Below are 112720 nucleotides of genomic sequence, written 5' to 3' on the forward strand. Positions count from 1 at the left end.
GTGGCTGGGGGATTTTGGGTCGTGCCTCGGCTGCGGGTGGGTGGGGGCTGGTCGCGCAGTTCCCCGCGCCCCTAAAAAGCAGGGGCTGCCCCCCCCAAAAGCCGAAAGACAGGGGCGCGGGGAACCGCGCGACAAGCCCCCACCGGGCCTGCAGCCGAGGCACGACCCGAGGCACAACCCGAGCCCCCTAAGCCCCCCAACCCCACCCCCGCGAAGCGCCGCGTAAGGTTCCCGCGTGAGTAACGAAGACATCACGCTGACCGCGGCCGACGCGGAAGTGACCGTCCAGCCGGGCAACGGCGGACGAATCGGCGGACTGAGGGTCGACGGAGTCGAACTGCTCCGCCAGGGCAAGAAGTTCGGCTGCTTCCCGATGGTCCCCTGGTGCGGCCGCACCAGGGACGGCCGCTTCCTGAACGGCGCCACCTCCCACCAACTCCCCCTCAACTCCCCGCCGCACGCCATCCACGGCACCACCCGCGACGCCGCCTGGCGCACCGCCCGCAAGAGCGAGAGCGAGGCCGTCATCACGTACGACCTCGTCGACCCCTGGCCGTACGCCGGCCGCGTCACCCAGGTCGTCGCCCTGACCGCGGACACCCTGACGCTGACCATGGCGGTGGAGACGTACGACGACTCGTTCCCGGCGCAGATCGGCTGGCACCCCTGGTTCAACCGCAACCTGGGCGGCGGCGAGGGCACAAAAGACGGCGGCGAGGGCACAGAAGACGTACGCCTCGACTTCACCGCCGCCTGGCAGGAGGAGCGCGGTGACGACCACCTGCCCACCGGCCGCCGCGTCGACCCGAAGCCCGGCCCCTGGGACGACTGCTTCGGGATGCCCGACGGCGTCGACGTCACCCTGACCTGGCCCGGACAACTGCAGCTGAGCGTCACGAGCCGCGAGCACTGGGTCGTCGTGTACGACGAGCAGGAGGCCGCCGTCTGCGTGGAGCCGCAGACCGGACCGCCCAACGGGCTCAACACCCTGCCCCGCCTGGTCACCCCCATCGAGCCCCTCGAAGCCGCCACCACCTGGACCTGGCGGCGCCTCTGACCGGACGAAGGCGGGACGAGGGCGGGACGAGGGCGGGACGGGGGCGGGACGGGGGCGGGACGAGGGCAGGACGAGGGCGGGACGAGGGCGACCGACCCGGCGGCGCCTCTAAGCTGACCCGCATGAGTGACGTACGCGGCGAGCTGCTGCAGCAGATCAAGGACAAGGCCGTGGTGCACGGCAAGGTGACCCTCTCCTCGGGCCTGGAGGCCGACTACTACGTCGACCTGCGACGGGTCACCCTGGACGGCGAGGCCGCCCCGCTGGTCGGCCAGGTGCTCCTCGACCTGACGGCGGACCTCGACTTCGACGCGGTCGGCGGCCTCACCCTGGGTGCCGACCCGGTGGCCGGCGCCATGCTGCACACCGCCGCCGCGCGCGGCCGCCGCCTCGACGCCTTCGTCGTACGCAAGGCCGCCAAGGCGCATGGCATGCAGCGGCGTGTGGAGGGCCCGGACATCGCGGGCCGACGCGTGCTCGTCGTCGAGGACACCTCCACCACCGGTGACTCCCCGCTCACCGCCGTCGAGGCCGTGCGCGAGGCGGGCGCCGAGGTCGTCGCCGTCGCGACCATCGTCGACCGCGCCACCGGCGCCGCCGAGAAGATCCAGAAAAGCGCGGGCGTCCCGTACCTCTTCGCGTACTCGAAGGACGAACTGGGCCTGGACTGAACCCGATTGCGAGCCCGATTCCGACCCCAAGTCTTGGCCCGGGCCCGGAGTTGTCCACAGGCTGGGGGCGGGAGGCCGGAGTATCCGGGCAAGTCTGGAAAGATGGGGCCGACGATGACGTCACCCCCTAGGTCAGGGCCGTAAGCAGCAGAACGCCACCCGCACATACACAAGGAGCGGACAGATGCCGATCGCAACCCCCGAGGTCTACAACGAGATGCTCGACCGGGCGAAGGCAGGCAAGTTCGCCTACCCGGCCATCAACGTGACCTCCTCCCAGACCCTGCACGCTGCGCTGCGCGGCTTCGCGGAGGCCGAGAGCGACGGCATCATCCAGATCTCCACCGGTGGTGCGGAGTTCCTGGGCGGCCAGCACAACAAGGACATGGTGACCGGCTCGGTCGCCCTGGCCGAGTTCGCGCACATCGTCGCCAAGAAGTACGACATCACGGTCGCCCTGCACACGGACCACTGCCCGAAGGACAAGCTCGACGGGTACGTACGTCCGCTGATCGCGGTCTCCGAGGAGCGCGTCGCCCGCGGCGAGAACCCCCTCTTCCAGTCCCACATGTGGGACGGCTCCGCGGAGACGCTGGCCGACAACCTGGCCATCGGCCAGGAGCTGCTCGCCCGCGCCGTCGCCGCGAAGATCATCCTTGAGGTCGAGATCACCCCGACCGGCGGCGAGGAGGACGGCGTCTCGCACGAGATCAACGACTCCCTCTACACGACGGTCGACGACGCCATTCGTACGGCCGAGGCCCTGGGCCTGGGCGAGAAGGGCCGCTACCTGCTGGCCGCGTCCTTCGGCAACGTGCACGGCGTCTACAAGCCGGGCAACGTCGTGCTCCGTCCCGAGCTCCTCAAGGAGCTGAACGAGGGCGTGGGCGCCAAGTACGGCAAGCCCTCCCCGTTCGACTTCGTCTTCCACGGCGGCTCCGGCTCCACGGCCGAGGAGATCGCCACCGCGCTGGAGAACGGCGTCGTGAAGATGAACCTGGACACGGACACGCAGTACGCGTTCACGCGCCCGGTCGCGGACCACATGTTCCGCAACTACGACGGCGTCCTGAAGGTCGACGGCGAGGTCGGCAACAAGAAGACGTACGACCCCCGCACCTGGGGCAAGCTCGCCGAGGCGTCGATGGCCGCCCGCGTCACGGAGGCCTGTGCCAACCTGCGCTCCACGGGCACGAAGATCAAGTAACCCTGTTTCGTACGGCTCGGGCCCGGTTCTCCCTTCGGAGAGCCGGGCCCCGCCGTATGTCCGTATGCTCCGGGGTATGGCTGCCCCGCCGCAGGAGTCCCCGGCCGTCAGGATGTCCAGCCCCGCCGGGAAGTGGATCCTGCTGACCACCGTGCTCGGGTCGAGCATGGCGATGCTGGACTCGACGGTCGTGAACGTCGCGCTGCCGACGATCGGCCGCGACCTCGACGCGGACCTGGCGGGCCTCCAGTGGACCGTCAACGCGTACATGCTCACCCTCGCCGGTCTGATCCTGCTGGGCGGAGCCCTCGGCGACCGCTTCGGGCGGCGCAAGGTGTTCGTCATCGGCGTGGTGTGGTTCGCGGCGGCGTCGCTGCTCTGCGGGCTCGCGCCCAGCTCGGGCGTCCTCATCGCGGCCCGCGCGCTGCAGGGCATCGGCGGCGCGCTGCTCACGCCCGGTTCGCTCGCGCTGATCCAGGCGTCGTTCCACCCGGACGACCGGGCGCGGGCCGTCGGCCTGTGGTCGGGCTTCGGCGGCATCGGCGCGGCGGTCGGCCCGTTCCTGGGCGGCTGGCTGGTGGACGGCCCCGGCTGGCGCTGGGTGTTCCTCCTCAACGTCCCGCTCGCGCTGCTCTGCGCCCCGATCGCCCTGCGTCACGTACCGGAGTCGAAGGACGACCGGGTCCACGCGCGCGGCTTCGACGTGCTCGGCGCGGCCCTCGGCGCGCTGGCGCTGGCCCTGGTGACGTACGCCCTCATCGAGGCGTCCGCCGGATCGGCGTTCGTCGTCGCCGTGACGGCGGCCGTGGGGGTCGCGGCGGGCGTCGCCTTCGTGATGGTGGAGCGGCGGCGGGACGACCCGATGATGCCGCTCGACATCTTCGCGTCCCGCCAGTTCACGGCGGTCAACGTCGTCACCCTGTGCGTGTACGCGGCCTTCGCGGGCTTCTTCTTCCTCTCCGCGCTCCAGCTCCAGGTCGTGGCGGGGTACTCGGCCCTCGGCGCCGGTACGGCCCTGCTGCCGACGACGGTCCTGATGCTGTTTCTGTCGGCCCGCTCCGGCGAACTCGCCCAGCGCATCGGCCCGCGCATCCCGCTCACCGTGGGCCCGCTGCTGTGCGCGGCCGGGATGCTGCTGATGCTGCGGGTGGGCACCGACGCCTCGTACGTGGGCGACGTGCTGCCCGCCGTGCTGGTGCTCGGCCTCGGCATGGTGACGCTGGTCGCGCCCCTCACCGCGACCGTGCTGGCCTCCGTGGACACCGGCCGGGCGGGCCTGGCCAGCGGCATCAACAACGCGGCGGCCCGCGCGGCCGGCCTCGTCGCCGTGGCCGCGTTGCCGCTGCTCGCGGGGATGGGCGAGGAGGCGTACCGGTCGGCGGACGCCTTCAACGACGCGTTCCGGCGGGCGATGCCGATGTGCGCGGGCATCCTGGTCGTGGGCGCGGTGATCGCCTTCGCGACCGTACGCAAGCCGCCGCCGGGCTGTCTCCGCCCGGAATGTCTCACCCACGGCAGCGTGACGGCCCCACCACTGGAGCCGAACCAGTCACGCGGGCGGCTTGAGTAGACAGCCGGGCGGCTTGAGCAGACAGCCGGACGGCTTGAGCAGACAGCCGGACGGCTTGAGTAGACGGGCCGGTCGCGGGGGCGCATCGAGTGGGTGTATCGGAGTGGCCGGCGTGTTCGCGGGGCGAGTAAAGCGGGCCCGCGGTGCTCGCGCGGGCGTCGTGGGCAGGCAAACTGGAACCCATGGCCATTCACGAGAACCTCTTCGGGGGACCGCCCCCGACCCACCTGCCCGACGACCCGGAGCCGCGCGAGCTCCTGGCGAACGGCACACCGTCCGCCGATGTCGCCGCCAAGTACCCCACCTCCTCGCTCGCCTGGGCCCAGTTGGCCGACGAGGCGTACGAGCGCGGCAGCGTCGTCGAGTCGTACGCGTACGCCCGTACCGGTTACCACCGCGGTCTGGACTCCCTGCGGCGCAACGGCTGGAAGGGCCATGGCCCGGTGCCCTGGGAGCACGAGCCGAACCGCGGCTTCCTGCGCGCCCTGCACGGCCTCGCCCGCGCCGCGCAGGCGATCGGCGAGCAGGAGGAGTACGAGCGCTGCTCGCAGTTCCTGAAGGACTCCTCCCCGGCGGCGGCCCAGACCCTGGGCTGAGCCCGCAGGGCCGGTGAACGGCCCCGAGCGGTCTCGTTTGTGCAGGTCCGCCTGGTGTGACCAGGCGGACCTTGCGGTTTCGGGGCACGATTGTGGAGTATGCCCGTGGGGACCGGGGCCCCCGTGTCGGAATTCGGCAGGGGCGGACCGCTACCCGGAGTACACATCAGGAGACAGCGATGTCCCACCTGGCTCAGCCCCATGAGGCTTCGGAGCCCGAGACCCCGCATCTCGACTTCCAGGGCACGACCCCGTACGAGGACTACGTCCAGGCGGACGTCCTCACCCACCTCCAGCACACCCTCTCCGACGACCCCGGAGAGATGGTCTTCCTGGTGACCACCCAGGTCATGGAGCTGTGGTTCACCGTCATCGTCCACGAGTGGGAGACCGCGGCGAAGGCGCTGCGCGAGGACCGGGTGCCGGTCGCGGTGGCGGCCCTCAAGCGGTCCGTACGGGAGCTGGAGGCGCTGAACGCGTCCTGGAAGCCCCTCGGCCAGCTGACCCCGGCCCAGTTCAACTCGTACCGCAGTGCCCTCGGCGAGGGTTCCGGCTTCCAGTCGGCGATGTACCGCCGCATGGAGTTCCTGCTCGGCGAGAAGTCCTCGTCGATGCTCGTACCGCACCGGGGCGCGCCCCGCGTGCACGCCGAGCTGGAGAAGGCCCTGCACGAACCGAGCCTGTACGACGAGGTGTTGAGGCTGCTGGCGCGGCGCGGCCACGCGATTCCTACCTCGGTGGTCGACCGTGACGTGTCCCTCCGCTACGACCCGTCGCCCGAGGTCGAGACGGTCTGGACCGACCTGTACGCGGGCGACGAGAGCGCCGAACTCGCCCGGCTCGGCGAGGCGTTGACCGATGTCGCCGAGCTGGTGTGGCGATGGCGCAACGACCACCTGGTGGCCACCCGGCGCGCCATGGGGTCGAAGACCGGCACGGGCGGCTCCGCCGGGGTGGCCTGGCTGGAGAAGCGGGCGCGGAAGAACGTGTTCCCCGAGCTGTGGACGGCGCGGTCCCATGTCTGAGCCCGAGCTGCGGCCGAAGGCCGAGAAACTGGACGCGGCGGACGAACTGGCCGGGCTGCGCGCCCAGTTCGTACTCGACGACACGGTGTACCTGGACGGGAACTCGCTGGGCGCGCTGCCGCGCTCGGTCCCGGGACGCGTCGAGGACGTCGTACGCAGGCAGTGGGGTTCGCTGCGGATCCGTTCCTGGGACGAGAGCGGCTGGTGGACGGCGCCGGAGCGGATCGGCGACCGGATCGCTCCGCTCGTGGGCGCGGCGGCCGGCCAGATCGTCGTAGGAGACTCGACAAGTGTCAACGTCTTCAAGGCAGTTGTGGGCGCGGTGCGACTGGCGGGGGGAGGTACGGAAGGGCAACCGGGAGGTAGGCAGGGGCCGGGCGGCAAGCAGGGGCCGGGCGGCCGGGACGAGATCCTGGTGGACGCGACGACGTTCCCCACGGACGGCTACATCGCCGCGTCGGCCGCGCGCCTCACCGGCTGCACGCTGCGTCCGGTGGCGCCGGAGGAGGTGCCGGACGCCCTGAGCGAGCGTACGGCGGCGGTACTGCTCAACCACGTCGACTACCGCACGGGCCGCCTGCACGACCTGCCGTCCCTGACGGCGGCCATCCACGCGGTGGGAGCGGTTGCGATCTGGGACCTGTGCCACAGCGCGGGCGCACTGCCGGTGGGCCTCGACGAACACGGCGTGGACCTGGCGGTCGGCTGCACCTACAAGTACCTGAACGGCGGCCCGGGTTCACCGGCGTACCTCTACGTACGCGAGGACCTCCAACCGCGCTTCGACTCACCCCTCCCGGGCTGGAACTCCCACGCCGACCCCTTCGGCATGACCCCGGACTACACCCCGGCCCCCGGCGCCCTGCGCGGCCGCGTCGGCACCCCCGACATCCTCTCCATGCTCGCCCTGGAGGCGGCGTTGGAGGTCTGGGACGACGTACCGATCGAGGCGGTCCGCGCCAAGTCCCTCGCCCTGACGGACTTCTTCCTGGAATGCGTCGAGGCGTACGTCCCCGAAGGCGCCGTGGAGTCCCTGACGCCGTCCGCCCACGCGGAACGAGGCAGCCAGGCAGCGCTGCGCTGCGCCGGCGCGGGCGACGTCATGCGCCGCCTGATCGCCCGAGGAGTGGTCGGCGACTTCCGGGAACCGGACGTCCTCCGCTTCGGCTTCACCCCGCTGTACGTGGGGTTCGGCGACGTGGAGAGGGCGGCGCGGGTGTTGGGGGAGATGTTCTAGGGGACGTCGAGACCGACGGCCGTCGAGGTCGTCCCGTACGAGCACGACACGACCGGGGCCGTTCAGCGGGCGGCCCGGTTGTGCGGGATGCTGCCGGTTCGAATCCCGCCGGACAGGGGCAAGTGGGTTCTGCGTCCCAGCGACACGCCGTAAACCCGGCGTGTCGCTGGGACTCTCGCGACAATTACTTCGCCCGGCGGATTCGCCGACAGTATCCGTGCGGTCCTGGGGCGTTGCCTCACCCACCCCGGAACCCACCCAGCCTGCGCTAGCCCCCCGCCCTCTCAGCCCGTCCGGCGTTTGAGGACGAGCGCGTTCAGCGCGATACCGGGGGCCTGGGGGCGCAGCCCCCAGAAAGGGATGGGAACGGGTAGGGGCGGCGGGGGCGAAGAAAACACCGAGGTCACCCCCGGCGCAGACTCACGGCGCCACGACGAACACCCCGGCCCGCGCGGCGGCAACGGCGGCCTCCGCCGCCCGATCGGCCGCGGCCACACCGGGAGCCACCCCCGTCGTGAGCAACGCGTAGTAGAGGGGCGCCGAAACCGCCCGCACCACCTCCGCCGCATCCGTCCCGGACGGCAACTCACCCCGGGCAACCCCCTGTTCGACACACGGCGCCCACTCGGCAACCCGTACGTCGTAGAAGCGCCGCACCGCCTCCGCCGTACGCTCATCGCACGCCGCGGCGGCGATCACCGCCCGGAACAGCGCCCCCTGCCGCACATCGGCGAGCGTACGCCGGACGAGCCGGGCATTGGCCCGGAGATCACCGAGTACGGACCCCGTCTCCGTACGCGGCAACGACTCCTCGGCCATCTCGGCGAGCAGGTCCGCGACGAGCCCCGTCACGGTCCCCCACCGCCGGTACACGGTGGTCTTGCCCACCTCGGCCCGCCGCGCGACATCCGCCAGATCGAGATGGGCGAACCCCTGCTCGGCGAGCACGTCCCCGGCGGCCCGCAGCACGGCCGCACGGACGCGGGCGGTGCGCCCGCCGGGGCGGACGGTACCGGGTTCGGCGGACATGGCGGGCTCCTTCATGGACGTACGGTGGCCGCGGCGGAGGCGGTGCACCGAGGTGGTGCACCGAGGTGCGCGGAGGTGCGCGGAGCACGTGGAGGCGCGCGGCCTGCCACCAGCGTAACGAAACAACGGAACCGTTTGCCCCTCACTCAGGGTCACAGCCGCTTGTTGAGGCACGTCACCGGCCTGATAGCGTCCCGCCAACGGTCCGCCCGCCGGAGCGTGTTGGCAGGCGGACCTCGCAGGTGAACACACACCGCACCGCTGAGAGGTTGGAGCATGCCGGACGACGCCCGCGACGCCGCGGAGGAGGAGTCGGCCTTCTCACATCCGCCCGTCGACCCCGACATCACCGCCGCGTACGGCGACCACCCCGACCAGGTCGTCGACTTCTACGCGCCGCGCGGCGGCGAGGAACTCGCCCCGCTCGTCGTCGTCCTGCACGGCGGCGCCTGGCGGGCACCGTACGACCGCCGGCACATCACGCCGTTCGCGGACTTCCTGGCCAGACGGGGTTTCGCCGTGGCCAACGTCGAGTACCGGCGCGGCGGCACCATCCCGGCGCAGGGCGGCGCGGGCCCCGTCGCGGGCCGCTGGCCGGACACGTTCGACGACGTGGCGGCGGCGTTCGACGCGCTGCCCGGACTCGTACGTGGGGCCCTGCCGCAGGCCGATCCGCGCCGCATGGTGGTCACCGGGCACTCGGCGGGCGGCCAGCTGGCCCTCTGGGCCGCCGCCCGCCACCTGTTGCCGGCCGACGCGCCCTGGCGCACGGACCGCCCGGCCCCGCTGCGGGGCGTCGTCGCACTCGCCCCGATCGCCGACTTCGCGGTCGCGGAGAAGCTGGACGTCTGCTCCGGAGCCTCCCGCCAACTCCTGGGCGGGGAGGCGAAGTTCGGGGAACGCCAGCCGTACGCCGACCCGGCCCTGCTCCTCCCGACGGGCATCGCCACGACCTTGGTGCAGGGCCGCACGGACGTGGTCGTGCCGCAGGCGGTCGCCGAGGCGTACGCGGACGCGGCGGCCAAGGCGGGCGAGGTGGTCGGCCTGACGCTCCTGGAGGACGTGGGCCACTTCCCCCTGATCGACCCGGCGGCGGACGCGTGCGCGGTGGTGGCGGAGGAGATCGCACAGCTGGCTTGGTAGAGGGGCGGCCTGGACCTATCGGGGGCTGAGGGAGACCTGGCCCCACCAGGGGCAGGAGGGCCTTGACCTACCAATACGGGGGAGATCTGTACCTACCTGGGCAGGGGAGACCTGTACCTACCAGGGGCGCGGGGAACTGCGCGCTCAGCCCGCACGAGCCGCAGCCGCAGCCGCGTGTGCCGCGGTCCGCCCATCGACGGGTGCGGCCTGTGGCGGTTGCTCGCACCGCTGGCACGCGCGGTCCGTCGATGACGCCCCGGTGATACCCGTAATACCTGAGAGCTACATCGCAGGTGAGCTCCCTGGCGGGACGCCAACCACAGACCCGGATCCGTAACTTCCTTCTCAGTTGGGCCCGATGGGGGCGAACTGAGACGGGGGGCACGGGATGGGGCTGCGGGGGAGGCCGGACACGGGGGCGGCTCCGAAGTGGCCGGGGTGGCCGGGGTGGCCGGGGTGGCCGGGGTGGCCGGGGTGGCCGGGGTGGCCGGGGCGGCCGCGGCGCTCGGGACGACCGGATCAGCCGGACCTGAAGGTCCAGCCGGTCCAGCCGGTCCAGTTGGATCAGTTGGACAAGAAGGGCCAGCTGGGCCACCGGGATCAGCCGTGCCAGCTGGAGCAGAAGGGCCAGTCGGACCTGAAAGGCCAGCGAGGCCAGCCGGGCCAGTCGGGCCAGCCGGACGTGAAGGGTCAGCGAGGCCAGCCGGGCCAGCCGGAGCTGAAAGGCCAGCGAGGCCAGCCGGGCCAGTCGGGCCAGCCGGACGTGAAGGGTCAGCGAGGCCAGCCGGGCCAGCCAGATCAGCCAGGCAGGCCAGTCCAGCCACGCAGCCGACCCCGCTGCACCCGCCTCCGCCGCGCCCTACTCGCCGCACTGGTCATGACCTCCGTCATCGCCCCCCTCTCCGCCGCGGCCGCGCATCCGCAGATCCCGGCCCCCGCCCCGGCCCGCATCGGCCCGGTGACCCCCACCACGCTGGACAGCGCCTACGCGGCGAACCGGGCGAACGCCGCCGAGGCGTCCCGCATGGCCGCGGACCACGGCGACCGCAGCCGAGCGGCCGCCGTCCGTTCCATGGCGGCCCCCTCCCGTCACTTCCTCTCCTTCGACGCCCGCGGCTCCGGCCACGCCGTCGAGGTCTTCGGCGACCTGGCGAAGGCCGCCCACCTGGCGGTCCTCGTACCCGGCTCCGACACGAGCCTCGACACGTACGACCGCTTCCGCACGGGAGCCCTCGCCCTGCACGAGCGACTCGGACCGCGCGCCGCGGTGATCGCCTGGCTCGGCTACGAGACGCCCGGCACGATCAGCCCCGAGGTCCTCACCACGAGCCGGGCCAACGAAGCGGCACCTGAACTCCGCTCTTTCATAGGCGAGTTGAGGGCACTGAACGGGCGCGCCCGGATCACCCTGCTCTGCCACTCGTACGGGACAGCCGTGGGCGCCCGCGCGGCGAGCGGCCTCGACATATCGGACCTCGTGTTCATCGGCAGCCCCGGCACGGGCGTGGACTCCGCGGCCGCACTGCACACACGGGCACGCGTCTGGGCCGGCCGCGGCGGAGACGACTGGATCGCGGACGTCCCGCACACCAGGACCGACCTCTTCGGCACGACGGTCGGCTTCGGCACCGACCCCGTGTCCCCGGCCTTCGGCGCACGCGTCTTCGCGGCGGGCGACGGCGGCCACAGCGACTACCTCAAGCCGGGTTCGGTGTCCTTGGCCAACCTCGCCCGGATCGTGCTCGGGGAGACAAGGGAGGTGACCCGTGGGTGAGGTGATACAGCGACTGCGCCTCGGCGTCGAGCGGATCGACACGGCGACACCGGCCGACCGGGACCGCTGCGTCGACGCCCTGCGCGCCTTCGCGATACTCGGCGTGGTGCTCGGCCACTGGCTGGTCACGGCCCTGGTCGCGGACGGCGGCAGGCTGCGTACGTCGAGCCCGCTGGCGTACATGCCCTGGCTGGCTCCCATCTCCTGGGTCTTCCAGACGCTCGCCGTGTTCTTCCTGGTGGGCGGGCATGTGGCGACCAGAAGCTACGCGTCGGCGCGGGCCCGCGGCACGACGTACGGACGCTGGCTCGGTACGCGCCTGTCCCGCCTCTTCAAGCCGGTGGCGGCCGTTCTCGGGCTGTGGACCGTGGTCACGGTCGGCCTGCTCGTGACGGGCGCGGACCTGACGACGGTCCACGCGCTGCTGAAGCTGGTCCTGTCCCCTCTCTGGTTCCTGCTGGTCTTCGCCGCGCTGACGGCGGTGACTCCACTGGTGACCCGGATCAATCCCCTGTGGCCGCTGGCCGTCGTTCTCCACGTGGACCTCTTCCGCTTCGGGTTCGACGGCCCGTCCTGGCTGGGCTGGGTCAATGTGGTGGCGGGCTGGCTGGTGCCGTACACGCTGGGCGCGGCCTGGACCCGGGGCGAGCTGACCCGCCGCTCGGGCTGGGTGCTGCTCACGGGCGGCGCGGCGGTGACCGCGGGGCTCGTGGCGTGGGGCGGCTATCCGGCGTCGATGGTCGGCGTCCCCGGCGCCTCGATCTCCAACCTCGACCCGCCGACCCTGGCCGCGGTCACCTTCGGCCTGGCCCAGTGCGGTCTCGCTCTGCTCCTGCGTGAGCCGCTGCGCCGGGCGATGCGACGGCCGCTGGCCTGGGCGGCCGTGGCGGTCGTCAACCTCTCGGCGATGACGATATTCCTCTGGCACCAGACGGCGTTGATGGCGGTGACCGCGATGGGCCTGACGGCCGGTCATCTGCCGGGTCTGCACACGGTCCCCTCCAGCATGGTCTGGATACCGTTCCGCCTGGCCTGGCTTCCGGTCGTCGCCCTGGCGCTCATGCTCTGCTGGGCCGCGTTCCACGGGTACGAGAGCGGCGGTCACAGGAAAGGCGGTCACAAGGGCGGTCACAAGAAGGGCGGTCGCCGACGACGGACCGAGGAGGGCTCCCGAGTGGTGGTGGCTCGGCAGCGACGACCGGAAACGGCGAGGGACGAGGCGGTGCGCCATGTCTAGGGTGGTGCGGATGAGCGCGGTGGAGAAGAGGCTGACCCGCGGACTGCGGGTGCTGCGCGACGACCTGTGGAACGTCAGGGCGGACCCGCTGCCGCCCTCGGTGTGGCTGCGCTGGCTGCCGCACGGGCTGGTGTACCTGGTCGCGATAAGTACGACGCTCCTCACCTATGTCCTGATCACCGACAGTTACAACCAAGGCGAGGGTTACGGCCTGCTGTGCTCGTCGGCGCAGGGCGCGGCGGTGGCGCTGGCGCTGTGGCGGCCGGTTCCGGCGCTGTGGCTGTCGACGGCCGTCAGTGTGGTGATCGCCATGGGAGCACGGTTCCAACTGATCGCAGGACAAGTCGACTCCAACGTGCCTTGGCCGTTTGCGCCGGACCTGATCGTCGCGCACTCGATGGTGCTGTTCCTGCTGGCCCTGCGGGTACCCACACGCGTTGCCGTCGAAGCCCTGGCACTGACCGCGCTGGTCACGTACGTGATGCAGGGGCTCGTGGGCGCCGTGAACTACTGGTCGACGGGTGTCACCGCGGTGGCGCTCTTCGCCGGCGTCACCCTCCTCGGCACCGCCCTGCGCGGTCGCCGAGAGGCACGGACCGAGCTCGTCGAGCAGGCCTCACTGACCGCCGAGGAGCGTTCCCGCCGCACCCTGCTGGAGGAGCGCAACCGCATCGCCCGCGAACTGCACGACGTGGTCGCCCACCACATGTCGGTCATCTCCATCCAGGCCCAGGTCGCCCCGCACCTGGTGGAGAACCCGTCCGACGAACTCAGGGAGAACCTCGACGGCATCCGGCAGAACGCCCTGGAGGCACTCACCGAGCTGCGCAGGGTCCTCGGCGTACTGCGCTCGGAGAACCCCGACGACCCGTACGGTCTCGGCGCCCCCGGCACCGGTGCTGCCCCCGACGCCCCGCAGCCCACCCTCGACCGTCTGGACGCCCTCGTCGAGAACACCCGCGGCGCCGGGCTGACGGTGACGACGGAGATCACCGGCGAGCAGTTCCCGTTGGCGCCCGGTGTGGAGCTGTCCGCGTACCGGATCGTCCAGGAGGCGCTGAGCAACGCGCTGCGGCACGCGCCCGGTTCCGTGGTGCGGGTGGAGCTCACGCACTTCCCGCGTGGCCTGCAGATACGGGTCGTCAACTCCGCGCCGAGGCGCCCTGCCCCGCCGTCACCGGGCGCCGGACACGGTCTGCTCGGGATGCGGGAGCGGGCGATGATGCTCGGTGGGACCCTCATGGCCATGGAGACGTCCTGCGGCGGTTTCACGGTGGCCGCCTTCCTGCCCCGCTCGGGGACCACCACCTCCGGCACCACTCCCCGTCCCGACAACTCCACCGACCCCAAAGCCCACACCGAGTCCGCAGGCCGAACAGACCCCACAGGCCGCACGGGCCCCATTGATCCCACAGACTCCACCGCAGATCCCACAGACCCCACGGGAGAGACCCCATGACGAGCGGCAGCATCCGCGTACTCATCGCCGACGACCAGCAGATGGTCCGGCAGGGCTTCACGGTGCTGCTCAACACCCAGCCCGACATCGACGTGGTCGGCCAGGCGGTCGACGGGCTGGACGCCATCGCCAAGGTCGCCGAACTCGCCCCGGACGTCGTCCTGATGGACATCCGCATGCCCGAACTCGGCGGCATCGAGGCCACCCGCCGCATCACCGACGAGACTCCGCAGATCAGAGTCCTGGTGCTGACCACCTTCGACCTCGACGAGTACGTGTACGACGCGCTGCGCGCGGGCGCCTCCGGTTTTCTGCTGAAGGACGCGTCCGCCGACCAGCTCGCCGAGGCGGTCCGGGTGGTGGCCGCCGGTGACGCGCTGCTCGCGCCCGGCATCACCCGGCGCCTCATCGCGGAGTTCTCCCGGCTGGACTCCACGCCTCGTTCCCCGCTCAAGCAGCGCGTCGGCGAGCTGACCGAGCGCGAGACGGAGGTCCTCGCCCTCATCGCGCAGGGCCTGTCCAACGCGGAGATCGCCGAGCGGCTCTTCGTCGCCGAGCAGACCGTGAAGACCCACGTGGGCCGCATCCTGGTGAAGCTGGGGCTGCGGGACCGGACACAGGCGGCCGTGTTCGCGTACGAGTGCGGGCTGGTGCGCCCCAGTGGTTACTGATGGGCCCGGCGGACGCTGGCGGCGCGGCCCGGAGAACACCCGGTCGTACCCGTAGTACCTGAGAGGGAGGCCGAATGACCCTTCTCACTGGTGACGACCGCTACCCCGGTCTCCGCCTACGGTTCTGTATGTGACCGAGACGACCCAGACGCAGACGACACCGCCGGGCGGTGCCCGGCCTCGCAGCCCGGAGTTCCAGCTGGCGATGGACGCGTCGCGAGAGCTGCGACACGACCTGTTCCACGACGCCTTCGCCTTCCGCCCGCTTCCGAAGACGCGTGTGGACGGCCGCCTCATCCGGCGGCTGCCGCCGGGCATGCGCGAGCGGGCGGCCTGGACCCCGCATGTCGTGGTGGCGCTGGCAGGTGTGGTGGCACTGCTCGCCTCCCTCGCGGACAACGGCGGCGGTGATCTCGCGCAGCTCCTGACCGGCCTCCTCGCCATGGGCACGATCCTGCTGACCCTGCTCAGGCCGGTCGGCGCCTTCTGGGTCTCCATGGCGCTGACACCGTTCACGGCGGTGTTCGGCAGCTCCTGGAGCGACTGGCCCTGGCTGCCCGGCAGCTTCGTGACCCACATGGTCGTGCTCACCGTCGTGGCGCTGAGGACCAGGCCCCGCACGGCGGCGTGGATGTGGGCGCTCACCGCGGCTTACGGCCTCTTCGCCGAGGTCTTCTTCGGAGGCGGCCACTACTACACGAACACCATGCCCTTCCTGTTCGTGAGCGCGCTGGCGCTGCTCGTCGTCACGGTCTGGCATGTGCGGCACGACGCCGCGCAGAAGGTGACCGCCCAGCAGACGGTGACCGCGCACGAGCGTTCCAAGCGCACCCTGCTCGAAGAGCGCACGACGATCGCCCGCGAGCTGCACGACGTGGTCGCCCACCACATGTCGGTGGTCGCCATCCAGGCGGAGGCCGCGCCCTACCGCGTGGAGAACCCGCCGCCGGAGCTGGAGTACGCCTTCGCGGTGATCAGGGAGAACGCGGTCATAGCGCTCTCCGAGCTGCGCCGCGTCCTCGGCGTCGTACGGGCCGAGGACTACGAGGCCCCGGACGCCCCGCAGCCCACGCTCGCGGACCTGGACCGACTCCTGGAGAACGTGCGGGACGCGGGACTCGGTGTGGACAAGACGGTCACCGGCGCGGTGCGCGAGCTCCCGCAGGGCGTCGAGCTGTCCGCGTTCCGAATAGTCCAGGAGGCGCTGAGCAACAGCCTGCGGCACGCGCCGGGCGCCACGGCCAGGGTGGAGATCGGCTACGTGCTCGGCGGACTCGGACTACGGATCGTGAACGGTCCGGCGACCGGCCTGGTCAAGCCCTCACCGGGCGCCGGGCACGGCATCACCGGCATGCGGGAGAGGGTGTCGATGCTGGACGGCGAGATGACGGCGGCGGCGACGGACGACGGAGGCTATGAGGTCGCGGTCTTCCTCCCGGTCCCGACGACCGCACCGACGGAGGACTCCGCATGACCATTCGCGTACTGATCGCCGACGACCAGATGATGGTCCGCGAGGGCTTCTCGGTGCTGCTCGGCGCGATGCCGGACATCGAGGTCGTCGGCGAGGCGGTCAACGGACGCGAGGCTGTCGACCGGGTCCGGGAGCTCTCGCCGGACGTCGTCCTGATGGACATCCGGATGCCCGAGATGAACGGCATCGAGGCGACCCGCGAGATCGTGGCGACGAGCGGCGCGGCGAAGGTGCTCGTCCTGACGACGTTCGACCTCGACGAGTACGTGTACCAGGCGCTGCGCGCCGGAGCGTCCGGTTTCCTTCTGAAGGACGCCTCGGCCCGACAGCTCGCGGACGGGGTGCGGGTGGTGGCGGCCGGCGAGGCTCTGCTGGCGCCCTCGGTGACGAAGCGGCTGATCACGGAGTTCTCGAAGCTGGCCGAGGAGCCGCGCCTGTCGCCCACCGCCCAGGCGTCCTACGGAGACCTGACCGAACGCGAGACGGAGGTACTGGTCCTCATAGCCCAGGGCCTGTCCAACGCCGAGATAGCCACCCGCCTGGTCGTGGCCGAGTCCACCATCAAGACTCACGTAAGCCGCATCCTGGTGAAACTGGGCCTGCGAGACCGCACCCAGGCAGCGGTATTCGCCTACGAGGCCCGCTTGGTGACACCGGGGTAAGAGGACAGCTGCCGGGCCGGGGCGCGCCCGTCTTTTAGGGGCGCGGGGTTGTGTCGATATGCGGCTCCTCCCCCACTCTCGGCTTCGCTCGAGCGGGGGGACCCCCATCGTGGGCGCGATAAGCCACAGCGGACCCGCATGGTCCCCACCGGCCTCCGCGGAGCGCCCCACAGAGAGGGACGGCCCTGGTCAGACAGGGACACCCCCGGTTAGCGTCCGGACATGGCAGCTACAAAACCCCCGCAGACGTTCGACCCCTGGGACCAGACCTTCCTGGCAGACCCGTACCCCGCGTACGCGGACCTCCGTGCCCGCGGCCGGGTGCACTACTACGAACCGACCAACCAGTGGCTGGTGCCGCGTCACGCGGACGTGTCGGCGCTGCTCAGGGACCGTCGGTTGGGCCGGACGTATCAGCACCGGTTCACGCACGAGGACTTCGGGCGTACGGCACCGCCGGCCGAGCAGGAGCCGTTCCACGTGCTGAACGACCACGGGATGCTCGACCTGGAGCCGCCGGACCACACGCGGATCCGACGGCTGGTGTCGAAGGCGTTCACCCCGAGGACGGTCGAGCGGCTGCGGCCGTACGTGGACCGGCTGGCGTCCGAGCTGGTCGGCGAGCTGGTCGCGGCCGGCGGTGGTGATCTGCTGACGGTCGTCGCCGAACCCCTTCCGGTGGCGGTCATCGCGGAGATGCTGGGGATCCCGGAGTCCGAGCGGGCGCAGTTGCGGCCCTGGTCGGCGGACATCTGCGGGATGTACGAGCTGAGCCCGTCGGAGGAGACGGCAGGGAAGGCGGTGCGGGCGTCGGTGGAGTTCACCGAGTTCCTGCGGGAGCTGATCGCGGTCCGGCGCAAGGAGCCGGGGGACGACCTGGTCTCGGGTCTGATCGCGGCGTACGACGAGGGGGACCGGCTCAGTGAGCAGGAGATGATCTCGACCTGCGTGCTCCTGCTGAACGCGGGACACGAGGCGACGGTGAACGCCACGGTGAATGGCTGGTGGGCGCTGTTCCGGAACCCCGGTCAGCTGGCGGCGCTCCGGGCGGACCGGGGTCTGGTGGGCACAGCGGTGGAGGAGCTGATGCGGTACGACACGCCGTTGCAGCTCTTCGAGCGGTGGGTGCTGGACGAGATCGAGGTGGACGGGACGGTAATTCCCCGGGGTAGCGAGGTGGCGTTGCTCTTCGGCTCCGCCAACCACGACCCGGCGGTGTTCGCCGAGCCGGAGGCGCTCGACCTGTCCCGGCCGGAGAACCCGCACATCTCCTTCAGCGCGGGGATCCACTACTGCATCGGGGCGCCGCTCGCCCGGATCGAACTCGCCGCGTCCATGGGGGCGTTGCTGGACCAGGCTCCGTCGCTCAGGCTCGCGGCCGAGCCCGAACGAAAGCCGAACTTTGTGATTCGGGGGTTGGAGGGGCTGCTTGTCGAGGTGTGACGGGGGGCGGTCGGTTCGGTGGTGACGTACGGGTGGGTGGGGGCTGGTCGCGCCCTGCGGCGGAGCCGCATGATGTCACGGCCCCGCCGCTAAAAGATTGCGCAACTCATCCGGCACCAGCCGCTCAACGATTCCCAGCACGGCCGACAGCCTACCCAGCAGCCCAAATTCGAGGGATGCTGATAGCGGTGGCGCTAACGGCCGAACTGGAGGTATACGCCTTCCTCTGTGCCGTCGTAGTTCAGCTTCAGTTTGAACGTGATTGATCTGAAGGGTTCGGACTTGCTGATGTGAATGGTGCCGTTGGAATCGGTGGGCGGGCCTTCCTTGAACTTGCCCGTGACCGTGTTGTTCTGGGGGACCTTGAAGTCCGCGTCTCCGCTGATCCGGGTGATAGTCGTACCTGCCTCAAACGTCATGGTTGAGGCGAGTGATCCCAGGTGGAGGATGGCATCCTGTACCTTGGCGCCGAAGTCGATTTTGAACTCGGTGTCGTCTTTTCTGCTCCTGAGTTCTACGGAGTCCGAGGTGGGCAGTTGGGGGGTGTAGAGGGTCGTTCCGAATTCGGTGTGCTCTCCGTTGATGTCCACGGCGCCCAAAGTGCCGGTGAGTCCGGTGACCGTCACTGTTCGGCCGCCCAGCTTCCCGGTGGCTTTTCGGTCGTTGTCGCGGGACGTCCAGTCGACGAACTCTACTGTCCTGCCGAACTGGAGGTATACGCCTTCCTCTGTGCCGTCGTAGTTCAGCCTCAGTTTGAACGTGATCGAACTGAAGGGATCGGACTTGCTGATGTGAATGGTGCCGTTGGAATCGGTGGGCGGGCCTTCCTTGAACTTGCCCGTGACCGTGTTGTTCTGGGGGACCTTGAAGTCCGCGTCTCCGCTGATCCGGGTGATAGTCGTACCTGCCTCAAACGTCATGGTTGAGGCGAGTGATCCCAGGTGGAGGATGGCATCCTGTACCTTGGCGCCGAAGTCGATTTTGAACTCGGTGTCGTCTTTTCTGCTCCTGAGTTCTACCGAGTCCGAGGTGGGCAGTTGGGGGGTGTAGAGGGTCGTTCCGAATTCGGTGTGCTCTCCGTTGATGTCCACGGCGCCCAAAGTGCCGGTGAGTCCGGTGACCGTCACCGTTCGGCCGCCCAGCTTCCCGGTGGCTTTTTGGTCGCTGTCGCGGGACGTCCAGTCGACGAACACCTGCGCTTCTGTTGCCCTCACTTGCTGTTCTGTTGCCATCATCTCGGCCTCCTGGCGATCTGGACTCATTTCAACCAAAGGTCTGCCCCGGAGGTCCCCCCAAACGCATGGCCTACCCAAGACCAATACCGCCAGGGTACTTGTGTGCTCACCAACAGCCGCGCTTGCTCCGCTCAGCCTCTCAAGGGGAACAACCTTGCCCAAAGTTGAAAGACGTAGTGCTGTTGGGACTCTCTTCCAGGCTAGCCGGATACGAAATTCGCGCATCTCAGGGACCTGCCATTTCATTCGGAGAAAGCCGGAGAAACAGCGACGGGCAGGCGAGTCAAGCTCTTCCTGCCCAGGGCGAGACGCCGGGTCATCACGGTGATGACGGTCCAGGTGATCAAGGTGTCCTGACCAGCCGTTCGTAGTACCGCACGTACCGGCGAGCGCGCATCGCCCAGGCAGGGGTCGTTCGATGACCCAGTGACGAGGCACTCGATGGGCCCAGGAGGAGTCCTTGGGACGGCTGACATCGGCTCCTGAGGTATCCGCATAGTGCCACGGACCAGCGGGAGTTGGGCCCGGCTGTCGTGGGCGCGCATGTTTACCGCGTCGATCGCACAGCGCGTAACCAGTCCACGCGCGAGCCCACCTCATCCGGTACCAAGCGCTGCGACTCTCCCCACAGCCGCCGACGACAGAGGTGCCAGCGCCAAATGAGATGACTTCCAAAGAAGGAGGGCTGGGCCCGGAGTCACGTAGTGATGTCCCGGCGCCTCAGCGCACCCAGCCCCGTCCCCACCAGCACCACCGCGATCCCCGTAAGCACCAGCACCGGTGTCCATGCCATCTCCCCGCCCGGCAGCTTCGGGAGGTGGCCGAAGGGGGAGAGGTCCAAGGCCGCGTCCGGGAGTTCGAGGGCCGGGCCGATCCAGCCCAGGAGCAGAGCCGCGCCCGCCACACCCCACGCTGCCGGAGCCACCTGCGGCGACACCCCGTGGAGGAGGACGGCCAGGCCGCCGATGGTCCAGATCGCGGGGAGCTGGACCATACAGGCGCCCAGGATGGAGGGGAGGTCGTGGCCGTAGCCGAGGGCCAGGCCGAGGCCGCCCACCAGCATGAGCAGTACCGCCCCGCCGAAGGCGATCAGCAGATGACCGGAGGCCCAGCGCAGGCGGCCCACGGCGTTCGCGAGGACGGGTTCCGCACGCTGGGAGGTCTCCTCGGCGTGCAGCCGCAGCACGGACTGGACGACGTACAGCGCGGCGACCATCCCGAGCATGCCGACCATCGTGGCGAGGAACGCGTCCGTGATCCCGGACTGGCCGCCCATGCGCTCGATGATCTCGCGGGTCCGTTCGTTGTCGCCGACCAGGTCCGTGGCGCCCGTGGTGATCCCACCGAAGGCGGCCCCGGCGGCGAGGAAACCGAGGCTCCAGCCGAGGACGCTGCCGCGCTGCAGCCGCCAGGCCAGCGCCCCGGCCGTACCGAGACGGCCGACCGCCGGGCCGGGCCGGGTCGGCAGGAAACTCATGCCGACGTCACGGCGGCCGGCCAGTTCGTACGCGATCACGCCCTGGAGGGCCACGGCGGCGGCGAAGAGGAGCAGCACCCACCAGCGTTCGGCGGCGAAGGCCCGCAGGTTCTCCAGCCAGCCGACGGGGGAGAGCCAGGTCAGTACCGACGAGCCGTCGTTCACCGACGAGTCGCCCGCCGCCCGCAGGACGAACGCCGCGCCGAGCAGTCCGCCCGTCAGCCCCTTCGTGAGCCGCGCGCTCTCGGTGAGCTGGGCGACGATCGCCGCCATCGTCGCGAAGACCATGCCGACCCCGGCCGTGCCGAGCCCGAGCGCCAGCGCGCCCGACGAGCCCTGGCCCGCGAGGCCGCCCGTGATGATCAGTGCGAGGGCCGCGTTCGCGACGAGGGCGGCGAGGAGCGCGGCGGTCAGCGGGGCGCGGCGGCCCACCATGCCCGCCGAGATCATCTCCTGACGGCCGCTCTCCTCCTCGTCCCGGGTGTGCCGCACGACGACGAGCAGGCTCATGATCGCGGCGAACACACCCGCGTACGTGCCGATGCGCCACGCCACGAGGCCGCCGAGAGAGTCACCGAACACCGGCCCGTACATGGCGCGCAGTGAGCTGTTGGTCAGCATCTGGCTGGCCACGTCGGCGCGTTCGGCGGCGGTGGAGTACACGCTCTTCAGCGAGCCCGGCATGGAGACCACCATCAGGCCGATCACCGCGACCCACAGCGGGATCATCACCCGGTCGCGGCGCAGTGCGAGCCTCAACAGGGTCCAGGTACCGGCCAGTTGACGGGAACCGCCCGCTCGTACGCCGAACCTTGTGCCCGAAGTGCCCGAAGTGCCCGAAGCCACGGCGGTCATCGCGACACCGCCTCCGCCCGCGCGTCCTCCTGGTAGTGGCGCAGGAACAGCTCTTCCAGGGTCGGCGGCGTGGAGGTCAGGGACCGTACGCCGGATTCGGTGAGCGAGCGCAGTACGGCGTTCAACTTGTCGCTCTCCACCTGGAGTTTGACCCTGCTGCCCTGGATGTCGAGGTCATGGATGCCGGGCAGGGCCGCCAATCCGTTGGGCGGGCCCACGAGTTCGGCGGTGACGCTCGTACGGGTCAGATGGCGCAGCTGGGTGAGCGAGCCGCTCTCCACGGTCCGGCCCTTGCGGATGATGCTGACGCGGTCGCACAGCTCCTCCACCTCACTGAGGATGTGGGAGGAGAGGAGGATGGTGCGGCCCCGGTCGCGTTCCTCCTCGACGCAGGACTGGAAGACCTCCTCCATGAGCGGGTCGAGGCCCGAGGTCGGCTCGTCCAGGATCAGCAGGTCGACGTCCGAGGCGAAGGCGGCGACGAGGGCGACCTTCTGCCGGTTGCCCTTGGAGTAGGTGCGCCCCTTCTTGGTCGGGTCGAGTTCGAACCGCTTGATCAGGTCCGTCCGGCGCGCCGTGTCGAGGCCCCCGCGCAGCCGCCCGTACAGGTCGATGACCTCGCCGCCGGAGAGGTTCCGCCAGAGGGTGACGTCGCCGGGGACGTACGCGACCCGGCGGTGGAGGTCCACCGCGTCGGTCCACGGGTCGCCGCCCAGCAGCTGGGCGGCGCCGGAGTCGGCGCGCAGCAGGCCCAGCAGGACGCGGATGGTGGTGGACTTCCCGGCGCCGTTCGGGCCGAGGAAGCCGTGGACCTCGCCGGTCTCGACGTCGAGGTCGAGACCGTCCAGAGCGTGCGTGCTGCCGAACGACTTGTGCAGTCCGGAGACGGTGATTGCCTTCGTCATGGTTCAGAACGTACGCTTCTTTCAGAAATTTGTGAAGTTAAGGAAGCGTATAAATAACGGATAGACTCGACCATGGCGCGCTGAGCAGGTGATGGGCAGGAGAGGATCCAGGGATGTCGGAACCGAGTGAGGTGGGGCGGGACCGGGAGGCGGTCTCGAAGTTCGTCGAGAGCTTCGCCGCACAGCTGGTCGAGGCCGGGATGCAGCGGATGCCGGCCCGGGTGTTCGGCGCCCTGCTCGCCTCGGACTCAGGGGCGCTGTCCTCCGCCGAGATCGGTGCGCAGCTCCAGGTCAGTCCCGCCGCCGTCTCCGGGGCGGTGCGCTATCTCGCGCAGCAGCACATGGTCTCGCGCGAGCGGGAACCCGGCTCGCGGCGCGAGCGGTACCGGGTGCACAGCGACCAGTGGTACGAGGCGCTGACCAACCGTGACGCGGTGCTCAAGCGCTGGCAGTCCGCCCTCGACGAGGGGGTCGACAGCCTGGGCATCGAGACGCCCGCGGGGCGGCGGCTCGCCGAGACCCGCGCCTTCTTCCAGTTCATCGAGGGGGAGATCGCCGCGATGATGGAGCGTTGGCGGGTCCACAAGGAGCGAGAGTTTGGGGACGGGTGAGGTCGTGGGTGGCTGAGCGTGGTGGGGAACTGCGAGCCCGTCGTGGCTGGTCGCGCAGTTCCCCGCGCCCCTGAAGGGGCGCGCCTACCGCTCCTTCGTCTCCTCCAGGACCGTCCGTCCCAGCAGCGCGTACCCTTCCGGCCGCCGGCGCTTCAGGTACTGCGCGTACGCGACCCCGCCCACCGCGATCAGCGCGACGATCCACGGGGTGGCCTTCAGGACGATCGAGCCGGACTCGGGACCGGCCGCGACGCCCATGTTGGACACCAGGAGCACCACCACCGCGAGCATCGCGAGACCGCCGACGAGCGGGGCGGTGAAGGTCCTGAACCAGTGACGCGACTCGGGGTGGTTCTTGCGGAAGTACGCCAGCACCGCGAACGAACACACCGCCTGCACCACCAGGATGGCCATCGTGCCGAGGATGGCGAGCAGGACGTACGTACCGGTGTACGGGTCCTTGCCGGCCGCCCAGAACGCGCCGAGCAGCACCGCGCTGACGACCGTCTGGACGAGGCCCGCGACGTGCGGGGAGCCGTGGTCCGGGTGGGTGCGCCCGATCGTGCGCTGCAGTGACGGCAGGACACCTTCGCGGCCGAGGGCGTAGAGATAGCGGGCGGCACAGTTGTGGAAGGCCATGCCGCAGGCCAGCGAGCCGGTGATCATCAGCCACTGCATGACGATGACGGCCCAGTGGCCGACGTACTGCTCGGTGGGGTTGAAGAAGAGGGCGAGCGGGTTGGAGGACGAGGCAGCCTCGACGGCCGCCGCCTCGCCGTTGCCCGTGACGGCCATCCAGGAGACGAAGACGTAGAAGATGCCGACGCCGAGTACCGAGATCATCGTGGCCTTGGGGATGATCTTCTTCGGGTCGCGGGACTCCTCGCCGTACATGGCCGTCGACTCGAAGCCGACCCACGACCAGAAGGCGAAGAAGAGTCCGAGACCGGCCGAGGTCCCCTGGAAGGCGTTGACCGGGTTGACCGGACCGAACGTGAAGCCGTCCGGGCCGCCGCCGTGCAGCGCGACGGAGATCGCCATCGCCGCGAGGATCGTGACCTCGGTGGCCAGCAGAACCACGAGCAGCTTCTCGGCGACCGACACCCCGAACCATGTGCCCATGGCGTTGATCGCGAGCATCAGGATCGCGAACGCCCACCACGGGACGTCCACCCCCGTCTGGTCGTGGAGGGTCGTCGTGGCGAAGGTCGAGAAGATACCGATCAGGGCCGGCTCGAAGACCACGTACGCGAAGGTCGCGAGGAGTCCGGAGGCGAGGCCGACGGTCCGGCCGAGGCCGAACGAGATGAAGCCGTAGAAGGCGCCCGTGGACGTGATGTGCTTCGCCATCGAGGTGAAGCCGACCGCAAAGATCGCCAGGACGACCATTGCGACGAGGTAGCTCGCGGGGGCTCCGATGCCGTTTCCGGAGGAGACCATGAAGGGCACGTTGCCCGTCATCGCGGTGATCGGCGCGGCGGTGGCGACGGCCATGAAGACCACGCCCAGCAGGCCGATCGCGTTCGGCTTGAGCCGGTGGACGGTGGTGTCCTCGCCGGTCGCCGCCTCGGGGGCTGCGCCCTCCTGTACTGCCATCGGGTGGCCCCTCTCCAGGGTCGTCCGCGGTCGCCCGCTCGTCTTCGCGCTTGTCTTCGCGCGTGTCTTCGGTCGACCGGAATGCTGCACGGAAAATGAGTCGTGTCGCCGGTCCGGGCGTTAAATGTTTGTCAACCAGACCTTTAGAACGCCTATGGATCGCCCCGGCAGCGAACGTCTGCGTTAACTCTCCGCCCGGCCATGGACCCCGTACGCCCACGCTTCGTACCGTCCCCGGCATGAGCATGTACACCGCCACCCTCGGCGACCGCACCCACCGCTTCGACGGCCTCGCCCGGCTGCTCGCCGCCGCGAGCCCCGAACGCTCCGGCGACCGCCTCGCCGGGCTCGCCGCCGAGTCGGCGCAGGCGCGGGTCGCGGCCCGCTGGGCGCTGGCGGACGTGCCGCTGGCACGGTTCCTGGCCGAGCCGGTGATCCCGTACGAGGACGACGACGTCACCCGGCTCATCGTGGACACCCATGACGCGGTGGCCTTCGCACCGGTCGCCGGTCTCACGGTCGGGGAGTTCCGGGAGTGGCTGCTCTCGGACGCGGCGGACGCGACGGCCCTGGCCGCGCTGGCCCCAGGTCTGACCCCCGAGATGACGGCGGCCGTCTCCAAACTCATGGGCAACGCCGACCTGGTCGCCGTCGCCCGCAAGGTCCGTGTCGTCACGGCCTTCCGCTCGACGATCGGCCTGCCCGGCCGCCTCGCGACCCGCCTCCAGCCCAACCACCCCACCGACGACCCGGCGGGCGTCGCCGCGGCGCTCCTCGACGGGCTCCTCCTCGGCTCCGGCGACGCGGTCATCGGCATCAACCCGGCGACCGACAGCCCCAAGGCCGTACGGGACCTGCTGGAACTCCTGGACGGCGTGATCCAGCGGTACGCGATCCCCACCCAGTCCTGCGTGCTCAGCCACGTCACGACGAGCATCGACCTGATGGCCGCCGGAGCGCCCGTCGACCTCGTCTTCCAGTCCATCGCCGGTACCCAGGCCGCGAACGCCTCCTTCGGCGTCACCCTCGGCCTCCTCGACGAGGCGTACGAGGCGGCGCGCGCCCTGGGCCGCGGCACGGTCGGGTCCAACGCCCTGTACTTCGAGACCGGCCAGGGCAGCGCGCTCTCCGCCGACGCGCACCACGGGGTGGACCAGCAGACGGTCGAGGCACGCGCGTACGCGGTGGCCCGCCGCTACGAGCCGTTCCTCGTCAACACGGTGGTCGGCTTCATCGGCCCGGAGTACCTGTACGACGGCCGGCAGATCCTCCGCGCCGCCCTCGAAGACCACTTCTGCGGCAAGCTGCTCGGCCTGCCCATGGGCCTGGACATCTGCTACACGAACCACGCCGACGCGGACGACGACGACATCGCCACCATGCTGACCATGCTGGGCGTGGCCGGGGCGTCCTTCGTCATCTGCACGCCCGGCGGCGACGACATCATGCTCAACTACCAATCCGCCTCCTTCCACGACGTGTTGTACCTGCGTGAGGTCCTGGGGCTGCGCCCGGCACCGGAGTTCGAGGCATGGCTCGACGGGATCGGCCTGCTCGACGAACGGGGTGGGATACGGTCCGTCGCCGGCACCGCCCACCCCCTGATGGCCATCGGCAAGGAGCTGGCAGCATGACGGATCGTCAACTGGCGACCCTGGTAAGGGCATTGATGGCACCCGGGTCGCCGGATTCGTCGGATTCGTCGGATGCCGCGCTGTGGGCGGGGCTGCGGCGGCACACCCAGGCGCGGATCGGGCTGGGCCGTGCCGGGTCCGCCCTGCCGACGCGCCACCGTCTCGAACTGCAGGCCGCGCACGCGGCGGCGCGGGACGCGGTGCACTCGCCGTTCGACCCGGACGTGGTGGCGTCGGCGCTGCCGGGTGTGCCGACGGTACGGGTCCGGAGTGCGGCTCCCGACCGGCTGACGTACCTTCAGCGGCCCGATCTGGGCCGCAGGCTCGATGACATCGACCGGGCGCACCTTCCGCGTGACGCCTGCGGCGCCCGGGACGCCTGGGACGTTGTCTTCGTGGTTGCGGACGGGCTGTCGAGCCGGGCCGTCCACGATCACGCGGCGCCGCTGATCCGCGCGACCACGGCCCTGCTCCCGGCCGACTGGCGGGTCGCGCCGGTCGTCCTCGCCGAGCAGGCGCGGGTGGCGCTCGGTGACGACGTCGCCCACGCGCTGGGCGCGGCCATGGTCGTCGTCCTTGTCGGCGAACGGCCCGGGATGTCGGCGGCGGACTCCCTGGGCGCGTACCTCACGTACGCCCCGAAGCCCGGCACCACGACGGACGCCGACCGCAACTGCCTCTCCAACATCCGGCCTCCGCTGGGCCTGTCCTACGAGACGGCGTCCGCCAAGCTGACGGTCCTCATGCACCGGGCCCGCGAGCTGCGTCTCACCGGGGTGAACCTGAAGGACGAGTCGGACACACTGCCGACGGCACCGACGACACCGACCAAGCTGCCGTAGGCGGACGCGGCTCTCTGGCCGGACGCGGTCCCTCGGCCGGATGCAACCCCTCGGCCGGACGCGGTCCCCTACACTCCGGCGTGCCTCCAACTCCGTTGGCACACAGGGGGATTCGTGCCGGACAGCAATCTCGAACCCACCGTTCCGGGAGAGCCGGGAGAGCCGGGAGAGCCGGGAGAGCCGGGCGTTCCGGGAGCGCAGGGTGCGCAAGGTGCGCAGGGTGCGTCCCGTAGTCCCGGCGCTCCACGCATCCCGGCGGGGCCGCCCGCCGGTGGCGCCCATGTCGACGAACGCATGCGAGCTCTTCGCACCGAGGTCGAGCTGCTCATCACCGAAGCGCGCATCGGGGCGCGGCGGGCGCAGCGGCGCGGCAAGCTGTGGAACGCGACCAACATCTGTCTCGGCTTCCCCGCGGCCGTCCTGGCGGGGATCTCCGGCGCCGCGGGCCTGGCCTCCACGGGTGCCCGTGTCCCGGCGGCCATCCTGGCCCTGCTGGCGGCCGGTTTCTCGGCGGGCTCGACCTTTCTGCGCGCCGACGCACGGCAGATGACCAACCTCCGGCGGCGCTACGCTTGGCAGACCCTGGAGACACGGGCCCGTCTGGTGCTGGCATTCGAGGCGTACGAGGGCGTCGAGCAGCTCCACGTCGCCCTCCTCCAGCTCCATGCCCTGCGAGCCGCCGTACCCTCCAGTGCCCTTGTCCTGGCCGAGCTGCAGCCGCCGGTCCAGCAGGTGTCGGCCCAGCCGCTCCCGCTGCCGCTCCCGCTGCCGTTCCCGCAGCAGGCGGTCGGTCCGACCGATCCCACCGCCTGACCCACTCCCGGCCTTCGGCCGACGCCGACCCTGGCCCCCCTGGCCCCGTCGGCCGGGACGGAGTGCCAGGCTCACCCCGGCAACGTCAGCCCCCATGCCCCCTCCCGCACCGTCCACGTCCGCGTCCGCACTGGCCCCCAGACCACCGCGTCCGCGCGATAGCGGAAGTCCGACCCCGACACGGTGATGGTCCGGGCCACGGCCTCCAGTGCGGCGGCCTCCGCGCCCACGGAGGCGGGCCGCACCCTGACCAGGGCGCCTCCGCCGAGGCCGCCCGGCGTGACGGACACGGCCTCCAGCGGCTGGTCCAGATCGACGAGGGTCACCCCGTCGACCTCGATCCGCAGCCGCGTGGGCCCGATCACCGGAGGCGCCGAGCCCCGGGAGGGCCGCGCCGCGAGGGTCCGTACGAGGGACTGGCAGGTGCGGAGCCAGTGATGGTGATGCCCGTCACCGTTCTCCGAGGCGGCCCGGGAGTCCGAGCCCGAACCCGAACCCGAACCCGAGCCTGAACGTGAGCCGGAGCCGAACCCCAAGCTCAGTCCCAGCCCCAGTCGCGAGCCGGAGCCGGAGCCGGAGCCGGAACCGGAACCGGAGGCAGAGCCGGAGCCGGAACCAGAGCCGTGGTCAGGGCCAGACCTCAAGCCGCTCCCCGAGCCGCCACCTGAACCCGAGCCCGAGCCCGAGCCCGAGCCCGACCCCGAGCTCATCCCTGCCCCTGCCCCTGCCCCTGGACCTGCACCCGCGCCTGCCCCTGGACCTCCCCCTGAACCTCCCCCCGCTTCCCAACCGGCCCCCGCTTCCCATCCGACCCCCGCACCCCACCCGGCGCCCGCCAACGGCGGAATCCGCAGCGACCCCAACACCACCCCGTCACTGTCGTCCACCAGGAGATCGAGCCGCCGCTCGGACCCGTCGAGGACGGCCCGAGCCGCCGCGACGGCCCCTATCGGCACTCCCAGCGCCCGTGCGAGCGACAGGGTCCCGCCCTCCACCCCCACGGGCACCAGGGACAGTGCACATCCGGCCAGTTCCCGCCGACGGTACAAAAGGGATACAGCACGCAAAAGGGACCGGTCGTCCCCGATCACGACAGGGCGGCGCGACCCTCGCCGGGCCAGTACCCGATCGAATTCCTCGGGTCCGTCAGGGAGGCACACTTTGGTCGTCGCACCCGCGCTGAGCACGTCTTTCGCGATCCGTACCGACTCACCGTCACCGTGACGGGCGACCGGGTCGATGACCACCAGGAGCTGGTCGGAAGTCGCCACCTCGGTCATGCCTCGCTTCCTCGGGTAGCATCTTTGTGCAAGAGCCCCTTGCGCTATTGCGCCAGGGGCTTCGTCTATTCCGGGGCATCCGGTCCGACGGTCGCGGCCAAAGGTGGTCGCCGCGTACGCAGCGCTACCAGAACCAGCCGCGTACGTCCCGACCTTGGACATGCCCCGCCCGGAAGGGGTGTACGCGCGTGCCCGCACTTGTGCTGCTCGGTGCTCAGTGGGGTGACGAAGGCAAGGGAAAGGCCACCGACCTGCTCGGTGGTTCCGTGGACTATGTGGTGCGCTACCAGGGCGGCAACAACGCCGGCCACACGGTAGTCGTTGGCGATCAGAAGTACGCCCTCCACCTCCTCCCTTCCGGAATCCTCTCGCCGGGGTGTACTCCGGTCATCGGCAACGGAGTCGTCGTCGACCCGTCGGTCCTGTTCTCCGAGCTGAACGGACTGAACGAACGAGGCGTCGACACCTCCAAACTCCTCATCAGCGGAAACGCGCACATCATCACGCCCTACAACGTGACGGTGGACAAGGTGACGGAACGCTTCCTCGGGAAGCGGAAGATCGGCACGACCGGCCGCGGTATCGGCCCGACGTACGCGGACAAGATCAACCGCGTCGGCATCCGCGTCCAGGACCTGTACGACGAGTCGATCCTGATGCAGAAGGTCGAGGCGGCCCTCGACGGCAAGAACCAGCTCCTCACGAAGGTCTTCAACCGACGCGCCATCGAGTCGGGGCAGGTCGTCGAGGAACTGCTGACGTACGCGGAGAAGCTGCGCCCGTATGTCGCCGACACCGTCCTCGTGCTCAACAAGGCGCTCGACGACGACAAGGTGGTCCTCTTCGAGGGCGGCCAGGGCACGCTGCTGGACATCGACCACGGCACCTACCCCTTCGTGACGTCGTCGAACCCGACGGCGGGCGGCGCCTGCACGGGCGCGGGCGTGGGCCCGACGAAGATCAGCCGGGTCATCGGCATCCTGAAGGCGTACACGACCCGAGTCGGCGCGGGCCCGTTCCCCACGGAGCTCTTCGACGAGGACGGCGAGGCCCTGCGCCGCATCGGCCACGAGCGCGGTGTCACCACCGGCCGTGACCGCCGCTGCGGTTGGTTCGACGCGGTCATCGCGCGGTACGCGACGCGCGTCAACGGCCTGACGGACTTCTTCCTGACGAAGCTGGACGTCCTGACCGGCTGGGAGGAGATCCCGGTCTGCGTGGCGTACGAGATCGACGGCAAGCGCGTCGAGGAACTCCCGTACTCCCAGACGGACTTCCACCACGCGAAGCCGGTCTACGAGACACTGCCGGGCTGGTCGGAGGACATCACGAAGGCCAAGACCTTCGCGGACCTCCCGAAGAACGCGCAGGACTACGTCAAGGCGCTGGAGGAGATGTCGGGCGCCCCGATCTCAGCGATCGGCGTGGGCCCGGGCCGCGACGAGACGATCCAGATCAACTCGTTCATCTAGTACGGGTGGTACGGGACTTCGGTACGTGATGTCGCTGCGCCCCGGTGGTCCGTGGTGGACGATGCTGTTGGCGAATCCCGTCAGACCTCCAGCAAGTGGGCCATGAGTCCCAGCGACACGCCGCAAACCCGGCGTGTCGCTGGGACTCCCGCGACAATTACTTCGCCCGGCGGATTCGCCAACAGCATCGTCCGTGGTGGACCGCCGGGGGCGCTGTGCCGTCCGGCGGGTCACTTCAGACGGCGAAACTCTGTGGCGCTGCCCTCGGGGAGGGGAGTACGGGTGAGCGTCGAGGGAATGCTCGCGCCGTCGAAGCCCCCGAAGCGATAGGAATACGCGAGGCTCGGCGCCTTGCACTTGGCGTCGGACGCCTTCCTGTCGAGGTGCGCCGGGGCAGTGATGAGCTCGTCGCCGGCGCTCATGATGATCGCCGACCACTCACAGTGTCGGTTTCTGTTGGTGTCGACCCCGGTGACGGTGGCGGTGCCGGGGGTGCCCGAGCCAATGGTCAAGGACAATCGGTCGGCGCTCCAAGCGCCTTGAAATTCCTTGAGAAGGTGAGCTCCTCGTTCCTCGGTCGGGGTCATGCGCACGTTGGGGGTCTTCCCGACCTGGAAGAGGATCTTTCCGGGCTCGGAATCCAGGTACACGCTCCCGGGGAGGGTGCACTGTCGTGTCGAAGCGCCCGGGGGCGTGATGCTGCTGACCGTGTGGTTGCCCAGGACCAGGGTGTACTCGTCCATTTCGATTGCCCTGGAACGACCGGTGCAGACCGCGTCGTGCGTGGCCACGATGAAGTGGGCGCCCCAGTCCCCCGGCTCTTCCGCCTCCACGAGGTCCAGCCGGATCATGGAGAAGGGGGAGCCGGTCTCGGGAGGCACAGTGGCCACCCAGGGCCCGGTGATCTGGGGATACTCCTTCGCCTCGTCCCCCTCCTTCGCCTCCCTCGCCTCGTCCGCCACCCTGTCCGATGTGCTGCTGCGCTCCGCCACGGTTTCCTTGACGAGAAGGACAAGATGCGTCGCGACGTAGACCGACATGGCGGCTGCCAGTGAGACGAGCAGGCCAACGGCCCTGCGCTTCATGAGTGCGCGTTTCGACAGGGGCGCTGTCCTGATCCGTGGTGGGGCGATCCCTGCCTCTGGGACGTCCAGCGGGTCCCGGTTCCCCGACGGATCGGGGAAGTCGGGTAACTCCGTGAGCTGGGGCGCCTCCCGCTCCATCCGCTGGGGCGAGGTCGGGACAGGCTGGGTGGCCGCCCGGTCGAGCCGTGCCAGCAACGGCGCGGGCAGCCAGGCCCCCGCCGGAGCGCGTCGCGTATGCTCCACCACCTCGTCCACGGACGGCCGCTCGGCCGGATCCTTGGCCAGACACTCCCGCACCAGGTCGATGAGAGCCTCGGGAAGCGCGGTCAAGTCCGGTTCCTCGTAAGCGATGCGGAACAGCAGCGCGTGCACGCCGACGGCGGTGCCGTCCTTGGCGAACGGGGAGCAGCCGGTGGCCGCGTACGCGAGTACGCAGCCGAGTGAGAAGACATCGCCGGCCGGGGTGATCCGGTCACCGCGGACCTGCTCCGGAGACATGAATTCGGGTGAGCCGACGAGGTTCCCCGCCGGGGTGATCGTGCTGTCCGCCGGAGCGTCCAGGACGTGGGCGATCCCGAAGTCGATGACCCGTGGACCGTCCACGGTCAGCAGTACATTGGACGGCTTCAGATCGCGGTGGACAAGACCGGCGGCGTGGATGGCCCGTAGTGCCAGCCCCATCCGGTTCGCCAGCACATGCGCGGAAGCGGAGGGAAGAGGGCCGAAGTCGCCCCGTACGACGGCCTGGAGCGTGGGTCCGGGAACGTAGGCGGTGGCCACCCACGGGATGTCGGCGTCGGTGTCCGCGTCGAGGACGCGTGCGGTCCACTTGCCGCCGACCCGTCGCGCCGCCCGTACCTCGCGCGCGAACCTCCGCCGGAACTCGTCCTGTTCGGCGATCTCGGCGCGGACCAGTTTCACGGCCACGGTGTCTGTGCCTGAGTCCGGGCCCGATCCCGTGCCGGCGGCCCGGGCGAGGTACACCCGTCCCATACCGCCCGCGCCCAGCCTTCCCAACAGGCGGTACGGACCGATGCGCGACGGGTCGTCATGGGCCAGAGGCTGCATGGCCCGGATCTTCGCACAACGACGCCTGGGGAAGGGTGAGTTCAGATCAACGAGCCCAGCTCAGGAAGGCGGACCAGGCGGGGGCGTCCACGGTGAGGTGGGGGAGGTCCGGGTTCTTGGAGTCGCGGATGTGGATGGTGTGGGGGCAGGCGGCGACTTCGACGCAGTTGCCACCGCCGCTGTCGCTGTACGACGACTTGCGCCAGGCGGCAGCGACTTCCACACAGTTGCCGCCGCCGTCGTCGCTGTATGACGACTTGCGCCAGTCGTAGGCGACTTCGAGGCAGTTTCCGCCGCCGCCGTCGCTGTAGCTCGACTTGAACCACCGCAGCGTTCCGGTGCCGGTCATCCTTCTTCTCCTGCCAACCGTTCGATGAGGCCGAGCGATTCGTCGGGGCTCAGCGCCTGTGCGCGGATCTTCGCATAGCGGTGCGCCAATTGGGACACCTCCGCCGGATCGTTGATCAGGATGCCCTGGTCCTCGATCTCCATGTAGACGACGTGCTCGTGCTCCTTGGTCTCCACGAGCTTCATGGCGCCGCGGTCACCCGCGTACGTGCCGCGAAGTCCGCGATCCAGCGGCAGCACTTGTACGCAGACATTGTCTCTCCGCGCGTCCTCGGCGAGCGAGCGCAGTTGTCCCCGCAAAATCTCCCAGCTGCCGAACGGCCGTCGCAGCACGGCCTCTTCGAGGATCAGCTCGATCATCGGGGCCGGACTCCGCTCGAAGAGTTTCCTGCGGGCCAGCCGCGCTTCGACCAGCTCCTCGCGCTTCGGCTCGGACACCGGCGGATAGCTGCCACTGATCAGCGCCCGCGCGTACTCCTCGGTCTGGAACAGGCCGTCGACGACCAGCGTCTCGTACGACGACAGCGTGACCGCCCCAGCCTCCAGCTCCGAAAAACCACGGAACCGAGCCGGGTACTTCTCCAGCAGCATCCACTTGCGTGCTTTGTCGAAGACGCGGAGCCCGCCGCCGATCGCCTCCTCCAGCTTGACGAGCATCTGGTCACTCGCGGGCTGGGCGCACGTTTCCATCGCGCTGATCGCCGACGCCGTGTACCCGGTCATCTTGCCCACCTGCTCCTGCGAGAGCTGCAGTTGCTCGCGCAGCGCCTTCGCGAGGGCGGCGACCAGATGTGCCGTCCCGCCCGCCTCCGCCTTGTTCTCAGCCCGCGCCATACGGTCACCCCTGGACTCAACCGAACTCAACTGATCTCAACCTGCCTAACGTTGGTCCCGACCGTGACCGACCGGCAACGCAGAGTCATTGAGAACGCTAGCCACACCTGCCGAAACTGTCCCCATGGATACGGAAAGTCACGACCTAAACATCGCCGACCCCCCACTTGCCCCTGATTGGATCCCTCTCACCGGCCTCCAACTCCGCAGGGCGGGCGTCCAGTTCGACGCGGTGAGAGTGGACGGAGTCCCCGGCCGTCACGCTGCGGACGTGCTCGCGCGGATGACGGGCGGGGATCCGGGGCCGGTCGTCGAGGAGGCGAACGGGCGCCGGGCGGTGTACTTCCTGGTGTCGGTGGGCAGCACGTCGCACCGCGCCTGGCCCGACGGGGTCACCCGGCTCGTCGCGGGCCGGGACCACGTCTCGTACATCCCCGTTCCCGCCCTCAACGGACTGACGTGGCCGCTGAGTTGGCGGTACCGGCCCGGCGTCGACGGACGCTTCGTGCACACCCTGCTGCTGCGCTCCGCGCTGGAGGCCCTGGAGTGGGCGTCCGGAGCATAGGGGGCATACGCTGATTTTGCACCCCAAATGAGGAGAAGGTGAGTGCGATGCGTGTCATGCTCAAGGCCACGCTGGACACGGAGAGGGCGAACGAGGCCATCCGTAGCGGCAAGATGCCGGAGCTGATCAAGGAGATCCTGGACCACCTCAAGCCCGAAGCGGCGTACTTCGCGCCCTTGGGCGGTCGGCGTACCTGCCTCCTGTTCTTCGACATGAAGGACAGCTCGGAGCTGCCTCCCACCGGAGAGCCGTTCCTCACCCAGTTCAACGCCGAGGTCGAGGTCACCCCGATCATGAACGCCGAGGACCTCCAGAAGGGTCTGTCCCAGCTGCGCTGACCGCCAGGGCGTCCGCTTCATATACGTGCCCGTACTCTGCCCGGCCGCCACGTCGTGACCACCGACCCCGATCTGTACGCGGACATGCCCGGCAACAGGGAGACGCGCTCAGGGCCTACGGCCGATGAAGGCGAGCAAGCGGGTCTGTACGTCGGCACTTTCGGGTACCTCTACGCGTGGTCCGTACTGCCCGCTGTCGCGGAGCACGTCGTCGAGCGGAAGCATCCCGTCGAGCAACTGGGCGCACCTGACGGGGTCGAGGCGCTCCTCCTGGCCGGTGGCCCGCGCCAGGTCCCAGGTGTGCATGAAGACGTCGGCGGTGTAGAACCGGTCGACCGCCTGGTCCAGCGGGACCTCTCCGATGTGAGGGTTCGACAGCACCCTCTGTGCCGTGGCCGGATCGTCGAGGAGGGCCTGCACCCCGTCGCTGTGCACCGTCCAGGCCGTCACCGGGTCGTCGTCCACCGACGGCCCTTTCGGCAGCTCGACTCCGGCGCCGGCCTTCAGGAAGTCCGGGAACCACTCGACAAGGTGGCGCACCACATCCCGGGCGACCCACCCCTCGCACGGCGCCGGGTTGTCCCATGCCCCGGGACTCACCCCGCGCACGCGGTCCGTGAATACCCCTGCGACGGTGCGGTGCTCATCGGTTGCCCTCGTCATGATCTCAAGCCTTCCGTTTCGGTACGCCGGTCGGCGTTGCCGCTCTGGTGGCCGCTGAGCAGCTCGTCAAGCCGCTCGTGGCCTTCCCGGACGCCGCGTTGCATGCCGCTCCTGATCATCGAGTCGCGGGCCTCGATGGAGTCCATGAGGGATTTGGTGGTGACCCGGGTGCGACCGCCGAGGGCCTCGAAGATGGTTGTCTCCAGGCTGACGCCGTCCGGGAAGCCGTCGAAGGCGAAGGTCTGCACGATGCGTTCGTCGAGGCGTACCTCGTGGAACACGCCCCGGAAGCCGTACTCCGTCCCGTCGTCCTCGCGATGCACATAGCGGTACGACCCACCGCTGCATGTGTCGTACTCGTCGATCCGCATGGTGAGCCGACGCGGGCCGAGCCACTGGACGACCAGGTCGGGATCGGTGTACGCCCGGAACACGCGCTCCGGCGAAGCGTCGAACTCCCGGATGATGAGGATGGTGGGCAGAGCCGGGTCGGCCACGATCTGCGTCTCGTGCCGACGGTTCGCCTTCGTGGTGCTCACGATGCCGCCTCCTTCGTCGAGGTGCCCGCCACCGGCTGTTCCTCCATCTGCTCCAGGACGGCATCGAGCCGATGGAAACGGTCCTCCGCCTCGCGCCGGTAACGTTCGATCCATTTCGTCATCAGGTCGAAGACCTCTGCCTCAAGGCGGCAGGGCCGCCGCTGGGCGTCCCTGCCGCGACTGACCAGACCGGCGTCTTCCAGGACCCTGATGTGCTTGGACACGGCCTGCACGGTCACGTCGTACGGCTCGGCCAATTCATTGACCGTGGCATCCCCGGCGGCCAGCCTGGCCACGATGTCGCGCCGGGTCGGGTCGGCCAGAGCGGAGAACACCCGGGACAGCCGGTCGTCGGCCATCTCCCACCTCGCATATTCAACCAATCGGTTGAATAACCCTACGGCCCATCTCGCGGCGTTGTCAACCGACTGGTTGAGTAACGGTCGACGCGCCGGACGGCGACGGCTGACGCCCAGACGCACACCCGAGCGGTCCGTTGCGCGTTGCGGGCGGCGCTGATCCAGTCCGGCAGCCCGGCAGCCCGGCAGCCCGGCAGCCCGGCAGCCCGGCAGTCCGGCAGCCCGGCAGGGCGGCACCGGTGCGCTGGGCAAGCATCCGGGCGAAGTCGCGGACGAGTTCGTGAGGCAACTTTCCTATATCGAAGCCGACCATTGCGCGGAGTCACGCCTCTGCCACCCGGGCACAAAGCGGCCTTCGCGGAGCCGGCCGGCACCAGAAAGATCTCGGACCACGGCCTGCCCCCGGGTCCCGGGCTCGGCGACCACGTTGGAGTGCACCAGGACCATGTAGTCCGATCACTGGGCATCGAGCCCCAGAACTGACCGTCTGACCGGACCGCCTGTCCGGGGACCGCTTGTTCGGTAGGCCCTACCGAACAGGCCCTACCGAACAGGCCCTACCGAACAGGCCCTACCGGAGGGACCTAGCTGAAGATGATCATCGAGCCCTGGGCCAGGCTCCGGGTCGCCGCCGCGTGCAGGCCCAGCCATACGTGCCGTTCGCGGGCGAACGGGCTCGAATCGAAGGGAGCGGGGGCGGCCGGCTCCTCCAACTCGGTGGGGGCCACGGGAGGTTGCGGCGGGAGAGGAGGCACGGTGGGGTCGATGCCGATCGACGGGGCGACGAACTCCAGCTCGCGCAGCAGGGTCTGGGACGAGCCCAACGGGCCCCCGCCCGCGAGGAGTTCGTCGCTGGACAGCGGGTGCGGGAAGTCCACCGGCACGTACGCGCCCGCGTGGTCGTAGTGCCAGACCAGGTGCGACTGCTGGGCCGTCGTGTCGAACATCTCCAGCAACTGCTCGTAGTCGCCGCCCAGCGCGTCGACCGGCGTCACCGCGAGCCCGCACACCTGCAACAGGTACGCGCGGCGCAGGAAGTGCAGCGCGTCGTAGTCGAAGCCCGCCACCGGCGCCACGTCGCCGGAGAGCCCCGGCATATAGGCATAGACCGGCACCGGCGGAAGTCCGGCCTCGCCCAGAACCTTGTCGTAGAGCGCGAGTTCCTCGGCGAAGGGGTTGTCGGGGGTGTGGCACAACACGTCGACGAGCGGGACCAGCCACAGGTCACAGGCCAACTGAGAGCTCCTCGCGTAGCACGGTGGTCAAGAAAGGGTAGTGGGTGCAAGCGCGGTCGGTCCCCGCCGTGCACGTCGGATACCCCACACCCGCCGCCCCCACCCCCCGATGCCCGGTGGCCCGGCGCTATTCGGCCGCCGGCCCTCCGCTCACCGGCCCTTCGCTGGTCAGCCCTTCGGCCACCAGCCCTTCCGCCGCAAGCCCCTCGATCAGCGCCAGCGAGTGCGCGTCGTACGCCGTCACGATCGCGTGTGCGGTCGGGGCGTCGCGTTGGGTGAGGGCGTCCACGAGGGCCGTGTGCTCGGCCCACAGGTGGCCGCGCAGGTCATCGGCCAGGCGCAGGTGCTGGACCGCGCACACCCAGGACTGGACGCGCAGCCGGTGCAGGAAGTCGGCGAGATAGGGGTTGCCGAACAGTCCGCTGAGCTCGCGCCAGAAGCGCAGGTCGTAGCCGATGAGGATGTTGAGGTCACCGGCGGCGGCCGCCCGCTGGGCCTCCTCGCCGCGGCGGCGCACCCCGGCGAGCGCGGCGCCGGTGCGCGGGTCGTCGATGCGGGTGGCGAGCGCGGCGCGGGCGCCCCGGGTGGTGGTGGCCTTCCCGTCGAGCAGGCCCCGGAAGATGCTGTCCGTGACCAGGCTGCGGGCCTCGATCATGCCCCGGTAGTCGTTCAGCGAGTACTCGTGGACGCGGAAGCCGCGGTGCTGGTCCGCGTCCAGCAGGCCCTGGGCCGACAGGTCGACGAGGGCCTCACGGACGGGGGTCGCGGAGACGCCGTACTGCTCGGCGATCTCCTTGACCGTGAACTCCTGGCCCGGCTTGAGCCGTCCGGCGAGCACCTCGTCGCGGAGCGCGTCCGCGATCTGCTGCCGCAGGGTGCTGCGGGTGACGGCGCCATTGCTGCTGCCGGTGCCGGGCATCGTCCGGGTCTCCCTCCGATCGGGTAAGTACTCGCTCATGTCTACGAGCCAGTCACCTTACGCGTTCGGGGTTCGGCCATCCGGATTGCACCGACCCTCCACGGCACCGCACCGATCCTGCGCCGCACCCCACCGAATTCTCCGCCGCACCGCACCCCACCGCACCGATCCGGCACCGCACCGATCCGGCACCGCACCGATCCGGCACCGCACCGATCCTGCGCCGCACCGATCCTGCGCCGCACCGATCCTGCGCCGCACCGATCCTGCGCCGCACCGATCCTGCGCCGCACCGATCCTGCGCCGCACCGATCCTGCGCCGCACCGCGCCGAATCCTCCGCGTCTCCCCGCTACGCCATCTCCATCTCCATCTCCATCTCGCCGCTACACCGTGTGCTCGTCCGCCACGGAGAGCGCCTCGTCGAGCGCCGCCAGGCCCTCCTTGGCCTCCGCCTCCGTGATGTTGCACGGGGGAACGACATGGGTGCGGTTCATGTTGATGAAGGGCCACAGACCGTGCGCCTTCGCCGCGGCACCGAACGCCGCCATGGGCGCGTTCGCGGCGCCGGACGCGTTGTACGGCACCAGCGGCTCGCGCGTCTCCCTGTCCCGTACGAGTTCCAGGGCCCAGAAGACACCCGTGCCGCGGACGTCGCCGACGCTCGGGTGGCGTTCGGCCAGCTCGCGCAGCCCGGGACCGAGCACGGCCTCGCCGGTCCGGGTGGCCTGGCCGAGGATGTCCTCCTCCTCCATCACGTTGAGGGTCGCGACGGCGGCGGCGCAGGCGAGCGGGTGCCCGGAGTAGGTGAGCCCGCCGGGGTACGGGCGCTTCGCGAACGTCTCGGCGATGGCCGGCGAGATCGCGACACCGCCCAGCGGTACGTACCCGGAGTTCACGCCCTTCGCGAACGTCATCAGGTCCGGCACGACCCCGTAGTGGTCGGCGGCGAACCAGTGCCCGGTCCGGCCGAAGCCCGCCATGACCTCGTCCAGGACGAAGACGATCCCGTACTCGTCGCAGAGGGCGCGGACGCCCTCCAGGTATCCCGGCGGCGGCATCATGATCCCCGCCGTTCCCGGAATCGTCTCCAGGATGATCGCCGCGATGGTGGCGGGGCCCTCGAAGACGATCGTGTCCTCCAGGTGCTGGAGCGCGCGCTCGCACTCCTGCTCCTCGGTCTCCGCGTGGAAGGGCGAGCGGTACAGGAACGGCGCCCAGAAGTGCACGACCCCGGCCGCCCCGCTGTCGTTCGGCCAGCGGCGCGGGTCACCCGTGAGGTTGATCGCGGCGGCGGTCGCCCCGTGGTACGAGCGGTAGGCGGAGAGCACCTTCGGGCGGCCGGTGTGCAGCTTGGCCATGCGCGTGGCGTTCTCGACGGCCTCGGCGCCCCCGTTGGTGAAGAAGATCTTGTCCAGATCTCCCGGTGTCCGCTCGGCGATCAGCCGCGCCGCCTCCGACCGGGCCTCGACGGCGAAGGCCGGCGCGAACGTCGTCATCGTCGCGGCCTGCTCCTGGATCGCGGCGACGACCTTCGGGTGCTGGTAGCCGATGTTCGTGAAGACGAGCCCACTGGTGAAGTCCAGATACCGCCTGCCGTCGTAGTCCCAGAAGTACGACCCCTCCGCACCGGCGACGGCGAGCGGGTCGATGAGCTCCTGCGCTGACCAGGAGTGGAACACATGCGCACGGTCCGCGGCTTTCACGGCGGCGCCGGCCTGGGGATGGGGCTGAGGGGTCATGCGCCGAGGGTAAGCGGCCGGGGCGGAGGCGCGACATCGGCGTCCTGTCTGCGCTCCGACCGGGAACGCGACAGGTTGTCGCGTGTGAATTGATTGACAGCATCCTGTCGTAATGACAGCATGCTTACATAAGTACACGCAGGGGGCCGGACCGAGCGGCACGACCGAGAGGGAGTCCAGTCATGAGCAGCGACCGCAAGCCCGTACACCTCGCCGTCTACGACACGCTCGCTGACTGGGAGACCGGTCACACGACCGCGTACCTGGCCCGCGGCGGCTACGAGATCCGGACGGTCGGGGCGTCCGGCGACCCCGTGAAGTCCGTGAAGTCCGTCGGTGGGCTGCGGATCCAGCCCGACCTCGCGCTCGACGAGCTACGGCCCGAGGACAGCGCGCTGCTGATCCTGCCGGGCGCCGACCTGTGGGCTGTGACATCAGCTGCTACCGCGGCGGGGAGCGACGACCTCGCCCCCTTCGCCCGCAAGGCGCGCGAGTTCCTGGACGCCGACGTACCCGTCGCCGCGATCTGCGGGGCCACGGCCGGGCTCGCCCGCGAAGGCCTGCTCGACGACCGGGCCCACACCAGCGCCGTCTCCTTCTACCTCGCGGACACGGGATACAAGGGCGGCGAGCACTACGTCGACACCGACGCCGTCACGGACGCGGACGGCAAGCTGATCACCGCGGGGCCCACCGAGCCCGTCGCGTTCGCGCGGGAGGTGTTCGGACTGCTCGGGGTGTACGAGGGAGAGGTGCTCGACGCCTGGTACCGGCTGTTCCACGACTCGGACGCGGAGGCGTACGCGGTACTTGAGGCGGCCGGGCAGTGACTGAGGTGGGCGAGGTGGGCGAGGTGGGTGAAGTGGGCCGAGCGCGGCAGGACCTGTTCAGCCGGACCGCCCTCGGCATCTTCCGGCTGAACGGCCAATTCCTGGGCGTGGCCGAGGAGTTGGCCCGCCCCGCCGGACTCACCGCCGCCTGGTGGCAGGTGCTCGGGGCCGTACTGAAGGAGCCGCTGCCCGTCTCCGGGATCGCCCGCGTCATGGGCATCACCCGGCAGAGCGTGCAGCGGATCGCCGATCTGCTGGTCGACCGGGGGCTCGCGGAGTACGTACCCAACCCCGCCCACCGCCGCGCCAAGCTCCTGAGGCCGACGGAGGAGGGCCTCGCGGCCGTCCAGCGGATCACCCCCGGCCACGCGACCTTCGCGGACCGCCTCACGGAAGCCCTCGGAGAGGCCGAACTGGCCGAGACCGTACGAGTGTTGGAGCGGTTGATCGGCGTCATGGAGACGGTCACGGAAACAAACGCGCAAACCAGTGCGGGGGCGAGCGCGCGAATGGTGACAGAAACGGCATCCGCTGTTACGGAACCGTAGACACCGCCCGACCACCTCCCCGTACGGCCGCACTATCCTCGGGCTGTCGCACACGCACGGGGGGAGGGCGGCGTACCCATGGAGAAGCTCGGGCCCGCCGATCCGCAAAGGATCGGCGCGTACAGACTGCTGGCGCGGCTCGGTGCCGGCGGCATGGGCCAGGTGTTTCTGGCGCGATCCGACCGGGGGCGGACGGTCGCGGTCAAGCTCGTACGCCAGGAGCTCGCCGAGCAGGAGGAGTTCCGCGCGCGCTTCCGCCAGGAGGTGCTGGCGGCCCGGCGGGTGGGCGGGTACTGGACGGCACCGGTCCTCGACGCGGACACGGAGGCGGCGATCCCCTGGGTCGCCACGGGATATGTGGCCGGGCCCAGCCTCCAGGCCGTCGTCGGGCACGACCACGGCGCGCTCCCGGAGCGTTCCGTACGGATCCTCGCGGCGGGCCTCGCGCACGCGTTGAAGGACATCCACGCGGCAGAGTTGATCCACCGCGACCTCAAGCCGTCGAACGTCCTCGTCACGATCGACGGCCCGCGCGTCATCGACTTCGGTATCGCGCGCGCCCTGGAGACGGTGACCGACGGCGGACTCACGCGTACCGGCGCGCTCGTCGGCTCGCCCGGTTTCATGGCCCCCGAGCAGGTCCGCGGCGACCGCATCACGCCCGCGTGCGACGTCTTCTGCCTGGGCTCGGTCCTGTCGTACGCGGCCACGGGCGACCTGCCGTTCGGTACGGCCAACAGCGGGGTGCACGCCCTGATGTTCCGCATCGCCCAGGAGGAGCCGGACCTGGAGGGCGTGCCGGAGGGCATCGCCGACCTCGTCCGGCAGTGCCTGCGCAAGGATCCGGCGGCCCGGCCGAGCCTCGACGACATCCTGGAGAGGACGGGAGCCGAGGACACCGTCGCGGACGGCCGCAGCCGTGATCCCTGGCTGCCGGGGATGCTGGTGGCCCAACTGGGCCGCCACGCGGTGCAGTTGCTGGACACGGAGGATCCGGAGGTTCCGGAACCTTCTGAGGAGGAGGGGCTGATCCCGGCCCGTCCGGCGTTTGAGGACGAGGCCGTTCAGGCCGACAGCGTGGGTCCGGGGGCGGCAGCCCCCAGGGACGGGAAGGGCAAGGGCGGCCGGGGCGAGAAACCACCGGTCCCCCCACCCGCCGCACCCATCCCCACGCGGCCCCCCACACCCGCCCCCGCCCCCGAGGCCTCTCCCGAACACGCGCCCACCCCCGACGGCTCCTCCCCACCCAGGCCGGGCACCCCGCCCGCCGCCGCCCCCTTCGACCACCTCCCCACCGTGACCACGGGCCATCCCGGAACACCCCCACCGACCACTGCCCCGCCGGGAGGCCCACCCCCCGTCCACCCGGCCTACGGCTATCCCCAGCAGCACCCCCAGCCCGCCGGCTACGGCTACCCGCAGCAGCAGCAGCAGCCGCCGTACCAGCACCAGCAGCAGCCCGGCGCCTGGCCGGGAGCCCCCGGCGGATACGCACTCCCTCCCGGTTCGACCCCGCCCTACGGCCCAACACCCCCGTACGGCCCAGGAGTCGCCCCGCATCCCGAGCCGCCGCAGCGGAGCGGCCGCTCCACCGCCGTCCTGATCGTCGTCGCGCTGGTCGTCGCGCTCGCCGCGGGCGCGTCCGTGTTCGCGCTGATGAAGGGCGACGGAAGCGACCGCGCGGGCGGCGACCCCCGTACGTCCCCGACGCCGAGCGCGCCGCCGACTCCGGGCCCCACCACCGAGGATCCCTCCTCGCAGCCGCCGTCCACGCCCGAGGAGACACCGACGGACGGCGTGATCCCCGTCGGGTACCTCGGCACATGGACCGCGTCCATCGACAACGACACGGGCCACAACACCCGTGAACTCACCATCCAGCAGGGCGAGGTGGGCGACACGGTCCTCTCGCTCACGGCGGACGGCCCGGCGGGCAGCGGTACGTACCACTGTGTGTTCGGGGCGGTGCTCTCCGAGAAGCCGAGCGCCGGCGGTCCCCTCCGGATCGGCCCGTCCGAGGTCACCGTCGGCGAGCCGGCCACGTCCTGCAGCCCGGGCTCGGCAACGGAGTTGACCGTTCTCCCGGACGGCCGCCTGCGCCGGGTGAACACGAGCAACGGCGACGAACTGACGTACACGAAGCAGAGCTGAGCCACGGGCGTATGGGCGGGGTGGGGGAGGGGGTGCCGACAGGGACCCTTGTGTGGGCCGGACACGCGCACAACCATGGATCCATGTCACCCACCCCCACCCCCACCACCCCCACCCCGCCCATAGGCCCCAGCGGAAGCCCCAGCAGAAGAACCGTCCTGGCCGCGACGGCGGCTGCCGGAGCCGTCACGGTGGGGCCGTCCGCGGCGCCCGCGGCGTCCGCTCCGGCCATGCCGACGGCCGAGCTGGTGGACACGCCCGCGAGGCCCGCGACGGCGGCCGAGGCCGAACGGCCGGGCCCGCGCCCGCCGGCCACCGCGCAGCCCCCCTCCCCCGAACTGCGCGCCCTGCTACGGGAGATCGACCCCGACCGCATCGAGGCGACGGTCCGCAAACTCGTCTCCTTCGGCACCCGGCACACCCTCTCCACCCAGGACGACCCGGACCGCGGCATCGGCGCGGCCCGCGACTGGATCCTCGCGGAGATGCGCTCGTACGCCGCCGCGTCCGGCGGCCGGATGACGGCCGAACTCCAGTCGTACGTCCAAGACCCCGCGCCCCGCATCCCCACCGCCACCCGCATCACGAACGTGGTGGCGACCCTGCGCGGCTCGGTCACCCCGGACCGCGTGTACGTCGTCTCGGGCCACTACGACTCCCGTGTCACCGACGTCATGGACGCGACCTCGGACGCCCCGGGCGCGGACGACGACGCTTCCGGCGTGGCCGTGGCGATGGAGCTGGCGAGGGTGATGGCGAAGCGCCGCCCGGCGTCGACGATCGTGTTCGCGGCGGTGGCGGGGGAGGAGCAGGGGCTGTACGGGGCCGCGCACATGGCCTCGCGGTTCAAGGCGGCGGGCACGGACGTGCAGGCCATGTTCACGAACGACATCGTGGGCGCCTCGACGGCGGACGACGGCACGAAGGACCCGTACACGATCCGGCTCTTCGCGGAGGGCGTGCCCACGTCGGAGACCCCGGAGGAGGCGGCGACGCGCCGTTCGGTGGGCGGCGAGAACGACTCCCCGTCACGGCAGTTGGCGCGCTTCGTGCGCGACACCGGGGACAACTCGGCGACGGGGATGCACGTACGTGTCGTCTACCGCCGGGACCGCTACCGCCGGGGCGGTGACCACATCCCCTTCCTCGAACAGGGCTACGCGGCGGCCCGTTTCACCGAGCCCGCCGAGGACTACGCCCATCAGCACCAGGACGTGCGGGTCGAGGGCGGCAAGCAGTACGGGGACCTGCCGGAGTTCTGCGACTTCGCTTTCACGGCCCGGGTCGCCCGGGTCAACGCGGCCGCGCTCTGGACCCTGGCACAGGCCCCGGCCGCGCCGCGCGACACGAGGATCCTGACGGCGGCGCTCACGAACGCGACGGAGCTGACGTGGAAGCGCGGCTCCGAGCCGGACCTCTCCGGCTACGAGGTGGTGTGGCGCGAGACCACGGCGCCCGAGTGGACCCACGTGATCCCGGTCGGAGAGGTGACATCCCACGAGGTGGACTTGTCCAAGGACAACGTCTTCTTCGGGGTGAGGGCGGTAAACCGAGCGGGGTTGCGGGGTCCGGTGGCGTTCCCGTTGCCGCAGGTGTAGGACGTCCTCAAACGCCGGAGAGGCTGAATTTCAGCCTCTCCGGCGTTTGAGGAGCGGGGGTTCGGGGGCGGAGCCCCCGAGGCAAGGACGGGAATGGGTAGGGGCGGCGGGGGGCGAAAAAGAAACCCCTATCTCGGCTCAGGCGGTCGCTGCCGCGGCATGTTCGGGCGAGCCGGCGGCAACGGCGGCCGCCCCGGCGGAGCCGAGTCCACCCGCGCACCCCCACCCACCCCCGCCTGGATCCCCAGCGGCCCCGCCCCCGTCCGAAACTCCACCATCCAGTCCGCGGTCTCCACCCGCACCAACTCCGTCATGTCCTCCGAGAACCGCCGAAGCACCCCGAGACACCGCTCCGCCGCCTCCCCCGCCGTCCCCTCGGTAGGCCCGAGAACCTCCCGCACACACTCGGACGCCCACTCGAACTGAAGCACCTGCAACCGACGCTGCACGGCCTGGGCAGTGGCCACATCCCTTATCCACCCGGAGGTCACCCCGAAAAAACGGTCCCCCGCCACACACGCGACCGCGACCAGCATCCCCAGATATCCGAAGACGGCACCCCCGCCCACCACCCCCGTGACATCGAGCAGAGGCAACGCGGCCCCGGCAAAAGCACCCCCCGCGGCCCCCGCCCGCAGCGCCCGAGCCCCCCGCCGCTTCCACATCCGGTCGGCGAGATACCAGGACACGGTGGTCAGCGCCCCCGCCTCCACCCACCGGTACAGCTCGTGAAGCCGCTCGGCCGGCTCCCCCCAGTCCCCGAGCGGGAAGGCCCGCCCCGAGAGATCACGGGGCCTGGGACTGCCGGGCCCGAACGCGCCACGGCCGGGAATGCCCCGCCCCGGCCCACTCCGCCCGGAACCGCCGGAACCGCCGGAACCGCCGGGACCACCGGGACTGCTGGAACCACCGGGACCCCCGGGCCCACCGGGCCCGATCTCCCCCGGCCTCAGGCCACCGGCCCTCCCCGCACCATCACCCCGACCGTCCCCGTCCTGGGCCGACCCCTCGGGCTGCATGTCCGGCTGGCTCACCCGACGCTCCCTAATCGCGACGTTGTGTGACGTTGCGTGACGGTAATGTGGCGCAAGGTGCTGAAGCGCCGCACCCTTACTACCTCCCAATGGGTGGCGATGGCCCCGGTTTCGGGGGTTTTCCGCTCGGACGTGGGTCTTGATCAGGTATAGGCCAAGCTGCCGCCTCACTCGAAAGAGTGCTGGAGCGACGGGCGGACAGACCACGTAGGCTCATGCCAAGGCGGGAAACCCCGCCGGACAGCCGTACTCGCAGCCGTACTCACAGGCGCGTTGACAGCCGTATTGACAGTCGTATTGACAGCCGTACGAACCAGGAGCTGATCGTGATTCCCGGTGGTGGCCAGCCCAACATGCAGCAGCTGCTCCAGCAGGCCCAGAAGATGCAGCAGGACCTCGCGAACGCGCAGGAGGAGCTGGCGCGGACGGAGGTCGACGGCCAGGCGGGCGGCGGCCTGGTGAAGGCGACGGTGACGGGTTCCGGCGAACTGCGCGGCCTGGTCATCGACCCCAAGGCGGTGGACCCCGAGGACACCGAGACCCTCGCCGACCTGATCGTCGCGGCGGTCCAGGCGGCGAACGAGAACGCCCAGACCCTCCAGCAGCAGAAGCTCGGCCCGCTGACCCAGGGGCTGGGCGGCGGCGGCATCCCCGGCCTGCCGTTCTAAGTCAACCCGGCGGTCCCTTCTAAGACGGCCGACCGCCAACTACCGTACGTACCAAGAGAGCGAGCACGACTACGGTACGTACTGAGCGAGCAGCGAACGAGCAGTAGGACGAGCAGCACAACGAGCAGGAACAGGAAGGCAATCCGTGTACGAAGGCGTGGTCCAGGACCTCATCGACGAACTGGGGCGGCTGCCCGGCGTCGGTCCCAAGAGCGCGCAGCGGATCGCCTTCCACATCCTCCAGGCCGAGCCGACGGACGTACGCCGTCTCGCGCAGTGCCTGATGGAGGTCAAGGCGAAGGTCCGCTTCTGCGCCACCTGCGGGAACGTGGCGCAGGAGGAGCTGTGCAACATCTGCCGCGACCCGCGCCGAGACCTCACGGTGATCTGTGTGGTCGAGGAGCCGAAGGACGTCGTAGCCATCGAACGCACTCGTGAGTTCCGGGGCAAGTACCACGTCCTGGGCGGCGCGATCAGCCCGATCGAGGGCGTGGGCCCCGACGACCTGCGTATAAGGGAACTGCTCGCGCGCCTGGCGGACGGCACGGTCACGGAGCTCATCCTGGCCACGGACCCGAACCTGGAGGGCGAGGCCACGGCCACGTACCTCGCCCGCATGATCAAGCCCATGGGCCTCAGGGTCACCCGCCTCGCCAGCGGGCTGCCGGTGGGCGGTGACCTCGAGTACGCGGACGAGGTCACTCTGGGGCGCGCCTTCGAGGGAAGGCGGCTGCTGGATGTCTGAACGAGTAGTAGACGCACGAGATGCACGAGACGTACGAGGCACGCGACATGCACGGGCCGAAGCCCCTGTAGGTGCGCGTATCGGCGTTCTTGTCGAGTCCTTGAGGAAGGTCGGCTTCTAGATGTCTGACGCCACGCTGCACGCGACGGGGCAGGACCCCGACGACTTCGCGGTCCAGATCGCGGACCAGGTGGAGAGCTTCCTCGTCGCGGTCACAGAGGTCGCCAAGGGCGACGAGCCGGACTCGGCGATCCCCTTCCTCCTCCTGGAGGTCTCCCAGCTCCTGCTGGCGGGTGGTCGCCTGGGCGCGCACGAGGACATCGTCCCCGACGAGCGCTACGAGCCCGACCTGGGCCCCGAGCCGGACGTCGACGAACTCCGCGAGCGCTTCGCGGTGATGCTCGACCCGGTCGACGTCTACTCCGAGGTCTTCGACCCGTACGAGCCCCGCAAGCCCCCGGTCCCGGCCCGTATCTCCGACGACCTGGCCGACGTCATCACCGACCTCCGCCACGGCATGGCCCACTACCGCGCGGGCCGTACGACGGAGGCCCTGTGGTGGTGGCAGTTCTCGTACTTCTCCAACTGGGGCTCGACGGCGTCGGCGACGCTGAGGGCGTTGCAGTCCCTGGTCGCCCACGTCCGCCTGAACCAGCCCCTGGAGGAACTGGACGGCCTGGACACCGACCAGGACCTCAGCGAGGACGCCCTCGCGGAGGCGGCCGGCAGGGTGATGGCAGAGGAGATCGCGGGCCCACTGGGCCTGCGAGAGGTCAAGTAGCCCCGCTCTGACGGAAGTCGAGGCCGCTCTTACGTAGCGACGCTCTGGTCGAGCGCCGCGTGCAGGCGAACCGGGTCCACGTACGGAGTGGTCGGGGTCGGTTCGCTGTACCACTGCAACGGCCAGGTGTTCCCGTCCAGCGCCGGAATCCCGATGTACGTGACCGTGCGGCTCCGACTCCCGGCCCCGCCGAACCGCTGCACCCCCAAAGGCCACTCGCAGGCCCTCGCCGCACCCGGCGCCAGCAGGAAGTACATCCACCGGAACCCGACCGCCTCGCAGACGACGGGTCCCGCGTCGCCGTCGGCCGCCTCGATGAGGTCGGCCGCGACCTCTTCCCCGCGTACGCCCTGGATGCGGACCGCGTCGAAGTGGATGCCGGAGACGCGGAGTTGGTGACCGGCGAGGGGGACCCACTCGGGGCGGTAGTGGGGGATTGCGTTCGTCATGGTCACACAGTGGCGGTTGCGAGGCTACGCTCGGTAGTGACCGAGGGGATACACGCCGGGGTGTATCGGTCGGAGGTGGTCGCTGTGTCGGTCCAGTACAACTCCGCTTCGCCTGCGCCGATCAACTGGCGCTACAGCGGCAACCAGTTGAAACGCTGGCGCACCAAGGCGAACGTGACCCGCGAGGAGCTGGCCGCCGCCTCCAACTACTCGCCGGACACCATCAAGGCCATGGAGCAGGGCGTACGTGCGCCGACGCCGCGCGTCCTCGATGTGGCGGACGAGATGTGTGACGCGGACGGGATGCTGAGCGCGGCCAAGGACTATCTCAAGAGGGAGAAATTCCCGGCTCGGGCCCAGGACTTCATGCTGTTCGAGCAGCAGGCGATCAGTCGCTGGTCGTACGAAGCGGCGTTGATCTCGGGGCTGTTGCAGACGGAGCCGTATGCGCGGGCGCTCATCGGCAACCACTGCCCTCCGCTGGAGGAGGAGACGGTTGAGGAGCGAGTCACGGCGCGGATGGAGCGTCAGGAACTGCTCACGCGTAGGCCGCCTGTGGCGCTGAGCTTCGTACTGTACGAAGCGGCGCTGCGTGGCCCGTTGGTCGACAAGGATCAGCTGGACCGTCTGCTGGCCGTGGGGTGCCGCAGCAACGTGACGATCCAGGTGCTGCCCTTCGTACGGGCCATTCCGGCTGCTCTCATGGGGCCGATGGTGCTGATGGAGACCTCTGAGCGTGAGCGCTACGCGCTGTCGGAGGGGCAGTCGGTGAGCCAGTTCACCTCTGACCCAGAAGTGGTTTGGAAGCACACCGAGCGGCTTAGCATGATCCGTGCGGTGGCTCTCAGCCCTGCCGAGTCGGAAGCCTTTGTCGAGCGGATGTTGGGGGACCTGTGAGCGAGCAGCTGAAGTGGTTCAAGTCCAGCTACAGCGACTCCGAAGGTTCCGACTGCGTCGAAGTCGCCCTCACCCCCACCACCACCCACATACGCGACACCAAACTGGCCGCCGCCAGCCCGGAGTTGGAGGTGAGGGCCCACGCCTGGTCCGCCTTCATGTCCGCAGTTCGGCCCGGAGCTTGAGCCCCGGGACCCGAGCTCTTCCCATGGGTTCTGGGTTTTGGTTTTTGATGGCGGGAGCTAACCAACCAACCAAGTCTGTACGTGAGTTGAGCGCGCGTAACTCGTAAGAGTGACGATCCGTGATCGGCTTGCTTCAGAACGTGAAGTCACTCTAGGTTCGCGGCAATAGATCGGCCCCGGTCGGTGCGCCAACACCGGCTCCGGGGCCTGGACCTACGCATCGAATCGAGAGTTCGACCGTGGCTTACGCCCAGCCTAGTCCCGCCCTGCCGCGTCCCACCCACCCCATGGCCAAAACGGGTTACGGAAAGCGCGCTGTGGGTGACGAACCTCCGCACGTGGACGCGGACTTCGCGCATCTGTGCCCCCGAGACGCCGAGTTCGCCGTCTTCATCGACCACCTCGACGACGGCCACGCCATGGGCCACAAGGTGATCGCGGCGGAGCACCCCCGATACGGCCAGCAGGCGTCCCGTACGTCCCTCAGGAGCCTCACCGAAGTCGGCCACCTGCGCTGGATCAAGGAACACATCACCGTCGAGGACAACTCGATGCGGTGGGTGACGCGGACGTACTGGTCGCGTACGCCCAGGTCGGTGGAGTGGTGGACGGAGTTCGCGCGAGAGCGCCACGGCAGGGACGTAACGCAGAACCACCAGCCGGGCCTGGCCCGCACCGAGACCCCCGCTCCGGCCCCGCAACCGTCCCCAGAAGCCGAAGCAGCCGAAGCAGCCGAAGCGGCCGAACGGGCCGGACAGGCCCAGCAAGCCGAAGCGGCCGAACAGGTGCGGCAAGCCCAACCGGTGGACGCGGCCCCCGAGCCCAGCGCCGCGTACCGCGCACTCGCCCGACTCCGCGTCGTAGAACCCCGTATGCCCCTGTCGGAAGCGGATTGCCGGGCCCTTGAACCCCTCGCCGCCGAGTGGCTGTCACGAGGCGTCACCCCGGCCGAATTGACCCGCGCACTGACCGACGGGCTGCCGCCCGCCGTCGCGAACCCGGGCGGGTTCGCCCGCAAACGATTGGAGAACAAGATGCCCCCGCAGAAGAACGACACCGCCGAGACCGGCCCCGGTCGTCCCCTCCGCGCCAAGGTGACCCGCGTGATCATGGCGTGCGCCACCTGCGACGCCGACGAGCGGACGGCGAAGATCATCCGGGGCGTGTGCGAGGACTGCCACGCGGAGGAGGCGGAGCTGGGGATGACGCCGGAGGACGTCAAGAAGGGCTTCGAGGAGATCGCCCACATGGGCACGGCGACCGCCCGTCTCCTCAAGCTGAAGCTGGAGCGGCGTACGGGCGGACCCGTGCCCGACACGTTCCGCCCCGTGCCCATCGACGACCGCGTCTACTACCACTACCGCGACAACCGGGACCGCATCGCGAACGGCCTCCCGCCGAGGCGCTGGAAGCCGTGAGGGTCGGGAGCGGGCACGGGCAGATCTGCGGGCCATCGAGAGAGGGCGGCGGCGTATGAGCGTGCAGGACGTGCCGGTCGGGGCACCATGGAGTCAAGGAGGCGACGCCATGACCCCCATGACCGCAGACCGGCCCCAGATGTCCGTCGAGGAGTTCGAGGAGCTGGCCAGCCGTGCGCCAGAGAACGTGCGGTTGGAGTTCATCAGGGGGAAGGTCCAGGTCAAGCCGGTGACCGATGGCAACCACGACCAGATCATCGCGTGGCTGCAGAGGCTGTGCATGCAGCACCGTCCCGAGTTGTGGCTGTACGGGGAGCGCGGGATGAAGGTCGAGCGCTATCGCAAGGGGCGCGCTCGCCCTGACGGTGTTCTGGCGCCCTTCGGCTTCCCGAAAGGGCATGGGGAGTGGTCGGACGCCCCGGGAGTACTCATGGCTGTCGAAGTCACATCATTCGATGCCGACACCGACCGGCGGGACCGCATCGAGAAGCCCGACGGCTACGCGGCCGCAGGCATCCCCGTATACCTCCTTGTCGACCGCGACGACTGCTCGGTCACCGTCTTCACGGATCCGGAGGACGGCCGTTACCGCCGTCAGGTGAAGGAGCCTTTCGGGGCATCCGTCAAGATCCCGACCCCGGTCGGCCTCACCCTGGAGACCGAGGAGCTCAAGGAGTTCGTGGACTGAGGCATCCGAAAGCCACGCCTCAGTGCCCAGCACGTCCGGAACATGTCCGTCAGGAGAACGCAAGCCGCTGAAACCCGCCTGTCACCTGTGGCTTTAGCTGATTTGTACGAACCTTGGCTGTGTACTGGACATGTACTGGCCAGAGCTTTACTCGTGTGTCGAGAGGGTTGGATCACTCCCCCCGGGGAGCAAGTCCAGCCCACCGCACAGGAGTTGAGATGCAGCGTCACATACGGACCCGCGCAGCGATCGTCACGGCCGCCCTCGTCGTCGCCGGAGCCGTCACCGCCGGTGTCAGCCAGGCCGCTCCGGAGCACAGGGCGAAGCCCGCGGTGAGCCAGGCCGCGAAGCCGACCAAGAAGCAGATCGCTGCGCTGTTCGACGGCTGGAACAAGGCCCTGCAGACCGGGGACTCGGAGAAGGTCGCCGACCGGTACGCCAAGGACGCCGTACTCCTTCCCACCGCGTCCCCCATCATCCGTACGGACCGCGCCGGGATCGTCGACTACTTCGACCACTTCCTGCTGAACAAGCCCAAGGGCGAGAAGATCAAGTCCGTCATCAACATCCTGGACAACGACTCGGCGCTCGACGCCGGGCTGTACGTCTTCCACCTCACCGACCCGACGACCGGTGTGAAGAGGGACGTCGAGGCCCGCTACACGTACGAGTACGAGAAGCGCGGCGGCAAGTGGCTGATCGTCAACCACCACTCCTCGGTGCTGCCCGCCGCAAGCTGAACCGGACGCACAGCCCTCCACCAGGGGCGTCCCGCAGCGCCACCGCACCGCCGTCGTCCGTGACGAGCTGCTTGACGATGGCGAGGCCGAGTCCCGAGCCGGACCGGCCGGTCAGGCCCTGGCCGCGCCAGAAGCGGTCGAACGCGCGGGACTTCTCCGCGTCGGACATGCCCGGCCCCTGGTCCAGCACCGACAGCACGACCTCGTCCGGGTGGGACGACACCTTCACGGTGATCGTTCCGCCGTCCGGTGAGACCTCCAGAGCATTCGACAGGACGTTGTCCAGCACTTGGTCGAGATGACCGGGGCTGGCCAGCACAAGCGGCCGGCCGCCGATAACTCCCCCTAGAGCGATGGTGACTCCTCGCTCGTCGGCGGCCGGTCTCCACACCGAGAAGCGCTCCTTGATCACGTCGAGCAGTGGAAGCGGTTCGGCCGCGGACACCTTCGCCTCCGCCCGCGCGAGCACCAGCAGACCGTTCACCAGACGGCTCATCCGGACCACCTCGGACGTCGCCTGCTCCACGTCCTCCCGTACGAACTCGTCGTCGACCCCGTCCGCGATGTTGTCCAGGGAGAGCCGCAACGCCGTCAGCGGCGTACGCAGTTGGTGGGAGGCGTCGGCGACGAAGATCCGCTGGGCGGCGACCAGGCTGTCGAGGCGTTCGCCGGCCGAGTTGAGCGTGCGGGCCAGCTGCTGCGTCTCGTGCGGGCCCGTCACCGGCGAGCGCGCGGTCAGGTCACCGTTGCTGAAACGGGTCGCCATGTCGTTGAGCTGGTGCAGGGGTCGGGTGAGGTGCCGGGCCACGAGGGCGCCGAGACCGGCCGCCGCGGCCAGGACGGCCACGGCGAGACCGGCCCGGAAGCCCCAGATGGTCCACAGCCGGGAGGTGAGCGTCTTGGTCGAGTACACGATCCGGGCCGCACCCACGACCGTGCCCTGGCCCGTGCTCTCGCTCTCGCCCGCGCTGTCCGCCGTGGCCTGCCGGGCGGGGACGGTGACCACCAGGTGCCGTCCCCAGATGAGGTCCGAGCCCCAGTCGGTCGTGGACTCCCCGTTGTTCAGGGCCTTGGCCAGGGCCGCGTCCCGCGTCGGCCGGGGCAGTCTCGGCGCGCAGCTCCGGTCGCCGGTGGTGGTCACCTGGACCTCGCCGGGCGTCTGCTCGCGGTACGCCCTGGCCATCTCGTCCAGTGCCTGGCAGGAGGCGGAGTTGCCGTTGCCCAGCAGCAGGGCCGTGGTCCTGGCCTCGCGGAGGACGGACAGCTCGGTGTCCCCGCGCAGCTGGGCGGTGAGCGTGAAGGCCACCGGGACGGTGAACAGCGCGATGGCGATGGCGACGAGCAGGATGTAACTGAGGATGAGCTGGCGAATCATGACGAGCCGTCACCTTTGCCGCGGTCGCTCTTGTCGCTGTTCTCGCCGCCGTGCTTGTCGATCTCCAGGCGGAAGCCGACCCCACGCACCGCCTCGATCGTGATCACGCCCGCGAGCTTCCGCCGCAGCGCCGCCACATGCACGTCCAGCGTCTTCGTCGGGCCGAACCAGTTCGCGTCCCACACCGCTTCCATGATCTGCTCGCGCGACATCAGCGCGCCCGGCTCCTCGGTGAGGAAGGCCAGCAGGTCGTACTCCTTGGGCGCGAGTGCGACCTCCTCGCCGTCCAGCCGTACGCGGGCCGCCTTGCGGTCGACGGTCAGCCGGGCCCCGTACCGGTCGGGGCCGCTCCCCGCGGACCCGGGGGACGCACGCGGCTGGGCGCGCCGCATCACCGCCCTTATCCGCGCGATGACCTCACGCACACCGAAGGGCTTCGTGACGTAGTCGTCGGCGCCGAGTTCGAGGCCGACCACACGGTCCGTCTCGTCGATGCGCGCGCTGATCACGATGATCGGTACGTCGCCGCGCCCGCGCAGCGTCTTGCAGATGTCGAGACCGTCCGCGTCGGGCAGCCCGAGGTCGAGCAGGACGACGTCGTACGGGGCCTCGTGGGCCAGGGCGTCACCGCCCGTGGCGACCCACGCCACCTCGAAGCCGTAACGCACCAGTCCGCGCCGGAGTGACTGGGCCACCGGCTCGTCGTCTTCCACCAGGAGTACGCGCACAAGCGGAAACCCTAGTGCTTGAAATTCAAGGGGTCGGCTGTGGGTGTGACGAGGCGCACTTTCCGAGTGAGGTGCGGGCGGACAGGGCAGATGCGGTCCTGGAGCGGCCGGAGGGCCGGCCGACGGAAGCCGACCGATCGGACGACCGGAAGCCGGACGACCGGAAGCCGGACGACCGGAAGCCGGACGGTCGGACGGCGGACGCCGACTGATCGGACGATGCACGCCGACCGATCGGACGACGGAAGTCGGACGCACCCGGGTGATCAACTTGTGAGCGGGACATCTCACGATGCGATATCGCCGGGGTGGTATTCGGCCGCTCGATAGACTGAGCCGACCGCAGTCGTGCGGTACGAGACGGACTGAGCGAGGAGCGCACGTGGGCCTTGTCGTGCAGAAGTACGGAGGCTCCTCCGTAGCAGATGCCGAGGGCATCAAGCGTGTCGCCAAGCGGATCGTCGACGCCAAGAAGAACGGCCATCAGGTCGTTGTCGTGGTGTCGGCGATGGGTGACACGACGGATGAGCTGATCGATCTCGCCGAGCAGGTATCCCCGATCCCTGCCGGGCGTGAGTTCGACATGCTGCTGACCGCCGGAGAGCGGATCTCCATGGCCCTGCTGGCGATGGCGATCAAAAACCTGGGCCACGAGGCCCAGAGCTTCACCGGCAGCCAGGCAGGCGTGATCACCGACTCGGTCCACAACAAAGCGCGGATCATCGATGTCACGCCGGGCCGTATCAGGACGGCGCTCGACGAGGGCAACATCGCGATCGTCGCCGGGTTCCAGGGCGTCAGCCAGGACAAGAAGGACATCACCACGCTGGGGCGCGGCGGGTCCGACACCACGGCCGTCGCCCTCGCCGCCGCCCTCGACGCCGAGGTCTGCGAGATCTACACGGACGTCGACGGTGTGTTCACCGCCGACCCGCGGGTGGTGAAGAAGGCCCGGAAGATCGACTGGATCTCCTCCGAGGACATGCTGGAGCTCGCCGCCTCCGGCTCCAAGGTGCTGCTGCACCGCTGCGTCGAGTACGCACGCCGATACAACATCCCGATCCACGTCCGCTCGTCCTTCTCCGGACTGCCGGGCACCTGGGTCAGCAACGAGAATCCGCAAGGGGACGCGCAGGTGGAGCACGCCATCATCTCCGGAGTCGCGCACGACATCTCCGAAGCCAAGATCACGGTCGTCGGCGTCCCGGACAAGCCGGGCGAGGCCGCGGTGATCTTCCGCGCCATCGCGGACGCCGAGATCAACATCGACATGATCGTGCAGAACGTGTCGGCGGCCTCGACGGGTCTCACCGACATCTCCTTCACCCTCCCCAAGGCCGAGGGCCACAAGGCCATCGACGCCCTGAAGCGGGCGAAGGACGCGATCGGCTTCGACTCGCTGCGCTACGACGACCAGATCGGCAAGATCTCCCTGGTCGGCGCGGGGATGAAGACCAACCCGGGCGTCACCGCCTCGTTCTTCCAGGCGCTGTCCGACGCGGGCGTCAACATCGAGCTGATCTCGACCTCCGAGATCCGCATCTCGGTCGTGACCCGCCAGGACGACGTCAACGAAGCCGTGCGCGCCGTGCACAGCGCCTTCGGGCTCGACTCCGACAGCGACGAGGCCGTCGTTTACGGAGGCACCGGCCGCTGATGGCCAAGACCGAGGGACCCGGGACCGTGCGACCCGGGTCCATGCGACGTGGGTCCGTGCGGCCCGGGTCGAAGGGGCCGACGCTCGCGGTCGTGGGTGCGACCGGCGCCGTCGGCACGGTGATGCTCCAGATCCTGTCCCAGCACGCGGACATCTGGGGCGAGATCCGCCTGATCGCCTCCCCGCGCTCGGCCGGCCGCAAGCTGGCCGTGCGCGGCGAGCAGGTCGAGGTGGTGGCCCTGACGGAGGAGGCCTTCGACGGGGTCGACGTCGCCATGTTCGACGTACCCGACGAGGTCGCCGAGCGCTGGGCGCCGCTGGCCGCGGCCAAGGGCGCGATCGTGGTCGACAACTCCGGCGCCTTCCGGATGGACCCCGAGGTGCCGCTGGTGGTGCCGGAGGTCAATCCGCACGCCGCCCGTGTGCGGCCGCGCGGCATCATCGCGAACCCCAACTGCACCACCCTGTCCATGATCGTGGCCCTGGGCGCGCTGCACGCCGAGTTCGGTCTGCGCGAGCTGGTGGTCTCCTCGTACCAGGCGGTGAGCGGTGCCGGCCGCCGCGGCGTCGACACCCTGCGCCAGCAGCTGTCGCTCGTCGCGGGTACGGAACTGGGGACGACCCCCGGTGACGTACGCAGGGCGGTGGGGGACAACACCGGTCCTTTCCCGGAGCCGGTGGCGCTCAACGTGGTGCCATGGGCCGGGACGGTGCGGGAGGACGGCTGGTCCTCGGAGGAGATGAAGGTGCGGGACGAGTCCCGCAAGATCCTCGGGCTGCCGAAACTGCTCGTCGCCGTCACATGCGTACGCGTGCCCGTCGTCACCACGCACTCGCTGACCGTCCACGCCCGCTTCCAGGCCGAGGTGACGGTGGACCGGGCGCGCGAGATCCTCGCCACGGCGCCGGGCGTCGTGCTCTTCGACAATCCGGCGGCGGGGGAGTTCCCGACGCCGGTCGACGTGGTGGGTACGGATCCCACGTGGGTGGGGCGGGTGCGACGGGCGCTCGACGACCCGACGGCGCTGGAGCTGTTCGTGTGCGGGGACAACCTGCGCAAGGGCGCCGCGCTGAACACGGCGCAGATCGCGGAACTGGTGGCGGCCGAGCTGGGTGGAGTGTGAGTCGCCGGGTTGGGTGGGGCGTGAGTCGCCCAACTGGGCGGGTGTGAGCCGCGGGTGACTCCCGGCCGGAAATTTTCTGGCGGAACGTTGAAGGGTTTGTAGGATCCGTGTGACTTTCATGGTCGGATAATGGTCCGGACCACTTGAATCGAGGCCTCTGGCGGTCGACGATTTTTCCTCCCCGTTCTCCGCAACCGCGCGGAGGGCGGGGAGCGTCTTTGCGGACGCCCTTCGTGGGCGTCCGAACGCTGCGTTTAATTGGGGCATAGGGGAAGAGCTGTTACGTATGAGGGCATTTAACGCACGGTCAGACGCGCAGCCTGACGCAAATGTGATGCCTGTCGCGTACAACCCCAACGGGGTGAGACGTGTCCAACTGGCGTGGCTGAGGTACTCGAATTCACTGTGGCGACGCGCGGCACGGCCCTGCGTCCGCCCCGCCGACCCCGCATGTCCGGCGCGTCCGGCGGCGGCATGCCGGTGATCGCCCCCATGCCCGCAGCGCGGCCGACCCGCATATCCAACCAGCGCGAGGGCGCTGACGAAGCCCTGGCGGCCGGCACCACCGTCGACCATCTCACCGAGACCTACCGCGCCCACTACAGGTCGCTCCTCGGCCTCGCGGCGCTCCTCCTCGACGACACCGCCTCCTGCGAGGACGTCGTCCAGGAGGCGTTCATCCGGGTGCACTCGGCGCGCAAGCGCGTGCGTGACCCGGAGAAGACGCTCGCCTATCTGCGCCAGACCGTCGTGAACCTCTCGCGTTCAGCCCTGCGTCGGCGCATCCTCGGCCTGAAGCTCCTCTCCAAGCCGATGCCCGACATGGCGAGCGCGGAGGAGGGCGCGTACGACCAGCTGGAGCGCGACGCCCTGATCAAGGCGATGAAGGGCCTCCAGAGGCGCCAGCGCGAGGTCCTCGTCCTTCGGTACTTCGCGGACATGACCGAGGCGCAGGTCGCCGAGACGCTCAGCATCTCGCTGGGTTCGGTTAAGGCGTACGGCTCGCGCGGGATCGCGGCGCTGCGTGTCGCCATGGAGGCGTCGGCATGAGCGGCTATGACGAGTGGACACGCCACGACGAGTACGGTCGCGGTGACAGCGACGACCACGAGCATGACCACCACGAGCATGACCAGCACGCTGGGAACGGAATTGTGAATCACGGCCCCTCGGAGAACCCGGGCCCGGAAGAGTCGGACTTCTCGGAGACGGAGGCCTTGGACACCGGGGTCTCGGATTCGTCGGATACATCGGATACGAGGGCCTTGGATACGAGGGTCTCGGATACGGAGGCCGCGGCGCCGGAGTCGGGGGGCTCGGGCGGGTTCGGTGGCAACGGTCCCGGTGCCAAGGGTTCCGGTACCAACGGTCCTGGTCTCAATGGTCCTGGTCTCAACGGTCCCGGTGGCGAAGGTCCCGGTGGCGAAGGTTCGGGTGGCGACGATCCCGTTACCGAGCTTCTCGGTCTGGGGGCGCTCGGGTCCGACGAACTGGCTCTGCGGCGGCTCCTGCACCAGGCCGTGGAGGAGATCGAGCCGACCGACGGCACGCTGGACCATCTGCGGCGTGCGGTACCGGCCAGGCGGGCACGCAAACGTCAGGCCCTGGTCGGCATGGCGGCCGCCGCGCTCTTCATCGGCACGGCCGTCCCGGCCCTGGTCCACGTCTCGAACTCGACCGGCCCCAACGCCGACCCGTCCATGATCGGCAACAGCTCGCAGACCCAGGGTGGCGCGAACGAGGGCAAGGCGGCCGGCGCGGGGGGCACCTCGGGCGGCGCCTCGAGCACGTCCAGGGATCACGACGATGACGACAAGAAGGACAAGCCCGGCAAGAACGAGGGGACCAGCGGCGGCGGCACCATGCAGCCGTCGGCCTCCGCCGCCAACGTGCCCGCCTGTACGGCCCTGCAACTCGGCGGCGCCTCCGCGAACATCGGCTCGGCCGACGCGGGCGGCGCGGTCTACGGCTCGTTCCGGGTCGCCAACGTCTCCGCCGCCGGCTGTACGGTCTCCGGCAGCGGCTCCGTCGCCCTGACCGGACAGGGTGCGACGAGCCAGTCCGCGATCGGTACGGCCCTCCACACGACGGGTGACGCGGCGGCCGGACTGGCCGACCCGTCGAAGTACGCCGCCGCGCTGGTGCTCGAGCCGGGCTCGGCGTACGAGGTCGCGTTCGCCTGGGTGCCGTCGAGCACCTGCCCCACCACCGGCGGCCCCGGCGGCGGAGAGCCCACGCCCGACCCGACGCCCACGGACACAAGCGGCGACAGCGGTGGTACGGCATCGGAGGGCACCAGCGGTGAGAGCACGCAGCTCATGAAGGCGGACGGCGTCGCCGACGGAAGCGTCGTCGTGTCCTACACGGCGGAGGGCGGCGCCCCGACGGTCTCCACGACGGTCCCCAACGCCTGCGCCGGGACGGTCTACCGGACCGGGGTACTGGCGGCCGGGTCCTGAGAACCTGACGTCCTGACGTCCTGAGGGACCGGGGTGGTGCCGGCCGGGTCCTACGGGACTGGGCGCCGCCGATCCCTGAGTGACCAGGGCGCTGGGCGGGTCCTACGGGACTGGGGTGCTGGCCGGTTCCTCGGCCGGTTCCAGAGACCTTGAGGTCTGGTTCGTGCTGCCTTCACGATCGTCTTCGACGAGGCCCAGCTCCGCGTCCTGCGCGAACTCCACCTCGCGTCGCACCAGCCGGAACCACATGAAGACCACGAAGCCCGCGAAGACGAACCACTCGCCGGTGTAGCCCAGGTTCTGGAACGCCTTCAGGTCCAGGCCCGTGTCCGCCGGAGCCGCCGCGGGCACCGCCTTCAATCCCGGGTCGGCCTTGGCGAGCGTGACCCACGCGTCGTACACGTCGTACGGCACGAGGTTCACCAGCGCCGCCGAGCTGATCGCGCCGGTCTGGCCGGCGGGGAGACCACCGGCCGCGGGCACGCCGTTCGACCCGGGTGTCTCCGACGCCTGCAGCGCGCCGGCCACGGTGACCTCACCGGCCGGAGCGGCCGGGGCCTTCGCGGGGTCCGCGGCTCCGGGGAGCCAGCCCCGGACCACCGGCAGGGCCCTGCCGTCGTCGGTGCGCAGCAACGTCAGAACGTAGAAGCCGCGCTTGTCGTCCAGCTCTCTGTCCGGCACGAGCAACTGCTTCCCGTACCGGCCCGTCGCCGTGGTCTGCTTGCCTGACGTCTTCTTGTCCACGGGCAGCAGCTCGGCCAGCGGCCTGGCCGGATCCGTCTTGGCCGCCGTGGCCTGCTCGCCCGCGTCACGGTGGTCCTGGACCCGGTCCTCGAAGCGGCTCAACTGCCATGACCCCATGAAGATGCAGAAGGGGATGGCCAACAGCACGAAGACGTTGATCCCCCACCAGCGGGGCGTCAGCAGGAACCGGTACACAACCTCAAAGGTACGGGGCCCTTGCGGGGGGCTCGGCCGAGGGGGGTGCCTCTCGGCCGACCCGCCCGCAAGGGGACCCGGTGCGCTCACTTGCCCAGGTGTCGCTCCGCGAAGTCCAGCTCCAGACGGACCTGCTTGATCCGCTCGTCCACGACCAGCGAACCGTGCCCCGCGTCATAGCGGTACACCTCGTGAACGGCGTCGCGCGCGGTGAGCCTGGTCACGTAGTTCTCCACCTGGCGGATCGGACAGCGCGGGTCGTTGACCCCGGCGGAGATGTAGACCGGGGCCTTCACCGCGTCGACGTACGTCAGCGGGGACGACGCCTCGAAGCGCTCCGGTACCTCCTCCGGTGTGCCGCCGAGCAGCGTGCGGTCCATCGCCTTCAGGGCCTCCATCTCGTCGTGGTACGCCGTGACGTAGTCCGCGACCGGCACCGCGGCGATGCCGAGCGCCCACGCCTCCGGCTGCATCCCGACACCGAGCAGCGTGAGGTAGCCGCCCCAGGAACCGCCGGTGAGGATCAGCCGGTCCGGGTCGGCGAGTCCGGAGGACACCGCCCACTCCCGTACGGCCGCGATGTCCTCCAGCTCGATCAGGCCGACCCGGTACTTGAGCGCGTCCGTCCACTCGCGTCCGTACCCCGTGGAGCCGCGGTAGTTGATCCGGACCACCATGTACCCGTGGTCCACCCAGGCCGCCGGGCCCGCCGCGAACGAGTCGCTGTCGTGCCAGGTCGGGCCGCCGTGGATGTCGAAGACGGCCGGCAGCGGACCCGTCGCTCCGGCCGGCCGCTGGACCAGGGCGTGGATACGGCCGCCGGGACCGGTCACCCACACGTCCTCGACGGCCACCGACGCCGGGGCCTTCATGCCGGGCGGGTCGAGGACCACCTTGCCGGACGTCGAGCGGACCACCGGCGGCTCGGCAGCCGACGACCACAGGTACTCCACGCTGCCGTCCGGGCGGGCCGTCGCTCCCGACACCGTGCCCTTCGGCGTCGGCACCTGCTCCAGGCGGCGGGTCGCCAGGTCGAACCGCCACAGCTCGCTGCGCGCCTCGAAGCTGTTCACCACGAGCAGCGCGGAACCGTCCGGATACCACTCGGCGCTCAGGTCGCCGTCCAGCTGCGAGGTCAGGGCCAGGTCCGTCTCCTCGCCGGACGCCGCGTCCCACACCATCGGCTCCCAGCGGCCGCGCCGCTGATGCCCGACGAGCAGACGCGTGTCCCCGTCGACCGGGGCGAAGCCCAGCACCTCCAGGCCGAGCTCGGCCGTGCCGCCCTTGGTGTCGTCGAGCTCCGCGACCGTCGAGCCGTCCATCCGCAGCACCCGCAGCGCCGAGTGCATCGCGTCGCCGTGCTCGGTGTGCTCGATCGCGATCAGCGAACCGTCGTGCGAGAGGTCGCCGACACCGGCCGACTCCCGGTGCCGGTAGACCTCGGCGGGGTCCTCGCCGGTCCGGCTGACATAGATCGTCGAGCCGTCCTCGTCGGTCGACCGGCCGACGATCGCCGTCCGCCCGTCCCGGCCGAGCGCGAGCCCCGCGGGATAGGAGGGGGCGAGCCCGGGAGCCGCGGGCTCGTCGGGAACGGGCGCGCCGTCCTCGTCACCCTCGCCACCCTTGCCGCCGGACCCGGCGAACGGCTGTCGTCGCCAGATCCCGAACTCGTCGCCGTCCTTGTCGTCGAACCACCAGATCCACTCGCCGTCCGGCGACACCACGCCGTCCGTCGTTCCATTGGGCCGGTCCGTGACCTGGCGCTGGTCACCTGTCTCGCGGTCCCACGTGTACAACTCATACGTCCCTGTCGCGTTCGACACGAACAAGGACCGGTGCGGCGCGTCCTCCGCCCAGTCCGGCAAGGACACCCGCGGCGCCCGGAAGCGCCTCTCCCAGTCCGGCATGCTTCCCTCGTGCGGGATGGCCCCGTTGCTCTCAGTCATGGCCCCATACTGCCCGCACCTGACGACATTCCGCTCTCAAGGTCCTCAGCCTGTGGAAAACTCCCAGGGCCGAGGCTGCGGCGGCACCGGCAATGTCCGGGTCCGTGCAGGTCAGAGCTGATTGTCAGTGGGCGGGTGCACTATGGCGCCATGACCTCATCGACCGATCTGCGCAAAACAGTGGAGAGCTTCTGGGCCACGGCCGAGGACAGGAACTGGACGGCGTTCGCGGACACCCTCGCGGAGGACGTCGTCTACACACTGCCCCAGACACGCGAGCGCGTCAGGGGGCGGAAGAGGTACGTCCAGTTCAACAGGGAGTATCCGGGCGACTGGCATGTGCGGATCGAGCGCATAGTTGCCGAGCCCGGACAGGTCGTCACCTGGCTGCACGTCACGTCGGGGCTGGAGGAGATGCACGCCATCTCGTTCTTCACGGGTGACGCCGAGGGCCGCGTCCTGACGATCACGGACTTCTGGCCCGAGCCGTACGAACCGCCGCCGGGGCGGGAGCACTTGGTGGAGCGTTACTGAGGCGCAGTGTTGCTGGGGCGGAGCGCTACGGGTTGGGGCGCCGCCGAGTGGTGCCTTGTCGTGGTGCCTAGTCGTGGCGTCTTGTCGTGGTGCGTTGCTGAGCGGGGGCAACCGGCTGGGGTGTTACCGAGGGGCGGGCGAGTCGTCGTTCCGGGCTCGGGCCGGGGCCTGTATCACGGCGACCCCGCTGTCCAGATCGACCCGGGTCCGGTGCGGGGGCGCGCCGTCCTCCTCGTCGGCCCGGATCACGAGGGCGGACTCCCGTTCCTTGAGTTCGCTCGCCTTGCCCGGTGACAGGGCACCGTGCAACTGCTCGAAGCCGGTGGACGACACCTGCCCGACGCGCGCCCCGTTGCGCCAGGGCAGCATCCCGGCCCGCCCGGCCCGCAACATCAACTGATCCACGAACGCGATGACCGTCAACAGGATGACCAGCCCGGGGAGGGAGGCGAACACGGCGAATTCCATGGGGCCATTGTGGGGCTGGCCGCACAGTGGGGACAGACCTGTTCGCCCGTTGGCTGTTGGCCCGCCCACACCGGTCCAGGGGACAGCCCGTCCCGGGGACCACGAACCCGTAGACCCCGTGGGACAGCCCGTCCCGGGGACCACGAACCCGTAGAGCCCGTCCCGGGGACTACGAACCCGTACGTTCCCGGGGTCGCCGTCGCAGCAGTTCGGCGAGGCCGCGTCGAGTGGCCGCGATGACGACACGGTCCTCGGCACCGAGGACGTAGGTGGGCGGCAGGTCCCAGACCAGGCCCGACGGGCGGTCGGGGGCGCCCGGGGCGGCGGCGGTCGCCGGAGCGGTCCGGCGTTCCTCGGGGGAGGCGCTGTCCAGGGCCAGCACCCGCCACGCCCCCGCGCGGAACGCCTCGGCGACCGTACGGCCCTCCAGGTGCGGATGCCCGGCGACGTCCAGGGCGGCGAAGAGCAGGACCCGGCGTTCGACCGGGATCGCGCCCAGGATCTGGCGGCCCATCATCGCTCCGGCGAAGGCGGGCGCGGCGAGATGGGAGACGCTGCGGCTGCGGGTGAGCGCGTGCGGGTGGGTGGCGCGCAGGGTGCGGTAGACGGCGGTGGCGAAGTCGTCGTCGTACAGCCGCAGCACGACGCGCAGATCGGGCCGCACCGACCTGGCGTACAGGGCGGCTTCGAGGTTGGTGGTGTCCGCGCTGGTCAGGGCGAGCAGGGCGTGCGCACGGTGGACCTTGGCGGCTTCCAGGACGCCTTCCTGGGTGACGTCACCGAGGACGACGGGCACGCGCAGCCGGCGCGCCAGCGCGAGCCCGCGTGCCTCGGGATCTGCCTCGACACAGACGACCGGGATGCGGAGTTCGTGAAGGCGCGCGAGCACACGCGTACCGATCTTGCCGAGTCCGAGGAGCACGACGTGATCGGAGAGCCCGCGGGGCGGCTTCCGCAGCGCGGTCCCGCCGCGGAACGTACCGAGCGCCTCCAGCACGGCGGCGAGGAGCACGGGGAGCAGCAGCAACCCGACGAGACCGGAGAGGAGTTGGAGGAGCTGACGGCCGAGGGGTTCGTCGAGCGCGGGGTCGTTGATGGCGAAAAGATCGAGGAGGGTCAGGTAGGTGGCGTGCAGCGGGTGGTCGCCCGTCGTCACCATGGACGCGACGGCGAGCGCCACGACACAGGCCACCAGGCCCGCGAACGACCAGCGCAGCCGCCGGGAGAACAGCCTGCCGAAGGGCAGGACGCTGCGTCCGGCGGGGAGCGGGGGACCGGAGTACGACACCGCCTCCAGGACGACGGTGCCGCGGCCGGTCGCGGCGGCCACGGAGCGTTCGTCGGGCAGGAGCCGCGGCCCGTTCTCACCGCTGCTCTCCGAACCGTCCGCGCCGGCCGGGTCGTTGGTGGTGGCCGAGAGCAGGGCCAGCGTGCACAGGCCCGGGTCGGCGACCTCGCCGGGTCCGGGCGGCGGCCGTTCCACGGCCCGCAGCATCAGCCCGTCGGTCTGTACGACCTTGCTGGTCCCGGCCACCGCGGTCGCCGCGAGCGCGGGCGCGGCGGTGTCCGCGTCGGAGAGTACGGTCGTGGAGGCGTCGAGGAGACCGGGCTCGGACCGACCGCCGCCCTGTCCACTGCCCGTTCCGGTATCCGTTCCGGCATCGGCCATACCCGCCATGGCCAGGGCGGAGGCCTGGTCGAGGAGGGCCTCGATGTGCTTGCCGAGCCGGCGGTTGTAGAGCCGGACGACCAGGCGCAGACGGGGGTTGAGGCGGCGCGCCATCAACGCGGCGCGGATGTTGGTCTCGTCGTCGTCATGGACGAGCGCCAGCGCGGCGGCATGCTCGACACCGGCGTCGGCGAGCACGGCCTCCGTGAGTACGGGGGCCTCCAACACCTGGGCGGTGAGCGGCGCTTGGGAGGTGGCGGACCGATTCGCCGAAGCGGCTCCCCGGGACGACGAGGCGGCTCCCCGGGACGACGAGGCGGCTCCGCGGGACGACGAGATTGCTCCACGGGTCAACGAGACGGCAGCCCGGCTGACCACACCCTCACCGCTGCCCGCGACTCCGCCCCCGCCTCCGCCCCCGCCTCCGCTCTCGCCGGTGCCGCCTCCACCGCCGTTGCCACTGCCGCTGCCGCCGATTCCGCCGTTGGCCGCCGCCCGGGTCACCGCTGCCGACACCCGGTCGAACAGCGCCGAGGCACGGGCCCGCCCGACGACCGGCGGCCCTACGCTGCCCTCGGCGGACGGCACGACCAGCGTCACCTGTTCCCCGTAGACACCACGCAACTCGGCCGCCAGCCGGTGCGCCAGGGCATCGTCCCCGCACACCACCATGTGCGCACCGCGATCGTCCGACCCGCTCTGATTCGGAAGGCTCCCCACAACAGCACAGAGTGCCTCACCGGCACGGACGGTTGCACGGGGGCCTGCCACAAGGGAGTTGAGGGAAGGGTTCCGAGGGACACTGGCCGCCCGGAGCCGACTGCACTGCCACAAGGATGGTGACGAGTAATGCCGCACGAAGAGCCCGTAGAGCCGGTGAAGTCCGTAGAGCCGGAGAATTCCGTACCTCCGGAGAAGTCCGTGCTGCCGGTGAAACCCGTGGAACCCACACCGGTGCAGCCGACCGAGGTCGTCCCTGTGGATGCCTCCACGGTTGTCCCCGCGGATATCGTGGCGGATCTTCCCGCGGGCAACTCGGCCGGCGTGCTGCTGGAGCAGCTGGCCGAGAAGCTGGGAGGGAGCGTCTCGGTGAGCGCCGTCTACGGCGAACCCGTGACCAGGGGCGGCGTCACGATCATCCCCGTCGCCAAGGTCGGCTTCGGCTTCGGGGCCGGTCTGGGCCGCGAGGCCGGCGCGGCCCAGACCGGCGAGGGCGGTGGCGGAGGTGGCGGCGGTGGCGCGAAGCCCGTCGGCTTCATCGAGATTCAGGAGGGCTTCGCGACGTACCGCCCGATCCGGGACCCCTGGGTCTATGCCCTCGTCCCGCTGGTGGCGGTTGCCCTCGGCAGTGCGCTTCCCGGGATCATCCGGGCGCTGCGCCGCCGGAACTGACGCCCGGGCACGCCCCGGCCGGAACACAGGACCGGAACACAGGACCGGAACACAGGACCAGCACAGAGGGCCGGAACACAGGACCAGAACGCAGGGCCGGAACACAGGATGAGAAACTGTGCCGGAACGGGCGTACTGAAGGTGGAGGGCAACCCACCCACGAGCCCTTCCCTACCGGAGGTACCTCTCCCGTGACCCCTCCCGTGACCACAACCGACGCAGCGCCGACCGGGGTTGAGGACCGCGAGACGGACGAGCGGAAGGGCTGGCAGTTCGACTCGCCTCTCGTCCTGATCATGCTCCTGATCGTGGGGATCGTGCTCCAGGGCCCGATCCGCGGGGCGCTGTCCGCGCCGGTGATGCAGAGCTGGATGACCGTGTTCGTCGCGGTGATGGTGCAGGCGCTGCCCTTCCTCGTACTCGGTGTGCTGCTGTCGGCGGTCATCGCGGTGTTCGTCCCGCCGTCGTTCTTCGCCCGCGCGCTGCCGAGCCGGCCCGCTCTCGCGGTGCCGGTCGCGGGGATGGCCGGGGCGGTGCTGCCCGGCTGTGAGTGCGCGTCCGTGCCGGTGGCAGGGGCGTTGGTGCGGAGGGGGGTCACGCCCGCGGCGGCGCTGGCCTTCCTGCTGTCGGCGCCGGCGATCAACCCGATCGTGCTGACCGCGACCGCCGTCGCGTTCCCCGGCAAACCGCAGATGGTCGTCGCCCGTTTCGTGGCGAGCCTGGTGGTGGCCTGCGCGATGGGCTGGCTGTGGCAACGGCTGGGCCGCGCCGACTGGTTGCGCCCGCCGGCCCGCCCGGCGTCCGACGGCCTGGGCAAGGGCGCGGCGTTCTGGGGGTCAGTACGGCACGACGTGATGCACGCGGGCGGTTTCCTGGTCGTGGGCGCGATGGCGGCGGCCACGCTCAAGGCCGTGGTCCCGGAGGAGTGGCTGAGCCGCGCGGCCGACAACCCGGTGGTGTCGGTCCTCGCCCTGGCGGTGCTGGCCGTCCTGCTCTCCATCTGCTCCGAGGCGGACGCGTTCGTGGCGGCGTCCCTGACTCAGTTCTCTCTCACGGCCCGGCTGACGTTCCTGGTGGTCGGCCCGATGATCGACCTGAAACTCTTCGCGATGCAGACGGCCACGTTCGGCCGCGAGTTCGCACTGCGCTTCGCGCCGGCCACCTTCGCCCTGGCCGTCCTGGTCTCGGCCCTGGTCGGGTCGGTGCTCCTGTGAACCGCCAGGCCCAGGCAGCAGTCCTCTTCCTCACCGGCGGCGCAATCCTGCACGCGGCCCTCACCGACCTCTATCTGCGGTACGTCAAGGCAGGGTTGCAGCCGTTGCTGCTGGCGGCGGGGGTGGTGCTGATCGCCACGGCGACAGCGACGGTCTGGTACGAGCACCGGGGGGCGGGTACGCCGACTGAATCCCCGACTGAAGCGGAAGCCCCGGCCGGAGCCGAGCCCCCGGCTGAAGCGGAAGCCCCGGCCGGAGCCGAGCCCCCGGCCGGAGCTGAAGCCGTTGCCGAAGCTGACGCCCCGGCCCCCGCCCACACCGACACCCACCTCCACACCGGCGCCCACCCCCACACTCACCACGAACCCCGCATCTCCTGGCTCCTGGTCCTCCCCCTCCTCGCGCTCGTCCTCGTAGCCCCTCCGGCCCTCGGCTCCTACAGCGCCATGCGTACCGGCACGGCGTTGCAGAAACAGCCCTGGGGCTTCGCGGACCTCCCCGCCGGTGACACGGTCCGGCTCAACCTCGTCGACTACGCGGGCCGGGCCGCGTACGACCACGGCCGTTCCCTCGACCACCGCCGCATCAAGATCGCCGGCCTGCTGGCCCTGGACCGCGACGGCAGCCCGTACCTGGTCCGCATGGCACTCAACTGCTGCGCCGCCGACGCCCAGCCGGTGAAGATCGGCCTGACCGGCCGGATTCCGCCCGTCCTACGACCGGACACCTGGCTGGAGGCCACCGGCACGTACACCACCAAACAGACCAAGGACCCGCTGAACGACGGCATCATCCCGTTCCTCGACGTCACCGACGTAAAACCGGTCCGGGCGCCACGAGATCCGTACGACGAGAGCTGGAACGGCTGAACCATAGGTAGCCGGAAACACAGGTGACCGCAGCGACGGATACGTCGTCTGGATCAACGCGGCGTCAACGACGGGAAGATCCCGGGGCTCCCGGAGTGCCGACGGCACCGAACTTCCCGTACGAGGCTGTCGACTGACCGCCGGCCTGCTGCTACAGGCCGTCCAGGAATCTCGCGACGGCCGACAGGAGGCGGTTTCTCCGGCGGTGTGCCTTGCTGCAGAAGCGCCGCCGACGCCAACGGCTACGCGGTTGTTGGACCGGCGCCCGGCACCACTCGCACGGCCGCGTCCGCATCTCCGAGCCCCCGCTCATGCCATTCATGCCCCTCATGCCGCTCATGTTGGCCATGTCGGAACAGTAGCGGGCGTCCACGGGGCCGTCCGCCCACACCAGCCCCGTGACCAGCGACCTCAAGATGGTGGATCTTCAATGGGCTAGCGCTGCTCGGAATCAGGGTCCCTCTTGGGGATGCCGTCGTACAGCGTGATCCTCCAGAAGGCGTCCTGACCGCCGTGGTCGCCGGCACGGTGGAACTCACTGGAGATGTCGATGCCGAGCCCAAGCTCCGCCGCAGAGTCCAGAGCACGCTTGACGTCGTCGAGCGTGTTCAACCACATCAACTTGATCGGTTTCGGCTGAACCTTGTCTGCCATGTGCCCCTCCACCCTTAGCCTGCGGTCGGCTACCCCTCGGCTCTCATACTTCCAACTTCCGTACTATCACGGGTCGTTCGGCGAGGTTAGCTGGCGTCAATGATCCAATCCTGATACCAGGGCGGCCCTTTGGCCGGCTCGGCTGCCGAGCAGGGGCGTGATCGATTCGCGTCTTTTGACGTCTCAAGAGTCGCTTTCCCTCCCCATGACAGTCAGGGATCCTTGCTGCCGTTGGCTGCGTCATGCTGCTTTTGACATAGATCGCCGAGGTGCTGTCTCAGCTACCTGAGATCATCCGTGCTCTTCAAGCAGGGCCAGATTTTCTTCCTGGGGTCCAGGGCTCGCCAGAGGGTAGACACACAACGACAACAGGCCGACCAAGTACTCACGCGAGTACTTGGTCGGCCTGTTGTTTCTCTGTCGGGGTGGCGGGATTTGAACCCACGACCTCTTCGTCCCGAAGCAACTTGGGTGGGCGGTCGACCTTGGGCCGGTGTGCCTCTCACCTGCTGTGATGGTCCGTAGGCGTGCGCGGTTGTCCGCCGCTGTCTGTCGGCGTTGTCACGCAGTTAGACACTCAGCATGACCCCGATCCGACCACCCGATGGTCACCCGCTCAAGGCTTCTGGGGATCGACGGGGCTTGAGACAGGGACGGCTGGCCGTGGAGGTTCGTCGTTGAGCCATGCAACCAGTGCCGCCGCACTCAGTAGCAGGAGCAAGACGGCCGAAATGACTTTGCCACTCTTGATTTTGTTGGCTCGAAACGAAAATTTCGCGTTTTCCGACTCCGCCAAAAATGTCAATTTCACTTTTTCCAACCTATCGTGATCAATGAAACATGACAAACATGGATATAACGGACTCCATGATGTCGACCAGTCAGGCACCAGCGCAGGTGAACGGCTATTTATCCCGTTATGTTAATATCGCCTGAAAGATCTACTCTGGGCGTAAGTCGGCGGAGTTCCAATGACTGAAGCCAGCCATCGTCGATCTAGAAAGTCGTCGTGGGGCAAGTCGCCGTGGGCTCAACTGCATGCGCCGCACTGCGAAGCGGTCCCTGACTGGCCACGGGCCGCTGTGTTGAGCGGTGCCCGCTCGTCGCCGTGTCTTCCCCTGGATTCCCGCTCGATTGGGCATGGATGGGGCACGCCTGGGCCGCGAACTGACCACCGTATTCGGAGATCCGTCGGGCGGCGGGCTCGCCGTCGACTAACGGTTGATCGGGATCTCGTAGACGATTTCGCAGTGAGCGGCGGGCACCACAATGTCCGCTGTCTCCACGGGTCGCCCCTGGTCGCTGTAGTACGTCCGGCGGATGTGCGTAACTAGCGCGGCCTTCTGGATGCCGAGAAGTGACGCCTCCTCGGTGGTCGCTTGCCGTGGCTCCGGCTGCTCCACGGTGTGGCTGACGGTGATGCCGATCTCGGCCATGCGGTTTACGACACCCGCCCCGGCATGTGGCCCACCCTCGGGGAGGACGACGAGAGTGCCGCCGGTGAGGTCGTACGGCTCCCAACTCGTCGACAGTTGCACTGGCTTGCCGTCGGCGAGGAACTCGTACGCGGTACGGACGCATAGGTCGCCCTCGGCGATACCGAGACGCACCGCGATATCCGCGGGCGCCGGGACTTTGGCGTCGGTCCGGCTCTCCCAGTCGCCCTGTCTGCCTACGGCCTTCATGTCCGCGCGAAACGGGGAGCCCTCGGGCTGCTCGCGTGCCGACGAACGGACTACCCGTACACGCTGCCGCGGCTCGGCGACGTAGGTGCCAGAACCGGCGCGACCCTCCAGCGCACCTTGGGAGATCAGTAGCTCCTGTGCTCGGCGCACCACGTTCTCGCCCACGCCGCACTCCTGGCCGATCTGGGCGCGGGAGGGGAGCCGGTCTCCCGGTGTCCACTCGTGCTCCGCGATACGCCGCCGGAGTTCGTCGGCGATGCGGAGATAGGGCGGCTGCTCAGGCATATAGAAAATCTAGTCCACTAGGTCTAATCTAGTTAACTAGCTTCACTGAAAGTGATCACTGGTGACGGAGGCTGCCCTGTGCCTGCTTCGGAGGTAAGCGCGGAGGCCATCGCCGCCCGGTTATCCGCCGCCGGGCTCACCGCACGCGTGGAGGAGCACGGTCGTTGCACGTCGATCGAAGCGGAGGTGCCGGAAACGCTCTCCGCCGAGTCATGGCGGGAGGTCCTGGCAGCGGTGGCCGAGGCCGATCGATTCGGGCTCATCGCCACCAACTTGAACGGCCGCACCCTCTGGGCGGTCGTACGCAAAAGGGTCCCCGCGACGGGCGATGTCGGGGGACCCGCGATCAGCGATCGGAGCTGAGCAGCGTGCTCGACCGTATCCTTCGTGCCGTCTCGCTCACCAGCGAACGGTACTTCCGCAAGGGCAGGCGCCGCCGCCCCGTAACGTCCGCCCGGCCGATGGCCGCTCCCCTCGGATTGCTCTACGGGCCGATGCCGTCCCTGGGACAGCGTCGAGAGCGCGCGGATGCTCTCGTAGGCGAGGAGACGACGCTCGTCCGTCCGTATGTGCTGGCCAGTGAGGAACTCACGCGACAACGCACGACAGCAGGGCCTCATGCGCTCCCTGCTGACATCTGGTTCGCCACGGCGGGGGCCCGTTGATGCCTCTTCATCAGCAGCCTCGCGTCACGCACGCAGAGGCCGTCCCCTACAGGTCGGGTTCGTGCCGGATCGGTACGCACCACGCGTGCACGGAGTCCTCCCCGGCCGCGGCGCCGGTTGACGTTCCGGTGATCTACGAAGCATGCGATTGCGCCTGTCATACGGCCGTGAATCGGGACCCGTCTGCGGAGGTGGCGCGGTGAGGGGATGGGCACCCGGGGGTGCGCCGGCCTCTACCGTCGAGATCACCTCGACCAGCGTGCAGTGCGGCGACGTCATCCAGGTCGGCGGCCAACCCTGCCGGGTGACTGACCTCGTCCAATTGCCCCATGGCGCCAAGCAGCTTCTGTTCGAGTCGGGCGAACTCCTGACCATGCACATGCGGACCCGTCTCGTCGCCGTGCGTGTCCTGAGAGGGCGGTGATCCAGTCCATGCCTTCTCGCCGTCACGGTATTGCCGAGGACCTCCGGAACCAGATCGCCACCTGTCGGATCAAGGCTGGCGAACGCCTGCCCTCTGAGGCCCAGTTAGCCGCTCGATACATGGTGAGTACGCCGACGCTGCGGAGCGCTCTCGCAGTGCTTGAGAGGGAAGGCTTTATCGAAAAGATCCACGGCAAGGGGAACTTCGTTCGCCATCCCCTCCGCAAAATCACGTACGTCGGCGGACGGGGCACGCTGGATACCCGGACCGCGGCTGAGGCGCCTCTCCGAGTCACTGTCCGAACCGCCAAGATCCGGGCGCGCGGACATCTGACCGCTCTGTTGAAGGTGCCGACCAGTAGTCCACTGACCGAATTCCTCTGCCTCAGCCATGAGGGGGAGTCGCCACTCAGCCTGGCTCGTATCTACGTTCCTCGCGACCTGATGCCGGCCACTGAGCCTGTGCTCGGTGAGTCGCCTGCGTGCGAGATGGCCGTGGCGAGATTCGCGGTGCTGCGCCCTCCATCGGCCGAAGTCCGGGAGACAGTCAGCGTTCGCCTCCCGACACCGGACGAAGCCTCAGCCCTTCGGATCAGCTCCGCCCTGGCGGTTCTCGCAATTACACGCGTGACGGCTGACAGCACCGGGCGCGTGGTCGAGGCTGCGCTCCTGGTGTTCCCAGGGGACCGTGCCGACGCGGTCTTCACCACCCACCACGTGATCGACGAAAGCGGGACGCAAGGATGAAAGCCCGAAATGAGTTGAGGCTTCTCCCGTGGTTGGGGCCGGACGGCAAGCCCTGCTACCTCAGCACGGACGACAGTGATGGCCACATGTCCCGCCTCGCGGACAACATCGAAGCGGTCCAACTCGGGATGGCGGCCGAACTGCTGAAGCAGGCTCAAGAGTTGCTCGACGACGGGGATACGGAGGCGGAGGAGTTGCGACTCCTGGCGGCGCAGCTGACTGGAGCCTTGCGGGACGCGCTCCGCGTAGCGACTAGCCGCGGTTGTCGCCTGGCTACTCCCGAATCTCACTGCTCCTGAGGGGGAGGGAACCGGGAGGCCGCGATTGCCGAGGGCGACCTTCAGCTAGTAGCAGCGCGCACCCATGGGGAGAGAGGCCCTGGCCCAGGACAGTGGCCACACGTATTGGCGGAGCCGGTTACGCCAGGTCGGCCTGTCGGGCCACTCCCGTACCCAATGCACATGGTCAGCGAGCTGCACCAGGGAGCGGATCGCCAGCTCCTTGTCTGCCATGGGCTCTCCTCCCGAGCTTCTGGAAGCGTCGTAAGTCTCGGTCGGTGGCACTGAGACGGACGGGCGTCCGGGGCGGGGGAGTAGTGAACGACCTGCTCGTCGTGGCCCTCTCTGTCTAACTGGGCCGCCTGGTATACGACTTGTGTGCCGTCGCTGTACGCACCGCGCGTAGGTCTGACTCCTCATGCCGTTGTCCTCCCAGATAGAGCCCCATTCTGGGATGCTGAAACGCGCGGAACGAATCGAGCCGCGCGTTTCGCCATCGCCGAGGGGGACGGCTATGGAGTGGTCGATATCCATCACGTACGGCGCACTGGGCGGTCTTGTCGTGGAGATCGTGGTCTTCTACGGCCGGATCGCGACATGGCAGGCGGCCCGGCACCGGGCCCGCACGCGCAACAAGCGTCGGGAGCAACTGCCACGGCTCGACAAGTATGTTGATCCGGCCTCCGACACGCTGGCTGCCCTCACCCGGGTGTCCCTCGGCGCCGGGGCTGGTTGGCTCTTCGCCCCGCAACTGACCGGGGCGCTCGCCACGGTAGCGGTGGGCGCGTCGGCGCCTGCGCTGCTACGGCAACTCGGCAGCGCACGGAGCCTTCAGGCGGTCGTCGCGGGGGCCGCTCCGCAGCCAGGCGGCACGGAGGCAGTTGAGCCATGAGCCGACTCGCCGAGAGGTACTGGGCATCGCTGACGGACTCCCGTCCCGAGGCACTGGACCACCTGATCGAACATGGACGGCGGCGAGACCTGCCCCTGTGGCGCAGGTACGTCGCTTCGCTGCTCGACATCGAGGTGATCGGGCAACGGACGGTTAACACTGAGGGCTTGGATCAGCACAGGGTGGTGCGGGATCGGCTGTCGCCCGCCGCCCACCACACGCTCGGCTCGACTGTCCAAATCGGGGTGACGGCCGCGGCACGGAGGAACGGGTGGCCTCTCTTGGCGTTCTCCGTCGCTGCCACCCTCATTTTCGCCGCCTCGATCAGCGCCTCGCTCTTGACGTCCGGCTCCGAGCGGCACCACGCGTTCCCGAGCGTCTCGACCGGCGCGGCAGTGCCGTCGTCGCCCACTGTCGCGGGAACCACCCGCCCCACCGTACTGCCTTCAGGCATGCACGCAGAGGCAGGCATGTTCGCCTGGGTGACCCCTGCGGGCTGGCGGCGGGAAGCGAAGACGCCGACGGAGGTGCACTACACCTCCCCGGACGGCCAACAGGAACTCGTGGGAACGGCCTCCCCAGCTCGTGGCGACCTGGCGGAGACGTGGCAGGCCTCGGAGCAGAACGCCCAAGAGGGCGAGGACTACCAGAGGATCCGCTTGGAGCGGACGACGTTCCACGACGCTCCCGCGGTCATCTGGGAGTACACCTTCACGCTCAAAGGGGCCCTGTGGCAGGCCCGGCTGCTGGGCTTCAATGTGGACGGCGCGTCGTACCAGATCAACACCTGGTACAAGTCGGAAATCGAGGCTCAGGCAGTCAGGATCTACAAAGAGGTCCGGGCTAGCTTCACCGTCCTCTGACGGCCGCAAACTGCGATCAGGTTGTTCGCATTGGGACTCGGGGGGCATCACAGTGGACAGCGGTTCGGCGAGAGGCCTACGCCAACGACTTCGTCGCCGTCGTCTGGCACGGGCGAAGCCCTTCACCCGTGTGTCCGCCGTGTCGGTGACAACCGTTTTAGGAGTTCGGTCGACCCGGCTGTCTGGAGGCATCGCCCTTGTGCCGATCTCTCGTGCATGACTGCCCCGGGCTGCCCATGTCCGCTGTCGTTGATGTCACTTGGTGATGTCAGATTCAACTTGGCGCGTGCCTCGATGACTTCTGCCGTGCCTTGATCGTCAGCCACGATGAGGAAGCCCAGTTGCGGCTCCACAGGGTTCACGTGATCGCGAGAGATCTCATCTCACCCCTGTGAAGGCGCGCCTTACTCTCCAGGCGTACGGCCGCCCTGACCCTGACTGGCCGGTGGCCAGTCGTTCGAGAAGAAGAGATCGCGTGCACTGTCGTGGGTTGTTGTCACCTTGCCGGCCATCGCCGCAGGGCCTCGAACGGTTCGGTGGCGGCCGCGATCACTATGTCAGTATCGCGGTTGCCTCGCTGAGTTCGCTCCATGAGATTACGTCACGCAGAGTTCCAGGAGGGACAATGCGAGCAGCTATTTGAGATTCAAAGATTGAAAGAGGCACTTAATGGTGAACGATTCGACTACCCGCTGCCAGTACGGTCCAGTTGACATGCGCGTCGCTGTGTGGCGTAGTGAGAACTAAGGTGCATCTGGAACCGAAAAGCTGGAGCGGTACCACCGGAGCGCAAATTTCGATGGAGTCGCCATGCAAAAGAAGTGCTTTGTTGTAATGCCCATCCGAAAAGCAGGGACGCCGGAGTATCAACATTTTCGCTCATTGCGGGATTTGGTAATCGAGCCCGTCATAAAGAACCTAGGCCTCACGGTGACTCGCGCGGACGATATCGCAAAGGGCGGCGCGATAGTCTCTGGAATCGTTCACCATCTCGCAACGGCGGATCTCGTGATCGCAGATCTGACCGACTTGAATCCCAACGTATTTTATGAGATCGGAGTCAGGCACGCCCTTCGAGGCAAAGGAACGGTGATGATTGTCGACACAAATAGGACTGAAACGCCGTTCGACCTGAAGCCTTACCGCATGATCGAATTTACTCCGGACCTGGAGGGCATCGAAAAGCTCCGAATGCTGCTGGATCGGTTCTCTCGCGAGATACTAGAAGAAGCTGGGGAAGCGCAGAAGGATAACCCAGTACATGACTTCCTTCCGTCCCTTCCGGCCGATATATTCTCGCACGTAGAGGGCTCCATTGAAGGTGAATTGAGGGAAGAGATATCCAGCCTTCGTGCATCGCTGAGCAGATATGGATTTGATTCGGTGAGCGAAACGCGAACCACGGATGCTGCTAGCGTTGTGTCAGAAGTCCTATCCAAATCTCAACGTGGCGAACTCCCTGCCGATCTCTTTAGCCAAGCGCGGGCGGCGGCGCAAGATGAGAACCGAACAGAATTCTTGAATCTCATCATGCAATTGGTGAATGATTCCCCCTTCGTTATTGCGGTACAAGACTGGGCAGCTCTATCCGGTGATGCGCATAGACTAAATTTGCCCGAAATATCGTTGGTGCTGCGCGAGCGCGCTCTGCAGTTGCGCCCCAATGATCAAGGGCTCAAGCGTATGCACCTTTCTGCCCTGGCTCATTCTGAGGACCCGCGTCACCGCGAGCGAGCCCGCGAAGAACTCGCAGCGCTCCTTAACATCTCGTGGGATGACGGGGAACTAAGACTGCCTGCAGAACTTGAAAAGAGGCACCTTGGCACATTCGGCTTGATGCTTGATGCATACCACCGCGATGGGCTGGATGGTCCAGCACTCAAAATTACTACTGCGCTAGTAGAGAGATATCCAGATTGCACAGTTTCTCTCAGAAATCACGCTCGGGCATTGTCGCGTGCAGAACGCAAGAATGACGCTGAGGACTGCTATCGCCGAGCGGTGCTCGCCGGCGACGTCGATGACGTCTCTTCGGAATGGTTGGGCAATGAGCTAGGAACCAACTCGGATCGCCTTGTAGATGCCATCGAAAGTTATCTGCGAGCTTGTGAACTAGACCCGCAGGATTCAGACCATTTCGCTCAGGTGGCGGACGAAATAGCCGAAGCTACGGCATACAAAGAACTCGGTGTGCATTCGAATCAGCGACTGCTTCCGGATGAGATTTCTAATTCATCTGTGATTGATTTCCTGGCTGCCGCTTTTTCATGCACATCGCTGACGCCAGAAACTATCACGTATGCGAGATCTGCAATCCTAGAAGCAGAGCTCCGTCAAGGAATTCTTGATGATTTGGTCGCCATGCGTCAGGGATCTACCGTAAAAATTGAGGGACGCGACATCTCCCTTCTTGCGAGGAGGGAGCGCTTGCAGCTAGTTCGGGAACATTATGCCCTCGTTCAGAGTGACCTAACGAAACCAGAGTGACGGCACAGCAGGCCGCACGCCAGTTGCGGAGCACCTTCCAAGTGGGTCACTTTTGATCCGGGGTTCCGCAGCGCGCGCACAGACGGTAGCCCACGGCCTTTGCGTCACCCAGCAGTATCCAACTTGCCTCCTGCAACTGCCGTCCGCCCCCAACAATGAGTCCGCACTGCTCGCTGCCATGGAACACCTCGCGGCCCTCCGGTGTGCTCGCGCGCACCAAGACAGCTGGCTCTCTAGAGCGGTCGACGCCCTCGTCGGCGTAGCACTCCTGCATATATTGCGCCGCGTCTTCCTGGCCGAACCCGTCCGGATACGGCAACTCCCTACCGCGCATCGTCGCCTCCCTGCTGCTGCGCCTTAGTCGCCGTGGAGCACTCTTTGCTTCAGCTCGCGCACGCGCTGAGCCAATTCCTTAGTGCGAGGCATTTTAAGGTGGAACTTCCTGTGAACCCGACGACTCAGCAAGAGAACTCTCGGCTCCATATCTAGGAGCTTTTTCCCTAGCGGATCTCCAGCTATTCGCGCTCTCGCAATTTGAATATCGCCGAGCACGGAGGGGCGCTCGGTCAGCATAAGGCCGCCCGCGTCACCCCGGCATATTATGTTTACAGTCAAGGTGCTTCTGGGACGGATGCGATCGACGCGAATCCGGACCACACGAGCATCCCAGTTCACAATCTCATTGGCTTCAAGTCGAGGCAGATCGAAACCGTCGACGCTCACTCGCAACAGATGCAAAAATGGGGCGCTCCCAGCATGAAAGGTGATCTCTTGCATCGCATCAAAGGGCTGCTCTGACTCATTCGCAAGAATGAACGAAACCTGATGTAGGTCATCCACTCGCTGACCATTTATGCGCGTTGAGATCGCCCTACCTTGCTCGCCGTCGGGAGCTATATCGCTGAGGGGGAGGAACTTTGGCATAATGAGCACCATCCCATTCAGCGCGTAACACGCCCCTTGGGGCTCCGTGAAGTCGCGCACAAGGGAAGTTCCGTTGACTTGCATTGTTATGCCGCCGCTATCAGGTTCCAGGCGGACGAACGTCTCAACTCCCGCCACTCTTCCGCTGATTGTGATTCCCTCGTCTGCGACGATGCCGTTCAGGATTCCGGAAAGCGTGATTTGATCACCGGGGTTAAGAAGGAAGGGGTCAACTTTCAGAACGCCTTCTCGAAGCTCAAGTGAATCGGAGCCTATGAAGTCGTCAATAGCCCCCCGGTTCACCTCAATCGCCCCACCCACAAATCGGCAAAGTTCACCAAAGTTGATGGACATGGGCCCTGCGAAATCGCTCGGCAGAATCGGCCCCCGGCCGGTATTCGCCAGTTTTAGTTTGAACGCCATCGGCCACACCAGGTTGAAGCCGCTTGGCTCTAGATGGACACTGAGAGGGCCTTGGTTGAAGTTATCGTAGGCGTCGTCGCTGCGATCCATGAGGAACGGTTCGCAATATGCGGTGTAGTGGATGCGCTTGAACGCACCACCTCTCTTTTGCCAGGCAAGCGCCGCAACCGCAACCACGAGTGACACTACGGCTATAGCAGTGCCGATCCAGAACTCCACAAGGCCCCCCTGCCCATTCCGTCGACCGGAGGAAGTGTACTGGCCATCCAGGTCGGCGGAGCGGCTTTGGGCTGGAGCTGCTTTGGGGCGAGTGATCATGGCCCCTTAAGCTTCCGGCGAGTCGGGCAGTCTGTGGACCTGCCCGTTAAAGCACGACGTTGGGGCCATGATCTTAGAGGCTCGCCCCAAAGTGGCTGCCTAAAGCCGTGGAGCCGACCGCCCCAGCCACAGAGGGTGTCTCCCACCTCATGCCCGCAGCTCGCTAGCGCGCCGCCGGGCGCGGCCAGCCGGGGCGGAGACAGGAGGCAGGCCGCGCCGCAGAGGCGGCGCGCGCCCGCGCCGTGCGCGGGCCTTGATGAACGTAGGGAAAGTTCTATCCCGCTGGGATGAGGCGTTTGCCGTCGTGGCTCCGCACGTGAGGGCCGTTGCCGTCCAGGGCATCCAAGAGCCGGATCGAGTAGACCTCCGCCATGCACTCCGACACTTCATCAGGCGTGAGCCACGCAACCGCGGTCGACTCGCTCGACGTTCGCTCCATGCCGCCTGACGGCTTGCAGCGGAAGACCAGGGCCACGATGCCCCGAGTCGTGTTCTTGTAGACCCCGGTGAGCTCGTCCACCTCGACGTGGATGCCCGTCTCCTCGAAGACTTCGCGGGCTACGCCGGTCTCCGGGGCCTCGCTGAGTTCGAGCACTCCGCCCGGGAGCTCCCAAGTGCCGTTGTCGGCGCGGCGGATCGCCAGGAGGCGGCCATCTTCGCGCACCACTACTCCGGCGACAGATACGGAGTGCAGCGGTGGCGAGGTTGCTTCCTGTGATTGACTCATGTACAGGAGCATAGGAGGAAGAGAAGGGCTATGGAAACAACGGTAGGAGGGGAGAGGTCCGTACCTCGGTACGTGCAGATCGCCGAAGAGATCGTGCAGCAGATTCGGGCAGGCGTCCTCAAGCCTGGTGACATGGTGCCGAGTGAGTCCGAACTCGTGGACCGCTACAGCGTCTCCGGCGGGACGATCCGCAAGGCCATGGCCGAAGTGCGTGCGAGCGGGCTCGTCGAGACACGGCACGGCAAGGGCTCCATCGTGAAGGATCGGCCGCCCGTACGGCATCGCTCCTCTGATCGCTTCCGGCGCTCGCTCCGGCAGGGCGGCAAGGCTGCGTACCTCGCCGAGTCCGCGCAGTCCGGGGCCACGGCCAAGGTGAGCGTCCTCTACATCGGTCCGATGGAGGCTCCCGAGGATGCCGCCCGGCGGTTGGGCGTCCCCGCCGGCGCTCAGGTGCTTGCCCGGCGGCGGCTCTACTTTCGCAACGGCACTCCGGTCGAGACGGCGTCCTCGTACCTCCCGTGGGACGTCGTGAAGGAGATCCCCGAGCTGTTCGCGGAGAACCCCGGCGGTGGTGGCATCTACGCCCGACTCGAAGACCATGGCCATGAGTTCGCGGAGTTCCTCGAGACGCTGCAAGCGCGCCCGGCCTCCAAGGCGGAGTCGTCCGAGCTGGCGCTCAGCCCCGGTGCCCCGGTGGTTCACCTGGTCCGGGAAGCGCGTACGACCGAGGGCCGTGTCGTCGAGGTCTGCGACACGCTCATGGCCGCTGACCAGTTCGTTTTCGAGTACCGGATCCCGGCCGCCGACTGACGCGCGCTCAACTCCCCGCAGCCCGTCGCGAGTTCTTCTTCGCGGCGGGTTGACTCATGTACAGGAGTCAGGCACTCTTCTTCGTGTCACTCATATACATGAGTGACGGAGTCCAGCCCCTATAGAGGAGTGAACTGCTGTGCGTCAGATTCCCGTCGACACCGCCAACGCCACCGTGATGGTCGCCAAGACCCCGCAGCCCAAGGTCAAGGACCGTCGTACCGGTGAGATCGCCCTCGACAAGGACGGCGTGACCCTGATGACCGTGGAGGTCATGTTCTCCACGCCCGAGGAGGTCGAGATCCTCAAGCTCACCGTTCCGCAGCCCGGCGTCTCCGAGGACCTGGCCATGGGCACCCCGGTCGCGCTGACCGGTCTGGTCGCCTCGGCGTGGGAGAACGAGTTCAACGGGCAGAAGCGCCACGGGATCGCGTTCCGTGCGGTCGCCGTGACCTCGCTCGCCGCCGGTGCGTCGCAGCCCAAGGCGGCCTGATCATGACCGCCTTCACGGTCGCTCTGGTGCTGGTCGTCGCTGCCGCAGGTCTTCTGCGGTGGCGGCGCCCCGCCTGGTACTGGCTGACCTTCGGCGTCGTCCTCGCCGCGCTGCGGGTCGCCTTCCGCTACGCCTCCGTCATGGATGCCTGCGGGCTGACCGTCCCGCCCTCGCGCTGGCGCCTCGCCCTCGCCCGGGTGGCCAACCGCCCGGTTCCCGAGTCCCGTGCACCGCGCATCCTGCGGTTGCGTCCCACCCGGACCGGCCTGGTCCTGCGGCTCAAGCTCCGCCCCGGACAGGACGCCTTCGACGTCTCGGCCGCCACCGACCGGCTACGTCACTCCTTCGGGATGTACGGCGTCACTTCGCGCGAACTACGGTCTGGCGTCGTCGAGTTGCGGATGACCGGCTATGACGTCCTCCAGCGGGTGCAGATGCCCGCCAAGGTCGACCGTGCCCCGATGCGCATCCCGGTCGCGCTGCGCGAAGACGGTGCGATCCACTACCGCGACTATCGGACCGTTCCGCACGGGCTCACGCTCGGCGCCACCGAGTCGGGCAAGTCCGTGTATCAGCGCAACCTCGTTGCCGGGCTCGCCGCGCAGGATGTCGCCCTGGTCGGCATCGACTGCAAGCAGGGCGTCGAACTCTTCCCGCTCGCTCGCCGCTTCTCCGCCCTCGCCGACAGCCCGGACACCGCGCTAGAGCTCCTGGAAGCGCTCGTGACGCACATGGAGGACGTCTACCAGCTCATCCGCGCTCAGCAGCGCATCAGCGTCAACGTCCCTGACGCGGAGATCGCCGCCGACATTTGGGACCTGCCTGCGGACATGCGCCCGGTCCCGGTCGTCGTCCTGGTCGACGAGGTCGCCGAACTCGCCCTGTTCGCCACCAAGGACGAGGAGAAGCGCCGGGACCGCATCATCACCGCCCTGGTCCGCCTCGCCCAGCTCGGCCGCGCTTCCGGGATCTACCTGGAGATCTGCGGACAGCGCTTCGGCTCCGAACTCGGCAAAGGCATCACTATGCTCCGCGCCCAGCTCACCGGCCGCACCGCGCACCGCGTCAACGACGAAGCCTCCGCGAACATGGCCTTCGGCGACATCGCCCCGGACGCCGTCCTCGCCGCCATCCAGATCCCCACCGAGACCCCCGGCATCGCCGTGACCGGCGATTCCTCCGGCGGCTGGGCCCGTATCCGCGCTCCGCACACCTCGCTGCGCCAAGCCGTGAACATCTGCAACCGGCACGCCGACCGCACACCGGACCTGCCCGCACTCGCAGCCTTCCGGCCCGCCGTCGCCCCGCTGCCCTCGGTCCGCGTGCCGCTGTCCAAGACAGCGCCCGCCACCGCCTGACCTTCCCATCCCACGGTCGGCTTGACCGTCTCGCGCCGGGTCCCTACCCGCCCCATGCCCAAAACAGGAGGTGACTCCATGACCCACTCGATCCGCCCGGACGCCGTCCTCGTACAAGCCGTGATCGCCGGAGCACTGTCCTTCGCCCACCTGCACGACCTCGCCGCCGCTGCCGGACAAGACGGCTGGAAAGCCTGGGCCTACCCGATCAGCGTTGACCTGCTCCTTGTCGCCGCGTGGCGTCGGCTGCGTACCGATGGCCCATCCCGGCTGGCCTGGTGCTGGTTCCTGACCGCGCTCGTGGCCTCGCTCGGCGCCAACATCGCCACCGCCGGACTGCTCGACCTGAGCGACGTTCCGGCCTGGCTGCGCATCCTGGTCGCCGCCTGGCCCGCGCTGGCCTTCATGGGCGGCACGCTCCTCGCTCACTCGCCCACTGCCGAAGACCGGGTGCCGGATCGGCCGGCACCCGCAGCCCCCGACTCCGCTCCGCAGATCCCGGAACCTGCGGCCTCCGCCCCGGCCCCGGAGCCCTCCGAGAACCCCGCAGCTGAAGCACCCCCAGCCCTACCCGCCGCCGACCCGACCCCGACAACTCCGGCTGTCCCGGCCGCACTGGTCGACCACGCCCGCAAGGTCGCCGACGACCACCAGGCCCGAACCGGGTCCCGGATCGACGTCGACACCCTGCGCGCCCGCCTCGGCGTCCCGCAGCAATTGGCCGACGCCATCGCCGCCCAACTCACCTGACCGGAAGGAAGTCCCGGATGACCAGCAACCCGGCCGACCTGACGAGCGCCGACTACCTCGACGGCGCACGCGAGATGCACGTCGCCGGACGCCTCTACCTGGCCCACCTCCTCGCTGAGGAAGCCGCACAGCGCACCACCGACCCGGCCACCGCCCGCAGCATCCGCGCACAGTTCCCGCCCCCCACCCGGAAGGACTGACCGACATGCCTGCCCGCGACCACTTCCACTCCGTGATGCGGATCGGACCGGTGCAGATCGGCACCCACCGCGACCACCACGGGCACACCAAACACGCCGCCGTGTGCACCAACGACCGATGCGGCTGGTCCGCCGACTACTCCAGCCAGACCGCCGCCCAACTCGCCGCCCGCATGCACCGCTGCAAGGTCCGCTAGGAGGCCATCGCCATGGACGTCCCGCTCTGGCTCGCCCTGATCGCCGTCGGCTACCTCGGCATCAAGCTCATCCGCCCGCCCTGGTGGCTCGTGGCCGTGCTCCTCCTCGGCGGCTACCTCCTCGCCGACAGCCTGCTCTCCCCGGTCATCGACACCGCCGTCAAGTAACCACCCGCAGAAGGGAGTTCGGCCATGTTCCGCCCCAAGGTCCCGACCATGCCTCAGCCGACCGGCCTCGTCACCCCGCCCGCTGTCATCGAGCCGACCACCGCCGTCCAGCACACCCCGGCGGCCCCCGCACCCATGGCACTCGCCCCGGCTCCGGCCCGGCCCACCGTCCAGCTCACCCCTGGCGGCGTCGTCGCCCTCGTCGGCGGTGGTACGGCCGTGGTCCTGGTCGTCGGCGCCGTCCTCGTCTCGATGCTCCTCGCGGTCGCCATCACCGGCGCATCCGTCGCCATCTGCGCCCTGGTCATCCGCTCGCTCATCAACAGCGAGGCAAAGCGCCGTTGACCGGCCCCCGGGCGGCCTCAACCGCCAAGTCTCCGCCGCCCGGGAGCCGTGCCCCTCTCCGATCTCGCAACCGGAAGGAACCTCCAGCATGACCCCCCGCACCCGACCTCCGTCCTGCATCTGCCCGAACTGCAACGGCTTTGCGTCCGCCGCCATCACCCTCGGCGGACGCAACCGGCACGGCCACCTGCGGACCATCACCGCCCATTGCCCGGCCTGCCACGGCACTGGCACCGCCCGCCGTACGCCCGTCCGGGAGGGCGTCCGTGCCTGACACGCTGCTCGACCCGACCACCCTCGGCGACCTGCTGAGGGTGGCTTCGGCCGACGACTTCGACCGCTGGCAGGACCAGATCCGCCGTACCGGCGGCTGCGCCGATCCGATCCACCTCACCGGCTGGACCCTCGCCAAGGACAAGACGACCGGCGAGACCCTGCATCACTACTCCACCGAGAACGAGCCCGGCGGACGCCTCCGCCTCGCCTGCGGCAACCGCCGTGCCTCCCGCTGCCCCTCCTGCGCCTGGACGTACGCCGGAGACACCTACCACCTCATTCGCGCGGGCCTGGCCGGAGACGACCGCCGCGACATCCCCGCCACCGTCCGCGACCACCCCCGCGTCTTCGCCACCCTCACCGCCCCGTCCTTCGGCCCGGTCCACAACCGCCCTGACCGAGGTACCTGCCGCTGCGGCACCCGTCACCCGTCCGACGATCCCGCACTCGGCACGGCGCTCGATCCAGAGACGTACGACTACAGCGCCGCCGTTCTCTTCAACAACCACGCAGGGGACCTCTGGCAGCGCTTCACCACCCGCCTACGTCGCGAGATCGCCGCCCGCGCCGGACTCACCCGCCGTGAGCTCGCCGAACACGTCCGCCTCTCGTACGGCAAGGTCGCCGAGTTCCAGAAGCGCGGCGCCCTGCACTTCCACGCCGTGATCCGCCTCGATGGTCCGGAAGGCCCCGACACCCCGCCCCCTTCCTGGGCAACCGCCGACCTGCTCGCCGACTCGATCCGCGCCGCCGCCGCGCACTCCTACACCTCGGTCTCCGCCCCGGCCTCCGAGGACCAGCCCGCCCGGACGTTCCGGTGGGGCACACAGCTCGACGTCCGCCCGGTCAAGGCCTTCGGCGACGGCTCCGACATCACCGAACAGGCCGTCGCCTCCTACGTCGCCAAGTACGCCACCAAGGCCGCCGAGAACACCGGCACCCTCGACCGCCGCATCGGCGAACTCTCCGAACTCGACCGCCACCAGGTCCCCGACCACACACGCCGACTCATCAAGGCATGCAAGGAACTCGACCCCCTGTACTCGGACCGCCGCCTCTGGGCCTGGGCGCACATGCTCGGCTTCCGCGGCCACTTCTCCTCCAAGTCCCGCCGCTACTCGACCACCCTCGGCGAACTCCGCCAGGCCCGCGCCGACTTCCGCGCCGCCCAGGAGCGCGAAGCCCTCGGCCTCGGCGACCACGACCCGGACACCGTCCTCGTCCTCACCGACTGGCAGTACGCCGGACACGGCCACACCCCCGGCGAATCCGCCCTCGCCGCCACCATCGCCCGTGACCTCCAACTCAACCGCGAAACAGCACGCGAGGCCCTACGTGACCAACTCGCCCTGGAAGGAGCCGCAGCATGACCACTGCCATCCCTGAACTGCTGACCGTGTCCGATGTCATGGCGCGGCTCAAGGTCGGTCGCTCCAAGGTCTATGACCTGATCCGCACGCACCGGCTTGCCTCCATCAAGATCGATGGAGCTCGTCGCATACCCGCCGACGCCGTACGCGACTTCATCCAGCACCAGTTGGGCGAGGCTGCCTGATGACCAAGCGTCGGAGCCGCGGTGACGGCGGTCTGCACTGGGACGAGAAGCGACAGCGTTGGATCGCCACGGCGAACCTCGGTTTCGACCCGAGCGGCAAGCGGATCGTCAAGCGGGGGAGTGGCAAGACCAAGACGGAGGCGAAGAACAGGCTCAAAGAGGTGCTGCGGGACCATGAGGACGGTCTCGCTATCGCCCCCACGGGCTACACCGTTGCGGACGCCGTGAACGACTGGCTTGCCTACGGATTGGCGGGCCGAGACCCGGGCACAGTCGAGACCTGCACCCTGTTGAGCCAGAACCACGTGATCCCGGCTCTGGGTGCGCGGAAGCTCCGCGACCTCAGCGCGGAAGACGTCGACCGCTGGCTGGCCACAAAGGCCAAGACGCTCAGTACGCGCACCCTTCAAGCGGTCCACTCGTGCCTGAACCGCTCGGTCAAGCGGGCCATGGCGCGGGACAAGGTGAAGCGCAACGTCGTCGAGTTGTGCTCAGTGCCTCAGGGACAGCCGGGTCGCCCGTCCAAGGCGCTCACCTTCGCTCAGGCTGAGGCGGTGCTCAAGGCGGCCGAGGGGACCTCGATGCACGCGTACATCGTCGTCGCCCTTCTGACCGGTGCCCGCACCGAGGAACTCCGGGCGCTCACTTGGGACCACGTCTTCCTGAAGGGAAGGCTGGACGCCGATCCGCCGCAGCCTCCGCACATCGCGGTGTGGCGTTCGGTGCGGCGTGGCGGGGACACGAAGACACGGAAGTCCCGGCGAACGCTCGCTCTGCCGGCACGTTGCGTCGAGGTCCTCTGGCAGCAGTTCGAAGACCAGGGTTGGGAGCGGCTCGCCGCTGACGACAGCTGGGAGGAACACGGGCTCGTCTTCTCGTCGGCTGTCGGCAAGCCGCTCGACGCGACCAACGTTCGGCGTGCCTTCCGCCAAGCGCTCAAGGATGCCGACGGGATCAACGCTGACGAGTGGACACCTCGGGAGCTCCGGCACAGCTTTGTGTCCCTGCTCTCCGATCGTGGCGTTCCGCTGGAAGAGATCTCCCGGCTCGTCGGCCACTCCGGCACCGCCGTGACCGAGGAGGTGTACCGCAAGCAGATCCGCCCCGTCATACAGACCGGTGCCGTGGTCATGGACGGCATCTTCGAGCGGGATCCGAAACGCTAGTCACGCAGTTAGACACGCAGCAACGCCAGAGGGCCCTTACCTATCCGGTAAGGGCCCTCTGACCTGCTACTTAGCTGTCGGGGTGGCGGGATTTGAACCCACGACCTCTTCGTCCCGAACGAAGCGCGCTGCCAAGCTGCGCTACACCCCGATGTCGCTGCTCAGCAGGCCACTCGCGTGGGCCACGTTCGTGGCGACGTCGTTTACTTTAGCCCACCGGTGGCCGGAGACGAAATCCGGTTTTCGGGGGGTCGGTGGCGCCGCGGACCCGGGCGGATGTGGTCCAGGACGACGAGGAGAAGGGCCAGGGCGTAGCAGGCGAGGCCTAGGACCGTGGCGTTGCCGAGGGCCTCTACGTAGCCGTGTCTGGGTACGTCGAGGAAGGAGTACGGGTAGCGGGCCTCGGCGTTGGGAGGCAGGAGTGCGCCCCGCGCGAGGGTGAAGGCCAAGTATGCGGCGGGGAGGATCAGCCACGTGGCCGCGGTGTGGAGGCGTAGCGGGCCCGGGCGGGTCAGCAGGAGCCAGTCCAGTACGGCCATGACCGGGACCGCCGTGTGCAGGAGCTGGTTCGCGACGGCGTGCCAGCCGGTGAGCGTCTCGGCATCGCTCGTCATCGAGAAGGCGCTCGAACCGTTCGCCAGGATCACGTGGTGGACCACGCCCGCGCCCACCGCGTACAGCAGCGTGCCGGCGGTGACGGCCGACGGCAGCGGGCGGCGGGCCGTCCATGCCCTCCAGGCCGAGGCGGTGAACACCGCGGCCACCACGATGCCGCTCAGGATCGTGAAGTGGCTCAGGACTCGGGACGGGGAGGCCAGCAGTAGCGCGAGCACTACACCCGCCGTCGCCGTCCCTGCCACGAGGAGGCGGAAGGCGGCGACCAGGGGGCGTCGGACGCGGGGGATCACCGCGTCCGCCGGGACGACGGGGACCACGGCGGCAGCCCTGGCGGCTATGCCGGGGATGACGGGTATGTCAGGGATATCCGCAGGTATGGGAGCGGTCATGCCCTCACGTTAAGCGGGGTGAACAAAAGGGGCGATACGGGTTGAACCGGTCGAGTGGATGGATGGATGTGTGGGCGGGGGAGCGGGAGGGGTGGGTGGGTGGGGGAGGTGGTAACGCCCCCTCCTCCCCCCTCGCAATCCCCTCAGTCCCGCCTCGCCAACGTCAGCAACGTAACCTCCGGCGGGCACGCGAACCGTACCGGTGTGTAGCGGTTTGTTCCGCAGCCTGCCGATACGTGCATGTATGCCGTCCGCCCGGACTCCGCCTCCGTATGTGTGGACAGGCCCTTCGCCCGTGCCGTGTCCAGGTCGCAGTTCGTCACCAGGGCGCCGTAGAAGGGGAGGCACAGCTGGCCGCCGTGGGTGTGGCCGGCCAGGATCAGGGGGTAGCCGTCCGCGGTGAAGGCGTCGAGGGTGCGCAGGTACGGGGCGTGCACGATGCCCATCGAGAAGTCGGCCGAGGTGGACGGGCCGCCGGCCACGCGCGCGTAGCGGTCGCGCTTGATGTGCGGGTCGTCGAGCCCGGTCAGCTCGATCTCGAAGCCGTCGATCTTCAGCGAACCCCGGACGTTCGTCAGGTTCAGCCAGCCCGCCGAGTCGAAGCCGTCGCGCAGCGACTCCCACGGGTTGTGGACCACGTCGACGGCGGGCGCGTTGCCGTTCAGCCCGTGCCTGCCCTGAGCCTTGTCGAACAAGTAGCGTGCGGGGTTGCGGAGTTTGGGCCCGTAGTAGTCGTTCGAGCCGAAGACGTACACGCCCGGGAACTCCATCAGCGGACCGAGGGCGTCCAGCACCTCGGGCACGCCCTCCGGGTCGGACAGGTTGTCCCCGGTGTTGATGACGAAGTCGGGGCGCAGTCCGGCCAGCGAGCGCAGCCAGCGCTGCTTCTTGCGCTGGTCTCTCACCATGTGGATGTCGGAGACCTGGAGTATGCGCAGTGGCCGCATCCCCGGCGGCAGCACGGGGACGGTCACCCGCCGCAGACGGAAGGAGCGGGCCTCGAAACCCGCCGAGTAGAGCAGACCGGCGGCGCCAGCCGCCGCGATTCCCAGAGGTACTCCGTATCGCGCGCGCATACGTCCATCGTGTCAGACCACGCACACTCGTAAGACCATCGGAGGACCATCGGAGGGGCATCGGAGGGGCATCGGAGGGGCATAGGAGGAGGCGCCCGAAATCCACGGGCAGCCGCCGCACCACACCTGCGACAATCACCCCATGACCACGCTCAAGTCGAAGCTGCAGGCAGACCTCAACGCCGCGATCAAGGGGCGCGACGAGCTCCGCTCCTCGACGCTCCGGCTGACCCTCGCCGCGATCCAGAAGGAGGAGGTCGCGGGTACGGAGAAGCGCGAGCTCTCCGACGACGAGGTACAGAAGGTGATCGCCAAGGAGGCGAAGAAGCGCCGCGAGGCGGCCGAGGCCTTCGCGCAGGGCGGCCGCGCCGAGTCGGCCGAGCGCGAGAAGGCGGAGGGTGTGATCCTCGCCGACTACCTGCCCAAGCAGCTCTCCGACGACGAGCTCCAGCAGATCGTCGTGCAGGCGGTCGAGGAGGCGAAGGCCGCCGGTGCCGAGGGCCCGCGTGCCATGGGCCAGGTCATGAAGATCGTGAACCCGAAGGTGGCCGGCCTGGCCGAGGGCGGCCGCGTCGCCGCGGCGGTCAAGAAGCTGCTCGCGGGCTGAGTTTCGCGGGCTGAGCCTCGCGGGCTGAGTCCGGGACCTTCGGGGCCCGCCGAGAATTGGGCTGAGCTCGGGCCTCCGGGGCCTCGGGGGCCGCCCGCCGGAACTCGGGCTCAGTCCGAGGCCGCCGTGACGGCCTTGGCCCAGGCCCATACCGATGGCCAGGCCCATACCGACGGCCTCGGCCATGCCGACAGCCCTGGCCATGCCGCCGTACGGCCGATGGCCTTCACCATGCCGCCGTACGGCCGACGACCCCGGCCATGCCGCCGTACGCCGATGGGGGCGCCCCTAGTCACTAGGGGCGCCCCCATCGGCGTACAGAGAGCAGAGCAGGATTCAGGAACCCGGCCTACGGGAAATTGCCGCCGTTCCCGTTCCCGTTCCCGCCGTCGTTTCCGCCGATCGTCCACTCCTCAGGGATCGAGATGGTCGGAGTGGGGATCTGGGGATCACCGGTCCCGCCATTGTTCCCGTTCCCGCCGCCGTTCTCGTTCCCGCCGTTGTTCCCGTTGTCGCCTTCGTCCTCGTCGCCGCGGCCCTTGTCCTCGTCGACCTTGCGGTCGGGGATGTAGACCAGGTTGAAGGTGGGATTGTCCTTGCCCTCCAGGGCGCCGGTCATCATGTCCCGCCAGATCGGTCCGGGGACCTGACCACCGAAGACCTTCTCGTACGGGACACCGCCGATGGTGATGTTGGTCATGTGCCGCTTGTGGGCCGGGTCGCCGACCCAGACCGCGCCCGCCATGTTCGGCGTGTAGCCGACGAACCAGGCCGCGTAGCGCTCGTCCGTCGTACCGGTCTTGCCCGCGCTCGACCGGCCGTCGCTGAGGCCCGCCTGCTGACCCGTACCGTCCTCGACCACGCCCTTGAGGATCGTGTTGATCGTGTCGGCGGTGGTCTCGGACATCGTGCGTCGGCAGCTCGTCTTCGGCACGGGCAGGGACTTCTTCTGACCGCCGACGGTCTGGCTGATCGACTCGATGGCGACCGGCGAGCAGGACGTGCCCCGCGCGGCGAACGTCGCGTACGCGCTCGCCATCGTCAGCGGGGACATCTCCTGCGTGCCCAGGGCGATGGACGGGGCCTGGTTCATCTTGGTGCCGTCGGCGCGCTCGACGCCCATCTTGGCCGCAAGCTCGGTCACCGGGCAGATGCCGATGTCGCTGATCAGCTGTACGTAGTAGGTGTTGACCGACTTCGCGGTCGCTTCCTTCATGTCGTACGGGCCGACCTCGGTGGAGTTCTCGTTGGTGACCGGGACGTTCTTTTCGTTCCAGCTCTTGCCGTTACAGGCCGAGACCGGGCTCGGGTAGTCCATCTCGTACGGCGACGGGTACACCTGCGTCGCGGGCCTGCCGCCCTCGATGGCGGCCGCGGCCACGATCGGCTTGAACGTCGAACCGGGCTGGTAGCCCGCGCCGCCGCCCATGCCCTTGTCCACGGACAGGTTGATCGTCGTCTCGTTCTTGGCGAGGCCGTACGGACGGGACTGGCCCATCGCCAGGATCTTGCCGGTGCCGGGCTCGACGATGGTGGCGGCGGTGGCCACGTCGTCGGTCTTGTAGACGTGGTCCTTGATCGACTTCTGAGCCGACTTCTGGGACTGCGGGTCGAGCGTCGTGCGGATCGTCAGGCCGCCCTTGTTCCAGACCTTGGCCCGGGCCGCCTTGGTCTTGCCGAAGACCGGGTCGTTGAGCAGCACCTTGCGGACGTAGTCACAGAAGAAACCGGCGCCCTTGACCGCCGTGATGCAGCCGTTCTTCGGCTTGCTGACCTTCAGGCCGAGCGGCTTCTTCATGGCCTTGTCGGCCTCCGCCTGCGAGATGTCCTGGACGTCGGCCATGCGCTGCAGCACCACGTTGCGCCGCTTCGTGGCCTCGGCCTCGTCGTTGACCGGGTCGTACCGGCTCGGCGACTGGACGATGCCGGCGAGCAGCGCGGCCTCCTCCACCTTCAGGTCCTTGGCGGACTTGGAGAAGTAACGCTGGGCCGCGGCCTCGACTCCGTACGCCTGTTGCCCGAAGAACGTGATGTTCAGGTAGTTCTCGAGGATCTTCTTCTTGCCGAGCTCCTCCTCGACCTGGATCGCGAACTTCAGCTCGCGGACCTTCCGGCCGAGGGTCTGCTGGGTGGCCTGGGCGACCTTGGTCTGGTCGTCGCCGGCCTCCTCCACGAAGACGTTCTTCACGTACTGCTGCGTGAGCGTGGAGGCGCCCTGGGAGACGCCGCCGCTCTGCGCGTTCTTGTTGAGGGCGCGCAGGACGCCCTTGAGGTCGACCGCGCCGTGCTCGTAGAAGCGCGAGTCCTCGATCGCGACGATCGCCTTCTGCATGTACGGCGAGATGTTCTTGAGGTCGACCACCGTGCGGTCACGTGAGTAGACCGTGGCGATCTGGCCGCCCTTGCTGTCCAGGATCGTGGTGCGCTGGCTCAGTGGAGGCCGCTTCAGGTTGGTCGGGATCTCGTCGAATCCCTCGACCGAACCCTTGGCCGCGAGACCGAGCGCGCCGAACGCCGGCACGGCGATGCCGGCCATGACGGCTCCCGCGAGCACACTGACACCGAGGAACTTGGCGGCCTGCTGCGTTGGAGACAGACCTCCGCCCGAGCGCTTGTTTGGCATGAGGGCAGCCTACGTTCTCATTCGCCGGACACACGTACAGGCCTTGGCCTAAGCTGCTCTCAACTGTCACAGCAGTAGGGCTACGTATCAATACGTCCGGCGACCCCGAATCGTTTCGGTCGGCACTCGACTTTTTTGTTGAGGACGTGCCCGAATCCGCCTCATGTGTCAGTTGTCGTCCGTTGTGACGCAACTCAACTGCCCCGGTTTGCCGGGAAGGTCACGCATGTCGCCGGGTCACTCCGTTGGGTGATCTGTCGCGTACCCATAGTCCATTCGGGCCATTCAAGATTGGGCCCGAAGGGGCTGGTTGACTGTGCCCACCTTCCGTAACGTCCTCAACTGGCGGCGGTGAATATGCCGCTGCCGCCGTGGGGGAGCCTCGATTCGGGAGAGGACGGCGCCGGTATGGGCTGGGTAACCGACTGGAGTGCGCAGGCGGCCTGCCGCACTACCGATCCGGATGAACTGTTCGTTCAAGGAGCAGCGCAGAACAGGGCCAAGGCAGTGTGCACCGGATGTCCGGTACGCACGGAGTGCCTGGCCGACGCGCTGGACAACCGCGTCGAGTTCGGCGTGTGGGGAGGAATGACGGAGCGGGAGCGCCGCGCACTGTTGCGCAGGCGGCCCACCGTCACCTCTTGGCGCAGGCTGCTCGAAACCGCGCGTACCGAGTACGAGCGGGGGGCGGGAATCCTGCCCCTCGACGAGGAAGAGGTGTACGAGAACTACGCGGCGGTCGGCTGACCCGCCTCTCTCCACCTCCGCACGCAACCGGGGCCCCGGCGGCCCCGTGTGCGTCAGGGGGTGCGCATCAGGACACGTCAGGGGGCCACGTGACGTACACACACGTGACCCCGTTCGGCGTCATGTCCGGCTGGCTCCGTGCTCAGCTGGCTTCGTGCTCGTACGGTCTCGTCTGGCTTCGTGCTTGTACGGTGTCGATCCGTTCGGCCGGTCTCGTATCGTCCGTACGGTCTCGTAGTTCGTGTGTCCGTCCCTCGGTTCCGTGTAGTTGGCGGCGCGTCGTATACGGCGTCTGCGTGCGACACGCCTGAGTGCGGCATGGGGCCTCTGTGGCCCCGAGGGGGCCTACGCAGCTCCGGTCGGCGGGGTACCGGCACCGGCCGCGAGTCGGTTTCCGATGTCCCGTAGTCCCGCGAGGTCGTGCACATCGCCGGGCAGCGCGGCCACTTCGGCCACCGCCACTTCGGGGTGGCGGGCGGCGAAGCGGTCACGTGTGCGCTGCTCACGGGAGAGCAGCTGCATGCGCTCGGCGTGCAGCCTCAGCAGGCCTGCGGTGAGTTGTTCGACGGTGCGGTCGTCTGCGTGGTCGTCCGTGTGGTCGTCCGTCCCGGCTGCTTCGGCGGTGGTCCGGTCCGCGGCGGGGGAGCCTGCGTCGGGCGCGGGAGCCTCGGGAACGGTGGTCTGGGTAGCGGGTGATTCTGAACTGCCGTACGTGTCGGGAGAGTTACGAAGACCAGCTTTCCCGTCCATCTGATCAACAATGCGGGCCTCATCAAGATTTTCCGCGGCGCCGAGCGCCCGCTCCGCGGACAACTGGGCCGCGCCGCTGCCGTGGACGCGGTTCAGCACGAGCCCCGCGAACGGCATGTCCTCGGCGGCCAGCCGCTCCACGAAGTACGCCGCCTCGCGCAGCGCGTCCCGCTCAGGGGCCGCGACGACCAGGAACGCCGTCCCGGGCGCCTGGAGCAGCTTGTACGTGGCGTCCGCGCGGGTACGGAAACCACCGAAGGTGGTGTCCATGGCGGCCACGAACGTCTGGACGTCCTTGAGGAGCTGGCCGCCCAGCAGCTTGCCGATGGTGCCGGTCATCATCGACATCCCCACGTTCAGGAACTTCATCCCGGCGCGTCCGCCCAGCTTCGCCGGTGCCGTCAGCAGCCGGATCAACTTGCCGTCCAGGAACGACCCGAGCCGCTTCGGGGCGTCCAGGAAGTCGAGCGCCGAGCGCGAGGGCGGGGTGTCGACGACGATGAGGTCCCACTCGTCGCGGGCCCGCAACTGTCCCAGCTTCTCCATCGCCATGTACTCCTGCGTGCCCGCGAAGCCCGCCGAAAGCGACTGGTAGAAGGGGTTGTTGAGGATCGCGGCCGCTCGCTCGCGGTCCGCGTGCGCCTCGACGATCTCGTCGAAGGTGCGCTTCATGTCGAGCATCATCGCGTGCAGTTCACCGTCCGCGGAGTCGTCGACGCCCTTCACCCGGCGCGGGGTGTTGTCGAGCGCGTCGATGCCCATCGACTGGGCGAGCCTGCGCGCCGGGTCGATGGTGAGGACGACCACCTTGCGGCCGCGCTCGGCCGCGCGCAGCCCGAGGGCCGCTGCCGTCGTGGTCTTGCCGACGCCGCCGGAGCCGCAGCAGACCACGATGCGGGTCTTCGGGTCGTCGATCAGCGGGTCGACGTCCAGGACGGTGGCGGCGTCTATGGCGCGGGCGGCGTCCTGCGCGTACGCACCACCCGTGTTGGTGCCGCTGTCGGGCGCGTGCGTACCCGCCTGGGTGTCGCTGTCGGGCGCGTTCGTCCCTGTGTGTGCGTCGTCGGTGTGCGGGTGGGCCGGATCGGTTGCGTGGGCCGGGGTGTGTGCGCGGGCGGGGTCCTGGCTCATGAGATCCCTTGCTGACGCAGTTCCGTGGCGAGTTCGTACAGGCCCGCGAGGTCCATTCCCTCGGCGAGCAGCGGGAGTTCGTGCAGCGGGAGGCCCAGATCCTGGAGCACGGCCCGCTGTTCGCGCTCCAGCGCGTGCCGCTCGGCGTACTCGTCGGCCTGGGTCAGTAGCGGCTCCACGAGCCGCTCGGCGATCTGGCCGCGGCGCGCGCCGCCGAGCCCCGCGGCGGACAGCGACTTGGCGATCGCCGTCCGCGGTGCCTCGCGGGTGAGCGCGAGATCGGTCTCGTCGAGGATCGCGGGCCGCACCATGTTCACGATGATCCGCCCGACCGGCAGCCGTGCGGCGCGCAGCTCGGCGATGCCGTCCGCGGTCTCCTGGACGGGCATTTCCTCCAGAAGCGTCACCATGTGCACGGCGGTCTCGGGCGACTTGAGCACCCGCATGACGGCCTGCGCCTGATTGTGTATCGGGCCGATCTTGGCGAGCCCCGCCACCTCGTCGTTCACGTTCAGGAAGCGGGTGATCCGACCGGTCGGCGGTGCGTCCATCACCACGTAGTCGTACGCGAAGCGCCCGCGCTTGTCCTTGCGGCGCACGGCCTCACAGGCCTTGCCCGTGAGGAGTACGTCCCTGAGGCCCGGTGCGACGGTGGTCGCGAAGTCGATGGCGCCGAGCTTCTTCAGGGCGCGTCCGGCGCTGCCGAGCTTGTAGAACATCTGGAGGTAGTCCAGAAGGGCCAGTTCGGGATCGATGGCGAGGGCGAACACCTCCCCGCCACCGGGAGCGACGGCGATCTTCCGCTCCTCATAGGGCAGCGCCTCCGCTTCGAAGAGCTGTGCGATGCCCTGTCTGCCCTCGACCTCGACCAGAAGAGCGCGCTTGCCCTCTGTCGCGAGGGCGAGCGCTAGTGCTGCGGCTACCGTGGTCTTGCCGGTACCGCCCTTGCCACTGACGACCTGGAGCCTGCTCACGTCTTCGAGCCTAACCAGTCGACCGCCGGAGTAAGCAGGAGGCTGTGGACAACGTGTGCGCCAGGCATGCCCCAGGTTCCGTACGTGGTCCCGTACGTGGTCCTGGACGAGGCCCGCGGAAGGGCGTGCGCGGCAGCGGATACAGTCGCCTTCATGACCAAGTGGGAATACGCAACCGTGCCGCTGCTCGTCCATGCCACGAAGCAGATTCTGGACACCTGGGGCGAGGACGGCTGGGAGCTTGTCCAGGTCGTGCCCGGGCCGAACAACCCCGAGCAGCTCGTCGCCTATCTGAAGCGCGAGAAGGCCGCATGAGCGTCGTCGAGGCGAAGCTGGCCGAGCTCGGACTGACCCTGCCGGACGTCGTACCGCCGCTGGCCGCGTACCAGCCCGCGGTGCGGTCGGGCGTGTACGTGTACACATCCGGCCAGCTCCCGATGGTGGAGGGCAAGCTTCCGGTCACCGGCAAGGTGGGCGCGGAGGTCACGCCGGAGGAGGCCAAGGAGCTGGCCCGCACCTGTGCGCTGAACGCCCTCGCGGCGGTCAAGTCGGTCGCGGGTGACCTCGACCGCATCGCGCGCGTGGTGAAGGTCCTCGGCTTCGTCGCCTCGGCCTCCGACTTCACGGGCCAGCCCGCCGTACTGAACGGCGCGAGCGAACTCCTGGGCGCGGTTCTCGGCGACAAGGGCGTGCACGCGCGCAGCGCGGTCGGCGTGGCGGTGCTGCCGCTGGACGCGCCTGTCGAGGTCGAGATCCAGGTGGAGCTGACGGAGGCGTGAGCGAGCCTTCGCGGCTGGGGTGGCCCTCCTCCTCTCCGTAGCTCGGCCGGTTGGGGTGGCCCTCTTCGCAGTTCGCTCTGCCGGGGCGGGCCTCTCCGCAGTTCGGTCAGCCGGGTGGGCCCCTCCGTGGCTCAGCCGATCGGGGCGGGGCGGGCCTCTCCGTAGCTCGGCAGGCCTCCCTGGGGAGCCGATTGTTGCCTCTCGAACATCAGCTCACTCCGGGATAGCCTCCGCCCATGGCGAATGGGCAGTGGTATCCCCCGGAGTGGCCCGAGAGAATCCGCGCGCTCGCGGAGGGCACGCTCTCACCGGTCGCCCCCAGGAGCGCGGCCACCGTCATGCTGCTCAAGGACACCGACTCCACCCCCGTCGTGCACATGCTGCGCAGACGCGCCTCCATGGCCTTCGCCGGAGGCGCGTACGCGTATCCCGGCGGCGGTGTGGACCCCAGGGACGACGACCGCCGGATCCGCTGGGCGGGCCCCACGCGCGCGTGGTGGGCGTCCCGGCTCGACGTCGACGAGACCTCCGCCCAGGCGATCGTCTGCGCGGCGGTGCGCGAGACGTACGAGGAGGCGGGCGTCCTGCTCGCCGGCCCCACCGAGGACACCGTGGTCGGCGACACCACGGGTGACGAGTGGGAGGTGGACCGGGAGGCGCTGGTCGCCCGTGACCTGTCCTTCGCCGAGTTCCTGGAGCGCCGGGGGCTCGTCCTGCGCTCCGATCTGCTCGGCGCCTGGACCCGTTGGATCACCCCGGAGTTCGAACCTCGCCGCTATGACACGTGGTTCTTCGTGGCCGCCCTCCCGGAGGGCCAGCGCACCCGCAACGCCTCCACTGAGGCCGACCGCACCGTCTGGATCCGCCCCGCGGACGCGAGGGACGGTTACGACAAGGGCGACCTCCTGATGATGCCGCCCACGATCGCGACCCTGCGCCAGCTCGGCGCGTACGCCACCGCCGCCGAGGCCCTCGCCGCGGCACCGGGGCGTGACATGACGCCCGTCCTGGCCCAGGCCCGCCTGGAGGACGGCGAGCTGGTCCTCAGCTGGCCCGGCCACGACGAGTTCACCAAGCACATCCCGACCGGTGGAGCATCCGCATGACCGACGCCGCCGCCCTTCCCGGCCAGCCGCGGGGCGGGGTGCTCTCGGGCCCCGCCACCGCGCGTGCCGTCAACGTCCTCGCGCCCAACGCGTCCGCGATGACCCTGGACGGTACGAACACCTGGATCGTGGCCGAGCCGGACTCCGAACTGGCGGTGGTGATCGACCCGGGGCCTCTGGACGACGTGCATCTGCGGAACGTCGTCGACACCGCCGAGAAGGCCGGCAAGCGGGTCGCGCTGACCCTGCTGACGCACGGGCATCCGGACCATGCGGAGGGCGCCGCGCGGTTCGCGGAGCTGACCGGCACCAAGGTGCGGGCGCTCGATCCGGCGCTGCGGCTCGGTGACGAGGGCCTGGCGGCCGGGAGCGTCATCACCACCGGTGGCCTGGAGCTGCGCGTCGTGTCCACGCCCGGCCACACCGCCGACTCGCTCTGCTTCCATCTGCCCGCCGACCGGGCCGTCCTGACCGGCGACACGATCCTGGGCCGGGGCACCACGGTCGTCGCGCACCCCGACGGGCGCCTCGGTGACTATCTGGACTCCCTGCGGCGGCTCAGGTCCCTCACGGTCGACGACGGCGTGCACGTGGTCCTGCCGGGCCATGGGCCCGTCCTGGAGGACGCCCAGGGCGCCGTCGAGTTCTATCTCGCGCACCGGGCCCACCGCCTCGCCCAGGTCGAGACGGCGGTCGAGGACGGCTACAGGACCCCGTCCCAGGTCGTCGCCCACGTCTACGCCGACGTCGACCGCTCCCTGTGGCCGGCGGCGGAACTGTCGGTGCTGGCGCAGCTGGAGTATCTCCGGGAGCACGGGCTCATCGGAGACGCGTGAGGGCGAGGGTCCTGAATCCCAGGGACTGAGGTCTACGACGGGCTGAGGTCTACGACCCTGAATTGAGGTCTACGACCTGACCCCAGGGCCCGACATCCGGAAAACGTCCTCCGTAAACGTCCTCCGTAAACGCCCTCCGTAAACGCCCTCCGTAAACGCCCTCCCTAGGGACGCGGTTTCTTGATGCCGTGCACGCGCGCGTACTCCTCGGCGAGCCACGGCCCGAGATCGTCGACGTACGAACGCAGGACGGCGGCATCGCCCCTCGGCTCGTATCCGAGGACGGCGGCCTCCCGCAGTTGGGCGGCCCGCTCCGGGTAGTACGCGCCGAACGCCTCGGCCATCTCCGTCAGATCGCTCGTCCAGCCGTTCCAGCGGGGCATGACGAGGGTGAAGCCGGTGCGGACGAGATGACGTGACATGAAGCGCACGAGGGGCCTCCTGGCCTCCTCCGAGTGGCCCGCCTCGGTGATCCGCTCGCGCCACCGCGTGAGGAACAGCGCGAGGTCGCCGTTCGTCTCGCGGGCGAGGAGGGCGTCGGGCCGGTAGCGCGGCAGGTCCTCGGCGAGGTCCTCGCCCAGCAGCGGGGTACACAGGCAGGCGACGAACCAGCCGAGGTCGTGCCTCTCCAGGTCGCTCAGCACCTGTGTCCGACTGACCAGCAGCGTCCCCGCCCCGTCGATCTGCGGGAACTCCTTGTCGAGCGCCTCGTCGAGCGAGCGGGCATCCGTACGGTCCGCGTCCGTGGGCTCCTCGCGCAGTGCGAGCAGCAGATCGAGGTCGGAGCGGCCCACGCGCGCGGTGCCGCGCGGAATCGACCCGTACAGGTACGCGCTGTGCAGCCGTGCCCCGAAGACGTCCGGCACCCGGTCGCGAGCCGCGGACACGACGGGCCGGAACGCCTGCGGGATCAGCCCAAGTGATCCCTCGCGTTCGATGTATCCCCGGGCGTCGAGCCCCTTGTTCGGCATGGGAACACTCTGCATGGGGCGGGCCGCGGGTTCATGTCATTTCCCGTTCCGGTCACTTCCAGCGGAACTCGCGCAGCCGACGACGACAAGAAGGGCCCCACCGCGCGACAGGGCCCTTCTTAAAGAAGACGTGACGTAACGGCGCCGCCGATTTCCTGCGACTTGATCCGCCGGACAGGCCCTAGCGCGAGCGCTTCGCGAGGCGCTCCACGTCCAGCAGGATCACCGCGCGGGCCTCCAGACGGAGCCAGCCGCGGCCCGCGAAGTCGGCGAGCGCCTTGTTGACCGTCTCGCGGGAGGCGCCGACGAGCTGGGCCAGCTCCTCCTGGGTCAGGTCGTGCACGACGTGGATGCCCTCCTCGGACTGCACGCCGAAGCGGCGCGAGAGGTCCAGGAGCGCGCGGGCCACCCGGCCCGGCACGTCGGAGAAGACCAGGTCGGACATCTGGTCGTTGGTCTTGCGCAGCCGCCGGGCGACGGCGCGCAGCAGGGCGGCGGCCACCTCGGGCCGCACGTTCAGCCAGGGCTGGAGGTCGCCGTGGCCGAGGCCCAGCAGCTTCACCTCGGTCAGCGCGGAGGCGGTCGCCGTGCGCGGGCCCGGGTCGAACAGCGAGAGCTCGCCGATGAGCTCGCCGGGGCCGAGGACCGCCAGCATGTTCTCGCGGCCGTCGGGGGATGTGCGGTGGAGCTTCACCTTGCCCTCGGTGACCACGTACAGGCGGTCACCCGGGTCACCCTCATGGAAGAGCGCGTCTCCGCGTGCGAGGGTCACCTCACTCATGGAGGCGCGGAGCTCCGCGGCCTGCTCGTCATCGAGCGCCGCGAAGAGCGGGGCGCGCCGCAGAACGTCGTCCACGAGTTCTCTCCTTGTCGACCTGCTTCAGGGGATCTTGCTCCCCCGTGTGCCGGGGACCGTGTTCCCCATCTTGCCGGACGGTCCAAACAGTGTGATCAGTCACAAGTCTGCCGCACAGGTGTGTCCAGCATTGCGGCAGGGGGCCAATTGGGGGCCGATCTCCGAGGGCCGGGGCGGATGTCAGTGGGGGGCTTTAGGCTGGCCGGGTGTCCAAATAGCCGGTGAGAGCACAGGCCAAGGGGGCTGGACGGGTGGTTGCACGTCGCGATTCCGCTGTGGGCGAACAGGTGCCCGGTGGAGCGAACAAAACGACAAAAGCGGCAGGGGTCGGGGCGGTGAAGAGGTCGGCGGGGGCCGCCGGGAAGGCCGCGGGCGCCGCGGCCTCGGAGATGGCCGCGTCCGCGAAGAAGGCCGCGGCCGTCAGGAGAGCCGCGTCCGCCAAGAAGTCCGCCCAGAAGGCTGCCGCCCCGAAGAGCGCACCGGCCAAGGCACCTGCCAAGAAGGCTGCCGCCCTGAAGAAGACGGCCAAGAAGACGGCCAAGAAAGGCGCACCGGCCAAGGCGCCCGCGAAGAAGGCCTCGCCGACGCGGGGACTCGCGGCGATGGGCGCGTCCGCGACGACTGACGCGTCCACGGCGAAGGACGCGTCTGCGATGAAGGACGCGTCTGCGACGAGGAGCCCGTCTGCGGCGAAGGACGTGTCCACGGCGAAGAGCGTGTCCGCGAAGGCGCCCGCCAGGAAGCCCACGCCCGCCCAGAAGCCCGCAGCGGCGAAGAAGCCCACGCCTGCCCAGGAGCCCGTACCCGCGAAGAGGGCCGCACCGGCGAGGAAAGCCGCCCACACCGAAGTGACCCCCGCCAAAGTCGCCCCCGCCAAGCCGCCCCGGAACGAGTCGCCCACGGCTCTCGTCCGGCGAGCACGCCGTATCAATCGCGAGCTCGCCGAGGTGTACCCGTACGCACACCCGGAGTTGGACTTCGAGAACCCCTTCCAGCTGGTGGTCGCCACCGTCCTGTCGGCGCAGACGACCGACCTGAGGGTGAACCAGACGACACCGGCTCTCTTCGGGAAGTACCCCACGCCCGAGGACCTGGCCGCGGCGAATCCGGAGGAGGTCGAGGAGATCCTCCGGCCGACAGGGTTCTTCCGGGCCAAGACGAAGTCGGTGATAGGGCTCTCCAAGGCCCTGCGGGACGACTTCGGAGGCGAGGTCCCCGGCCGCCTCGAAGACCTCGTCAAACTGCCCGGCGTGGGCCGCAAGACCGCCTTCGTCGTCCTGGGCAACGCATTCGGCCGCCCGGGCATCACCGTGGACACCCACTTCCAGCGGCTCGTACGACGCTGGCAATGGACCGATCAGACGGAGCCCGACAAGATCGAGGCGGCCATCGGCGCGCTCTTCCCGAAGAGCGAGTGGACGATGCTCTCGCACCACGTGATCTTCCACGGCCGCCGTATCTGCCACGCCCGCAAGCCCGCCTGCGGTGCCTGCCCGATCGCCCCGCTCTGCCCGGCGTACGGCGAGGGCGAGACGGACCCGGAGAAGGCCCAGAAGCTCCTGAAGTACGAGAAGGGCGGCTTCCCGGGCCAGCGCCTCAACCCTCCGCAGGCATACCTCGACGCGGGCGGTATGCCCGCACCCCCGCTGGGAGCGCCCGATCCCGGCGCATCCGCCTCGGGTGTCTCCGCGCCTGGTGCCTCCACGCCTGGCGCCTCTGCTCCCGCCACCTCCGCCCTAGGCGCCTCTGCACCTGGCGCCCCCGCCCTGGGCGCCTCCGCGACTGGTGCACCCGCCCCCGCTACACCTGCGCCCTCCGCGCCCACCCCACCCGCGCCCACCACCCTCACCACCCCCGCGCCAGTTTCACCCCGGCCGGAGGCGGGATGACGGAACGATCTGTGGACCCGCGGGCGTTGAGAGCAGCAGAACGGGGGTGGCGATGACGCGCGCGAGTCACACGCACGGCATGCAGGACGGCGATCTGGTCCTGACCAAGGACGGCCTGCCCGGCTGGCTGGACCCGGTGGTGCGTGCCGCGGAGACGGTGGAGCCGCTCCAACTGAGCCGTTTCCTGCCGCCGGAGGACGGCGGCGGACGCCAGTCGGCCGTGCTGATCCTGTTCGGCGAGGGGGAGCGCGGCCCCGAGTTGCTGCTCATGGAGCGGGCGAGTTCGCTCAGATCACATGCCGGGCAGCCGGCTTTCCCCGGTGGTGCCCTCGACCCCGAGGACGGCGACCCGAAGGCCGACGGGCCGTTGCGGGCCGCTCTCCGCGAGGCCGAGGAGGAGACCGGGCTCGACCCCCGAGGCGTCCAGCTCTTCGGCGTGCTCCCGAAGCTCTACATCCCGGTGAGCAGCTTCGTGGTCACCCCGGTGCTGGGCTGGTGGCGCGAGCCGACCCCGGTCGGAGTCGTGGACCCGGCCGAGACGGCCCGCGTCTTCACGGTCCCCGTGGCGGATCTCACGGACCCCGGCAACCGCGCGACGGCCGTGCATCCACGCGGCCACGCAGGTCCGGCATTCCTGGTCGAATCCGCCCTCGTCTGGGGCTTCACGGCCGGAATCATCGACCGCCTCCTGCACTACGCGGGCTGGGAGCGGCCGTGGGACCGCGACAAGCAGGTCCCGCTCGACTGGCGCGCATGACAGGGTGGCATCTGCGCTGTGTCTTCCCGGGAGCTCCGACATGAGCGGCTGCGCCACGGACCCCCGGACCCCCGGCCGAGGCACGGCCACCGCAAAGTGATGAGGCGAGGCTTGAAGCAGTGAACGTGCTGGACATCCTGTTGCTGGTCGCCGCCGTGTGGTTCGCGATCGTGGGCTATCGCCAGGGGTTCGTCGTCGGCATCCTGTCGGTGATCGGTTTCCTGGGCGGCGGCCTGGTCGCGGTCTACCTCCTGCCCGTCATCTGGGGCGCGGTGACGGATGACGCGGAGGTCGGTACGACCGCCGCCGTCGTCGCCGTGGTCGTCGTGATCGTCTGCGCCTCGGTCGGCCAGGCCCTCACCACCCACCTCGGCAACAAACTGCGCCGGTACATCACGTGGTCCCCGGCCCGCGCCCTGGATGCCACGGGCGGCGCCCTCGTCAACGTCCTGGCGATGCTCCTCGTCGCCTGGCTCATCGGCTCGGCCCTCGCCGGTACGACGCTGCCGACGCTCGGCAAGGAGGTCCGCAACTCCAAGGTGATGCTCGGTGTGGACCGGGCGCTGCCCAACCAGGCCGACACCTGGTTCGCGGACTTCTCCTCGGTCCTCGCGCAGAACGGCTTCCCGCAGGTCTTCAGCCCCTTCTCGAACGAGCCGATCACCGAGGTGGAGCCCCCCGACCCGGCCCTCGCGAGCAGCCCGGTCGCCGCCCGCGCCCAGCGTTCCATCGTCAAGGTCACCGGCACCGCGCAGAGTTGCGGCAAGGTCCTCGAAGGCACCGGCTTCGTCTTCGGCCCGCGCCGCGTGATGACCAACGCCCATGTGGTGGGCGGCGTCGACGAGCCGTACGTCCAGATAGGCGGCGAGGGCAAGCGGTACGCCGCGAAGGTCGTGCTCTACGACTATGAGCGCGACATCGCCGTACTCGACGTACCCGATCTGAGCGCGCCCGCCCTGCGGTTCGCCGCCAAGGACGCGTCGAGGGGGGACGACGCGATAGTCGCGGGCTTCCCGGAGAACGGGTCGTACACGGTCAACGCGGCGCGGGTGCGCGGCCCCATCACGGCCAACGGCCCGGACATCTACCACCGGGGCACCGTGCAGCGGAAGGTCTACTCGGTCTACGCGACCGTGCGCCAGGGCAACTCCGGCGGCCCGCTCCTCACCGCGACCGGCGAGGTGTACGGCGTGGTGTTCGCGAAGTCCCTCGACGACGCCGACACGGGGTACGCGCTGACCGTGGCCGAGGTCCAGGAGGACATCACCAAGGGCCGCACCGCCAACCAGCAGGTGGACAGCGACAGCTGCGCGCTGTAGTCCACGGGCACCGAGGGCTCGACGGACGACCGTCACCCGGGCGAAGTCACCTGACGCCACCCGAGCGAAGGCACCGACCGTCACCCGGGCGAAGTCACCTGACGCCACCCGAGCGAAGGCACCGACCGTCACCCGGGCGAAGTCACCCGACGCCACCCGAGCGAAGGCACCGACCATCACCCGGGCGAAGCCATCGACGCCACCCGGGCGAAAGCACTGACGTCACCCGAGTGAAGTCCCGAGGTTCCCGTCGCGCGGTGTCCCGAAGTTCTCGCCGCGCCGTGCTCCGAGGTCCCCGCCGCGCGGTTTCAGCCGCGCGGGTGGCGCAGACGCGCCGAGACCCAGCGGGCACGGCGCCTGAGGATGTGTGGGATGCCCAGCCGAGGATCCGTGCCCTGCAGCTGCGGGGCTCCCCTCTGGTGGGAGCTCAGGCCACTGGCCGAGCGGCGGTTTCGTGCTGCGTCACTGTAGTCGTGCGTCCAGCCCATACCCCGACGTCTGCCCCCGCCCCAAGGTCGATAACCGCCCCCACGCCCCCCAATCGGCCTATGCGCCGGGCAATTGGCCGTTCGCGGAACAGGCGTTCCCGAGACGCCTGGGACGCATGGTGCGCAAGCTCCGCCGACCGGCCCCCGACCTGCGCCGGGACACCTTCAGCGGTCAGGCATGGCGGCCTCAGCGGTCCGGCTCGGGGTCCTTCAGCCAGTTCACCAACTCGGTCGAAAACGCCACCGGATCCTCCTCGTGAGGAAAGTGCCCGAGCCCGTCGAACAGCCGCCAGCGGTACGGCGCTTCGACGTACTCCCCGGACCCCGCGGCACTCCGCGTACGCATCACCGGATCGAGCGAGCCGTGCAGATGCAGCGTCGGCACACGCACCGGCCGCTTCATACGGCGGTTGAACTGGATGCCGTCCGGGCGGGCCATCGAGCGGACCATCCACCGGTACGGTTCCAGCGCGCAGTGCGCCGTCGACGGGATCAGCATCGCCCGCCGGTACATCTCCACGGCCTCGTCGTCCGGCAGCCGCGGCCCGGACCAGTCCCGGATCAGCTCGGCGACCAGCGCCCCGTCGTCGGCGAGCAGTTGGCGCTCCGGGATCCAGGGCCGCTGGAAGCCCCAGATGTACGAGCCGGCCGCGGTCTGCTTCATGTCGGAGAGCATCGCGGAGCGCCAGCGCCGGGGGTGCGGCATCGAGGAGACCACGAGCCGGCGGACCAGCTTGGGGCGCATCACGGCCGCGGTCCACGCCAGATAGCCGCCGAGGTCGTGGCCCACGAGCGCGGCGTCGGGCTCGCCGAGGGACCGTACGACGCCGGTGATGTCGAGCGCGAGGTTCGCGGGGTCGTAGCCGCGCGGGGTGCGGTCGCTGCCGCCGATGCCCCGCAGATCCATCGCGACCGCGCGGAAGCCCGCGTCGGAGAGCGCCACCAGTTGATGCCGCCAGGCCCACCAGAACTGCGGGAAGCCGTGCAGCAGCAGGACCAGCGGCCCGTCGCCCATCTCGGCGATGTGGAAGCGCGCGCCGTTGGCGGCGACGTCCCGGTGGGTCACCTTTTTCCCGCCGGGCACGTCGAGCCGTACCACCGAGGTGGGTTGTGCCGAAGGTGATTGCCCCGAGGGGACGGAGGAGCCGGTCATGACGACGAGCGTGCCACAGCCTCGACGGTGTCACCGACCGGGTCGGCCGGGGCCACCTGACGGGGGTGCGGTTTCACGTTCTGCAGTACGGCCGCCGACTCCTTGACCGAGGCGGCCGTCTTCTGCGGGCCCTGGCCCTTCTTGGCCTTCTTCGCGAAGACCACGCCGATCAGCACGAGGACGCCGGCGATCACCACGTTCGCGGCGAACGACAGCAGGAAGCAGACGGCCAGGTTCCAGTCGCTCCAGGTGCGGATGCCGTACGCCAGGGCGAAGCTCAGCATGGGCAGGGAGAAGATCAGTACCGCTCCGGCCGCCGCGAACGCGCCGCCGCCGACCGCTCCGCGCTTGACGTCCCGCTTGAGCTGCGCCTTCGCCAGCGCGATCTCGTCGTGCACCAGCGCGGACATCTCGGTCGTCGCCGAGGCGACCAGCTGGCCGATGCTGCGTTCGGCGCCGACCGGGCTGCCGTCGGGTGCGCTCATCGCGTTCTCCCTGTTGTCTGTCGCTGTTGTCTTGTCGCTGTTGTCTGTCGTCGTGGAGCTGTGAGCGTTCCGGGTACGCGCGGACCGTGTACGTGCCGGGCCTACGTGTGCCGGACCGCACGTGCCGGACCGGGCGTATCGGAACGTGCGTAAGGGACCGTGCGTGTCCGATCATGCCGGACCGTCGTTCTCCTCGCTTGCCCTGCCCGTCACTTCGGCAAGCCTCCGGTGTTCGGCGGCCTTGCGCTCGTGGATCTCGGCCATCCGCAGGTGGTAGGCCGGGTCGCCCTGCTCGTAGACGTCGGGGATGCCGGAGAGGTCCTCGTCGAGCTCCTCGTCCTCACACAGCCTGCGGTATCTGGCGTTGCGTATCTTCAGCAGGACGCCCGACAGGACGGCCGCGATCAGGGAGCCCAGCAGGACGGCGGCCTTGACCTCGTCGGTGAGCGCCCGGTCGCCCTCGAAGGCGAGTTCGCCGATGAGCAGTGAGACGGTGAAGCCGATACCGGCGAGCGAGGACACCGCGAAGACATCGGGCCAGGCCAGGTCGTCGGAGAGCGACGCCCTGGTGAAACGGGCCGTCAGCCACGTGCCGCCGAAGATGCCGACCGCCTTGCCGACGACCAGACCGAGCACGACACCGAGGGTCTCCGGCCGGGTGAACACCTCGCCGAGCGCGCCGCCCGACACCGCGACCCCGGCGCTGAACAGCGCGAACAGGGGCACGGCGAGGCCCGCCGACAGGGGGCGTACGAGGTGCTCGACGCGCTCGCCGGGAGAACGCGCTGCCATTTCCCGCCCACCCGGCCCTGCGCTGTCCTCCTTGCGGGTGGTGCAGCGCAGCATCAGACCCATCGCGACACCGGCGATCGTGGCGTGGATGCCGCTGTTGTACATCAGCCCCCAGATCACCAGGGCGAGCGGCACGTACACGTACCAGCCGCGTACGCCCTTGCGCAGCAGCAGCCAGAAGACGACGAGGCCGACGACGGCACCGCCGAGCGCCGCGAAGTCGAGGTCCGCGGTGAAGAACACCGCGATGATCAGGATCGCGAAGAGGTCGTCGACGACGGCGAGCGTGAGCAGGAAGGCGCGCAGGGCGCTCGGCAGCGACGTACCGATGACGGCGAGGACGGCGAGCGCGAAGGCGATGTCGGTCGCGGTCGGTACGGCCCAGCCGGCGAGCGAGCCGTCGCCGGTGACGCCCACCAGGGTGTAGACGAGCGCCGGCACGGCCATGCCGCACAGGGCGGCGACGACCGGGAGCGCGGCGGCCCGCGGGTCCTTGAGGTCACCGGCGACCAGTTCGCGTTTGAGTTCGATGCCGGCGACGAAGAAGAAGACCGCGAGGAGGCCGTCGGCGGCCCAGTGTTCGATCGAGAGGTTCAGGCCGAGCGCGGCGGGTCCGACGTGGAAGTCGCGGACGGTCTCGTAACTCTCCCGGATGGGGGTGTTCGCCCAGATCAGCGCGGCGATCGCGGCGATGAGCAGAAGGACGCCGCCGACCGTCTCGGTGCGCAGCGCGTCCGCGACGAAGGTCCGCTCGGGCAGCGAGAGCCGTCCGAGGGCCTTGCGGTTCTTGCCAGGAGCGGGCGCGGGCACAGGCACGGGATCGACCTCCGGTCGGTAGGCATCACTGAGCACTTGCCGACCAGACTTCCCGGCGCACCTAGTGAGATCCCTGGGATCCCTGACTGCTCTTGTCGCGTTTCTCTTGTCGCGTTGTTGACGCGCTCCTCAGCCTACCCAAGATGCGGCCGGACCCATCCGGTGATCATCAGGCTAGACGCGAAAGGGGCACCCGGCGCGTCCTGCGCCGGGTGCCCCTTCGAGCCGTACGTCAGCCGAGCCGTACGTCAGTCCTCGCTGGCCGCCGCCGGAAGCTTCGACTGGATGAGGTCCATCACCGTGGAGTCGGTGAGCGTGGTGACGTCGCCGAGCTGACGGTTCTCCGCGATGTCGCGCAGCAGCCGGCGCATGATCTTGCCGGAACGGGTCTTGGGCAGCTCGGCCACCGGCAGGATCCGCTTCGGCTTGGCGATCGGGCCGAGGACGGTCCCGACGTGGCTCCGCAGTTCGCCGACGAGGGTCTCGGTCTCCGACGCCGTACCGCGCAGGATCACGAAGGCCACGATCGCCTGGCCGGTCGTGTCGTCGGCCGCGCCCACGACCGCCGCCTCGGCGACCGACGGGTGCGAGACGAGCGCCGACTCGACCTCGGTGGTCGAGATGTTGTGCCCGGACACGAGCATCACGTCGTCCACCCGGCCGAGCAGCCAGATGTCGCCGTCGTCGTCCTTCTTGGCGCCGTCGCCGGCGAAGTACTTGCCTTCGAAGCGCGACCAGTACGTGTCGAGGAACCGCTGGTCGTCGCCCCAGATGGTGCGCAGCATCGACGGCCACGGCTCGGTGAGCACGAGGTAACCGCCGCCGCCGTCGGGCACTTCGCGCGCCTCGTCGTCGACGACCGTCGCGGCGATGCCGGGCAGCGCCCGCTGCGCCGACCCCGGCTTGGTCTCGGTGACACCCGGCAGCGGCGCGATCATCATCGCGCCGGTCTCGGTCTGCCACCAGGTGTCCACGATCGGGGCGCGGTCGGCGCCGATGTGCTTGCGGTACCAGATCCAGGCCTCGGGGTTGATCGGTTCACCGACCGAGCCCAGCACCCGCAGACTGCTGAGGTCGAACTTCGCGGGGATGTCGTCGCCCCACTTCATGAACGTACGAATGGCCGTCGGCGCGGTGTAGAGGATCGTCACGCCGTACTTCTGCACGATCTCCCACCAGCGGCCCTGGTGCGGTGTGTCCGGCGTGCCCTCGTACATCACCTGCGTCGCGCCGTTCGCCAGCGGTCCGTACGTGATGTACGAGTGGCCGGTGACCCAGCCGATGTCGGCCGTGCACCAGTAGACGTCGGTCTCCGGCTTGAGGTCGAAGACGGCGTGGTGGGTGAACGCGGCCTGGGTGAGGTAGCCGCCGGAGGTGTGCAGGATGCCCTTCGGCTTACCCGTCGTCCCCGAGGTGTAGAGGATGAACAGCGGGTGCTCGGCGTCGAACGCCTCGGGGGTGTGCTCGGCGGACTGCTTCGCCGTGATCTCGTGCCACCAGACGTCACGGCCCTCGGTCCACGCGACCTCCTGGCCCGTACGGCGCACGACGAGCACCTTGTCCACGCCGTCGACCCGGGAGACCGCCTCGTCGACGGCCGGCTTGAGCGCGGAGGGCTTGCCGCGGCGGTAACCGCCGTCGGAGGTGATGACCAGCTTGGCGTCGGCGTCCTGGATGCGGGTGGCGATGGCGTCGGCCGAGAAGCCGCCGAAGACCACGGAGTGCGCGGCGCCGATGCGGGCGCAGGCCAGCATCGAGACGACGGCCTCGGGAATCATCGGCAGGTAGATGGCGACGCGGTCGCCCTTCTCCACCCCGAGCTCCGTCAGCGCGTTCGCCGCGCGGGAGACCTCGTCCTTCAACTCGGCGTACGTGATGGCGCGGCCGTCACCGGGCTCGCCCTCGAAGTGGATGGCGACGCGGTCGCCGTGCCCGGCCTCGACGTGCCGGTCCACGCAGTTGTACGCGACGTTGAGCTTGCCGTCCTTGAACCACTTGGCGAACGGCGGGTTCGACCAGTCCAGGGTCTCGGTCGGCTCGGTGGCCCAGGTCAGCCGGCGGGCCTGCGCGGCCCAGAAGCCGAGCCTGTCAGCCTTGGCCTGCTCATACGCCTCCGCGGTGACGTTGGCGTTCGCGGCCAGGTCGGCGGGCGGCGCGAACCTGCGTTCTTCTTTCAGCAGGTTGGCCAGGCTTTCGTTGCTCACGACATCTGCCTTTCCCGGGTGTCCGTTGTGCCCCGGCCACAGCTCATCAGACGCGGACCCTGGTGACAAGGGCCGTTCAAAAATTGGTTTAGACCTGTGAGCCGGATCATGTGTGCCGAGCCGGCTCGTGTCTGCGTGCGGCTTTCCGTGGACACGGTGGGGTCACACATTGCCACGGCCGGGGGAAGAAAACGGTTCAGGTACGCGGACGGGGTGAGCTGATCCGGGGTGGGCCCGGTGAGCTCACGCGAGCGGTCGGGTGAGCTCACGGGAGGACCCGTGTGAGCCCTTGGGGAAGGGCTTACGGGCCCCCGGGGCAGGGCCGGTTCAGGCGGGTGTGTCGTGCAGTGCCGTTGCCGCGACCCGGTCGAAGAGCTCGCCGTCCGGGCTGTCGTGGGGCGTGCGCTCCGTGAGGAGATACGCCTGGGCCTCGCCCACGTGGAAGTACATCCCGTGCAGTTCGAGCGCGCCCTCCTGCAAGGCGCGCGCCACGGAGTCGTGCGCCCGCAGGTGCTCCAACTGCTGCACCACGTTGGTCAGGCAGAGCTGCTCCACGGCGTCGGCGGCGGGCCGTCCGGCGATGCGCGTCCAGGGCCGGTTCTTCTCTGCCATCCGCTCCAGGCTCGGCATCCCGTGCTGCAGCCACCGCTTCAACGGCGTCTGCGCGCCGCCCGGTTCGGTGTTCATCAGCGCCTGCATCGCCCCGCATCCGGAGTGCCCGCACACGGTGATGGACCGCACCTGGAGCACCTCCACCGCGTACTCGATCGCGGCCGCTACCGAGTCGTCGGCGCTCTCCTCGCCGGGGGGCGGTACGAGATTGCCGACGTTCCGTACGACGAAGAGGTCGCCCGGGCCGCTGGAGGTGATCATCGACGTCACGAGCCGGG

Annotated in this window: 112 protein-coding genes, 1 tRNA gene and 2 pseudogenes (1 of these 115 running past the window's edge); 70 read left to right on the top strand and 45 right to left on the bottom strand. The window is 69.3% G+C overall.

From position 1 onward, the window contains the following. The first annotated feature begins 235 nt into the window (after positions 1-235). From OHA11_RS25215 to kynU, 7 genes are all read left to right on the top strand, one after another. Positions 236-1057: an aldose 1-epimerase gene (locus OHA11_RS25215; RefSeq protein WP_266499941.1), complete on the top strand. Its 822-nt coding sequence runs from the start codon at positions 236-238 to the stop codon at positions 1055-1057. A 122-nt stretch (positions 1058-1179) separates the two neighbouring features. Further along, on the top strand, positions 1180-1728 hold the full coding sequence (pyrE, locus tag OHA11_RS25220; protein WP_266499943.1) for an orotate phosphoribosyltransferase: 549 nt from the start codon (positions 1180-1182) through the stop codon (positions 1726-1728). Positions 1729-1912: 184 nt separating this feature from the next. Beyond that, positions 1913-2935 (top strand): class II fructose-bisphosphate aldolase, encoded by a 1023-nt coding sequence (fbaA, locus tag OHA11_RS25225; protein ID WP_055618173.1) that lies wholly within the window; start codon positions 1913-1915, stop codon positions 2933-2935. A 76-nt stretch (positions 2936-3011) separates the two neighbouring features. Next, entirely contained in the window at positions 3012-4505 is a 1494-nt protein-coding gene (locus OHA11_RS25230; protein ID WP_266499950.1) for an MFS transporter, read from the top strand. Between the two features lie 182 nt (positions 4506-4687). Beyond that, entirely contained in the window at positions 4688-5101 is a 414-nt protein-coding gene (locus OHA11_RS25235) for a DUF3151 domain-containing protein (protein WP_266499952.1), read from the top strand. 179 nt (positions 5102-5280) lie between these two features. Beyond that, complete coding sequence (locus tag OHA11_RS25240) at positions 5281-6126, top strand: tryptophan 2,3-dioxygenase family protein (protein ID WP_266499954.1); 846 nt, start codon at positions 5281-5283, stop codon at positions 6124-6126. Then, positions 6119-7363: a kynureninase gene (kynU, locus tag OHA11_RS25245; protein ID WP_266499955.1), complete on the top strand. Its 1245-nt coding sequence runs from the start codon at positions 6119-6121 to the stop codon at positions 7361-7363. Before OHA11_RS25240 ends, kynU begins: the two co-directional genes overlap by 8 nt. 420 nt (positions 7364-7783) lie before the next feature. On the opposite strand, the gene OHA11_RS25250 is transcribed toward kynU, so the two are convergent. Next, positions 7784-8392, bottom strand: a complete 609-nt coding sequence (locus OHA11_RS25250; RefSeq protein ID WP_266499957.1) for a TetR/AcrR family transcriptional regulator — start codon at positions 8390-8392, stop codon at positions 7784-7786. 276 nt (positions 8393-8668) lie between these two features. Here OHA11_RS25250 and OHA11_RS25255 point away from each other — a divergent pair, with 276 nt between their 5' ends. The 8 genes from OHA11_RS25255 (at position 8669) to OHA11_RS25290 (ending at position 18255) form a co-directional block, all read left to right on the top strand. Next, on the top strand, positions 8669-9535 hold the full coding sequence (locus OHA11_RS25255) for an alpha/beta hydrolase (protein WP_266499959.1): 867 nt from the start codon (positions 8669-8671) through the stop codon (positions 9533-9535). A gap of 763 nt (positions 9536-10298) precedes the next feature. Beyond that, positions 10299-11309, top strand: a complete 1011-nt coding sequence (locus OHA11_RS25260) for an alpha/beta hydrolase (RefSeq protein ID WP_266507443.1) — start codon at positions 10299-10301, stop codon at positions 11307-11309. Beyond that, positions 11302-12546, top strand: coding sequence for an acyltransferase (locus OHA11_RS25265; RefSeq protein ID WP_266499961.1), 1245 nt, complete (start codon positions 11302-11304; stop codon positions 12544-12546). The genes OHA11_RS25260 and OHA11_RS25265 overlap by 8 nt, the downstream gene beginning before the upstream one ends. A gap of 10 nt (positions 12547-12556) precedes the next feature. Beyond that, positions 12557-14005, top strand: coding sequence for a sensor histidine kinase (locus OHA11_RS25270; protein WP_266499962.1), 1449 nt, complete (start codon positions 12557-12559; stop codon positions 14003-14005). Continuing rightward, positions 14002-14676 (top strand): response regulator transcription factor, encoded by a 675-nt coding sequence (locus OHA11_RS25275; protein ID WP_266499964.1) that lies wholly within the window; start codon positions 14002-14004, stop codon positions 14674-14676. The genes OHA11_RS25270 and OHA11_RS25275 overlap by 4 nt, the downstream gene beginning before the upstream one ends. Before the next feature lie 130 nt (positions 14677-14806). Next, a complete protein-coding gene (locus OHA11_RS25280; protein WP_266499965.1) occupies positions 14807-16150 on the top strand; it encodes a sensor histidine kinase in 1344 nt (447 codons plus the stop codon). Next, positions 16147-16812, top strand: coding sequence for a response regulator transcription factor (locus tag OHA11_RS25285; RefSeq protein WP_266499966.1), 666 nt, complete (start codon positions 16147-16149; stop codon positions 16810-16812). Before OHA11_RS25280 ends, OHA11_RS25285 begins: the two co-directional genes overlap by 4 nt. Before the next feature lie 222 nt (positions 16813-17034). Next, positions 17035-18255, top strand: a complete 1221-nt coding sequence (locus OHA11_RS25290; RefSeq protein WP_266499967.1) for a cytochrome P450 — start codon at positions 17035-17037, stop codon at positions 18253-18255. 194 nt (positions 18256-18449) lie between these two features. Here OHA11_RS25290 and OHA11_RS25295 read toward each other — a convergent pair whose 3' ends face one another. From OHA11_RS25295 to OHA11_RS25305, 3 genes are all read right to left on the bottom strand, one after another. Then, a complete protein-coding gene (locus tag OHA11_RS25295) occupies positions 18450-19490 on the bottom strand; it encodes a hypothetical protein (RefSeq protein ID WP_266499968.1) in 1041 nt (346 codons plus the stop codon). Between the two features lie 697 nt (positions 19491-20187). Then, on the bottom strand, positions 20188-21822 hold the full coding sequence (locus OHA11_RS25300) for an ABC transporter permease (RefSeq protein WP_266499969.1): 1635 nt from the start codon (positions 21820-21822) through the stop codon (positions 20188-20190). Beyond that, positions 21819-22727 carry an ABC transporter ATP-binding protein gene (locus OHA11_RS25305; protein ID WP_266499970.1) on the bottom strand — a complete coding sequence of 303 codons (909 nt, stop codon included), beginning with the start codon at positions 22725-22727 and terminating at the stop codon, positions 21819-21821. Before OHA11_RS25305 ends, OHA11_RS25300 begins: the two co-directional genes overlap by 4 nt. 113 nt (positions 22728-22840) lie before the next feature. On the opposite strand from OHA11_RS25305, the gene OHA11_RS25310 reads away from it, so the two are divergent. After that, positions 22841-23338: a GbsR/MarR family transcriptional regulator gene (locus tag OHA11_RS25310; protein ID WP_266499971.1), complete on the top strand. Its 498-nt coding sequence runs from the start codon at positions 22841-22843 to the stop codon at positions 23336-23338. A gap of 84 nt (positions 23339-23422) precedes the next feature. Here OHA11_RS25310 and OHA11_RS25315 read toward each other — a convergent pair whose 3' ends face one another. Beyond that, positions 23423-24934, bottom strand: coding sequence for an APC family permease (locus OHA11_RS25315; RefSeq protein WP_266499972.1), 1512 nt, complete (start codon positions 24932-24934; stop codon positions 23423-23425). A 239-nt stretch (positions 24935-25173) separates the two neighbouring features. Here OHA11_RS25315 and OHA11_RS25320 point away from each other — a divergent pair, with 239 nt between their 5' ends. The 3 genes from OHA11_RS25320 (at position 25174) to OHA11_RS25330 (ending at position 28223) form a co-directional block, all read left to right on the top strand. Then, complete coding sequence (locus OHA11_RS25320; RefSeq protein ID WP_266499976.1) at positions 25174-26568, top strand: ethanolamine ammonia-lyase subunit EutB; 1395 nt, start codon at positions 25174-25176, stop codon at positions 26566-26568. Between the two features lie 35 nt (positions 26569-26603). After that, positions 26604-27410 (top strand): ethanolamine ammonia-lyase subunit EutC, encoded by an 807-nt coding sequence (eutC, locus tag OHA11_RS25325; RefSeq protein WP_266507445.1) that lies wholly within the window; start codon positions 26604-26606, stop codon positions 27408-27410. A gap of 294 nt (positions 27411-27704) precedes the next feature. Beyond that, the gene (locus OHA11_RS25330; protein WP_266499978.1) at positions 27705-28223 is read left to right on the top strand and encodes a hypothetical protein; all 519 of its coding nucleotides are present in this window, start codon (positions 27705-27707) and stop codon (positions 28221-28223) included. 71 nt (positions 28224-28294) lie between these two features. Here the strand turns inward: OHA11_RS25330 and OHA11_RS48390 are convergent, their stop codons facing one another. Beyond that, complete coding sequence (locus OHA11_RS48390; RefSeq protein ID WP_323186784.1) at positions 28295-28867, bottom strand: hypothetical protein; 573 nt, start codon at positions 28865-28867, stop codon at positions 28295-28297. A gap of 192 nt (positions 28868-29059) precedes the next feature. Further along, a pseudogene (locus tag OHA11_RS25340) lies at positions 29060-29503 on the bottom strand (diacylglycerol kinase); the annotation flags it as partial. Between the two features lie 188 nt (positions 29504-29691). Here OHA11_RS25340 and OHA11_RS25345 point away from each other — a divergent pair. Then, positions 29692-30975 (top strand): adenylosuccinate synthase, encoded by a 1284-nt coding sequence (locus OHA11_RS25345; protein WP_266499980.1) that lies wholly within the window; start codon positions 29692-29694, stop codon positions 30973-30975. A gap of 230 nt (positions 30976-31205) precedes the next feature. Here OHA11_RS25345 and OHA11_RS25350 read toward each other — a convergent pair whose 3' ends face one another. Genes OHA11_RS25350 through OHA11_RS25360 form a run of 3 tightly spaced genes read right to left on the bottom strand, consistent with a single transcriptional unit; the run spans position 31206 to position 34310 of the window. Beyond that, positions 31206-33128: a serine/threonine-protein kinase gene (locus tag OHA11_RS25350; RefSeq protein WP_266499981.1), complete on the bottom strand. Its 1923-nt coding sequence runs from the start codon at positions 33126-33128 to the stop codon at positions 31206-31208. A 46-nt stretch (positions 33129-33174) separates the two neighbouring features. Then, positions 33175-33477, bottom strand: a complete 303-nt coding sequence (locus OHA11_RS25355; protein ID WP_266499983.1) for a DUF397 domain-containing protein — start codon at positions 33475-33477, stop codon at positions 33175-33177. After that, positions 33474-34310, bottom strand: coding sequence for a helix-turn-helix transcriptional regulator (locus OHA11_RS25360; RefSeq protein WP_266499984.1), 837 nt, complete (start codon positions 34308-34310; stop codon positions 33474-33476). Before OHA11_RS25360 ends, OHA11_RS25355 begins: the two co-directional genes overlap by 4 nt. A 124-nt stretch (positions 34311-34434) precedes the next feature. Here OHA11_RS25360 and OHA11_RS25365 point away from each other — a divergent pair, with 124 nt between their 5' ends. Next, positions 34435-34875, top strand: coding sequence for a hypothetical protein (locus OHA11_RS25365; protein ID WP_266499985.1), 441 nt, complete (start codon positions 34435-34437; stop codon positions 34873-34875). Between the two features lie 47 nt (positions 34876-34922). Further along, the gene (locus tag OHA11_RS25370) at positions 34923-35213 is read left to right on the top strand and encodes a hypothetical protein (protein ID WP_266499987.1); all 291 of its coding nucleotides are present in this window, start codon (positions 34923-34925) and stop codon (positions 35211-35213) included. Between the two features lie 108 nt (positions 35214-35321). Here OHA11_RS25370 and OHA11_RS25375 read toward each other — a convergent pair whose 3' ends face one another. The 6 genes from OHA11_RS25375 to OHA11_RS25400 form a co-directional block, all read right to left on the bottom strand. Continuing rightward, positions 35322-35876, bottom strand: coding sequence for a TIGR03086 family metal-binding protein (locus OHA11_RS25375; RefSeq protein ID WP_266499988.1), 555 nt, complete (start codon positions 35874-35876; stop codon positions 35322-35324). Then, positions 35873-36415, bottom strand: a complete 543-nt coding sequence (locus tag OHA11_RS25380) for an SRPBCC family protein (protein ID WP_266499990.1) — start codon at positions 36413-36415, stop codon at positions 35873-35875. Before OHA11_RS25380 ends, OHA11_RS25375 begins: the two co-directional genes overlap by 4 nt. After that, entirely contained in the window at positions 36412-36774 is a 363-nt protein-coding gene (locus OHA11_RS25385) for a helix-turn-helix transcriptional regulator (RefSeq protein WP_266499991.1), read from the bottom strand. Before OHA11_RS25385 ends, OHA11_RS25380 begins: the two co-directional genes overlap by 4 nt. Positions 36775-37358: 584 nt before the next feature. Then, entirely contained in the window at positions 37359-38009 is a 651-nt protein-coding gene (locus OHA11_RS25390; RefSeq protein ID WP_266499993.1) for a hypothetical protein, read from the bottom strand. A 127-nt stretch (positions 38010-38136) separates the two neighbouring features. After that, on the bottom strand, positions 38137-38928 hold the full coding sequence (locus OHA11_RS25395) for a GntR family transcriptional regulator (protein WP_266507447.1): 792 nt from the start codon (positions 38926-38928) through the stop codon (positions 38137-38139). A gap of 385 nt (positions 38929-39313) precedes the next feature. Beyond that, on the bottom strand, positions 39314-40669 hold the full coding sequence (locus OHA11_RS25400) for an aspartate aminotransferase family protein (protein ID WP_266499995.1): 1356 nt from the start codon (positions 40667-40669) through the stop codon (positions 39314-39316). 182 nt (positions 40670-40851) lie between these two features. Between OHA11_RS25400 and OHA11_RS25405 the strand changes: the two genes are divergently transcribed. The 4 genes from OHA11_RS25405 to OHA11_RS25420 all read left to right on the top strand — a co-directional run bounded on the left by OHA11_RS25405 (position 40852) and on the right by OHA11_RS25420 (position 45796). Beyond that, positions 40852-41499: a DJ-1/PfpI family protein gene (locus tag OHA11_RS25405; RefSeq protein WP_266499997.1), complete on the top strand. Its 648-nt coding sequence runs from the start codon at positions 40852-40854 to the stop codon at positions 41497-41499. A 32-nt stretch (positions 41500-41531) separates the two neighbouring features. Next, the gene (locus OHA11_RS25410; RefSeq protein ID WP_266507449.1) at positions 41532-42047 is read left to right on the top strand and encodes a MarR family winged helix-turn-helix transcriptional regulator; all 516 of its coding nucleotides are present in this window, start codon (positions 41532-41534) and stop codon (positions 42045-42047) included. Positions 42048-42125: 78 nt separating this feature from the next. Then, the gene (locus OHA11_RS25415) at positions 42126-44198 is read left to right on the top strand and encodes a serine/threonine-protein kinase (protein WP_266499999.1); all 2073 of its coding nucleotides are present in this window, start codon (positions 42126-42128) and stop codon (positions 44196-44198) included. Between the two features lie 83 nt (positions 44199-44281). Continuing rightward, positions 44282-45796, top strand: a complete 1515-nt coding sequence (locus tag OHA11_RS25420; RefSeq protein WP_266500001.1) for a M20/M25/M40 family metallo-hydrolase — start codon at positions 44282-44284, stop codon at positions 45794-45796. A 128-nt stretch (positions 45797-45924) separates the two neighbouring features. Here OHA11_RS25420 and OHA11_RS25425 read toward each other — a convergent pair whose 3' ends face one another. Then, positions 45925-46629 (bottom strand): SLATT domain-containing protein, encoded by a 705-nt coding sequence (locus OHA11_RS25425; protein ID WP_266507451.1) that lies wholly within the window; start codon positions 46627-46629, stop codon positions 45925-45927. Between the two features lie 527 nt (positions 46630-47156). Between OHA11_RS25425 and OHA11_RS25430 the strand changes: the two genes are divergently transcribed. From OHA11_RS25430 to OHA11_RS25440, 3 genes are all read left to right on the top strand, one after another. Further along, positions 47157-47498, top strand: coding sequence for a YbaB/EbfC family nucleoid-associated protein (locus OHA11_RS25430; RefSeq protein WP_266500003.1), 342 nt, complete (start codon positions 47157-47159; stop codon positions 47496-47498). 145 nt (positions 47499-47643) lie between these two features. Beyond that, on the top strand, positions 47644-48243 hold the full coding sequence (recR, locus tag OHA11_RS25435) for a recombination mediator RecR (protein ID WP_055613476.1): 600 nt from the start codon (positions 47644-47646) through the stop codon (positions 48241-48243). A gap of 121 nt (positions 48244-48364) precedes the next feature. Next, positions 48365-49024 (top strand): DUF5063 domain-containing protein, encoded by a 660-nt coding sequence (locus OHA11_RS25440; protein ID WP_266500009.1) that lies wholly within the window; start codon positions 48365-48367, stop codon positions 49022-49024. A gap of 29 nt (positions 49025-49053) precedes the next feature. On the opposite strand, the gene OHA11_RS25445 is transcribed toward OHA11_RS25440, so the two are convergent. Then, a complete protein-coding gene (locus OHA11_RS25445) occupies positions 49054-49479 on the bottom strand; it encodes a hypothetical protein (RefSeq protein WP_266500010.1) in 426 nt (141 codons plus the stop codon). A gap of 78 nt (positions 49480-49557) precedes the next feature. Between OHA11_RS25445 and OHA11_RS25450 the strand changes: the two genes are divergently transcribed. The 5 genes from OHA11_RS25450 to OHA11_RS25470 all read left to right on the top strand — a co-directional run bounded on the left by OHA11_RS25450 (position 49558) and on the right by OHA11_RS25470 (position 53401). Next, complete coding sequence (locus OHA11_RS25450; RefSeq protein ID WP_266500013.1) at positions 49558-50370, top strand: helix-turn-helix transcriptional regulator; 813 nt, start codon at positions 49558-49560, stop codon at positions 50368-50370. Beyond that, positions 50367-50555 carry a DUF397 domain-containing protein gene (locus tag OHA11_RS25455; RefSeq protein ID WP_266500015.1) on the top strand — a complete coding sequence of 63 codons (189 nt, stop codon included), beginning with the start codon at positions 50367-50369 and terminating at the stop codon, positions 50553-50555. The genes OHA11_RS25450 and OHA11_RS25455 overlap by 4 nt, the downstream gene beginning before the upstream one ends. Positions 50556-50872: 317 nt before the next feature. Beyond that, a complete protein-coding gene (locus tag OHA11_RS25460; RefSeq protein ID WP_323186643.1) occupies positions 50873-51973 on the top strand; it encodes a hypothetical protein in 1101 nt (366 codons plus the stop codon). Between the two features lie 109 nt (positions 51974-52082). Then, positions 52083-52661 carry a Uma2 family endonuclease gene (locus tag OHA11_RS25465; protein WP_266500020.1) on the top strand — a complete coding sequence of 193 codons (579 nt, stop codon included), beginning with the start codon at positions 52083-52085 and terminating at the stop codon, positions 52659-52661. A 218-nt stretch (positions 52662-52879) separates the two neighbouring features. Further along, the gene (locus OHA11_RS25470; protein WP_266500021.1) at positions 52880-53401 is read left to right on the top strand and encodes an SgcJ/EcaC family oxidoreductase; all 522 of its coding nucleotides are present in this window, start codon (positions 52880-52882) and stop codon (positions 53399-53401) included. On the opposite strand, the gene OHA11_RS25475 is transcribed toward OHA11_RS25470, so the two are convergent. After that, positions 53364-54776, bottom strand: a complete 1413-nt coding sequence (locus OHA11_RS25475; RefSeq protein ID WP_266500023.1) for a HAMP domain-containing sensor histidine kinase — start codon at positions 54774-54776, stop codon at positions 53364-53366. The genes OHA11_RS25470 and OHA11_RS25475 overlap by 38 nt on opposite strands. Further along, entirely contained in the window at positions 54773-55504 is a 732-nt protein-coding gene (locus OHA11_RS25480; RefSeq protein WP_266500026.1) for a response regulator transcription factor, read from the bottom strand. Before OHA11_RS25480 ends, OHA11_RS25475 begins: the two co-directional genes overlap by 4 nt. 382 nt (positions 55505-55886) lie before the next feature. On the opposite strand from OHA11_RS25480, the gene OHA11_RS25485 reads away from it, so the two are divergent. The 4 genes from OHA11_RS25485 (at position 55887) to OHA11_RS25500 (ending at position 60744) form a co-directional block, all read left to right on the top strand. Next, positions 55887-57161 carry an aspartate kinase gene (locus OHA11_RS25485; protein ID WP_266500028.1) on the top strand — a complete coding sequence of 425 codons (1275 nt, stop codon included), beginning with the start codon at positions 55887-55889 and terminating at the stop codon, positions 57159-57161. Positions 57162-57202: 41 nt separating this feature from the next. Next, complete coding sequence (locus OHA11_RS25490; protein ID WP_266500029.1) at positions 57203-58285, top strand: aspartate-semialdehyde dehydrogenase; 1083 nt, start codon at positions 57203-57205, stop codon at positions 58283-58285. Between the two features lie 381 nt (positions 58286-58666). Next, entirely contained in the window at positions 58667-59335 is a 669-nt protein-coding gene (locus OHA11_RS25495; protein ID WP_266500031.1) for a SigE family RNA polymerase sigma factor, read from the top strand. 215 nt (positions 59336-59550) lie between these two features. After that, positions 59551-60744 carry a hypothetical protein gene (locus tag OHA11_RS25500; RefSeq protein ID WP_266500034.1) on the top strand — a complete coding sequence of 398 codons (1194 nt, stop codon included), beginning with the start codon at positions 59551-59553 and terminating at the stop codon, positions 60742-60744. A 102-nt stretch (positions 60745-60846) separates the two neighbouring features. On the opposite strand, the gene OHA11_RS25505 is transcribed toward OHA11_RS25500, so the two are convergent. Both OHA11_RS25505 and OHA11_RS25510 read right to left on the bottom strand, forming a co-directional pair. Continuing rightward, positions 60847-61683 (bottom strand): SURF1 family protein, encoded by an 837-nt coding sequence (locus OHA11_RS25505; RefSeq protein ID WP_266500035.1) that lies wholly within the window; start codon positions 61681-61683, stop codon positions 60847-60849. Positions 61684-61769: 86 nt separating this feature from the next. Further along, complete coding sequence (locus tag OHA11_RS25510; RefSeq protein WP_266500036.1) at positions 61770-63629, bottom strand: prolyl oligopeptidase family serine peptidase; 1860 nt, start codon at positions 63627-63629, stop codon at positions 61770-61772. 150 nt (positions 63630-63779) lie between these two features. Here OHA11_RS25510 and OHA11_RS25515 point away from each other — a divergent pair, with 150 nt between their 5' ends. After that, positions 63780-64163: a nuclear transport factor 2 family protein gene (locus tag OHA11_RS25515; RefSeq protein ID WP_266500038.1), complete on the top strand. Its 384-nt coding sequence runs from the start codon at positions 63780-63782 to the stop codon at positions 64161-64163. Positions 64164-64286: 123 nt separating this feature from the next. Here the strand turns inward: OHA11_RS25515 and OHA11_RS25520 are convergent, their stop codons facing one another. Continuing rightward, positions 64287-64631, bottom strand: a complete 345-nt coding sequence (locus OHA11_RS25520; RefSeq protein WP_266500040.1) for a DUF6191 domain-containing protein — start codon at positions 64629-64631, stop codon at positions 64287-64289. A gap of 169 nt (positions 64632-64800) precedes the next feature. Beyond that, positions 64801-66972, bottom strand: coding sequence for a TrkA family potassium uptake protein (locus OHA11_RS25525; protein WP_266500043.1), 2172 nt, complete (start codon positions 66970-66972; stop codon positions 64801-64803). A 177-nt stretch (positions 66973-67149) separates the two neighbouring features. Here OHA11_RS25525 and OHA11_RS25530 point away from each other — a divergent pair, with 177 nt between their 5' ends. The 3 genes from OHA11_RS25530 to OHA11_RS25540 all read left to right on the top strand — a co-directional run bounded on the left by OHA11_RS25530 (position 67150) and on the right by OHA11_RS25540 (position 69775). Beyond that, positions 67150-67692 (top strand): GerW family sporulation protein, encoded by a 543-nt coding sequence (locus tag OHA11_RS25530; protein WP_266500045.1) that lies wholly within the window; start codon positions 67150-67152, stop codon positions 67690-67692. Positions 67693-67982: 290 nt separating this feature from the next. Beyond that, on the top strand, positions 67983-68906 hold the full coding sequence (locus OHA11_RS25535) for a permease (protein ID WP_266507452.1): 924 nt from the start codon (positions 67983-67985) through the stop codon (positions 68904-68906). Beyond that, a complete protein-coding gene (locus tag OHA11_RS25540; RefSeq protein ID WP_266500046.1) occupies positions 68903-69775 on the top strand; it encodes a TIGR03943 family protein in 873 nt (290 codons plus the stop codon). The genes OHA11_RS25535 and OHA11_RS25540 overlap by 4 nt, the downstream gene beginning before the upstream one ends. Before the next feature lie 435 nt (positions 69776-70210). Here the strand turns inward: OHA11_RS25540 and OHA11_RS25545 are convergent, their stop codons facing one another. Together OHA11_RS25545 and OHA11_RS25550 are read right to left on the bottom strand one after the other, a co-directional pair. After that, positions 70211-70429 carry a hypothetical protein gene (locus OHA11_RS25545; protein WP_266500048.1) on the bottom strand — a complete coding sequence of 73 codons (219 nt, stop codon included), beginning with the start codon at positions 70427-70429 and terminating at the stop codon, positions 70211-70213. Positions 70430-71643: 1214 nt separating this feature from the next. Further along, the gene (locus OHA11_RS25550) at positions 71644-72399 is read right to left on the bottom strand and encodes a GntR family transcriptional regulator (RefSeq protein ID WP_266500054.1); all 756 of its coding nucleotides are present in this window, start codon (positions 72397-72399) and stop codon (positions 71644-71646) included. 78 nt (positions 72400-72477) lie between these two features. Between OHA11_RS25550 and OHA11_RS25555 the strand changes: the two genes are divergently transcribed. The 4 genes from OHA11_RS25555 to OHA11_RS25570 all read left to right on the top strand — a co-directional run bounded on the left by OHA11_RS25555 (position 72478) and on the right by OHA11_RS25570 (position 74533). After that, on the top strand, positions 72478-72762 hold the full coding sequence (locus OHA11_RS25555) for a hypothetical protein (protein WP_266500055.1): 285 nt from the start codon (positions 72478-72480) through the stop codon (positions 72760-72762). Between the two features lie 501 nt (positions 72763-73263). After that, complete coding sequence (locus tag OHA11_RS25560; RefSeq protein ID WP_266500056.1) at positions 73264-73488, top strand: hypothetical protein; 225 nt, start codon at positions 73264-73266, stop codon at positions 73486-73488. An 8-nt stretch (positions 73489-73496) separates the two neighbouring features. Then, complete coding sequence (locus tag OHA11_RS25565) at positions 73497-74234, top strand: GntR family transcriptional regulator (RefSeq protein ID WP_266507454.1); 738 nt, start codon at positions 73497-73499, stop codon at positions 74232-74234. Continuing rightward, positions 74231-74533, top strand: a complete 303-nt coding sequence (locus OHA11_RS25570; RefSeq protein WP_266500058.1) for a hypothetical protein — start codon at positions 74231-74233, stop codon at positions 74531-74533. Before OHA11_RS25565 ends, OHA11_RS25570 begins: the two co-directional genes overlap by 4 nt. Before the next feature lie 45 nt (positions 74534-74578). On the opposite strand, the gene OHA11_RS25575 is transcribed toward OHA11_RS25570, so the two are convergent. Next, positions 74579-74746: a hypothetical protein gene (locus OHA11_RS25575; RefSeq protein ID WP_266500060.1), complete on the bottom strand. Its 168-nt coding sequence runs from the start codon at positions 74744-74746 to the stop codon at positions 74579-74581. 280 nt (positions 74747-75026) lie between these two features. On the opposite strand from OHA11_RS25575, the gene OHA11_RS25580 reads away from it, so the two are divergent. Further along, entirely contained in the window at positions 75027-75404 is a 378-nt protein-coding gene (locus OHA11_RS25580) for a hypothetical protein (RefSeq protein ID WP_266500063.1), read from the top strand. Positions 75405-75576: 172 nt separating this feature from the next. On the opposite strand, the gene OHA11_RS25585 is transcribed toward OHA11_RS25580, so the two are convergent. After that, a complete protein-coding gene (locus OHA11_RS25585) occupies positions 75577-75831 on the bottom strand; it encodes a hypothetical protein (RefSeq protein WP_266500065.1) in 255 nt (84 codons plus the stop codon). A 25-nt stretch (positions 75832-75856) separates the two neighbouring features. On the opposite strand from OHA11_RS25585, the gene OHA11_RS25590 reads away from it, so the two are divergent. Continuing rightward, positions 75857-76267, top strand: a complete 411-nt coding sequence (locus OHA11_RS25590) for a hypothetical protein (protein ID WP_266500067.1) — start codon at positions 75857-75859, stop codon at positions 76265-76267. Positions 76268-77077: 810 nt separating this feature from the next. After that, the gene (locus OHA11_RS25595; RefSeq protein ID WP_266500069.1) at positions 77078-78754 is read left to right on the top strand and encodes a tetratricopeptide repeat protein; all 1677 of its coding nucleotides are present in this window, start codon (positions 77078-77080) and stop codon (positions 78752-78754) included. Between the two features lie 46 nt (positions 78755-78800). Here OHA11_RS25595 and OHA11_RS25600 read toward each other — a convergent pair whose 3' ends face one another. From OHA11_RS25600 to OHA11_RS25610, 3 genes are all read right to left on the bottom strand, one after another. Continuing rightward, on the bottom strand, positions 78801-79088 hold the full coding sequence (locus tag OHA11_RS25600; protein ID WP_266500070.1) for a hypothetical protein: 288 nt from the start codon (positions 79086-79088) through the stop codon (positions 78801-78803). Between the two features lie 23 nt (positions 79089-79111). Then, positions 79112-80419, bottom strand: a complete 1308-nt coding sequence (locus OHA11_RS25605) for a hypothetical protein (RefSeq protein ID WP_266500072.1) — start codon at positions 80417-80419, stop codon at positions 79112-79114. Between the two features lie 274 nt (positions 80420-80693). Next, positions 80694-81158, bottom strand: coding sequence for an NUDIX hydrolase (locus OHA11_RS25610; protein WP_266500074.1), 465 nt, complete (start codon positions 81156-81158; stop codon positions 80694-80696). A gap of 18 nt (positions 81159-81176) precedes the next feature. Here OHA11_RS25610 and OHA11_RS25615 point away from each other — a divergent pair, with 18 nt between their 5' ends. The 12 genes from OHA11_RS25615 (at position 81177) to OHA11_RS25670 (ending at position 88464) form a co-directional block, all read left to right on the top strand. Then, on the top strand, positions 81177-81956 hold the full coding sequence (locus OHA11_RS25615; RefSeq protein WP_266500076.1) for a GntR family transcriptional regulator: 780 nt from the start codon (positions 81177-81179) through the stop codon (positions 81954-81956). A 139-nt stretch (positions 81957-82095) separates the two neighbouring features. After that, complete coding sequence (locus OHA11_RS25620; RefSeq protein WP_266500078.1) at positions 82096-82449, top strand: hypothetical protein; 354 nt, start codon at positions 82096-82098, stop codon at positions 82447-82449. Between the two features lie 2 nt (positions 82450-82451). Then, positions 82452-83807, top strand: coding sequence for an FtsK/SpoIIIE domain-containing protein (locus OHA11_RS25625; RefSeq protein WP_266500081.1), 1356 nt, complete (start codon positions 82452-82454; stop codon positions 83805-83807). A 78-nt stretch (positions 83808-83885) separates the two neighbouring features. Next, positions 83886-84557, top strand: a complete 672-nt coding sequence (locus tag OHA11_RS25630) for a DUF2637 domain-containing protein (protein WP_266500083.1) — start codon at positions 83886-83888, stop codon at positions 84555-84557. A 17-nt stretch (positions 84558-84574) separates the two neighbouring features. After that, positions 84575-84757, top strand: coding sequence for a hypothetical protein (locus OHA11_RS25635; RefSeq protein ID WP_266500084.1), 183 nt, complete (start codon positions 84575-84577; stop codon positions 84755-84757). Between the two features lie 5 nt (positions 84758-84762). Next, positions 84763-84954, top strand: a complete 192-nt coding sequence (locus tag OHA11_RS25640) for a mobile element transfer protein (protein ID WP_266500086.1) — start codon at positions 84763-84765, stop codon at positions 84952-84954. Positions 84955-84966: 12 nt separating this feature from the next. Then, positions 84967-85122, top strand: a complete 156-nt coding sequence (locus OHA11_RS25645) for a hypothetical protein (RefSeq protein ID WP_266500088.1) — start codon at positions 84967-84969, stop codon at positions 85120-85122. Between the two features lie 24 nt (positions 85123-85146). Then, positions 85147-85467, top strand: a complete 321-nt coding sequence (locus OHA11_RS25650; RefSeq protein ID WP_266500090.1) for a SpdD-like protein — start codon at positions 85147-85149, stop codon at positions 85465-85467. Between the two features lie 88 nt (positions 85468-85555). Beyond that, positions 85556-85741 (top strand): hypothetical protein, encoded by a 186-nt coding sequence (locus OHA11_RS25655; RefSeq protein WP_266500092.1) that lies wholly within the window; start codon positions 85556-85558, stop codon positions 85739-85741. Next, on the top strand, positions 85734-87113 hold the full coding sequence (gene repSA, locus OHA11_RS25660; protein ID WP_266500096.1) for a replication initiator protein RepSA: 1380 nt from the start codon (positions 85734-85736) through the stop codon (positions 87111-87113). Before OHA11_RS25655 ends, repSA begins: the two co-directional genes overlap by 8 nt. Then, the gene (locus tag OHA11_RS25665; protein ID WP_266500097.1) at positions 87110-87298 is read left to right on the top strand and encodes a helix-turn-helix domain-containing protein; all 189 of its coding nucleotides are present in this window, start codon (positions 87110-87112) and stop codon (positions 87296-87298) included. The genes repSA and OHA11_RS25665 overlap by 4 nt, the downstream gene beginning before the upstream one ends. Then, positions 87298-88464: a tyrosine recombinase XerC gene (locus OHA11_RS25670; RefSeq protein ID WP_266500098.1), complete on the top strand. Its 1167-nt coding sequence runs from the start codon at positions 87298-87300 to the stop codon at positions 88462-88464. Before OHA11_RS25665 ends, OHA11_RS25670 begins: the two co-directional genes overlap by 1 nt. A gap of 77 nt (positions 88465-88541) precedes the next feature. On the opposite strand, the gene OHA11_RS25675 is transcribed toward OHA11_RS25670, so the two are convergent. The 3 genes from OHA11_RS25675 to OHA11_RS25685 form a co-directional block, all read right to left on the bottom strand. After that, positions 88542-88615: transfer RNA gene (locus OHA11_RS25675), tRNA-Pro, on the bottom strand. A gap of 52 nt (positions 88616-88667) precedes the next feature. After that, positions 88668-89471, bottom strand: a complete 804-nt coding sequence (locus tag OHA11_RS25680) for a Pr6Pr family membrane protein (RefSeq protein WP_323186653.1) — start codon at positions 89469-89471, stop codon at positions 88668-88670. A gap of 143 nt (positions 89472-89614) precedes the next feature. Next, positions 89615-90547 carry a metallophosphoesterase gene (locus OHA11_RS25685; protein ID WP_266500099.1) on the bottom strand — a complete coding sequence of 311 codons (933 nt, stop codon included), beginning with the start codon at positions 90545-90547 and terminating at the stop codon, positions 89615-89617. A 142-nt stretch (positions 90548-90689) separates the two neighbouring features. On the opposite strand from OHA11_RS25685, the gene OHA11_RS25690 reads away from it, so the two are divergent. After that, positions 90690-91154 carry a GatB/YqeY domain-containing protein gene (locus OHA11_RS25690; protein ID WP_266500100.1) on the top strand — a complete coding sequence of 155 codons (465 nt, stop codon included), beginning with the start codon at positions 90690-90692 and terminating at the stop codon, positions 91152-91154. Positions 91155-91503: 349 nt separating this feature from the next. Here the strand turns inward: OHA11_RS25690 and OHA11_RS25695 are convergent, their stop codons facing one another. After that, complete coding sequence (locus tag OHA11_RS25695) at positions 91504-93777, bottom strand: transglycosylase domain-containing protein (RefSeq protein WP_266500102.1); 2274 nt, start codon at positions 93775-93777, stop codon at positions 91504-91506. 408 nt (positions 93778-94185) lie between these two features. On the opposite strand from OHA11_RS25695, the gene wblA reads away from it, so the two are divergent. Then, positions 94186-94524, top strand: a complete 339-nt coding sequence (gene wblA, locus OHA11_RS25700) for a transcriptional regulator WblA (RefSeq protein ID WP_055515737.1) — start codon at positions 94186-94188, stop codon at positions 94522-94524. A 345-nt stretch (positions 94525-94869) separates the two neighbouring features. Here the strand turns inward: wblA and OHA11_RS25705 are convergent, their stop codons facing one another. Both OHA11_RS25705 and OHA11_RS25710 read right to left on the bottom strand, forming a co-directional pair. Continuing rightward, a complete protein-coding gene (locus tag OHA11_RS25705; RefSeq protein WP_266500106.1) occupies positions 94870-96405 on the bottom strand; it encodes an ArsA family ATPase in 1536 nt (511 codons plus the stop codon). Next, positions 96402-97379 carry an ArsA-related P-loop ATPase gene (locus tag OHA11_RS25710; RefSeq protein WP_266500109.1) on the bottom strand — a complete coding sequence of 326 codons (978 nt, stop codon included), beginning with the start codon at positions 97377-97379 and terminating at the stop codon, positions 96402-96404. Before OHA11_RS25710 ends, OHA11_RS25705 begins: the two co-directional genes overlap by 4 nt. A 153-nt stretch (positions 97380-97532) precedes the next feature. Between OHA11_RS25710 and OHA11_RS25715 the strand changes: the two genes are divergently transcribed. From OHA11_RS25715 to OHA11_RS25730, 4 genes are all read left to right on the top strand, one after another. Beyond that, positions 97533-97694 carry a DUF4177 domain-containing protein gene (locus OHA11_RS25715; RefSeq protein WP_014178397.1) on the top strand — a complete coding sequence of 54 codons (162 nt, stop codon included), beginning with the start codon at positions 97533-97535 and terminating at the stop codon, positions 97692-97694. Further along, the gene (locus OHA11_RS25720; protein WP_266500113.1) at positions 97691-98158 is read left to right on the top strand and encodes a RidA family protein; all 468 of its coding nucleotides are present in this window, start codon (positions 97691-97693) and stop codon (positions 98156-98158) included. Before OHA11_RS25715 ends, OHA11_RS25720 begins: the two co-directional genes overlap by 4 nt. 236 nt (positions 98159-98394) lie before the next feature. Then, positions 98395-99264 (top strand): NUDIX hydrolase, encoded by an 870-nt coding sequence (locus OHA11_RS25725; RefSeq protein ID WP_266500115.1) that lies wholly within the window; start codon positions 98395-98397, stop codon positions 99262-99264. After that, positions 99261-100100 carry an MBL fold metallo-hydrolase gene (locus tag OHA11_RS25730; protein WP_266500117.1) on the top strand — a complete coding sequence of 280 codons (840 nt, stop codon included), beginning with the start codon at positions 99261-99263 and terminating at the stop codon, positions 100098-100100. Before OHA11_RS25725 ends, OHA11_RS25730 begins: the two co-directional genes overlap by 4 nt. Positions 100101-100264: 164 nt before the next feature. On the opposite strand, the gene OHA11_RS25735 is transcribed toward OHA11_RS25730, so the two are convergent. Further along, positions 100265-101071 (bottom strand): nucleotidyltransferase domain-containing protein, encoded by an 807-nt coding sequence (locus OHA11_RS25735; RefSeq protein ID WP_266500119.1) that lies wholly within the window; start codon positions 101069-101071, stop codon positions 100265-100267. 181 nt (positions 101072-101252) lie between these two features. After that, positions 101253-101927 carry a Crp/Fnr family transcriptional regulator gene (locus OHA11_RS25740; RefSeq protein WP_055515728.1) on the bottom strand — a complete coding sequence of 225 codons (675 nt, stop codon included), beginning with the start codon at positions 101925-101927 and terminating at the stop codon, positions 101253-101255. A 653-nt stretch (positions 101928-102580) separates the two neighbouring features. Here OHA11_RS25740 and nth point away from each other — a divergent pair. The 3 genes and pseudogenes from nth to OHA11_RS25755 form a co-directional block, all read left to right on the top strand. Continuing rightward, positions 102581-103582 (top strand): annotated as a pseudogene (nth, locus tag OHA11_RS25745) (endonuclease III); the annotation flags it as partial. Between the two features lie 286 nt (positions 103583-103868). After that, positions 103869-104573, top strand: a complete 705-nt coding sequence (locus OHA11_RS25750) for a CoA pyrophosphatase (RefSeq protein WP_266500124.1) — start codon at positions 103869-103871, stop codon at positions 104571-104573. Positions 104574-104692: 119 nt separating this feature from the next. Further along, positions 104693-105892 carry a MarP family serine protease gene (locus tag OHA11_RS25755; RefSeq protein ID WP_266500126.1) on the top strand — a complete coding sequence of 400 codons (1200 nt, stop codon included), beginning with the start codon at positions 104693-104695 and terminating at the stop codon, positions 105890-105892. A 308-nt stretch (positions 105893-106200) separates the two neighbouring features. Here OHA11_RS25755 and OHA11_RS25760 read toward each other — a convergent pair whose 3' ends face one another. The 6 genes from OHA11_RS25760 to OHA11_RS25785 all read right to left on the bottom strand — a co-directional run. After that, a complete protein-coding gene (locus OHA11_RS25760; RefSeq protein WP_266500130.1) occupies positions 106201-106380 on the bottom strand; it encodes a hypothetical protein in 180 nt (59 codons plus the stop codon). Between the two features lie 187 nt (positions 106381-106567). Then, positions 106568-107533: an alpha/beta fold hydrolase gene (locus tag OHA11_RS25765; protein WP_266500132.1), complete on the bottom strand. Its 966-nt coding sequence runs from the start codon at positions 107531-107533 to the stop codon at positions 106568-106570. After that, the gene (locus OHA11_RS25770) at positions 107530-108018 is read right to left on the bottom strand and encodes a phage holin family protein (RefSeq protein ID WP_266500135.1); all 489 of its coding nucleotides are present in this window, start codon (positions 108016-108018) and stop codon (positions 107530-107532) included. Before OHA11_RS25770 ends, OHA11_RS25765 begins: the two co-directional genes overlap by 4 nt. Before the next feature lie 171 nt (positions 108019-108189). Next, complete coding sequence (nhaA, locus tag OHA11_RS25775; protein WP_266507456.1) at positions 108190-109620, bottom strand: Na+/H+ antiporter NhaA; 1431 nt, start codon at positions 109618-109620, stop codon at positions 108190-108192. Positions 109621-109874: 254 nt separating this feature from the next. Continuing rightward, on the bottom strand, positions 109875-111830 hold the full coding sequence (acs, locus tag OHA11_RS25780) for an acetate--CoA ligase (RefSeq protein WP_266500137.1): 1956 nt from the start codon (positions 111828-111830) through the stop codon (positions 109875-109877). 327 nt (positions 111831-112157) lie between these two features. After that, positions 112158-112720, bottom strand: the 3' end of a protein-coding gene (locus OHA11_RS25785) for a bifunctional SulP family inorganic anion transporter/carbonic anhydrase (RefSeq protein WP_266500140.1). The gene runs 1816 nt beyond the window's last position; the window shows 563 of its 2379 coding nt (coding positions 1817-2379); its start codon lies off the right edge, out of view — the gene reads right to left on this strand; its stop codon occupies positions 112158-112160.

The organism is Streptomyces sp. NBC_00878, from assembly GCF_026341515.1.
Lineage (GTDB): Bacteria > Actinomycetota > Actinomycetes > Streptomycetales > Streptomycetaceae > Streptomyces.

Bases quoted from the DNA above. Each gene is read 5' to 3' on its own strand.
- OHA11_RS25360 (WP_266499984.1), bottom strand. From the start codon at position 34,310: ATGGCGCGGGCTGAGAACAAGGCGGAGGCGGGCGGGACGGCACATCTG.
- OHA11_RS25405 (WP_266499997.1), top strand. From the start codon at position 40,852: ATGAGCAGCGACCGCAAGCCCGTACACCTCGCCGTCTACGACACGCTC.
- OHA11_RS25615 (WP_266500076.1), top strand. From the start codon at position 81,177: ATGGAAACAACGGTAGGAGGGGAGAGGTCCGTACCTCGGTACGTGCAG.
- OHA11_RS25720 (WP_266500113.1), top strand. From the start codon at position 97,691: ATGAGCGTCGTCGAGGCGAAGCTGGCCGAGCTCGGACTGACCCTGCCG.
- OHA11_RS25295 (WP_266499968.1), bottom strand. From the start codon at position 19,490: ATGATGGCAACAGAACAGCAAGTGAGGGCAACAGAAGCGCAGGTGTTC.
- eutC (WP_266507445.1), top strand. From the start codon at position 26,604: ATGGCACCCGGGTCGCCGGATTCGTCGGATTCGTCGGATGCCGCGCTG.
- OHA11_RS25470 (WP_266500021.1), top strand. From the start codon at position 52,880: ATGCAGCGTCACATACGGACCCGCGCAGCGATCGTCACGGCCGCCCTC.
- OHA11_RS25750 (WP_266500124.1), top strand. From the start codon at position 103,869: ATGACGCGCGCGAGTCACACGCACGGCATGCAGGACGGCGATCTGGTC.
- OHA11_RS25770 (WP_266500135.1), bottom strand. From the start codon at position 108,018: ATGAGCGCACCCGACGGCAGCCCGGTCGGCGCCGAACGCAGCATCGGC.
- OHA11_RS25545 (WP_266500048.1), bottom strand. From the start codon at position 70,429: ATGGCAGACAAGGTTCAGCCGAAACCGATCAAGTTGATGTGGTTGAAC.
- OHA11_RS25250 (WP_266499957.1), bottom strand. From the start codon at position 8,392: ATGTCCGCCGAACCCGGTACCGTCCGCCCCGGCGGGCGCACCGCCCGC.
- OHA11_RS25415 (WP_266499999.1), top strand. From the start codon at position 42,126: ATGGAGAAGCTCGGGCCCGCCGATCCGCAAAGGATCGGCGCGTACAGA.
- OHA11_RS25695 (WP_266500102.1), bottom strand. From the start codon at position 93,777: ATGCCAAACAAGCGCTCGGGCGGAGGTCTGTCTCCAACGCAGCAGGCC.
- OHA11_RS25290 (WP_266499967.1), top strand. From the start codon at position 17,035: ATGGCAGCTACAAAACCCCCGCAGACGTTCGACCCCTGGGACCAGACC.
- OHA11_RS25515 (WP_266500038.1), top strand. From the start codon at position 63,780: ATGACCTCATCGACCGATCTGCGCAAAACAGTGGAGAGCTTCTGGGCC.
- OHA11_RS25235 (WP_266499952.1), top strand. From the start codon at position 4,688: ATGGCCATTCACGAGAACCTCTTCGGGGGACCGCCCCCGACCCACCTG.
- OHA11_RS25465 (WP_266500020.1), top strand. From the start codon at position 52,083: ATGACCCCCATGACCGCAGACCGGCCCCAGATGTCCGTCGAGGAGTTC.
- OHA11_RS25270 (WP_266499962.1), top strand. From the start codon at position 12,557: ATGAGCGCGGTGGAGAAGAGGCTGACCCGCGGACTGCGGGTGCTGCGC.
- OHA11_RS25610 (WP_266500074.1), bottom strand. From the start codon at position 81,158: ATGCTCCTGTACATGAGTCAATCACAGGAAGCAACCTCGCCACCGCTG.
- kynU (WP_266499955.1), top strand. From the start codon at position 6,119: ATGTCTGAGCCCGAGCTGCGGCCGAAGGCCGAGAAACTGGACGCGGCG.
- OHA11_RS25575 (WP_266500060.1), bottom strand. From the start codon at position 74,746: ATGGCAGACAAGGAGCTGGCGATCCGCTCCCTGGTGCAGCTCGCTGAC.
- OHA11_RS25330 (WP_266499978.1), top strand. From the start codon at position 27,705: ATGCGAGCTCTTCGCACCGAGGTCGAGCTGCTCATCACCGAAGCGCGC.
- OHA11_RS25255 (WP_266499959.1), top strand. From the start codon at position 8,669: ATGCCGGACGACGCCCGCGACGCCGCGGAGGAGGAGTCGGCCTTCTCA.
- OHA11_RS25680 (WP_323186653.1), bottom strand. From the start codon at position 89,471: ATGACCGCTCCCATACCTGCGGATATCCCTGACATACCCGTCATCCCC.
- OHA11_RS25490 (WP_266500029.1), top strand. From the start codon at position 57,203: ATGCGACGTGGGTCCGTGCGGCCCGGGTCGAAGGGGCCGACGCTCGCG.
- OHA11_RS25240 (WP_266499954.1), top strand. From the start codon at position 5,281: ATGTCCCACCTGGCTCAGCCCCATGAGGCTTCGGAGCCCGAGACCCCG.
- OHA11_RS25730 (WP_266500117.1), top strand. From the start codon at position 99,261: ATGACCGACGCCGCCGCCCTTCCCGGCCAGCCGCGGGGCGGGGTGCTC.
- OHA11_RS25395 (WP_266507447.1), bottom strand. From the start codon at position 38,928: ATGCCCGGCACCGGCAGCAGCAATGGCGCCGTCACCCGCAGCACCCTG.
- OHA11_RS25365 (WP_266499985.1), top strand. From the start codon at position 34,435: ATGGATACGGAAAGTCACGACCTAAACATCGCCGACCCCCCACTTGCC.
- OHA11_RS25320 (WP_266499976.1), top strand. From the start codon at position 25,174: ATGAGCATGTACACCGCCACCCTCGGCGACCGCACCCACCGCTTCGAC.
- OHA11_RS25550 (WP_266500054.1), bottom strand. From the start codon at position 72,399: ATGCCTGAGCAGCCGCCCTATCTCCGCATCGCCGACGAACTCCGGCGG.
- OHA11_RS25400 (WP_266499995.1), bottom strand. From the start codon at position 40,669: ATGACCCCTCAGCCCCATCCCCAGGCCGGCGCCGCCGTGAAAGCCGCG.
- fbaA (WP_055618173.1), top strand. From the start codon at position 1,913: ATGCCGATCGCAACCCCCGAGGTCTACAACGAGATGCTCGACCGGGCG.
- OHA11_RS25685 (WP_266500099.1), bottom strand. From the start codon at position 90,547: ATGCGCGCGCGATACGGAGTACCTCTGGGAATCGCGGCGGCTGGCGCC.
- OHA11_RS25715 (WP_014178397.1), top strand. From the start codon at position 97,533: ATGACCAAGTGGGAATACGCAACCGTGCCGCTGCTCGTCCATGCCACG.
- OHA11_RS25760 (WP_266500130.1), bottom strand. From the start codon at position 106,380: ATGGGCTGGACGCACGACTACAGTGACGCAGCACGAAACCGCCGCTCG.
- OHA11_RS25525 (WP_266500043.1), bottom strand. From the start codon at position 66,972: ATGGTGGTGTGCGGGGACGATGCCCTGGCGCACCGGCTGGCGGCCGAG.
- OHA11_RS25655 (WP_266500092.1), top strand. From the start codon at position 85,556: ATGACCCCCCGCACCCGACCTCCGTCCTGCATCTGCCCGAACTGCAAC.
- OHA11_RS25690 (WP_266500100.1), top strand. From the start codon at position 90,690: ATGACCACGCTCAAGTCGAAGCTGCAGGCAGACCTCAACGCCGCGATC.
- OHA11_RS25520 (WP_266500040.1), bottom strand. From the start codon at position 64,631: ATGGAATTCGCCGTGTTCGCCTCCCTCCCCGGGCTGGTCATCCTGTTG.
- OHA11_RS25475 (WP_266500023.1), bottom strand. From the start codon at position 54,776: ATGATTCGCCAGCTCATCCTCAGTTACATCCTGCTCGTCGCCATCGCC.
- OHA11_RS25305 (WP_266499970.1), bottom strand. From the start codon at position 22,727: ATGACGAAGGCAATCACCGTCTCCGGACTGCACAAGTCGTTCGGCAGC.
- OHA11_RS25605 (WP_266500072.1), bottom strand. From the start codon at position 80,419: ATGATCACTCGCCCCAAAGCAGCTCCAGCCCAAAGCCGCTCCGCCGAC.
- OHA11_RS25440 (WP_266500009.1), top strand. From the start codon at position 48,365: ATGTCTGACGCCACGCTGCACGCGACGGGGCAGGACCCCGACGACTTC.
- OHA11_RS25600 (WP_266500070.1), bottom strand. From the start codon at position 79,088: ATGCGCGGTAGGGAGTTGCCGTATCCGGACGGGTTCGGCCAGGAAGAC.
- OHA11_RS25530 (WP_266500045.1), top strand. From the start codon at position 67,150: ATGCCGCACGAAGAGCCCGTAGAGCCGGTGAAGTCCGTAGAGCCGGAG.
- OHA11_RS25300 (WP_266499969.1), bottom strand. From the start codon at position 21,822: ATGACCGCCGTGGCTTCGGGCACTTCGGGCACTTCGGGCACAAGGTTC.
- OHA11_RS25230 (WP_266499950.1), top strand. From the start codon at position 3,012: ATGGCTGCCCCGCCGCAGGAGTCCCCGGCCGTCAGGATGTCCAGCCCC.
- OHA11_RS25315 (WP_266499972.1), bottom strand. From the start codon at position 24,934: ATGGCAGTACAGGAGGGCGCAGCCCCCGAGGCGGCGACCGGCGAGGAC.
- OHA11_RS25370 (WP_266499987.1), top strand. From the start codon at position 34,923: ATGCGTGTCATGCTCAAGGCCACGCTGGACACGGAGAGGGCGAACGAG.
- OHA11_RS25625 (WP_266500081.1), top strand. From the start codon at position 82,452: ATGACCGCCTTCACGGTCGCTCTGGTGCTGGTCGTCGCTGCCGCAGGT.
- OHA11_RS25595 (WP_266500069.1), top strand. From the start codon at position 77,078: ATGCAAAAGAAGTGCTTTGTTGTAATGCCCATCCGAAAAGCAGGGACG.
- OHA11_RS25630 (WP_266500083.1), top strand. From the start codon at position 83,886: ATGACCCACTCGATCCGCCCGGACGCCGTCCTCGTACAAGCCGTGATC.
- OHA11_RS25705 (WP_266500106.1), bottom strand. From the start codon at position 96,405: ATGAGCCAGGACCCCGCCCGCGCACACACCCCGGCCCACGCAACCGAT.
- OHA11_RS25665 (WP_266500097.1), top strand. From the start codon at position 87,110: ATGACCACTGCCATCCCTGAACTGCTGACCGTGTCCGATGTCATGGCG.
- OHA11_RS25635 (WP_266500084.1), top strand. From the start codon at position 84,575: ATGACCAGCAACCCGGCCGACCTGACGAGCGCCGACTACCTCGACGGC.
- OHA11_RS25510 (WP_266500036.1), bottom strand. From the start codon at position 63,629: ATGACTGAGAGCAACGGGGCCATCCCGCACGAGGGAAGCATGCCGGAC.
- OHA11_RS25420 (WP_266500001.1), top strand. From the start codon at position 44,282: ATGTCACCCACCCCCACCCCCACCACCCCCACCCCGCCCATAGGCCCC.
- OHA11_RS25650 (WP_266500090.1), top strand. From the start codon at position 85,147: ATGTTCCGCCCCAAGGTCCCGACCATGCCTCAGCCGACCGGCCTCGTC.
- OHA11_RS25640 (WP_266500086.1), top strand. From the start codon at position 84,763: ATGCCTGCCCGCGACCACTTCCACTCCGTGATGCGGATCGGACCGGTG.
- OHA11_RS25725 (WP_266500115.1), top strand. From the start codon at position 98,395: ATGGCGAATGGGCAGTGGTATCCCCCGGAGTGGCCCGAGAGAATCCGC.
- OHA11_RS25375 (WP_266499988.1), bottom strand. From the start codon at position 35,876: ATGACGAGGGCAACCGATGAGCACCGCACCGTCGCAGGGGTATTCACG.
- OHA11_RS25565 (WP_266507454.1), top strand. From the start codon at position 73,497: ATGCCTTCTCGCCGTCACGGTATTGCCGAGGACCTCCGGAACCAGATC.
- wblA (WP_055515737.1), top strand. From the start codon at position 94,186: ATGGGCTGGGTAACCGACTGGAGTGCGCAGGCGGCCTGCCGCACTACC.
- OHA11_RS25285 (WP_266499966.1), top strand. From the start codon at position 16,147: ATGACCATTCGCGTACTGATCGCCGACGACCAGATGATGGTCCGCGAG.
- OHA11_RS25385 (WP_266499991.1), bottom strand. From the start codon at position 36,774: ATGGCCGACGACCGGCTGTCCCGGGTGTTCTCCGCTCTGGCCGACCCG.
- OHA11_RS25645 (WP_266500088.1), top strand. From the start codon at position 84,967: ATGGACGTCCCGCTCTGGCTCGCCCTGATCGCCGTCGGCTACCTCGGC.
- OHA11_RS25350 (WP_266499981.1), bottom strand. From the start codon at position 33,128: ATGCAGCCTCTGGCCCATGACGACCCGTCGCGCATCGGTCCGTACCGC.
- OHA11_RS25590 (WP_266500067.1), top strand. From the start codon at position 75,857: ATGCACGCAGAGGCAGGCATGTTCGCCTGGGTGACCCCTGCGGGCTGG.
- OHA11_RS25765 (WP_266500132.1), bottom strand. From the start codon at position 107,533: ATGACCGGCTCCTCCGTCCCCTCGGGGCAATCACCTTCGGCACAACCC.
- OHA11_RS25580 (WP_266500063.1), top strand. From the start codon at position 75,027: ATGGAGTGGTCGATATCCATCACGTACGGCGCACTGGGCGGTCTTGTC.
- OHA11_RS25275 (WP_266499964.1), top strand. From the start codon at position 14,002: ATGACGAGCGGCAGCATCCGCGTACTCATCGCCGACGACCAGCAGATG.
- OHA11_RS25355 (WP_266499983.1), bottom strand. From the start codon at position 33,477: ATGACCGGCACCGGAACGCTGCGGTGGTTCAAGTCGAGCTACAGCGAC.
- OHA11_RS25570 (WP_266500058.1), top strand. From the start codon at position 74,231: ATGAAAGCCCGAAATGAGTTGAGGCTTCTCCCGTGGTTGGGGCCGGAC.
- OHA11_RS25670 (WP_266500098.1), top strand. From the start codon at position 87,298: ATGACCAAGCGTCGGAGCCGCGGTGACGGCGGTCTGCACTGGGACGAG.
- OHA11_RS25310 (WP_266499971.1), top strand. From the start codon at position 22,841: ATGTCGGAACCGAGTGAGGTGGGGCGGGACCGGGAGGCGGTCTCGAAG.
- OHA11_RS25735 (WP_266500119.1), bottom strand. From the start codon at position 101,071: ATGCCGAACAAGGGGCTCGACGCCCGGGGATACATCGAACGCGAGGGA.
- pyrE (WP_266499943.1), top strand. From the start codon at position 1,180: ATGAGTGACGTACGCGGCGAGCTGCTGCAGCAGATCAAGGACAAGGCC.